The organism is Brachybacterium sp., from assembly GCF_036379615.1.
In the GTDB taxonomy this organism is placed as follows: Bacteria; Actinomycetota; Actinomycetes; order Actinomycetales; family Dermabacteraceae; genus Brachybacterium.
Genome location: NZ_DASVGJ010000071.1, coordinates 1 through 107795, shown reverse-complemented (window position 1 = coordinate 107795; position 107795 = coordinate 1). Strand labels below are relative to the sequence as shown.

Sequence of the window (107795 nt, the reverse complement as noted above, 5' to 3'; positions counted from 1 at the left end):
TCACCGTCCTCGAGCACGGTCAGGGTGCTCCAGTCGTTCGGCGTCGGCCGGCGCAGCACCAGGGTGGTGCCGTCGAACTCGGCGAACTCCGCCGGGTACGGCGCCAGCTCGGTATCCGTGAACGTGCCGAGCGCGGAGACCGGGGTGGCGTGACGGTCGTCGACGGTCGCGCGGAACCGGGACCCGTCGGTGGGCGTTCCCTCGAGGGTCGCGCTGGTCGCTCCCTTGTCGGCGATGACCTTCGTGCGGAACGGCGAGTCGCCGGCGTCGAGGGCCTCGATCGTCACGGCGGTGCCGGGGCTCGCGGGAGCGTCCCAGGTGACGGTGACCGCGGCGCCGTTGGCCGAGGCCTGAACCGCGCCGGGTCCGCCGGCCAGGTCGAGATCGAGCGTGGCGGGACGGCTGCGCTGCCCGTCGTGGCCCACGGCCTCCAGGGAGAAGGTGCCGGAGCGGCCCGCGAAGTCCTTCACGTAGAGGACGTCGCCGTATATCGCCCCGAGGTGCTCGCCGTCGACGGACACCTCGTAGCGGGATACGGAGTCGAAGCCGTCCAGGGTCCAGCCGAGCGTCAGCTCCTGGGTCGCCGGCAGAGCCTGCGTGATCGTGAAGTGGCGGGGTCGCTTCGGGGCCTTCGTCGCCGCCGGAGCGACGGCGAGGGTACCAAGGTTCACCTGCATCTCCTGCTCCTCGTCGGTGTGGAGCGCCACCCCGAGGCCGAGGATCGTGTCGCCGGCGAGGTCGCCGAGGTCCACGGAGGCGCGCACCCATCCGTCGCCGTCCTCGAGGGTGAGCGGGAGCTCGAGCACGATGGCGGGGTCGGAGGCCAGGGTGAGCGCCGCGGAGAGCTCCACGGCGCCCCGGGGGATCTGCACCGTGAGGTGCAGCTGGGTGGAGTCGGTGATCTCGAGCTCGCTGCGGAACAGTCGCAGTCGCGCATCGCCCTCCAGGGTCCCCTCGATGACGAGCGAGGACCCGCCGTCGAAGGCCCCCAGCGGGGTGTAGGTGAAGCGGGGCGCGGCCACGGCCTCGGGGCCGTAGTCGTGGTCGGCCCGGAGATCACCGTCTCCCTCGAACCACCACTGCCAGGTCACGGGCACGTCCTGGATGCCGATGTTGCCCCACTGGACGGAGCTGACCTGTTCGCCCTCGCGCCAGTACCCCAGGCCGTGGCCCGTCGAGAAGCGGGTGTGGAAGCGGGTGCCGGTGAGCGGGGAGCGTTCGACGATGGAGGCGTCCATCCCCGGCCAGGCGTCCTCGGCCGGTGACCCGGCGCCGTCCTCGGTGCCCGTCCACCAGCGGCGGGCACGGTCGTACGTCTCGTGCTGGCGATCGACGTCGGTCTTCGCCTCGAAGTCGGCGTGGGTGAAGTCCGTGCCGAGGGAGGCGACGGCGTTGCGCGGAACGCCGTCCTCATCGAAGTTGTCGCGCAGGTCGTAGGGCTGCTCGAACTGGTACATGCCCGCCTCGACGCCGACGAAGACGGCCTCGCGGGGATCCAGCCCGACGTCCTGGGCGTGCGCGGCGGAATCGGCGAGCATGTCGCGGTTCCACCAGTAGTTCAGGAAGATCGAGTCGGAGACGCGCCCCTGCTCGTCGTTGATCACCCACGGGCTGTTCGCGGCGTTGAACTCGTTCTGGTAGTCGATCGTGCCCTCGTCGGTGACCGAGTCGTACCACTGCACATACATCCCGGCGTCACGGAGCGCCACGAGGAACTCGCGGTAGGTGGTGATCTGCTCGCGCGTCATGGACACGCTGACCTGCTCCTGGTTGATGAAGTAGCCGTCGAAGCCGAAGTACTCGGCGATCCTCACGAGCTGGGTGACGGCGGGGAAGCTGCCGTCCTCGTCGCGCACCAGCAGCTCCGAGTAGGTCTGGGAGCCGCGGTCGTTGTCGGAGAAGAACACGTTGCCCAGCGAGAGCACTCCGTTGCGGTGGGCGGCATCGGTGTATCCGGGGTTGGGGAGGTTGACGGCGCCGAACTCGAACCAGCGCTGGGTCCACTCCTCCTCCGGGCGGTACAGCTCGGGCGGGGTCCCCTGCGCGGCCATCCCGTGCCAGGAGGCGTAGACGTCCGCGTACTGCCAGTACTCGAACAGGTGCTGGGAGAACACGTCGGTGTACGGATGGCTCTCGAAGAAGGCGTTGCCGTAGTCGCCGGCGAGCACGAGCGAGCGCGTCTCGGCGGGCAGCTGCGGGTGCCGCTGGGCCGCGGCGAGCGCCGAGGCCCGTGGCTGCAGCGGCACCCGGGAGCGCAGGAACGCGGCGTCGGGATCGGTCGAGGGGTCCCAGGCGAGCACCTGGTCCGGGTTGTAGGCCCGCTGGGCGGGCTGGTGCGGCCCGGGCGCGAGCTCCCCCTCCCAGGGGAGGGTGTCGCTGGCGACGGCGACGGGTGCCGTCACGCTCGCGGCGGCGACCCCCATGCCGGTGACGGTGGCGGCGCCGACGAAGAGCTGGCGGCGGGAGGGCCGGATCGGGGGGATGGTACGAGTCCTGCGGGGTGATGAGGGCACGGCGGTGTGGGTCCTTCCGGTCACGGGGACGGTGCGAGAGTGCACCGGATCCCCTCGATGTCGAGCTCGGTCAGGCAGTGCGGGTCGGTGGGGTCGGCGAAGACGCGGTCGGCGGGGCAGTCCAGCTGGATCTGCTGTTCGCCGGGCCGCAGGGCGACCCGGCGGAACGCGAGGAGCTCCCGCCGACGGGGGACGCGTGGCCCGCCGCGACGGTGCCCGAACACGGTGAGCACGGCGTCGCCGAGGTCCTCGCCGGGGGCTCTGCCGGGAGCCTCGCCGGAGGCGACGACGGTCGCGGTGATCCGCACCGAGTCCCCCTCGGTGCGCGCCGTGGTCGCGGAGACGCTCCACGGCTGCAGGGACAGACCGTGCCCCACGTCGAACAGGACGGGGTCCGGGACGTCCTGGTACACGCCCGCATCCTGCCGGTCGTTGTAGCGCAGCGGCAGCACGGCGGGATGGCGGGGCAGGGTCATCGGCAGGCGACCGGTGGGCTGCAGCCGGCCCAGCAGGAGGTCGGTCACCGCCTCACCGCCGTGCGGGCCGGGATATCCGGCCCACACGATCGCGTCGGTGCAGGCCACCGCCTCGGTGAGGATGTGCGGGCGGCCCGCGACGATCACGGCGGCCACGGGCACGCCACGAGGCGCGGCGTCCCGTACGGCGCGCAGCAGGGCATCCTGTGCGCCGGGCAGGGAGATGTCGGCGCGGTCCACACCCTCGCCGCCGGTGGCGCTGCCGGCCCGTCCGGCGATCGCTCCGTTCTCGGCGAACTCGTCGTCGTAGGAGCGGTGGCTGGTGCCGCCGAGCACGAGCACCACGGCGTCGGTGCCGTTCAGCGCGGGCAGCTGTGCGGGGTCGTCCGACGCCACGGCCTCGACCTGGACCCCGGGCAGCGCGGCTCGCAGCGCTCCGGCCACGGAGACGGCGGTGCCTTCCTGCTGCGGGGCGACGTAGTCGCCGAGCAGGCAGGGGACGTCCTCGGCGAAGGGCCCGATCACGGTGAGGTGCGAGAGAGCGGACGCCTCCAGCGGCAGCGCGGGGCGCGCGGCGCCCACCCGATCCGTGTCGGTGCCCGCCTCGTCGCCGCGCACCGCGGTGTTCGTCAGCAGCACGAGCGACTCCTCGGCCAGACGGCGCGAGGCGTTCCGGGCACGGTCCTGCGCGGCCGCGAGCCGCACCCGGTCCCGTACCGGCTCCGGATCCGTCGGCGGTGCCAGCAGACCGAAGCGGGCCTTCACGGACAGCACGCGGCGCGCCGCGTCGTCGACCTGCGCGGCGACGAGGTGGTCGTCGGCCGCCAGCTCGTGCAGCGAGGTGAAGGCCTCGTCGCAGAGGGAGAGGTCCACCCCGGCGGCCAGGGCGGCGCGACCCGCGTCGGGAAGGCCGCCGGTCATCCCCGCGAGACGGTCCACAGCGAACATGTCGGCCATGACCAGGCCGTCGAAGTCGTGGCGGTCGCGCAGCAGCTCGGTGAGCAGCTCCCGGTTCGCGCAGCAGGGCACGCCGTCGATGTCGTTGTAGGCGGCCATGAAGCCGATCGCCCCGGCGTGCAGCCCGGCGAGCACCGGCGGGAGGTGGATCTCGGCGAGGTCGTGGGGTCCCAGGTGCGCGGACTGGCCGTTGCGGCCGCCGATCGCCTCCCCCTGGGCGGCGAGATGCTTGAGCACCACACCCGCGCCGCCCTGGCCCAGGTGTTCCCTGTCCTCGCCCTGCATGCCGCGGACGATCGCGGCGGTGAGCTCGGATGCGAGCAGCGGGTCCTCGCCGAAGGTCTCCTCGCAGCGCCCCCAGCGGGGGTCGCGAAGCAGGTCCAGGGCAGAGACCAGCGCGAGGTGCGCGCCGCTCGCGGAGAGCTCGGCGGCGACCGCCCGGCTCGCCTCCTCCAGGGCTGCGGGGTCCCAGGCGGCTGCTGCCGCGAGGTTCACCGGCAGCACGGACCCTCCGAGGGCCTGATGGCCGTGCGGCGCCTCCTCGGAGACGAGCACCCCGATCCCCTGCGGGCTCGCGGAGCGCACCGCCTCCTGCACGGTGGCCAGTGCCTCGGCCCGTTCCTCGGGGAGGATCCCGCCGTTGGTCCAGGAGCGCCCCGACCAGGCGTCGGCGCGCAGCGGGGCGTACAGGCCGCCCATACCCTCCCACCGCTGGATCTCGGCGAGGCACTCCTCGGTGACGGCGAAGCCGTCGGCGGTGCGCCGCAGCGCCGTCCAGCCGAGCAGACGCTGGTTCAGCTGCCCGACCTTCTGCCGCAGGGTCATCGACGCGAGCGCGGCCTCCACGGCGGGGCTCATGCGTGCACCCCCAGGGCTTCGCTGTCGGAGACGGCCGAGTAGCCCCCGGAGGTGGTCTCCCCCACCCGGTGCAGCGTCTCGATGCCGCGGGCGGCGAGCGCGGAGGGGTCCGATGCCGTGAGGGAGGTGACCACCGCGGGCCGGCGGCCCTGGGCCGCGAGGTCGTTCCAGGTCTCGAAGACAGTGCCGCCCGGGGCGGCGTCGATCCGCCGCAGCGGGGCCTCGTCCTCTCCGACGTCGATCACCACGGCCTCGCGGCGCGGGGTCGGGAGCGCGGTCCGGGCGCGCAGCTCCTGGGCGACCTCGGCGAAGGCGCGACCGATGGGCTTGACCGCGCCGTCGGCGTCGATGAGCCCCAGGGAGTACTCCAGCGGCGGGAAGTCGGCGAGCGCAGGGCTCACGTCATGGGAGCACCACCAGGTCACGCCCCACAAGCTGGTGGAGTCCGCGGCGTGCTGGACGGCCTGGGTGCAGAAGGCGGCGGCGTCGGCCTCCTCGAGCACGTTGAGCGGGGCCCCGATCTCCTGCAGCCACACCTGTCGTCCCGCGTCGGCCGCGAAGGCGCCGGAGAGCTCGGTGAGGTATTCGCCGTGGCGCAGGCTCTGCGAGGACATGCCACCGTAGCGCTGGGCGGTGCCGTTGAAGATCCAGGAGTGGATGGCGGTCAGGTCACCGAGCCGGGAGGCGTGGGCGGGCTCGAAGGGGTGCCCGTCGAGGTACCAGATCGCGTCGTACTCGGCGTGCAGGCGCAGTCGCTCGTCGTCGGCGGGGACGGCGTCCAGGAGGGTCGTGATCCATTCCTCCGCCTGTTGGGAGGTGGCGCGCATCGGCGAGGGGTGCGGGTCGCCGGAGAACTGGTTGACCTCGTTGCCGAGGGTCAGCGCGATGTACTGGGGCAGGTCCTCGAGGGCGCCGTGCAGCCGCCGAGTCAGCTCGGCCTGTGCGGCCACCACCTCCGGGTCGGTGAACATGTTGCGGGAGTGCCAGGAGGTCAGCCAGGCGGGGAGGAAGTCGTAGCTGGACATGTGGCCCTGCACCACGTCCACGGCCACGTCCAGGCCGGCCTCGCCGGCGAGCACGGCCATGGTGCGCACGTCGGCGAGGGCCTCCTCGCGCACCAGGGTGCGGTTGGGCTGCAGCACGGGCCAGAAGGGGAACAGGCGCACATGGTCCATGCCCAGCTCGGCGAGGGTCGCGAAGTCTCTGCGCACCTCGTCCCAGCGCGGGCTGAGCCACGAGTAGAACCACCCGTCGCGGGGCACATAGTTCACGCCGAAGCGCAGGGGCGGGGTGGGGTGGATCATCCTTTGATCCCTCCTTGTTCGAGTCCGCGCATGAAGTAGCGCTGCAGGGCCATGAAGAACACGATGATCGGGATCAGCGCGATGATGGTGCCGGCGGCGATGAGCCGGGGATCGTCGTAGAACGTGCCCCGCAGGTAGTTCAGGCCGACGGTCAGGGTGTAGTTGTCCTCGCTGGTGAGGACGATCAGGGGCCAGAGGAAGTCGTTCCAGGAGCCGACGAACGAGAAGATCGCGACGACGGAGATGACGCCCTTGACCTGGGGGACGCAGATCCGCAGGAACCGCTGCCAGGCGTTGGCGCCGTCGATCACGGCGGCTTCCTCCATCTCGGTGGGGATACCCAGGAAGGCGTTGCGCATCAGCAGCACGTTCAAGGGGGTCACGAGCATGGGCAGCGCCACGGCGAACAGGGTGTCCGTGAGGCCCATCGACCGCACCAGCAGGAACTGGGAGATGATGATCGCCTCGAGCGGCACGAGCATGGCGGCGACGAACACGCCGGTCGCCACCGGTCGCAGCCGCCAGCGCAGCCGGCCCAGAGCGAAGCCGGCTGTGGTGGCCAGCACGATGTTCCCGCCGATCACCAGGGCGGCGACCAGGAAGGAGTTTCCCACGAAGGTGAGCACCGGGATCTGCTGGAGCACGCTGGTGAAGTTGTCCAGGGTGGGGTCGCTGGGGATCAGCTGCGGGGGCCGCTGGTAGAGGTCGTCGGCGGGGCCTTTGAGGGACAGGGAGAGCTGCCACAGCAGAGGGCCGGCGAGCAGCACCAGCATCAGCACGAGCACCAGGTAGCGCAGGGCGGTCCCGGGGCGGCGCCGGCGGCGGCGCGGGGCGGCAACGGGGGCGGCGCCGACCGGAGTGTGCTCGGGGGCGCGGGGTGGTGCGGTGGTGGTCATCAGGCCTGTCCCTTCCGGTTCTGCACGACGAGCTGGATCGCGAGCAGCACGGCGAGGATCACGAACATGACCAGGCTGATCGCGCCGGCATAGCCGGTCTGGGCCTGCAGTCCGGTGCCTTCACGCTGGATGAGCATGGTCATGGTGACGACGCCGCCTCCGGGCCCGCCGGTGCCTCCGGTGAGCACGTAGACCTCGCCGAACACGCGGAACGCCGCGACAGAGGAGAACATCGCCACCAGCGTCATGGTGTTGCGCACTCCCGGCATGGTGATCGACAGGAAGGTACGCACCACGCCCGCGCCGTCGACGGAGGCCGCGTCGTACAGAGAGGGGTCGATGCTGGCGAGCGCCGCGAGGTAGATGACCATGTAGTACCCGAGCCCCATCCACACCGTCACGAACATGGCGCTGAACAGCAGCAGCCAGCGGTCGGTGAGGAAGGGGACCGGCCCGGAGAGCACCTGCAACCACTGCAGCAGCTCGTTGACCAGACCGCGGCGCTCCAGCAGGTTCGTCCAGATCAGGCCGACGACCACGGCCGACATCACCACCGGCAGGTAGTAGGCGGTGCGGAAGAAGCCCAGCAGACGCCCCTGGCCGGCCACGAGCGTGGCGAGGACCAGCGGCATCACCACCATCAGCGGTACGACGAGGAGGACGTACAGCGAGGAGTTCAGCAGCGCGGTCGCGAAGCGGTCGTCGTGCAGGAGCTGCCGGAAGTTCTCCAGGCCGATGAAGCTCCCGCCCTGGAGCATGGTGGCGTCGGTGAAGGCGAGCACCAGGGTGTTGAAGAACGGGAAGACCGTCATCACCAGCACGAGGGCGAGAGCGCCCCCGCTGAACAGCAGGGGGACGTACCACGGGGAGCGGGCCCAGTGACGGGACCGGCGCCGGGCGGGCGGCGGGTCGCTCGCGCGCTGCGGGCGGGAGATGGTCGGGGATTCGTGGGTCACGCGGTCCTTCTCTCGGAGAGGCGGCGGTCGGCGCGGGAGGGGGCGCGGCGGCGCCCCCTCCCCTGCCTGCTCAGTCGGCGGTGCCTGCTCAGTCGGCGGTCTCGATCCGCTCGTCCGCGTACTCGACGCTGGCGTCCAGCGCGTCCTGGGCGGACTTGTCGCCGAGCACGGCCTGGCCCACCTGCTCGCGCAGGTACTCGGCGGAGCTCTCGCCGGAGAAGGCCGGCGGCCACCACACGACCGCCTCGCTCACCTGGGCGGCGGACTGCACCCGGATGGCGGCGTCATCGGAGCCGTCGTCCTCGGTGAAGTAGGGGTCCGCCAGCGCCCCCTGGGTGGAGGGGAACACGGAGGCCTGCCGGGCGAACTCCATCTGGTTCTCGGGGTTCGTGACGAAGGCGGCGAAGGCCATCGCCGTGGCGGCGTTCTCGGACTGCGCGTTGACCACGAGGGACTCGATGTACATGTTCGGCGCCGAGTCGGCGATCGCCGGGGCGACGGCGACGGTCTCGTACACCTCGGGAGCGGTGTCGCGCAGCTCCTTCATCGTGTACGAGCTGCCGGGGAGCCAGGCGAGCTGGCCCGACTTGAAGGCGTCGAGCTCACCGGTCTGGAGGGCGTTGAGCGACTCCGCGGTGAACCCTTCGCCCGCGTAGAGGTCGACGTAGTGCTGCAACAGCTCGACGCCCTGCTCGGAGTTGAAGGCGAAGGCGGTCTCGTCCGCGTTCATGAGCTCCACGCCGTAGGTGCCGAAGGTCTCGATGGCCGGCAGGCGCCCGATCATGGAGACCTCGGGGTTGTTCTCGGCCATCACGGCCGCCTGCTCGAAGAGCTCCGCATAGGTGACCGGGAGATTCTCCGGGTCCAGGCCGGAGGCTTCGAACAGGGCGGTGTTGAAGAACGAGGGACCGGTGTTGAGGTACCAGGGGAAGCCGTAGGTCCCGCCGCCCAGACCGCCGAAGGTCATGGCCTCCCAGGCCGCGGGGAGGAAGCCCTCGGCGAGGGACGGATCTTCGGCGGCGAGGTCCAGCAGCATGCCGGCGGAGCCCAGCGAGTAGGCGGCCTCCGGACCCATGTCGACCACGTCGGGCAGATTCCCGGCGGCGGCGTCGGCGGAGAGGCTGTCCTGGTAGCCCTCGGCCGGCTTGTCGATCCACTCGATCTCGGTGCCGGGATGCTGCTCGGTGAAGGCCTCGATGAGGGCGGTGAAGTAGTCCTCGTAACCGCCCTTGAGGTTCCAGGTCTGGAAGCGGAGGGATCCGGTGATCTCCCCGTCGGTGTCGGCGCCCTGGCTGCCGGACCCGCCGACGCCGCAGGCGGCGGTTCCGAGGGTGAGGGCGGCGGCGGTGCCCAGGAGGACTCCGCGGCGTGTGGTGGTGGTCATCTTGCAACTCCTTCGTTGGTGAGGTTCGTGGGGGTGAGACGCAGCGTGGCGACCTGGAAGGGTCGCAGCGCGTAAGTCGCTTCCTCGAGGGGGCCGGGCTCGCTGAGGGCTCGGGGAAGAGCGGGGCTCGAGTCCCCGGCAGCCGGGGTCCCGTCGGCCGTTATCTCGTCGGCCGTTGTCTCGTCGGCCGTGCTCCGCTCGAGCAGGTCGGTTTCGACGACGTGGGCGCCGGCGAGGTCTGCCGCGGGGCGGAAGGCCCCGTGGGCGCGGCCGCCGGCGAGCTCTGCGAGGCGGACGATGACGTCGCCGCTGCCGTCCTCGGCGAGCTTGATCCAGTCGACGACGGCGGCGCCGCTGGCGGGCTCGAGCTGCAGCAGCGGCTCGAGGGCGGGGAGGGAGTCGAGCACGGGCGCGTTGAGCGCGTAGGCCGCGTCGATCACCGTGGGCAGGGGCCCCGGGACCACCGCGAAGCGCATGGCGTGGGTGCCCTTGTCGCTGTCGGGGTCCGGGAACCGAGCACCGCGCAGCAGGGACGGCCGCACCACGGTGCTGCCGCCCTCGCCGCGGACGTCGAGCCCGTAGCTGGAGTCGTTGACGACGCCGACGCCGTAGCCGCCCTCGGCGAGGTGGACGAAACGGTGCTGGCTGACCTCGTACTGCGCCTCGTCCCAGCTGGTGTTCGCGGTGACCGAGCGCTCCACGTGCCCGTACTGGGTCTCGTAGCGGGCGGTGGTGGTGTGCAGGGCCAGGGGCAGCGCGAGCTTGAGCAGGTGCTCGGTCTCGTGCCAGTCCACGTCCACGTCGATCTCCAGCGCCGTCGCCCCGGGGCGCAGCCCGTACGTCACGCGGAAGCGGGAGTCGCCCCGGGTGCGGTGCACGGTGAGTCCCTGGGCGCCGTCAACGGCTGCGCCGGCAGGGTCGGGGGTGAGAACGGCGCCCTCGTCGAGGGCGACGGGGAGCTCGAGCACGTGGCGGTCCACGTCCCAGGCATCCCAGCGCACGGGCTGGTCGCGGAACAGCTGCAGCTCGCCGAGACGGGCGCCGTCGGGCACGAGCTCCCGCTGCGCCTCAAGGTCCCGGAGGGAGGTGACGTGGCCGAGCGCGTCCACTCGCACCCGCAGCAGGCCGTTGTCGAGGACGTGCTGCTCGGTGGCCGGCGCCGCGTCGAGGCGGGGCGTCGGGACGGCGCCGGAGAAGGGGCTCGGCACGGTGGCCGGCGCCGCCGCCTCCTCCCGGTCCCAGGTGCCCCGGGTGGTGGGAGCCAGGCGTGCGGGCGCCGCGGTCCGGGGCCGCTCCCCCGGGGGGTCCTGCGCGCCCGATGCGGCGAGAGCGGCGGCCGCGCGCTGGGCGAGCTCGCGCAGCTGCTGTTCGATGCCGCCGTAGGTCTCGCGGGCCTCGCGGTGCACCCAGGCGATCGAGGTACCCGGGAGGATGTCGTGGAACTGGAGCAGCAGCACCGTCCGCCAGATCTCCTCGAGCTCCTCGCGAGGGTACGCGGCACCGGTGCGGAGCGCGGCCGCCGCCGAGAGGTGCTCGACCGTGCGGAGCAGGGATTCGCTGCGCCGGTTGCCGCGCTTCATGGCGAGCTGGGAGGTGAAGGTGCCGCGGTGCAGCTCGAGGTAGAGCTCGCCGGCCCAGACCGGGGCTCCGCCGTGGCGGGTGTACTCCGTCTCGGCGAGCTCGAAGAAGCTGTCAGGGTCGCGGAGCTGGACGCGGGGTGAGCCCTCGAGGTTCTCGGAGCGGTGCGCGCGGCCGAGCATCTCGCGAGTGGGCCCTCCCCCGCCGTCGCCGTAGCCGAACAGCAGCAGGGAGTGCGAGGAGCGCATCTTGTCGCGGAAGGTGCGTTCGGCGTGGTGGAGCTCCGCCTGGCTGACCTCGGCGGCGTAGGTCTCGGCGGGCGGGAAGTGGGTGAAGATCCGGGTGCCGTCGATGCCCTCCCACTGGAAGCTGTGGTGGGGGAAGGTGTTGGTGTCGTTCCAGGAGATCTTCTGCGTGAGGAACCAGCGGAAGCCGGCCCGCCGGGCCAGCTGCGGGAGGGCGCCGGAGTAGCCGAAGCTGTCCGGCAGCCACACGCCGTCGGGCTCGACGCCCAGGTGCTCGCGCATGTAGCGGGTTCCCAGCAGGAACTGGCGCACCATCGCTTCACCGGTGGGCATCACGGCGTCGGACTCGACCCACATGCCGCCGACGGGCAGGAAGCGGCCCTCGTCGATGCGCTCGCGCATGCGGGCGAAGAGCTCGGGCTGGTCCTCCTCCAGCCAGGCGAACTGCTGCGCGGAGGACATCGCGTACACGAACTCGGGGTCCTCGTCCATCAGGGCGAGGACGTTGGAGACGGTACGGGCAACCTTGCGGCGGGTCTCGCGCAGCGGCCACAGCCAGGCGGAGTCGATGTGGGCGTGGCCGACGGCGCTGGTGAGATGGGCGGAGGCGTGCGCGGGGGCGGCGAGCACCTCGCGGAGCTCCTCGCGCGACGCGGTCGCCGAGTGCGGGTTCGCGTCGTCGAAGGCGCTCAGGGCGCGGTCCACGGCGTCGAGCAGGCGCCAGTAGCGGGTGTGCTGGTCGGAGAGCTGAGCGAGCAGTCCGCCGACCACCTCGAGGTCGCGGGCGAGATCCCAGACCTCCTGGTCGAAGGCGGAGATGGCCGCCGCGCGCAGCTCATAGGGCTGGAAGCTCTCGGCGGTCTCCTTCTCACCGAGGTCCACCACGATGAAGGGCGGCAGGCCCAGCGCGAGGGGGTTGGCGGCCGCTTCGAGGTAGAGGGTGAACGAGCCGTCCTCGGCGAGGAGGCCGTCTTGTGCCCCGGGTCCCCGCAGGCGCAGCCAGCCGTGGCGCGGGTGGAGCGCCTTGACGGGGGTGCCGTCGCCTCGGTGCACGAGCGCTTCGCCGTGCCCGCCCACGGAATGCTCCTCCCACCCCAGGTCGACGGTCAGTTCGACGATGGCGGGCGCGTCAGCAGGGACCTGCCCCTCGACCCGGAACCAGGTGGTGCTCCACGCAGGCCCCCAGGTGCTGCCGACGGTGAAGGGCTCGTACCGCGGGGCCTCGCGGCCCGGCAGGAGTTCCAGACCCAGGGCGTGCCGGGACGGGACGGGCTCGCCGTCGCCGTCGACCTGCCAGGAGGCGAGCGTGACGGGGGCGATCGCCGTGTGCACGGCCGGGGCGATCCTGTCGCGCACCACGCGCTGGAGCCGTTCGAGGGTGAACTCCGGGTGGGTGTGCATGGTCCTCCGTTGGATGAGTCGGCGTGTCACGTCGGGCGGCGCAGTACGCGGCGCACCCTGAGGCGCGCAGGGAAGGGCGCCGCGGCACGTGCAGAGAGGTGGCCAGCTCCCACCTGGACCCTCTTCAGACTAAAGCGCTTTAGTAAGAGAACATTACGGTGCGGCCTTCGGCGCCGTCAAGGCGCACCCCGGAGACGTTGCCTTCTCGTGATCACTCCCGCCCCGGGCGGCCCCATCGGGCGACGGCGCTCCCCCGCCTCCCCTCGAGGAGCGCATCGACGGTCCCTGCTGTGTCCTGCCGCGAGTCCGATCCCTCTGCGGGGAGGTGGCGTGCCGAGAATCCCAGCTCGACGCGATGACCGACGAGTTCCGCCACGCGGGCATCCGCGCCGCCGGCTTCGCGGCCGACGTCACCGACCGCCCCGCTCTGGGGCAAGCGCTCGCGCAGGCGGAGGAGCATTTCGGGTCCATCGACGTGCTGGAGTACTCCCCCGCCCCGACCGTTGCCGACCTGCAGGCGCATCCGCTGGTCTCCGCGCCCCACCTCACCGTCGAGGCAGCACTGCCCCTGCTCGAGACGAACCTCTTCGGCGCGATCACCGCGATCGGCCAGGTGCTGCCCGGGATGCTCGAACGGGGCAGCGGCACGATCCTCGGCACGAGCGGCGCCGGATCCGGGCCGACTGAGACGGGCCTCCGAACGCCCGCGCAGGGGCGGGTCCGCACAAAGTCCGTCGGCTCCGGGTCTACCGTTGACGTCGTCCTGCTGCCGCACGTCGAAGGAACCCTCCCCCATGCCCTGCACCACCCTCCTCGTCGGCCGCCGCGCGAGCGCGGACGGCTCTCCCCTGGTCGCCCGCACCGAGGACTCCAGTGACGGGACCTTCGATCCCAAGCGGGTCGTGGTGGCGCAGCCGGCCGAGCAGCCCCGCACCTACACCTCCGTGATCGGCAAGCGCACGATCAACCTGCCCGAGGAGCCGCTGCGCTACACCGCCATCCCGGATGCGCTGGGGGTCAACGGGGTGTGGGCGAGCGCCGGCATCAACGCGGCGAACGTCGCCATGAGCGCCACGGAGACGATCACCAGCAATCCGCGGGTGCTCGGCGCCGATCCGCTCGTGGAGCACGACCCGGCCACGGGCGCGCCCGGCGGGTTCGGCGAGGAGGACTTCGTGACGCTGGTCCTCCCCTACATCCGCTCCGCACGCGAGGGGGTGGAGCGCCTCGGCGCGCTGCTCGCGGAGCACGGCACCTACGAGATGAACGGGATCGCCTTCAGCGACGAGCAGGACATCTGGTGGCTGGAGACGGTGGGCGGGCACCACTGGATCGCACGGCGCGTCCCGGAGGACCACTACGTGACGATGCCGAACCAGCTGGGCATCGACTCCTTCGACCTCGAGGACGCAGAAGGGCCGGGCCGCGACCACCTGGCGAGCCCCGACCTGCGGGAGTTCCTGGCCACCCACCACCTGGACCTCACACAGCGGGACGTGGAGAACGCGGCGCCCTCAGTGTTCAACCCGCGCGAAGCGTTCGGCTCCCACACGCCCGCGGACCACGTCTACAACACGCCCCGTGCCTGGTCCATGCAGCGCACCCTGAACCCCACGAGCGAGGACTGGGACGCGGGCCTGCCCGGGGCGAGCCCGGACTCGGACGATCTCCCGTGGAGCCGGCGGCCCGAGCGCCTGCTCACGATCGAGGACGTCAAGGACGTGCTCAGCTCCCACTACCAGGGCACCGTCTTCGACCCGTACTCCGCCCGCGGCACCGCGGCGGAGCGCACGGCGTTCCGCCCCATCGGCATCAACCGCCACAACGCGCTCGCGATCCTGCAGATCCGCCCGGACCTGCCCCCGTCCCATCGCGCCCTGCAGTGGGTCGCCTACGCCTCGCTCCCATTCACCACGCTGATCCCGATGTTCACGAACGTCGAGGAAGCACCCGCCTACCTCACGACCACCGAGGCGAGCGTCAGCACGGACAGCTACTACTGGACGGCGCGCATGATCGCAGCTCTCGCCGACGCGCACCACGCCGAGACCCTCCCCGCGATCGAGCGCTACCAGCAGCGCACCCTCGCCCTCGGTCACGCGGCCGTGCACGCGGCGACCGCGTCGGCGTCCTCGGCCGACGACGCCGCGGTGCCCGGCCTGCTCGCCGAGGCGAACACGACGATCGCCGAGCAGATCCGCGCCGCGACGGATGCGCTGCTGGGCGAGGTCCTCGCCACCGCGAGCAATCACATGACGAACCGGTTCTCGCGGTCCGACGGGTGAGAACCGTGGTCCCTCTACTCGTCGCCGGCATCGATCTCGCGGCGGACCCGCGCAGGACGGGCCTCGCGGTGCTTCGCGAGGAGGACCACGTGGTCCGCCTCGACGACGTCCACGTGGGGGCGAGCGACGACGACGTGCTCGCGGCGTTCCTCCCCGCGGCGAAGGCCGGCGTGGACGTGCCCTTCGGATGGCCACGCCGGTTCGTCGATCTGGTCGCCGGGCACCAGGCCGGCGACCTCGAGTCCCCGGCGCACACCGGACCGGACTGGCGACGGGCCGTGCTCTTCCGAGAGACGGATCTCGAGGTGCGCAGGCGGGTGGGCAAGACCCCACTCAGCGTCGCCGCGGACAAGATCGCCTACCCTGCCATCCGCTGGGCAGCGATCGCCGCGCGCCTGCGAGAGCAGGACATTCCCACCCCGCTCGACGGCAGCGGGGTGGCCTGCGAGGTCTACCCGGGCGCCGCGCTAGCCGCCTGGGGATTCGGAGCCCAGCGCTACAAGAAGGCCTCCGGAGCTCTGGTGCGCGGCGAGCTCGTCGACGCGCTCAGCGCCCGGTGGCCGTGGCTGGACTGGGCAGGACACGAGGACGTCTGCGCGGCCTCGGACGATGCACTCGACGCCGTGATCGCCGCGGTGGTCGCCCGAGAGGTGCTCCTCGGCAGGGCGATCGCTCCACGCGCGGAACTCGCCGCCGCCGCGGCCGACGAGGGATGGATCTGGCTGCCCACACCGGAGTGAGGGTCCTCGCCGGTCAGGCGGTCGCGACCCCTACGAGGAACCGAACGGGAGGCCTTTCATCCTGCTGCAGGGACCAGCTCGACGCTGACGATCAGGCCCGGCTCCTGGCCGTAGAAGGTGCCGGGCAGTGCCCACGCGATGTGCTCGGCCCCGGTCTCCTCGTGCGTGGCGGTGCATCGGACCGGTGCGAGCTGCTCGAAGTCCAGGGCGCTCGGGCAGTTCTGGACGGTGAAGGTCCACTGCGTGGTGTCGACCGGGGCATGCCGGAAGTCAAAATCGATGACGGTCTGCATGTCCGCGACCAGCTGCTCGGCGGGGATCGGGTCCATGCCGTACACACCGCCCATTCCGATCGCCGTGGTCTCGTTGTTCCCGTTGAACGTCGCCCACCTGGCGTCCTCGGTGAGCGGCTCGTCGACCGTGTACAGGACTCCGTGCCCTCCGCCCGGGGCGGCGAGGGGATGGGCGTACACGGTCTCCTCACGTTCCGTGCCGTCGAAGTCCGCCGTCACCGTGCAGCGCACGTCGGCGCTCGCGACATAGCGCAGGCCGTTCTCGCAGGACGCCGGATCAGATTCCGGCGACGGCGCCTCGGCCACCCCTCCCAGGTCCTGGACGATCTCGGCGAGGTCCGCGGACGGCAACCGTGTCTCGCCGTCCTCGTCGACCAGTCGCTCGGGCTCGACGACATGGACGAACACCAGTGCACGGCGTTCTGCAGAGCCAAGGACCTCGTCCCCACTGGTTCGTTCCTCCTCGGTCCCGCCGACTGCCGGATCGTCGTCTCCGGTGGGGCCGTCCTGCTCGACGGCCTCCGTCTCCGAAGCGGGCGGGTCCTCAGCGGGACCGCAGCCCGTCAGGGCGATCAGCGTCGCCGCGGCCATGGCGGTCGCTGCCTGGATTCCGCGACGGAAGGATCTGGCGTTCACGAGGTCACTCCAAGGATCGGGGTGCCCATCCTCGCAGATCATCGGCAGGTTCGAAGAGAGCGGGGTCGCCGACAGATGGAGGTGGTCATGACGTTGTCGACACTTCCGTCGGCTCGGGGGCCGGGAGCTGATCAGAGCAGGCGGCGGCGCGCCCCGAGATCTGAGACGGCCTGCGGCGGCTCACACTCCGTGAAGACGGTGCCATCGGGCCCCCCGGCCCGTCCCCTCCGAACGGAGCCGCCCCTCCTTACGCAGTGCATCCAGCACCAGTCGGATCGTCTGGTCGCTGACGCCGGGAAGAGCCGCACGCACATCGCCGATCGCGAAGAACTCCGGGGCGTGGTCCAGCACGAACTCTCGAACACGATCCTGCTTGCTCCCCGTCGAGCGGTCAGAAGCCGCCCCTTCCTCGAAGCGCTGGTACGCATCCGCCAGCAGGGACACGAAGTAGCTGAGCCACGGCCAGACGTCGTGCTCGTTGTCGTGCCACCCATGGGTGGACTCCAGCAGTCGCGCGTAGTACTCATCTGACGACTCCGCGATCAGCTGCTCGAGGGAGACATACCGGCCGATCCCGTATCCCGCCTCGGCCAGCAGTGCATTGGTGAGGACGCGGGCCACACGTCCGTTCCCGTCGTCGAACGGGTGGATCGTGAGCAGGTCGAGGACGAGCAGCCCGATCAGGAGCACCGGGTGGTGGGCGTCGGCGATGCGAGCCTCGCGGTAGTCTTCCAGCAGCTCGTCCACGAACTGAGCGGTGTGGACAGCAGGAACCGGGGTGAACCAGATGCTGCGGGACCCGTCCTCGTGACGGTCGACGACCAGGTTGTCGCTGCTCTTGAGGTTCCCACCCTTGCCAGGGGTCTCGGCGAAGAGCAACCGGTGCAGGTGCAGGATCAGTCCGAGGTTGAGGGGGCGCCAGTCCTCCGCGAAGAGATAGTCGAGAGCGGCTCGGTAACCGGCGAACTCCTGCTCACTGCGTGAGCGGAGGCCGCGTGCCGAGCCGTCGATGATCTTGGCGGCACGGGCCTTGTCAGGCACCAGAACACCCTCCATTGCTGAGGACGCAGTGATGGACTGGACACGTGCCCGTGCGGCCAGCGCCGTGAGCAGCTCGGGCAGCTGGTTCGCATAGAGCTCCTCACGTCCGCGACCGGTGTCGATACGTCTCAGCTGGCCGACGAGCGTCCCCGGGACCGTACCCAGCGTTCGCTCCAGCGGCGTGAACGACTGCATCCAGAACCTCCAAGAGAACCAACAAACTACCTAAGATGCATGCATCTTAGTGTGTTTAGCGGTTCCGTGAGTGCCTTCGATCGGCGTGGATGCCCGTGCACGGCGAGTCCATCCAGCAGCACAGACAATCGCGCGCCGCCCGGGCACCCTCACGCCCACCGCTTCCGCGGTGACGTCTCCGCCACCCCCGAGTTGACCATGTTCAGCGGATCTGCCGTTGCCAACCCACCAGCCGGTCCGCGCGTCGCGAGCAGTCCGTCGGTCATCGCGTGGGCCGCTCACCCCATCGCCAGCGCCCCCGCCACGCCCACCATCATCACCGCGACCACCCCGTCGAGCACCCGCCACGCCCGGGCGCTCGACAGCACCCGCCCGAGGCTCCGCGCTCCGAACCCCAGCGCCACGAACCACAGCGTGCTGCCCACCACTGCCCCGGCCGCGAACTGCCCCGCCTGCGCGCCGTGGGTGGAGGCGAGGGAGCCGAGCAGCAGCACGGTGTCGAGGTAGACGTGCGGGTTCAGCCAGGTGAGCGCGAGCGCGGTCGCGACCACGGCGCCGAGGCCGCTCCCCTGCCCGGCCCCGTCGGCCTGCAGGGACTCCCCGCCGCGCAGCGCCCGTCGAGCGGCGAGGACTGCGTAGCCGAGCAGGAAGGCGACGCCGGCCCAGCGGGCGATCGCGACCAGCTCGGGCACGGCCCGCACCAGGGCGCCGAGGCCGCTGGCGCCGGCGGTGATGAGCACGGCGTCCGAGACGATGCACACGGCCACGACCGGCAGCACGTGCTCGCGGCGGATGCCCTGGCGCAGCACGAACACGTTCTGGGAGCCGATGGCGATGATGAGCGAGAGTCCGGCGAGGAGGCCGTGCAGAGCGGAGGTCACGCATCGACGCTAGAGCCACCCGAGGTGAAGCACCAGCGAGCATTTCTGCACGATCTGAAGCAGTGCTTCATCTAGGCTCCGGGCATGCGCATCGATCCCTCCCTGGCCGAGACGCTGCGCCTCGTCGCCGAAGAGGGCACGCTCGAGGCCGCGGCCCGCCGACAGCACATGACCCCGTCAGCCGTGAGCCAGCGGCTGAAGCTGCTCGAGCAGCAGCTCGGCCAGCGCCTGCTGGTGCGAGCGAAGCCGGTGCGGCTCACCCCTCCGGGCGAGGTGGTGGTGCGCTTCGCCCGCGGCCACGCGCTCCTCGAGCAGGAGACGCGGGCCGCGCTCGGGCTCGAGGCGCAGGGCGAGCGGCCGCGGATCGGGATCGCCGTGAACTCCGATTCGCTCGCCACCTGGTTCGTGCCGGCCCTCGCGCAGTTCGCGCAGAGGCACGACGCACAGCTCGAGCTGCAGCGCGAGGACCAGGACGAGACTGCTCGCCTGCTCACCTCCGGCGCCGCCCTCGCAGCGGTGACCTCCGCCTCCGCCGCGCCGCCGGGGTTCCGCTCGATGCCGCTCGGCAGCCTGGTGTACGTCGCGGTCACCTCCCCCGCCTGGCGGGAGCGCTGGGCGGGGACCACGAGCGGGCCCGTCGGCCCGGACGTCCTCGCCCGCGCCCCGCGGATCGACTACGACACCAGCGATGACCTGCAGGCCACGTGGCTGCGCAGGCAGGGCGTGGACCCCGCTCTCGCCCCGCGCCACCTGGTCCCCTCCACCCACGAGCTGGCCGACTCCGTCGTCGCCGGGCTCGGCTGGGGCATGCTGCTGACCATGCAGGCCGAGCCGCTGCTGGAGGGCGGCGAGCTGATCGCGCTCGGCGGCGACCCGGTGACCACTGCCCTGTTCTGGCAGGTGGCGACGACCCCGTCGGCCCAGCTCGAGGCGCTCACCGACACGGTGCTCGAGATCGCACGGACCGCGCTGCGCCAGGGATGAGAGGGGCCGGGGGGGCCGATCGTCATGAGGTCACGCGCCGCGATTCTCGACCCCCGCACCACGTAGCATCTCCATCTGCTGCTGCATCAGCGAACGGACCCCGAGGATCACGAGACCGGCGACGAGGAATGTGAGGCCGAGGCAGAGCAGGATCGCACCGGCCCAGGCCATGAGCACGGCGTCCCCTTTCGCCGTGACGGTGTTCACGAACGGCAGCATCGCCACCGTGACGAACGTGCCGACGGCGAGGAGGAACGGCGAGGCGAGCAGCATCCAGACGACGCTGCCCGGCGCGTCAAGGCGGAAGGCCGGCGTGGGCGACTCGTGCACGGGCGGGGCGGTGTTCATGAACGGAGACTACCGACCGGCCCGTGTCGGCGCCGCGGTCGTGCGACGGTCCCCGCGCCCGGGCGACGGCGAATATCCTTGCCCCGTGTCGACACAGGTTCTGCAGGTCTCGGGAGAACAGCTGCTCGCCCTGGCTCTCGGGGCCTTCCTGCTCGGGGCGCTGGCCGCTGCGGGACTCCTCGCGCTGCGCAGCCGTTCCGCGCCGGCCGGTCCGGTCCCCCCGGACGGCGCCGACGAAGTCGTCCCGGAGAAGTCCTCGGCCCGGCTCCTCTCGCACGAGATCCGGACCCCGCTCACGCTGGTCAAGGGTGCCGCCGATCTGCTCGCCGAGGAGACCCCCGGCCCGCTGAGCCCCACCCAGCGCTACTTCGTCGACACGATCGTGGACAACACCTCGCTGGTGGTGAGCATGGCCGAGGACTTCCTGCTCGAGGCACGGCTCGAGTCCGGCGCGCCGACTCTCGACCTGGCATCGGTGGACATCCGGGAGCTGGTGCGCGGGACGGTCCTCGAGCTGCGCCGGATCCGCAGCGCCGCGGTGAACCTCGACAGCCGCGGTGAGCCGCTCGTGCTCGACGTGGACCGGGCGATGATCCGTCAGGTGCTCTGGAACCTGCTGAACAACGCCGTGCGCCACGCGGGACCGGACGCCGAGGTCACCGTGCGGGTGGAGGCGACGTCCGAGGGCGCCACGATCGCGGTCGCCGACGACGGCGAGGGCATGGACCCCGACCGGCGAGCGGAGCTGTTCTCGCCGCGATCCAGCGGTCACCCCCAGGGGACCGGACTCGGCATGGGCGTGATCCGCCGGATCGTCGACGCCCACGGCGGCCGGGTGGTCGTCGACTCCCTCGTGCGGCGCGGGACCCGTATCCTGATCGTCCTTCCCTGGCCGTCGCGGGACGTCACCGATGGCTGACCCCTCCCCCGCCACCGCGTCGACGCCGCTCGTGCTCGTCGTCGACGACGAGGAGCAGATGACGGCGATCATCGCCTTCGCCCTCGAGACCCAGGGCCTGCGCACGGTCGTCGCCGCCGACGCCCGCTCCGCCCGCCGGCTGCTCGAGAGCGAGCCGATCGAGCTGGTCGTCCTCGACGTGATGCTCCCCGACGAGAGCGGCGTCGAGCTGTGCCGCTCCCTGCGCGAGACCTCCGACGTCCCCGTCATCCTGCTCACCGCGCTCGGCGAGGTGGACGACCGGGTGGCAGGACTGACCGCCGGGGCGGACGACTACCTCACCAAGCCGTTCAGTCCGCGTGAGCTCGCCCTGCGCGCGCAGGCCATCCTGCGACGTTCGACCGGGTCCGTGAACACGCCCGCCCCCTCCGGCCGGGTCCTGCGCTGCGGTCCCCTGCGCGTGGATGCCGAAGGAGGCACCGCGAGCTGGGACGGGACCGAGCTCCAGCTCCCGGAGACCGAGCTGAGGCTGCTCGCGCGCCTGGCGCAGGACGCCGGTCGCGCCGTCCCGCTGCGCACGCTCCTCCAGGAGGTGTGGGGCACGAGCCGCACCGAGGGCGGCCGCGACATGGTCAAGTCGATGATCTACCGCCTGCGCCAGCAGATGCTCGCCCAGGGCGCGCCCCCGGACCTCATCGAGGCCGTCCGCGGCCAGGGCTACCGAGCCCGAGTGCTGCCCTCGACCCGTCGTCGCTGACTTCGTCACCGAGCGTCACCGAGCGCCACCCCGCGGTTACCGCGCCTTCGGCAGGCTGAGTCCGGCGGTCCTGCGGACCGCCGTCCTGCACTGGCCCGTCGTCGCCGACGGCCATCCCTGCCGCCCGGCACCTCCCCGATGATGAAGGAGACCCATGTCTGCCCCGACGAAGCGCCGCAGCTTCCTCGCCGCCCCGCCGCCCCGGCCCCGTCTCGACGACGCCGAGGTGGCGCGCCGCTATCCGCGCCGCCGCATGAACGTCTTCCTCGGGATCTTCCTGGGCTACGCCGGCTTCTACCTGATCCGCAATAACGTCTCCCTGGTCGCTCCGCTGCTGATCGAGGACAAGGGACTCAGCACGATCGGCATCGGGCTGATCGCCAACGCGGTCCTGTTCGCGTACGGGCTGTCGAAGTTCTTCATGGCCACGCTCTCGGACCGCTCCAACGCGCGGCTCTTCCTGCCGATCGGTCTGGCGCTGTCGGCGCTGACGAACCTGGTCGTCGCCTTCGTGCCGTGGGTCTCCGGCACCATCGCGGTCTTCGCGACCGTCATGTTCATCAACGGCTGGTTCCAGGGCATGGGCTGGCCCGCCTCGGGCCGCGTTCTGGTGCACTGGTTCTCGACCAACGAGCGCGGCTGGAAGACCTCCATCTGGAACACCGCGCACAACGTCGGCGCCGCCGGACTCGGAGTGGCCGCGGCCGCAGCTCTGGCCTGGACGGCCGACGACTGGCGCGCCGCCTTCTGGTTCCCCGCCCTGATCGCCCTCGTGGTGGCCGTGGTGGCCTTCGTCCTGATCCGCGACACCCCCGAGTCCGAGGGCCTGCCTCCCATCGAGGAGCACCGCGACGACCCGGCGAAGGTCGAGATCGACGAGGACGCCGACGAGCAGCCCTCGATGTGGCAGTTCGTGCGCACCCACGTCCTCACCAACCGCGTGATCGTGCTGCTCGCCGTCGCCAACGTGTTCGTCTACGCGCTGCGCTATGGGGTGCTCAACTGGATCACCGTCTACCTCGCCGACACCCGCGGGGCCGAGATCTCCGACGGCATCACCGGCTTCGTGGTGTTCGAGCTGGCCGGCATCGTCGGCACCCTGCTGTGCGGCTGGATCTCCGACAAGGTCTTCCGCGGGTACCGCGCCGGGACCGGCATGCTGTTCATGGCGCTGACCGCCGTCGCCCTCGTCGCCTACTGGCAGGTTCCCGCCAGCGCGCCGCTGTGGATCTCGATCGCCCTGGTCGCGGTGATCGGCGGCCTCATCTACGGCCCGGTGATGCTGATCGGCCTCCAGGCCATCGACCTCTCCCCGCGCCAGGTGGCGGGCACCGCCGCCGGCTTCACGGGACTGTTCGGGTACCTGCTGGGTGCCACCCTCGCCTCCTCCGGGGTGGGCCTCATGGTCCATGCCTTCGGGTGGGACGTGACCTTCGCGGTGCTGACCGTCTGCGCGCTTCTCGTCGTGGGCATCATGTGGGTGATCGGGAAGGATGAGAAGGCACTGATGCAGGCTCGCGAGCAGCGGCGGCTGGCGAAGGAGGCCGCCGAGGCGAACGGGACCACCGCCGGCTGAGTCCTGGCCTACTCTCGAGGGATCATGAGTCCTTCCCGTCGGTCGCCGTGCGTCCTGTCCGCACTGGCGGTGCTCGCACTGCTGGTCCTCACCGGATGCACGGCGGCCGACGATCGTGCGGAGCGCGGCGAGGTCGCCGTGCTCTGCTCCAACGACGCGGAGATCTGCCGCGCGTGGGCCGCGGCGTTCTCCGAGCGCAGCGGCCGCGAGGTCACCATCGTCCGCCTGCCCACCTCGGAGGCCCTCGAGCGGATCCGCCATGGCGAGGGCCTGCCCGAGTTCGACGTCTGGCACGGCGGCGGCGCCGAGATGTACGCGGAGGCGGCCGACGAAGGGCTGCTCGCCTCCTACACCTCGCCCGAGGCCGCGGCCGTTCCCGGGGAGTTCCGCGACCCGGACGCCCGGTGGAGCGGGGCGTACTCCTCGATGCTGGCCTTCTGCGTCTCGCCGTCCGCTCTCGCGAGCGCGGGCGCGACGACCCCGCACAGCTGGGCCGACCTGCTCGACCCGGCGCTGACCGGGCAGATCAGCACGGCCTCGCCCCGCACCTCCGGCACCGCCTACACGGCCATGTCGCTCCAGATCGACCGCCTCGGCGCCGACGCCGGGCGCGACTACCTCACCGCCCTGTACGGCCAGGTCCTGCAGTTCACCCGCTCCGGCACCGCCCCGGTCCAGGTCGTGGTGCACGGCGAGGCCGCGGTCGCCCTCACCTTCGCCCCGTACTGCGAGACCGCGCGCGCCGAGGGCCATGACGTCGAGGTGGTGGTGCCCCGCGACGGCACCGACTACGAGATCGGCGCGGTCGCCGTGCTGGCCGACGCCCCGCACCCGCTGAGTGCTCACGAGTACGTCGACTTCGCGCTCTCGGCCGAGGGGCAGCAGGCCGGTGCCGGCGTCGGGATCCATCAGATCGTCACCCGCTCCGATCTGCCCGACAACCTCGCCGAGGTCCTCGCGGACGGTCGTTATCCCGTGATCGGGTCCTCGCTCGACGAGCGCGTCGACCGCCGCGACGAGCTGCTCGGCTGGTTCACCGCGGAGATCGAGCAGTGACGGACCGCGGGACGCGTCTCGCGGCGTCGACCCTGCTGGTCCTCGTCGGCGCCGGGGCGGTCCTCGTCGTCGGCTGGCCCATGGGCCGCATGGCCGTCCAGGCGCTGGCCGCGCTGACGGTCGCGAGCACGCCAGGACTCGGTCGCGCCGCGGCGTTCTCGACGGCGCTGTCGCTCGTCGCGACCGTCGCCGCCACGTCTCTCGGCCTCGCACTCGCGCTGACCGCCCGCATGCTGCCCCGCCGGGGGAGGCGGCTGCTCGACGCGATCATCGGCGGGCTCCTGCTCGTTCCTCCGTACACGGTGGCGGCCGCGGTCGTGGCGGTCGGCGGGCGCGGCGGCCCCTTCGCCGCCGTGCTGCCCGACGTCTACGGCCTGCCGGGGATGGCCCTCGCGATGATCCTCGCGCACCTGCCCCTCGCCTATCTGATGGTCCGGGTGGCCTGGAGGGGCGTGGACCCGCGCCTGGTGGAGACGGCCCGGGTCCACGGGGCGCGCGCCGGTGAGGTGTTCCGCCTGGTCCTCCTGCCGCCCCTGCGTGGGCCCCTGGGAGTGACCGCAGCACTGATGTTCATCTCGACGCTGTCGGACCCCTCGATCCCCGCGGTGCTGCGCGGCCGGGTGCCGACGCTCGCGCACACCGCCTACATCGAGGTGATCGCCTGGGGCGGCGAGGGCACGGCCTCCGTCATCGCCGTCCTGCTGGCGCTGCCGGTGCTCCCGCTGCTGCTGGCCCTGTGGCGGCGACCGGAGCCGTCGCTGCTCATGACGCGGTGGCTGGGTCACGGCGCCAGTCCCGTCCTCGTGCTCCCGCCGTCACCGCTCGTGACCGTCTGCCGGGTGCTCAGCGTGCTCGTGCTGGCCCTGGTGCTCACCCTGACGCTGACAGCGGCCGCGATGACGATCCGTGCCCAGGTCGAGCTCGTGACACCGGCTATGGGCGCGGTGATCGTCTCCACCGTGGGGTACGCGGTGGTGGCGCTGCTCATCGCCGTTCCACTGGGAGTGCTGACCGCATGCGCCTCGCAGCGCGCCGGGGAACGGACCGCGCGGGGCGTCGATCTGCTGCAGGTGTCCCTGCTGCTGATGCCCGACACCACCCTCGGCATCGCCTTCTTCCTCGCCTACGGCCTCGAGACGCCCACTCCGTGGGGCGAGCTTCCCGCCCTGGTGGGCGGCGCATCCCTCGGCTCGGGTGCGGTGGCGCTCGTGGTCGCGTTCGTGGCCCCGGCGGTGCCGCTCGTGCACCTCGCCGCACGAGCCGGTCAGCGGCGCGCACCGCAGGCCCTGCAGGAGACCGCCCGCGTGCTCGGGGCCGGCCGTCGCCGTCTGGCCCTGCAGTTCGTGCTCCCCCATGCCGGAGCGCTGGTCGCAGCGACCGCGGCCGTCGTCACCGCCCGGAACGTCGTCTCGGTCGTCCCCATCGTGTTCCTCTCGACCCCGGACGCGCCGATGGTGGCGTCCTTCGCGCTGGATCTGCTGGACCGAGCGTCCTACGAGCAGACCTTCGCGCTCACCGGCGTCGTCGCCGTGCTGCTCGCGGCGGTCGGTGCCCCGGCCGCCATGGCGGGCGCCGCGGTCATCGGGCGGAGGGGATCGCTGTGAAGGGCGCGGACGGACTGGAGCTGAGCGGCGTGGCGGGGGCGGACCTGCACGTGCGCGCCGGTGAGCTGGTCGCCCTGATCGGACCCTCGGGCTCCGGGAAGACCACGCTGCTGCGTCGCGTCGCAGGTCTCGATCCCCTCCCCGCCGGCACGGTGCGGATCGCGGGACGTGACATGGCGCGGGTGCCGGTCGAGCGCCGACCCGCGACGATGCTCTTCGAGACGCCGGTGCTCTTCCCGCAGCTGACCGTCGAGGAGAACGTCGGTTTCGCCCTCGAGCGCGGGCGGGCGGATGTGACCGCCGCCGATCAGCTCGACGTCGCGCTGACCTCCCTGGATCTGAGGACTCTGCGCAGCCGCCACCCGCACGAGCTCTCGGCCGGTCAGCGCCAGCGGGTCGCCCTGGCGCGCGCACTGGTGCGTCGTCCCGAGGTGATGCTGTTCGACGAGCCCCTCGCGCACGTCGATCCGGCCGCCCGCGCCGGTCTGCTGCGGGAGATCGCGCGGATCCACGAGCGGCTGGGCAGCGCCTCTCTCCTGGTGACCCACGACTGGACGGATGCGCTGTCCGTCGCGGACCGCATCGCCGTGATGCGGGAGGGAGAGATCGTTCAGGTGGGCGCGCCCCGGCAGATCTACTCCCGCCCGGCGAGCGCCTGGGTCGCGACCCGGGTGGGAGTCCCCAATTTCCTCTCCGCGCAGGTCGAGGGGGTGTCGACGGGCGCCGACGGCCATCGGGTGCGGGTCAGCGCCCTGGGGCGGCAGTGGGACGTGCCCGCCGCGCCGGAGCTCCGGGCGGTGGGCGAGGCGTGCATCGTGCTCGGGCACCCCCACGCGTTCACGATGGAGGAAGCTCCGGAGCGCCGGGAGGTCGACCCCCGCCGGGGTCAGGTCCTCGCCACCACCTTCGGCGGGGACCACGTCGATCACGACGTCGAGACCGACGCCGGCACTCTCGTCATCCGTCGGCCGCTCGGCCCGCGGGACGAGCCCTGGTCGGCGGGGACGGTGGTCGAGGTCGCTCTCGTGCCCGAGGCGGTGTGGGCGGTCCCGCGATGAGCGGGTCGGTCGATCCGCCGTCGTCGTGGGTCACGGGGCCGTCCGCCCCGCTGCTCAGTCCACGACGTCCGGGAACGTCCCGTCCCCCAGGTCCGGATCGGGCAGGGTGCCGCGCGGGTCCCGCAGGGCCGCGCCCCGGCCGTCGAGCCGGATCCGACGCAGTCCCTCGAGCAGCATCCGCCGGCCGAGGTCGGTGACGGAATGGACCCGTTCGAGATCCAGCAGCACGTCGGTGGAGGGGTCGGAGTCCTCGAGCAGGTCGAGCATCTCGGAGGCGGCGGTGAGCTGCACGACCCCCTCGAGGGCGACCGAGGTCGTGCCGTCGGCCGTCGACACGCGCGCCACGTCCTGCCGTGAGCCGTTCGGGGAGAACAGATGCATGCCCATGTCCTGGGAGAGCCGCTCGAACAGGCGCCCGCCGCGATGGCTGTTGCCCTGGCGGTCCAGGCGCGGGGAGAAGGTGCCGATGCCCACGAGGTCGGGCAGGACCCCGACCATGCCGCCGGCCACCCCGCTCTTGGCGGGGATGCCCACCCGCACCAGCCAGTCCCCCGCCCCGTCGTACATGCCCGCCGAGGCCATCACGGCCATCACCTGCCGGGCCGTCGCGGCGTCGAGAACCTGCTCGCCCGTGACGGGCTGGATCCCGCCGGTGGCGAGGGTCGCGGCCATCGCGGAGAGGTCCCGCACGGTCACCAGGAGGGAGCACTGCCGGATGTAGCCCTCGACGACCGTGGGCACGTCCCCGGTGAGGATCCCATAGCTGCGCAGCATGTGGGCGAGGGCGAGGTTGCGGTGGGCGGTCTCCAGCTCGGAGGCGCACACCGTCTCGTCGATCCGCAGCTCGCGCCCTGCGAGGCGCGAGAAGAGCTCCCGCACCCGCTCGACCCGCGAGGCCGGATCCGCATCCTCGCCCACCAGGAGCGAGTGCACGGTGAGGGCGCCCGCGTTGATCATCGGGTTCTTCGGCCGATGGGTGTCCTGCTCGAGCGAGAGCTCGTTGAACGCCTCGCCGGAGGGTTCCACGCCCACGGCGGCGAGCACCGTCTCGGCACCGCGGTCCATGAGCGCGGCGGCGTAGGCGAAGGGCTTGGAGATCGACTGGATGGTGAACTCGGCGTCGACGTCGCCGACGGCGTAGGTGCGACCGAGCGCCGTGGTCAGCGCGATGCCGAGCTGATCCGGATCGGCCGCCGCGAGCTCGGGGATGTAGTCCGCGACCGCGCCGGCACGGTCCTCGCGCAGCGCCTCGAGCACCTCCTCGAGGTAATCCGGGACCGGAGACCTCACCTCTCGCCCCCGTCAGCCTCGGCATTCGCGGCGCGCACCGCCTCGAGGTGGACCGGGCGCACCCGATCCACCGACTCCGCGACGTCATCGTGGCCGTGCAGCCAGCGCACCACGTACGGGCAGACCGGCACGATCCGGTGCCCCTGCTCGACGGTGGTCGTGAGCGCGGCGCGGGTGAGCACCCCTGCCAGTCCCCGTCCGCCGAAGTCGTCGTCGATCACGGTGTGGTAGAAGATCCGCTGGTCCTCGCTGCTGTCGGCGGCGGCGGTGTACATCGAGAAGCCCGCCTGGCGGCCGCCGACGAGGATGTCGAAGCGGTGCCGCTCAGGGTTGTCGCGCACTTCCACGGTCTCCTCGTCGGTGCTCTCTGCGGGGGTGGTGCCGTCGGTCATCGCGGGTCCTCTCATCGGAAGGCGCCGCTCGGTCAGCGGGCGCCCGGGAAGGGCTGGTCCCGATCGTAGGCGTCCTCGAGCTCGTCCGGCAGGGTCTCCCCGGTCTCGCCCGGCGGCCGCCGTCGGAGTCTCACCCGGCGGCCGCCGTCGGGGTCTCACCGCGGCCGCTGATCGTCGGTCGTGAACCCCTCCCGCCCCTCGCGCTCCTCGAGCGTCTCGAGCTCCTGGAAGAACGTCACCTGCCATCCCGCCGGTCCCTGGATCCTGGCGTTGAGCGTGCGGAACGGGGTGCGGGTGGGCGGGGCGAGCAGCTCGGCGCCGTGCTCGGCGACCGCGGCGACGGCCTGCTCCGTGTCCTGGACCTCGAGGGCGAGGCGGAGCGTCGGCCCGTCCGTGGCCGGCGCGTTCTCGACCTCGTCGATCGCCCGCGCATGCGCGGGGCTCGCGAGCTCGAGGGTGGCGACCCCGGCATGCAGGATCGCGACGCGGTCCTCCCCCTCGGTGGCGAAGGCGGCCTGCTCGGGCATGCCGAGCACGTCACGGTAGAACCGCAGCGCCTCGTCGACATCGTCGGTCTCGATGATCAGTCGCAGTTGGCGGGGGGTGTTCGTCGTCGTCATGGCGCCCATCCTCGTCGCTGACAGACGATTCCGGGAGTACCCCTGCCGCAGCGTGCGAGCAGGGGCCGCGTGAGCTCGTGAGCTCAGGAGCGCGGTCCTGAGTGCGGGGGCGTGGCCCGGCAGGCGCTCATTCCGCCGGCAGCGCGTCCTCGAACAGCGGAGTCAGCTTCTCGGCCGCGAACTGCAGCGCGAGCGGGGTTCCGGCGGAGAACGCACTGGAGATGTCACCGTCGAGCACCACCGCGCGCCCCTCCTGGACGGTCTCCAGCGTCTGCCACTGCGGATCATCCGTGATCACGGTGGGCTCGAGGTAGATCGGGAAGGCGACGATCAGATCGGCCTCGAGCACGTCGAGCTCCTCGCTCGAGATGTCGACGCTGAACCCGCTCCCGCTGGTGGGCAGCGCGGCGACGGCGGGGTTCTGCACGAAGCCGAAGCGGGCGAGTGTGCTGAGCCGCCCGCCGCCGGCGATGTAGGCTCCCCAGCCCTCGCTGGTCCGGGCCGCCGCGGAGACCGTCCTGCCCTCCCATTCGTGATGGGCCCCGGCGATCTCCGCGAAGGTGCTCTCGACCTGCTCGAGCAGCTGCTGCCCCTTCTCGGGGACCCCGAGCGCCCCCGAGATCAGCGCGACATGGTCCTCGAGCGTGGTGAGCCAGCTGGTACCGCCCGGGGCCACCCCGACCGTCGTCGCGATCTCTTCGAGACGGGCGTGACGATCGGCGTCGCCGCTGCCGCGCACATCGAGGATCAGATCCGGCTCGAGGGCGGCGATCGCCTCGAAGGAGGGTTCCATCGTCTCGATGATCGTCGGCGCCTCGTCGTACATCCCCTGCGCCCACGGCCCCTGCCCATCACCGCCGAAGGCCAGCCAGTCCGAGGCGCCGACGGGCTGGACGCCGAGCGCGAGAGCGATCTCCGCGTCGCCCCAGCCGAGCGCCACCACCCGGGTCGGTGCGTCCTCGATCGTCACCTCGCCGAACTCGGTGGTGAGGGTCGCCGGGAACGCCCCGTCGGCGGCGCCGCCCGCGGAGCCGCCGACCGCGGAGCCGCCGGCTGCGGAACCGTCGGCGGTCTCCTCGGCCGTGCCGCAGCCTGCCAGGGTGAGCGCGGCGGCGGCGGAGAGGGTCAGGGCGGTACGGCGGGTGAGCAGCATGGGGGAACCTTCCGTGTCTCCGGCAGGGCGGAGAGGATCTGCGCGAACAGGGGATGTGCCCGGCGAGCCGGCGTAGCGGGACGACACGACACTGGCGCAAAGCATGGCAAGGCTAACCTAATATACTCGGGTGACAGTCACCCATCGGACATCTCTGGGCCCGGACGCCGCCCCCGGCGCGACGGGTGCTCCCTCGCGCGTCCGCCGCGCCCGCTCCCTGCCGCTGCGCCGCGTCCTCGGTGCGGTGCTGGCGCTCGCGCTGCTGGTGATCGTCGTGATGCTGAGCCTGATGGTCGGCTCCCGCGACATCCCCCTCGCCACGGTGTGGGGCGCGCTGGCCGGCACCGACCACAGCGCGGATGCCGGCGTGGTCACCTCGCTGAGGATTCCCCGCACGCTGCTCGGCCTGCTGGTGGGCGCCGCGCTGGGCGTCGCCGGTGCCCTGATCCAGGCCGTGACCCGCAATCCTCTGGCCGATCCCGGGATCCTCGGTGTCAATGCCGGGGCAGCCTTCGCGGTCGCGATCGGCGTGGGAGTGTTCGGGGTGACCGCCCCCGGCAGCTACGTGTGGTTCGCCTTCGGCGGCGCCCTGGTCACCACCGTGGTGGTGTACCTGATCGGCTCCGTGGGCCGGGGCTCCGTCAGTCCCGCGCAGCTCACCCTCGCCGGCGTCGCCCTCGGCGCGGTGCTCAGCGGGATCACCAGCGCGCTGCTGCTGGCGGATCAGGAGAACTTCAGCGTGATCCGCGCCTGGGAGGCGGGATCCTTCGCCGATCGCGGAGTGGACGTGCTGGTCTCCACCGCCCCCTTCCTGGGTCTCGCCCTGGTGCTCGCGCTGTGCCTGGGCCCGGCGCTGAACGCGGTCGCGCTCGGGGAGGACCTCGCTCACGCGCTGGGGGCGAAGGTGCTGACCACCCGCGTGCTCTCGCTGGTGGCGATCACCCTGCTGGCCGGCGGCGCGACCGCCATGGCCGGCCCGGTCGCCTTCGTGGGCCTGATGATCCCGCACGTGGCGCGCTGGATCGTCGGTCCGGACCACCGCTGGATCCTCGCCTACTCCCTCCTGCTCGCCCCGATCCTCACCGTCGCCTCGGACGTGCTGGGCCGGGTCATCCTGCCCACGGGCGAGATGCAGGTCGGGATCGTCACCGCCTTCCTCGGCGCGCCCGTGCTGGTGCTGCTGGTGCGCCGTCAGCGGGTGAGCGGTCTATGAGCGCCCCCACCGGCACCCGCCGTCCCCCTCGCGTGCGCGCCCTGGTCCTCGCCGACCGGGACGGATACGCCCGCCTCACCCTGGGCGGCAGCACCCTTCGACTGCGCCGCCGCACCCTGGGCGTGAGCCTGGTGCTCGCGGCACTGGTGCTGGTGCTGGGACTGGTGGCGATGACGCTCGGCGACTACCCGCTCACGATCCCCGAGGCCGTGCGAGCGCTGGTGAGCGACCAGGGATTCACCTCCACGGTCGTGCGGGAGTGGCGGCTGCCGCGGGTGCTCGCCGCGATCCTCTTCGGGGCGGCGCTCGGCGTCTCCGGCGCCCTGTTCCAGACCCTCACCCGCAACGCGCTGGGCTCCCCGGACGTGATCGGCTTCTCCACCGGCGCCTACACCGGCGCGATCATCTCGATCACGGTGATCGGCACGAACGTGCTCAGCGAGATGGTCGGCGCCCTGCTCGGCGGGCTCGCCACCGCCCTGCTCGTGTACCTGCTCGCCTGGCGCGGCGGCGTGCAGGGATTCCGGCTGATCATCGTGGGCATCGCGGTGACCGCGGTGCTCTCGAGCATGAACACCTACCTGCTGCTCCGGGCGGAGACCGAGGTGGCGATGGCCGCCTCGCTGTGGGGAGCGGGGACCCTGTCGCTGACCTCCTGGCAGGATCTCGCCCTCGCGATTCCCGCGCTGTTGATCTGCGGCCTGCTCACCGCAGCCTTCGCACCCGCCCTGCGGCAGCTCGAGCTCGGGGACGATGCCGCGCACGCCCATGGGGTGCGCACCGAGGTCACCCGTCTCGCGGTGCTCGTGGCGGGGGTGGGCCTGATCGCGGTGGTCACCGCGCTCACCGGGCCCATCGCCTTCGTCGCCCTGGCCGCCCCGCAGGTGACCAAGCGCCTCACCGGCGGCGCCGGACTCCCCCTCGCAGCCAGCGCCATCACCGGCGCTCTGCTCCTGCTCAGCGCGGACCTCCTCGCCCAGCATGTGCTGCCCGGAGGGATGCCCGTGGGCGTCGTCACCGTCGTGATCGGCGGCCTCTACCTCATCACCCTCCTCATCCAGGAAGCCCGCGCCCAGCTATGACCTCCTCGCACACTTCCCCCACCAGCGCTCCCGCGGCGGCCGAGGACCGTCTCGCGGCCCGACGCCTCACCCTGGCCTACGATCACCGCACCATCTCCGAGGATCTGAGCGTGAGCATCCCGGATGATTCGTTCACGGTGATCGTGGGCCCGAACGCGTGCGGGAAGTCGACCCTGCTGCGCGCCCTCTCGCGGCTGCTGAAGCCCGCAGCCGGCTCCGTGATCCTCGACGGTGCCTCGATCGCCGATCTCCGCTCCAAGGAGGCCGCGCGCATCGTGGGCCTGCTGCCGCAGTCCTCCATCGCGCCCGACGGCATCACCGTCTCGGACCTGGTGGCCCGTGGCCGGTACCCCCATCAGGGGCTGTTCCGTCAGTGGTCCCGGGCCGACGAGGAGGCCGTGGAGGCCGCGATGCGGTCCACGAACGTGACCGAGCTGCGTGCCCGTCGCGTGGACGAGCTCTCCGGTGGCCAGCGTCAGCGTGTCTGGGCGGCGATGGCCCTGGCCCAGCAGACCCCGATCCTGCTGCTGGACGAGCCGACCACCTTCCTCGACATCGCCCACCAGATCGAGCTGCTGGACCTCTTCTCCGCACTCCACGAGCAGGGCAGCACCCTGGTCGCCGTGCTGCACGATCTGAACCACGCAGCCCGCTACGCCACGCACCTGATCGCGATGAAGGACGGCCGGATCGTGGCCGAGGGCGCTCCGGGGGACATCGTCACCCCCGAACTGGTGCGCGAGGTGTTCGGCCTGGAGTCCCTGGTGATCGAGGACCCCGAGACGGGCACGCCGCTGGTGGTCCCCCGGGCGCGGGCGACCAGGGAGCGGGCGGACAGGGAGCGGGCGAGCTCAGAGCCCGTGAGCTGAGAACCGCCGCACGGACGTCCACCGTCGTCCGGCTCATCCCGCACTGCCTCGCGCGCGGGCACCGGAGCGTTCTCATGCCTCCCCGAGCGCGGCGTAGGCCGCGAGCGCGTCCCGTCGGGAGGCCTTCAGATCGACGAGCGGTGCCTCGCGTTCCGCAGACTCGTCCTCCGTCTCGGGCACCCACCGGCGCACGTACTCGCCCTCAGGATCGAACCGTGCCTGCTGGCGCTCGGGGTTGAAGACGCGGAAGTACGGGGCGGCGTCGTCGCCCGTTCCCGCCACCCATTGCCAGTTGAACGGGTTCGAGGCGTCGTCGGCATCGACCAGCGTGTCCCAGAACCATTCCTCGCCGAGCCGCCAGTGCAGGCGCAGATTCTTGGTGAGGAAGGAGGCAACGACCAGCCGCACCCGGTTGTGCATCCACCCGGTCTCCCACAGCTCGCGCATTCCCGCGTCGACCAGGTCGATCCCGGTGCGCCCCTGCTGCCACGCCCGCAGAGCGGCGTCGTCCTCGCGCCATGCGAAGGTGTCGAACCGGGACCGGACGTTCCGGGTCGCGAGGTCGGGCAGGTGGAAGAGCCGGTGCCAGGCGAACTCGCGCCACAGGAGCTCGGACCGGAAGCTCTCGTGCCCCGCGCCGCGCCCCTCCTCCAGGCTGAGGTGCCAGATCTCGTGGGGTGAGATCTCGCCGAAGCGGAGATGCGGTGACAGGCTCGTCGTGCCTGCCATGCCGGGCCGCTCCCGGTCCTGCGCGTACCCGGTCAGCAGCTCCCCGAGCTGTTCGCTCCGCTCCCGAGCTCCCGTCTCGCCGGGCGTCCACCTCTCACGCAGCCCGCCTGCCCAGTCCGGTGCCGTCGGGAGCCAGCCGCGCCGCGACAGCTCCTGCTCGAGAACGTCGTCGTGCAACCAGCTGCGCAGCTCGTGGCCGCCGGCGCGGAGCTGCTTCTCGGGGCCGGTGAGCTGGTCGGGCAGGCCGTAGGGTGCGCGCGGGGGCGGGGCGTCGCGGCAGGCGCGGGCGAACGGGGAGTAGACGCGATAGGGCCCGCCGTCCTGGGTGGCGATCGTCCACGGCTCGTGCAGCAGGTAGCCGTCGAAGCTCTCGGCGCGCACGTCCTTCGCTCGCAAGGATTCCTTCAGGCGCGCATCCACGGCCCGCTTCGGTGCGTGATAGCGGCGGTTCCAGAGCACCGCGCCCGCCTGCAGTTCCTCGACCAGTGCCGGGATCCGCTGCTCGGGATCGCCGCTGAGCAGTATCAACGGGACACCGTGTGCGCGCAGGTCTCCGGCCAGGGCGCTGAGCGAGTGATGCAGCCACCAGCGGGCTGCACCTCCCAGCGGGCGCACGCCGCTGATCTCCTCGTCGATGTGCACCGCGACGACCTCACCCTCGGACGCGGCGGCGCGGAGCGCGGGGTTGTCGTGGAGCCTGAGATCGTCGCGGATCCACCAGATGCTGGTCATCGAGCACGACCGTCGGCCGCCGACGGCAACAAGGTCAGGGCGCCGACGGGATTCGCACGCCGGAAGCACATCCCGCCCCCAGCGGTGCGCGACGTTCCCGCCGCCGCGCACGCTGGGGCACGCGACCGCGATCGCTCAGCGGGGGCGGATCTCATGCCTGCGTGGAGTCGCCGGCCCCGGAGCCGCCGGGCCCCTCGGACTCCTCCGGCTCGAAGGTGTCCTCGGCGCCGACCGTCCCTCCGACGCCCTCGTCGTTGAGCTCGCCGAGATCGGTGGTCGAGGAGTCGGCCTCCCGGGAGGAGCGCGTCTCGTCGCCATCGGTGCGGTCGGAAGCCTCAGCGCTGGACGGGGCGATGCCCTGATCCTCCGGGTGGGGGTTCGTCTCATCATCGTCGGGGTGATACATCGGTGTGCTGGTCATGGCCGAACCTCCTGAGGTGGGGTACTGCAGACCAACACCTTCTCATCGGCGACTGCCAGGCTCCAGCGGCACGCCTGCGAGGTGCGCGTTCGCGGATGGACCATCCGGTAGCGCTCGCCACGCAGCGCGATGACGAGATGGACGCGACGGCGTGGACCGTCGACCAGGGCGCTCTGCCGAGCAGGCGCGGGCTCGAGCGGGCGGGGTCGATGAGGGCCCGTGAGCTCAGAACCACTCCCGCGCGCGGGCGTAGCGAGCCGCCTCCCGTCGGTTGCGGGTCTGGGTCTTGTGCATCGCGCTGGAGAGGTAGTTGCGCACCGTCCCCTCGGCCAGGTGGAGGCGGAGGGCGATCTCGGCCACCGAGCAGCCGGCGAGGGTCTCGCGCAGGACGTCGAGCTCCCGGTCCGTCAACGGGGAGTCGTCGAGCACCGCGAGCGCGGAGATCTCGGGATCGATCCAGCGCCGACCCGCGTGGAGGATCTCGATCACCTCGGCGATCGTGCTCGGATGCGCGGCCTTGCTCACGAAGCCGCGCACACCCAGCTTCAGCGCCCGACGCAGCACGCCGGGCCGGGCGTGCCGGGTGAGCATGAGGATCGCCTGCTCGGGCCGCTCCCCTCGGATCTGCTCCACGGCCTCGAGCCCGTCGGTGCCGGGCATCTCGAGGTCGATGACCAGCACATCGGGCCGATGCTCGCGCACGGCCGCGACGGCCTCCGCCCCGTCAGCCGCCTCGGCGACCACCTCGATCTCGGCCTTCAGCGGCAGCAGTGCGGACAGCGCCGAGCGCAGCAGGGCTTCGTCGTCGGCGAGAACGATCCGGATCATCGCCGTCCCCTTTCGGATGGCGAGGCGGGCGGGGCGCCCGGCGAGGCCGATGCCTCCGGCGTGCGCGGAGCCGACGCCTCGGGCGTGCCCAGGGCTGGGTCGCCGAGCCGGGCGGCGGTGCGGAACTCGCCGCCCGCCTGCTCGATCGTGAGCATGCCGCCCTCGGCCGCGAGCCGCTCGCGCAGGGTCCCGAGGCCCCGCAGCGCCGGGAGCTCCCCGTCGGACGCGCCGTCGTTGACGATCTCGACCCCGGTCTCCTCCAGGGTGATCGCGACGCGGGTGGCCTGGGCGTGGCGCAGGATGTTCGTGGTCGTCTCACGCACCACCTGGCCCAGCAGCTCCCCGCTCCCCTCCCCCGCCTCGCCCCGGCGCGAGATCCGCACCGCGGCCCCGGCCGCCTCGAGGAGGTTCCGGGCGTTCTCCAGCTCGGCGCGCACGTTGAGGCGGCGCTGGGCGTGGGCGAGGTCGCGGGTGCCCCGGATGGTCTGCTCGACCTGAGCGTAGACCTCCCGCAGCTCGGCGACGGCCCGCTCGGGATCACGCCGCACGAGCTCCTCGGCGAGCGCGACCTTCAGGTTCACCACGTGCAGGGTGTGGCCCTGGATGTCATGGAGGTCGCTCGCGAAGCGCATCCGCTCGCGAAGGATCCCCAGCTCCGCCTCCGCCTCCTGGGCGACCTCGAGGTCGTCGATGATGCCCCGGTATCCCTGGATCAGCAGGATCACCGAGGCGACGAAGACGCTCAGCCCGCCGGGCACGACCATGTAGCGCACCACGTTCTCCCAGCTCACAGGCTCACTGAGGAAGTAGAGGGCGCCGATCGCGGCGATCACCGCCCCGACCGCGAGGATCCACCGCAGGTGGCGGCCGCGCGTCAGCGGGAGCAGCACGCCGCTGAGGATCGCGGCACCGAAGAAAGCCATCGGATTGAAGGCCAGCACCGCGCAGACCACCCAGATCAGGTACGAGAACGCCACCGCGAGCGCCGTGGAGACGGGATGCCGGGACGGGTCGAACTCCAGCAGCACCAGGAAGGTGACCAGCACCCCCGCTCCGAAGGCGAGGGTCTCCCGCCAGCTGCCCGAGGTCAGGGCGAGGATCGCGATCGTCACCGGGGCGATCGCGACGACCGTGGTGAGCACCGTGGTGCGGTGCAGCCGGCGCCGCGCTGCGATGGAGACGGACGCGGGGGCGGAGGCGGAGGCGGAGGCCGGGGTGGACGCGGAGCTCGAGGAGGTGGTCGAGCCCGAGCCCGAGGGGGCGGTCGACGACATGCGCTGGCCTCCCTGATCCGGTGCGACGAGGGTCATGTCGATCCATCATCCCGGACTCACGCCCGCGCCGGTAGTGACGAAAAGTCATCCCTGCTGCTGACACTCCACGACTGCCGCGAACACCCGCCAGGGACTGGAATTGCGGCATGAACTCATCCACTGTCATCGACGTCGACCGACTCACCATCGACTACGGGGACTTCCGCGCGGTCAAGGACCTCAGCCTCGAGGTCCGACGCGGGGAGCTGTACGCCCTGCTCGGCACCAACGGTGCGGGCAAGACCTCGACCCTGGAGGTCATCGAGGGGCACCGCGCCCCCACCTCCGGCACCGTGCGGATCCTCGGCGAGGACCCGCAGAACCGCACGGCCGTGCGCCCCCGCACCGGGATCATGCTGCAGGAGAGCGGCTTCGCCGCCGACCTCGGCGTGCTCGAGACGCTCGCCCTCATCGGCGGGCTCACCGGCCGGGAGGACCAGCCCGAGCGGGTGCTCGACCTCGTCGGACTCACCGCGAAGACCGACACCCGTGTCGCCGCGCTCTCCGGCGGCGAGAAGCGACGCCTGGACTTCGCGACCGCGGTCTACGGCTCGCCCGAGCTGATCTTCCTCGACGAGCCCACCACCGGGCTCGACATCCAGTCCCGCGACGACCTGTGGGCCACCGTGGACCGGCTCCGCGAGGACGGGGCGACCATCGTGCTGACCACCCACTACCTCGAGGAGGCGCAGCAGCGGGCCGACCGGATCGGCCTGATGCACGAGGGCACCCTGCGCATGCAGGGAACCGTCGGCGAGCTGACCGCCACCCTCCCCGGCACGATCACCTTCGGCCTCGCCGCCGCCGTGCCCCACCTGCCGCTCGAGAGCACGGAGACCGCCGCCGGCACGCGCCTGGTCCACACCCAGGCGCTCCAGCAGGACCTCCGCACGCTGCTGAACTGGGCCGAGACCCAGGGCACCGTGCTCCACGACCTCGCCGCCGGACCCACCCGGCTCGACGACGTCTTCCGCTCCGTCTCGCGCGACTGATCACCGCTCACCCACCAGACCGACAGGACACGACAATGCTCGACATCGCTCGCAGCGAACTGAAGCAGATCCTCCGCAACCGTCTCGTGCTCTTCAGCGCGACCATCATCCCCGTGGGCCTGAGCCTGCTGTTCATCGCCCAGCGCGACACCTTCAGCCAGTTCCCCACCGGCATCGGCTTCCTCGCCGGCGTCTTCATGATCATCCTCATCAGCATGGGGCTGTACTCCACCGCGGTCTCCACCCTGGCCGCGCGCCGTCAGACCCTCTTCCTCAAGCGGCTGCGCTCGACCGCGGTGAGCGACGCCGCCGCCCTCGCCGGGATCGTCGGCCCTCCGGCGCTCATCGCGATCGTGCAGGTCTCGGCGGTGCTCACCGTGCTCGCCCTGGTCTCCGAGGCCCCGGCCCAGATCCCGCTGCTCATCGTCTCCGGGCTCGCGCTGGTGGCGATGATGGTGGGACTGGCCCTGGCCACGGCCGGGTTCACCACCTCCCTCGAGCACGCCCAGGTCACGACGCTCCCGGTGGTGCTCGCCACCTCCGCGGCGGCGTTCTGGATCGGCTTCACCGGCACCGAGGAGCTCGCCATGCTCAAGCGGGCGCTCCCCGGCGGCGCAGCCACCGAGCTGACCATCAACGCCTGGAACGGCGGCACGGACCTGGTCGACAACCTGCTCCTGCTCCCGCCGACCTTCGCCTGGATCGTGATCGGCGTGGTCCTCGCCCAGCGGTTCTTCCGCTGGGAGCCGCGCCACTGAGCCTCGCCTCTCCGCCGGCTCCACCCCAGGGCGCCGGGTCCCCGCAGCAGATGCCGCGGGGGTCCGACGCCGCCCAGCTCGAGGATGCCGCGCGTGGTGCGAGCTCTGGGAGCGGATGAACAACCCTCTGGCCGAGGTGCGCCGGGCCGATCTTCATGTGCTCACACAGGTCAGTGACCTCCGCATGATCGTGCCGACGTTCGACAGGGCGGCCGCGGCGCCCCTGCGCCGCACCTGGACCAGATCGCCGAGATCGACCGGCTGAACGATGTGGCCCGCACCCACCCCGATGACCTCGACTCCCAGACCACCACGGGGCGGGAGATCACCGCCGGAGGCACTCGACGGGCGTGCTGCAGGGAGCGTCGATCCACGACCGCGGCGCGGGCGCGCGAGCGGAACAGGACCACGACAAGCCGATCTCCCGTTGGAGACCGCGGCTCTGCAGCGCGCGCACCGCTCCGGGGGTGGAAGCCCACGCCGGCCCGAGCGGTACCGCGCTCCGTCTGGTCGGGCCGGGCCACGGGTGGCCGTGGAGCCATGCTCTATGGTCAGAGGCCAGGGAGCCATCAGGTGCCCGGAAACGGACAGACGTGCAGCCCTCCCAGAACGATCTTGAAGGATCAGCGACCGGCACCCCTCTCACGCTCGGACTGATCGGGGCCTCCCGCAAGCCGGATGAGCGCCGGGTGCCGGTGCATCCCGCCCATCTCGAGCGCATCCCCGAGCATCTGCGCCGCCGCCTGCTCGTCGAGAAGGGCTACGGGCTCCCCTTCGGCGCCTCCGACACGGAGATCGCCGCGCTGGTGGGTGGCGTGGGCACCCGCGATGAGGTGTTCGAGGTGACCGACGTGCTCGTGCTGCCGAAACCTCAGCACGAGGACGTCCGCGCGATGCGCGAGGGGCAGACCCTCTGGGGCTGGCCGCACTGCGTGCAGGACCGCGAGCTCACCCAGCTGGCGATCGACAAGCGCCTGACGCTCATCGCGTTCGAGGCGATGAACCATTGGGGCCCGGACGGCTCCTTCGCGCTGCACGTGTTCCACGCGAACAACGAGCTCGCCGGCTACTGCTCGGTGCTCCACGCCCTGCAGCTGCGGGGCACGACGGGGAACTACGGTCGGCGTCTCACCGCCACCGTGATCGGCTTCGGGGCCACCGCCCGGGGCGCGATCACGGCGCTCAGCGCGCATGGCATCTCCCGCGTCCGGGTGCTGACCAATCGGGCGGTCGCCGCGGTCGCCTCCCCGATCCACTCGGTGGAGATCGTCCAGTTCGGTCACGAGGAGGGCCCCTATCTGAGCGAGGTCATCACCGAGGACGGGCCCGTGCCCCTGGCGCCCTTCCTCGCCGAGAGCGACGTGGTGGTCAACTGCACCCTGCAGGATCCCAACGCCCCGCTGCTGTACCTCCGCGAGAGCGATCTGCCGACGTTCCGCCCCGGGAGCCTGATCGTCGACGTCTCCTGCGATGAAGGGATGGGGTTCTCCTGGGCGCGCCCCACCTCCTTCGAGGCGCCGATGATCGCTCTGGACAACGACGTCCACTACTACGCGGTGGACCACAGCCCTTCGTACCTGTGGAACTCCGCGAGCTGGGAGAACAGCTCAGCGCTGCTCCCCTTCCTGGAGACCGTGATGGCGGGGCCGACGGCCTGGGCCGCCGATCCCGTCATCGAGCACGCGATCGAGATCCAGGACGGCGTGATCCGCAAACCCGCGATCCTCGAGTTCCAGGCGCGGGAGAGCACCTACCCCCACCGGTGACGGGTGGGTCGGCCCCGTCGGACGGCTTCCCTCACCACGGCGCCAGCTGCACTCCGCGCCGGTCCTCGACCCCCGCCAGCACGTCGAGCATCCGCTCGGCGAGCGCGAGCCGCACCTCACGGTGCGCGGCGCTGTCCCACAGGTTCTCCAGCTCCCCCGGGTCGGTCTCGAGGTCGTAGAGCTCACCGTCCCGCTGCCTCGGGGTGCTCGGGGCGCCGTGGTGCGTGATGAGCTTGAAGCGGTCGTGGCGCAGCATCGTCAGGTGCGCGGAGGGGTTCGCGGGATCGCCGCTGGAGCGGTACTGGCTCAGCGCCCAGTCCCGCCATTCCACGTCCTCGCCGCGCAGCAGCGGCAGCAGGCTCTCCCCCTGGTAGGAGCGGGGACGCTCGATCCCCGCGGCCTCGAGGAAGGTCGGGGCGAGGTCCACCCACTGCACGAGCTCCTCGCGGCGCAGCCCCGCGGGAACCACGCCGGGCCAGCGGATGATCAGCGGCACCTTCACCGAGCAGTCGTAGAGGAAGGGGCCCTTGCGCAGCAGCTGGTGATCACCGAGCAGCTCGCCGTGGTCGCTCGTGAACACGACGATCGTGCTCTCGGCGAGCCCCTCCTCCTCCAAGACGGCGAGGATGCGGCCCACCTCGTCGTCCACCAGGGACACCATCGCGTAGTAGGCGCGGCGCACCTCGTCCAGCTGCTGCTCGGTGTGCTCGACATAGCTGGGCATGCCGCCGCCGCGATGCTCGGAGGTGAGGCGCTGGATCTCGGGCTTGTCCTGCAGCTCACCCGGACGAGTGTTGACAGGCGGCAGGTCCACGTCGTCGTAGCGGCGCAGGTACTCCTCCGGCGCCCCGAAGCCGTGATGGGGGTCGAAGAAGTTCGCGACGAAGAAGAACGGCTGCTCCGGCCGGCGGTCCGTGCGCAGATAGGAGATCGTCTCCTCCGCGATCCAGTGGCTGTAGTGCGCCTCGGTGGGCATGGAGTCGAACAGTCCCCGCTCCCCCAGCGCCCGCTCGTACAGCTCGGGCCGGGTGGCGCGCAGCCAGCGGTGGTAGGCGTTCTCGCTCGAGCCCGGGTACGGGTCGTGCGCCCAGCGGAACACGCGGAAGCCGTCGTCCAGGCGCGGCTCGGTACGGCCGTGGAAGCAGGAGTGGAGGTGAAACTTCCCCACCAGCCCGCAGTCATATCCGGCCTCGGCCAGGTCCTTCGAGAACACGCGCGTGACCGGGGCGATGTCCACGCCGTTCTCGTAGAGGCCATGCGTGGAGGCGTAGGTGCCGGTCATCAGGCTCGCCCGGGACGGGGAGCAGACGGGGTTCTGGACATAGCAGTTCTCGAACAGGGCGCCCTGCGCGGCGAGCCGGTCCAGGTGCGGGGTGCTCACCGCCGGGTTCCCGGCCGCGCCCACCATGTCGTGGCGCTGCTGATCGGTCGAGATGAGGAGGATGTTCGGGGTGTCCATGGCAGTCCTTTCCAGGGGGATCACCAGCGCTGCGTCACTGCTTCACGGCGCCGGCGATCGAGTCGACGAACTTCTTCTGCAGGATCACGAACACGATCACCACGGGCACCAGTGAGATCACGGCGCCGGCCGCCATCCCGGACCAGTCCTGCCCGTAGTCGCTCACGAACGAGGTCATGCCGATCGCGAGAGTCTGCAGCTCCGGGGTGCTGAGCGTGAACACCAGGGGCAGCAGGTAGGCGTTCCAGGCGGCGAGGAACGTCAGGATCGTGACCGTGGCGGTGATCGGCCACGACAGCGGCATCATCACCTGGAAGAAGGTGCGGAAGGCACCCGCCCCGTCGAGCTTCGCGCTCTCCTCGAGCTCCTTGGGCAGACCGCGGAAGAACCCGGCGTACAGCAGGGTCGAGGCGATGTGGCCACCGGCGCTGAGGCCCAGGATCACGCCGGCGTGGGTGTTCAACAGTCCCAGCTGGTCGGTGAGCTGGGTGACGGGGATGATCGTGTACCCCTCGGGCAGGAAGAACGTCACCAGGAAGATGCCGATGAGGACCTTCTTGCCCGGGAAGCTGTAGCGCCCCAGCACATAGCCGGCGAGCGCGCTGCGCACCACCACGATGACGATGGCGCCCGCGGTGATGATGACGGTGTTGAGGAAGTACCGGGCGAAGCCCGCCTCGGTCCAGGCGCGGGCGTAGTTCTCCCAGCGGAACGTCTCCGGGATCAGGTTCAGCCCGCTGGAGAAGATCTCCGAGGACTGCTTCAGCGAGGCGGAGACGAGCCAGATGAACGGGTAGATCCAGGCCAGCGTCATCAGCACCAGCAGCACGAGGGTGAGGATGCGGCGTGCTCTCCACGGTCGCCGTCGGCGCGGCGGCGCGCTCGTCTGCGTCGGCGGCGCGGCGGGGCGGCGGGTGTCGGTGAGCGTCATGACTGCCCTCCCGGCATCATGCCGCGGGCCGAGCGGATGCCGAGCGCCTGCACGATCGCGAGGATCACGGTGAGCAGCCCGAACAGGACCGCGGCGGCGGAGGCGTAGCCCAGCTGCGGCGTGGTCGCGGCGAACGCGGTGCGGTAGATGAAGATCTCGATGACCTCGGAGGAGAAGGCGGGCCCGCCGCCGGTCATCGTCTGCATGAGGTCGAAGACGTTCAGGGCGCTGACCGTGTCGATCAGCGTGATGATGATGAGGAACGGGATCAGCAGCGGCAGGGTGACCCGCCAGAACTCCTGCCAGGCGCTCGCCCCGTCGAGCTGGGCGGCCTCATGCACGTCCGTGGGGACGGTCTGCAGCGCGGCGAGCCAGTAGATCATCGTGATCCCCAGCCATTTCCACACCCACACCGCCACGCCGGACCACAGAGAGGTGTCGGGGTGGGCGACGAAGTTGACGGGCGATTCGGTGATCCCTGCCCACACCAGGGCCAGGCTGATGGGGCCCTGCGCGTCCAGCAGCAGGGTGAAGACGATGCCGATGATCGCGCCGGTGGTCACCACCGGCAGGAAGAACAGCGTCCGGAACACGCCCTTGAAGGGCGTCGCCCGGCTGTTCAGCCAGAGGGCGAGCAGCAGCGCCAGGATCACCCGGGTGGGCATCGCGACCACGAGGAAGAGCAGGGATTTCCCGAACGCGTTCCAGAACAGCGGGTCGTTCCAGAGCTGGACGAAGTTGTCCAGGCCGTTGAACGTCCCGCTCATCGCGAACCCCGGCCAGTCCATGAACGCGTACACCCAGCTCGCGAGGAGCGGGTAGACGGTGTACAGGCCGTATCCCACCAGCGTGGGCAGCAGGAAGAGGTAGATCCACCACTGCTCCCGGATCCGACGCAGCAGCGGCTTCCTGGTCCGGGGCGAGGCGGTGCGGGCGCTCCGGGTCAGGTCAGCGGACACGAAGGTCATGGCTCACCTGCTCGCGTAGTGATCGGCGGTGTAGTCGGTCTCGCGGTCCCAGTTGGAGAACACCCAGTCCTCGAGGCTCACGTCCTCGCCCTGTGCGGCGACGGCCTCGATGGCACGCTCCCGCTCGGTGCTCATCGCGTCGTAGTACGCGGTCAGCTCGCCCTGCAGATCATCGGACGCCCCCGAGAGGTAGGACTGGGCGATCTCGCCGACGTTGGGGTGGATGTCCGTCATCTCGGCGACGACCTTCCAGGTCGCAGGGTTCCCCGCCTCCGGGACGGGGCTGATCCGCACGTCCTCGGTGAAGTGCTCGACCATCCGGGCGTAGGCCGGGTGCACGTCCGCGCCCTGGACGGCCTCGGTGAGCACGGGAGGCTGGTCCATCGCACCGGCCAGGGTCGCCTGGAACTCCTCGCCGCACATGACGGCGAGCAGCTCGGCGGCCTCCTGTGCGTAGGGCGAGTCGGCGTTGACCCAGAACTGACCGGTGCCGGGGCCCCGGGTGAGCTTGTGCCGGGTCGAGTCCTGGCGCGGGACGCTCCAGGCCTGGATGCCGCGCTCGATCGACTCGGGCTCGTCCACCGTGAGCCCGCCGATGATCCACGAGCCCCACATGTAGATGCCGATCTCGCCGGCGGCCCACCGCGCCCGGGCATCCCGCGGCCCCATGGACGGTGAGGAGGGGTGCATGATGCCGTCGTCCTGGAAGGACTTCAGGAACTCGATCGCGTCGAGGAACGGCTCGGTCGCGTACTGGTACTCGCCGGTGGTCCAGTCGATCCCGCCGGGAGCCCCGGCGGTCTGCGCGATCCACGACACGAAGCCGTTGAGGAACTGCGTGTCCTTCTGCGGCAGCACGAAGCCGCTGGCGTCGGTGGCGTCGGTGATCTGCTTCGCTGCGGCGCGGAAGTCGTCCCAGGTCGCAGGGGAGGCGTCCGGGTCCACGTCCGCCTGCTCGGCGAGCTCGGTGTTCACCCACGGGGTCGCGTCATGGATCCGGCCCGAGAACAGCGGGACGGTGTAGAGCTTCCCGTCGAAGCGGTGCACCCCCTCGTAGAGCTCCGCCCCGATCGGGGCGGAGTCGAAGTCCACCGCCTCCCCGATCGGTTGGAACCAGTCCTGGCCGATCAGGGCGGCGGGGGTCGCCCCGAGTCCGGCGGTGGAGTGCACATCCGGCATCTGGTCGCTGCGGCGTGCGACCTGGAGCGCTTCGCCGAGCTCCGCGGCATCCAGCTGGCGGCGCTCGATCGTGAGTCCCTCGTGCTCGGCCATGTAGGGCGCGAACAGCTCGTTCTCGAAGGTCTCCGTGAGCGGGCGGAACTGGTCCCACCATCGCAGGGTGCCGTCCTTGGCGCGAGCAGTCTCCTGGGCGCTCTGACCGCCGCCGGTGCAGGCGGCGAGGAGCGCGGCCATCGAGAGCGGTGCCGTGGCTCCGAGCAGGGCGCGGCGGGAGAATCTCCCGCCCGTGCCGGGCCGGGGGTGCTGAGAATTCTGGGTCGTGGTCATCGTTCCTGTCCTCTTCATCGAGTGGAATCCGTCGGGTGCTGCGAGGGCCGTGCGGGTGGGGCTGCGGGAGTGGATCTGACGGGTGGAGCTGCGGGGTGGCGCCATGGGGCGCGGCGGCGGGTGGGGCGGAGCAATGCGCCGCGGGCACGCCGCCGACGGGTCAGCGGTACACGCGGACACCGTCGATCGTCGCGGTCAGCGGATGCTCGTTCGCCGGGGCGTGGTCCATGGCGACGAGGCCGATCCGGGGCTGGGCGCCGGCGGGGAGCGTCCGGGTGCCGTGCCATTGCCAGTGCGTCCCGTCGAGGCTGAGCGCGGCGCGGTAGAGGTGCTCGCCGGTGCCCGCGACGGTGTGGCGCAGCCGCAGGTGCATGGTGTCGCGGCTGGGGCCGAGGGCCGCGTGCCCGTACGCGACGCCCGTCCCGTCGGGGGTGCGGGTCTGCCTCGCGAAGGCCGTGAAGCGTCGGGACTCCCGCGTCGTGTAGGCGAGCGCCGCCCAGTCCACGTCGTCCACGTAGGCGATCAGCCCGGCCTGCGGCCAGCCGTAGGGGATCGAGTCTCCGAAGGGGATGGTCACCGTGGTCTCGATCGTCCACTCCCCCTCCGGCAGGTCGCGCAGGAGCACCGAGGGGACGTCGTCATCGGGCGGCGGGCGGCGCGTGATGAGGGTCGAGGCGGGGATGTCGAAGCGCAGCCCCGCGCCGTCGGCGGTCGCGGCGGGCTCCCCCGTCCACTGCCATTCGGCGCCGATGCCCTGTGCGAAGTCCGTGGACAGCGCCGGGTCGAGGGTGCCGATCTCGGGATCCGGTGCCCTTTCCGCGTCGACCACGTGGAGGGTCGCGGCGGTGACGTCGTCGAAGTCTGCTCCGGCCCCTTCCGCGGCCAGGGCCGGCCGGCCGTGCACGGCGGCGTGGTGGAGCAGAGCGGAGATCACGGCCACCGGGTCGTACTGCCCGGACTCGGTGACGGCGACGCGGATCCGCCCGCGCTCCGCCACGATCTCGATCTCGTGCCAGGTCTCGTAGCCGAAGACCTCCGGCAGCGGGGCGTCGGCCCGCACCTGGTGGCGGCCCTTGCCGCCCTCGAGCACGAGACGTCCCTGCGTGCGATCGATCCAGGCGGTGACGCCGTGGCGACCGGCCGCTCCGAGGACGAGGCCCGCGCGCCCGCCCGTCCCGGGCTCGAGGCGCACCGTTCCGCGCAGGCGGACGTCGCCGGCGAGCTCTGCCCGGGCGAGCAGGCGCCCCTCGCCGCGGGTGTGGACGTACCCGCCCGCCGGCTCCGTGCGCCGCTCCCATCCCTCCGCCACCGTCCAGGCGGAGAGGTCTCCTTCGAAGGCGTCGGCGAGGAGGGCGTCAGTGCGCGGGCCCGGCTCGGGGCCGTCGGGGATCCCGTGCCCGGCGTTGCCGACGGGCCAGCCGTCGATCCAGTCCAGTCGGGTCAGCGCCAGGTGCCGGGCGTTCTCCCCGCCGCGCACGTAGGGGTCGGTGCGGTCGGTGGCGTGGCTGACGATCCAGTCCTGCCCGGACAGGTCGGTCGCGACGGCGTTGTGGCCCGTGCTCACCCAGCGGTTCCCGTTCGGGGCGAGGACGGGGGTGCCGCCGGCCGTCGGCCCGTTCAGCGGATGCCCGTCCCTGTCCATGAACGGTCCTGTCGGCTCCTCGGCGCGTCCCACCATCACCGGGTAGCCCGAGGCGGCGCCGGCGCAGCAGCCGCCGATCACGGACAGCATCAGGTAGTAGTACCCGTCCCGGTGGATGACGTAGGGCGCTTCGTAGCGGTGGGCGTCGGTGAGCTGGACAGGCTCGCCCTCGGCGCGGAGTCCGTCGGCCGAGAGCCGGACCACTCGCACCCCGCCCTGGACCGAGCCGTAGTACAGGTAGCGCGTGCCATCGGGGGCGGTGAGCAGGTCGGGATCGATGTTGTTGCGCACCTCGATGACGCCGGGTCGCACCTCCCAGGTCTCGTTGCCGACGACCACCTCGCCCGTGTCCGTCCACGGACCGGCGGGGTGGTCCGCCGTCGCCGCGGCGATCACCCGCCACGGGTCCTGGGGATCGTCGACGACGTAGGAGTAGTACAGGACGTACCGTCCGTCGACGACGGTGATCTCGGGTGCCCAGAACTGCCGGTTCGCCCCGGCCGGCTTGCCGTCGTAGGTCGGCATGGTCTCGGTGGTGAAGACCGGTCCCACCCACTCCCAGGTGATGAGGTCCCTGGAGCGGGCGATCATCATGATCTGACGCTCGTCCTCTGCGCACCGGGGACCGTTGGTGGCGTAGGCGTACCACCAGCCGTCGCGCCCGCGGAGGAGAGTGGGGTCTGCGAAGTTCTCGCTCATCCCGGTCGAGACCGGGTTCGTGTATGTGGGGGCGTCGGGCACGGGATGCTCCTCGTCGGCGCGGGCGGTCTGCTCGGTCGCGGCGACCGCCATCGCGGTCACCGCCGCGGCGGAGAACAGCTGGCGCCTGGTCGGCGGTCGAAGGGGTGTCGGGGCTGCGGTCATCGTGCGACCTCCTCGTCGCTGGGGGTGGTCCGGCCGTCAGAGTGCGAAGGTCAGCAGCGTGACGCTGTGCGCGGGGAACGTGTAGGCCCCCTCGTCGAGCGTCACGGTGCCGCGGTCCCGGAGGGCGCAGCTCTCGGGCTCGCTGAGGGTGTTGGTCTGGAACAGGTCCTCGGCGTCGGCGCCGAGGTCGTGGCAGGTGGCGGTGCCGGGCAGGGTCCCGCCTGCGCGGTCCAGGCGTGCGGTGAGCGCGTCGGTCGCGGAGCGGTTGATCGTCGCGATCGTCAGGGTGCGGCCGTCGTGGGAGAGGGAGGCGCTGACGTCCAGCAGGCTCACCGCGGCGGGGCGGGTGGCGCGGGGGTAGCCGCGCGGGTCCTGGTGGGCGGAGCCCCAGCGCACCTGCCGCCAGGCCGCCGGGGCGGTGACCTCGGCCCGCACCGCGAGGGGCTGGAAGAGGTTCTGGTAGAGGTGCCAGATGTGGAAGACGGGGGTGCGCAGCACGCCGTCCGGCCGCACCTGCAGGATGCCGTTGGCGTTGATCAGGTTCACGGCGCTGGCCATGCTCACCGGCACGTCATGGCCGGCGGCGCGGTGGATCGCGTGGAACACCCCGGAGTACATGAGCGCATCGGCGAGGGTGCGGGTGCTGTGACGGTTCACCTCCTTGCGGTCCTCGACGGCGCCGGTGCCGCTCGGTGTGAATCCGCCGTCCGAGGCGGGCACCGGCTCGCCGAGCTCCACGGACTGCATGTGGCGGTTGTTCCACTCGTCCATCGCGATGGACGGCACGGACTCGAGGTGGGCCCGCTCGGCGGCGAACAGGATCTCGTCGGCGTACTCCGCGATCGTCTGCTCGAAGTACACCGGCTGGGCGACCACGTCCTCGAACTCCGCGGTCGACGGGTCGGTGAGGTGGTGGTCCAGGCCGTACAGGTGCAGTGACACCGCCTCGACCTGGTCGCCGAGCCCGGCGATGAGCGTCTGCGTGTACTGCTCCTTCTCCCAGCCGCAGGCGATGAACCGCAGCTGCGGATCCACCTGGCGCATGAAGCGGGCGTGCTCGCGGGCGTCCTCGACATACCGCTCCACGCTGCGATGGCCCATCTGCCAGGGCCCGTAGACCTCGTTGCCGATCCCCCACCAGCGCACGTCGTACGGCTCGGGGTGCCCGTCGGAGGCGCGCAGGCCCGTCATCTCGGTGTCACCCGCGTAGTTGGTGTACTCGACCCAGCGCACGGCGTCCTCGACGCTGCGGGCGCTGTGGTGGAGATAGGCGGCGGTGGGCGAGGAGTCCGTGCGCACCGCCTCGATCCAGGCCAGGAACTCCGGGGTGCCGAAACGATTGGACTCCTCGGAGCCCCAGGCGAGCTCGAGCCGACGCGGGCGCTGGTCGCGGGGCCCGGTCCCGTCCCGCCACCAGTAGGCGGAGGTGAAGTTCCCGCCCGGCCAGCGCACCACGGGCAGTCCCAGCTCCCGGCACGCCTCGAGCACATCGGCCCGGCAGCCGTCCAGCGCGCCCTGCCCGGTGATCGCGAGCGGTGAGCCCTCGTCGAACACGCCGCCCTCGATGTTGCCGAAGAAGGCCGATTCGAGGAAGTGGCCGTAGACGTTCCGGTCCACCTCCGCCCGGTCATCGGTGGAGATCGTGATCGTGGCCTGCGTCGACATGCCTGTGCTCCTCGGGATCATCGCTGCTGGTAGGTGGCCTCGTCGAGGCCGCTCATCATCGGGTCGTAGGAGACCTCGCCGATGTCGTACATCGAGGTCATCCAGTGGAAGAAGTTGTCGCCCCGCTCGACCAGCAGGTCGTACAGCCGACGGGACAGCCTCCGACGCACCGCCGCCAGCTCCGGGTCCTCGTAGCGGTTGCGCATCTCGTCGGGGTCGGTGACCAGGTCGTACAGCTCGCACACCGATTCCGGGTTCACCACGAGCTTGTACCGCTCCGTGCGGAGCATCCGCTGGGGGTAGGGGAAGTGGTGGCCGTGGTACTCGCACACGATGTCCTCCTGCCACGCCACCTCCTCGCGCGTGGTCAGCGGCAGCAGGCTGCGGGAGTCGACCGCGGGGGCGGGGTCGAGGCCCGCGAGCTCGAGGAAGGTCGCGGCGGTGTCCAGCAGGCTCACGAACTCGTCGCGCACGATGCCGGGCTCCTGCCCGGGGACGCGGAGGATCCCGGCGGTGCGGTAGATGTCCTCGTACATCGCCGGGCCCTTGTCGTGCAGCCGGTGCGACCCGGTGAACTCCCCGTGGTCGGAGGTGACCAGCACCGCGGTCTCCTCGGCGAGACCGAGCCGCTCCAGCGCGTCCATGACCCGGCCCATCTGCGCATCGATCATCGCGACGTAGCCGTGGTAGACGGCGATGAGCTTGCGCGAGGTCTCCTCCGGCATCGTGTCGAAGGCCCAGTGCGCGGAGTAGTTCGCCTGCACGGGCGGTTTGCCCTCGAAGGTCTCGGCGACCGACGGCGGCAGCTGGACCCCCTCCACGTCGACGAGGTCGAAGTACTCGTCCGGGAGGATGTAGGGCAGGTGGGGGCCGAAGAAGTTCAGCTGCAGGGAGAAGGGGGCGTCCTCGCTCTCGCGGCGGCCGGCGTAGCGCTCCAGCAGCTCGATGGTGCGAGTGGCGAGGTAGTGCTCGAAGGTCGCCTCGAGGGGCTGGTGGAGCCGGGCGGCGAGCAGGTTGCCGGGGCCGCCGTTCGGCAGCGTGCCGCGGATCCGGTCGCTGATCGCATAGGGCGGCAGATCGCGCTCGGCCAGGTAGGCGAGGTAGTCGGGGGCGTCGACGGGGTTGTGCCAGGCGTCCCCGGGCAGCTCCGGGCCGTCGAAGCCGAAGCTGCGGGCCGTCCGCTCGTGGCCGGCGTGCCATTTGCCCACCAGCCCGGTCGCGTACCCGGCCTCCTGCAGCGCCGCGGGGACGGTGAACGTCCCCTCCTCGAGGTCCTCGAGGTAGCCGACGTTGCGCTCATGGTTGGCCAGCACCCTGTGCCGGAACGGCGCCTGCCCGGTGAGCATGCTCGCGCGAGCGGGCGTGCAGATCGCCGTCGGGGTGTACCAGCGGTCGAACCGGGTGCCGGTGCGGGCGATCTCGTCCGCCACCGGGGTCAGCCCGCACGGGCCGCCGTAGGCGCCGAAGGTGTCGACTCGGTGCTGGTCGGTCATGAGCACGAGGATGTTCGGGGCGGTCATCCGGCGGCCCTCCCCGATCGCTGCCGCGGTGAGCCCGCGGAGATGGCCAGGTCGTAGCCCGCCAGCAGCGGGCTCTCATGGATCGCGGCGATGAGGGAGCCCCGCGCACCGGCGAACGGGCCGCACACCGCCGCCCGGATCTCCGGCAGCTGGCCGGCGGATCCGCCGGCGCGGTCGCGGACCGCCTGCTCGATCCGTGCCAGCAGACTCGGGTGCTCGTCCACGACGCGGCCGCCGATCACGATCAGCTCCGGGTCCAGCACCATCGATGCCGCCCCGAGCACCTCGCCCACGCCGCGGGCCACCCGGTCCAGATCCTCGACCGACGCCCCCTCGAGCGCCTCGAGCCTCGCGATCGTCTCGAGGCAGCCACGCTTGCCGCAGCGGCACAGGGCACCCCCCGGATCGACCACCACGTGCCCGAACTCGCCGGCCGAGCGGCCCGCCCCCTGGTGGAGATGGCCATCGACCACCACGGCCCCACCCACCCCGTCGCCGAGCTGGAGGTAGAGCGCGTGGGCGAAGGGGCGGCCTCGCTCGCCGGCCTCCGCGAGTCCGGCGAAGCGCACGTTGTTGTCCACGATGGCGTCCACGCCGAACGCCTCGGCGAGCGCGTCGGCGACGATCGGCTCCGCCTCGTCACGGCGGCGCCCGGTCACCCCGGCGGCGACGCCCTGAAGCGCCCCGAAGTGCAGCCTCTGCTCGGCCGCCAGCTCACGGGCGAGCGTGATGGCCAGTGCGGCGCGCTCTGGCCAGGTGCTGCGCTCGTCGTACCCGGCCTCGCCCACGGCGACGACCTCGTGGCTCGCCCCCGCGATCGCGAGCGCGACCCGGCGGTGCCCGAAGTCCAGCCCGAGGAACTGCGCCGAGCCGGGATCCAGGGCCAGCAGCGCGGCGGGCCGGCCGCTCCCCCGGCGCTGCGCCGCATCAGTCTCCGTCACCACTACCGCGCCGCGGGCGAGCAGGTCGCCGACGATCTCGGACAGGGTGGTGCGGGACAGCCGCGTCGCCTCCGCGAGCTGCGCACGGCTGGAGGGCCCTCGGGTGCGCAGCGCGGCCAGGACCCGCATCTCATGGGTTCGTCGCGTCAGTGCGAGAACGCCGATCTCATCGCTCATGGGGCAAAGCTAGGGACCGAGAATTATTCCGACAACCCTCCGGCAGAAAGATTCGGGAGGGCCGGACTGCACGATCCCGTCTTCCGTGCCGATTCAGCCCGTGAGATGATCGCCCCAGAAGCCACCGGCGTTCAGGAGGAACAATGCTGGTGATAGATCGGGTCGCGGTCGCCGAGCTGGCGCGGCATCACCATGTGGCGCGCTTGTCCATGTTCGGCTCCGGCACCACTGCGGCATTCGACCCCGAACGCAGCGACGCCGACTTCCTCGTGGAGTTCTCCTCCGCGTCACCGTCCCCGTTCGATGACTACTTCGGTCTGAAAGAAGAACTGGAGTCCCTGCTCGAAAGACCGGTCGACCTGGTCACCTCCCAGAGTCTCGAGAACCCGCACTTCGCCCGATCCGTCGCACGGACGTCGGTCGAGATCTATGCGGCCTGACGCCGCGGCGGTCCTCTGGGACGCTCGCCAGGCCGGACGCCGGATCCACGAGTTCATCGAAGGCCGGTCCTATCGAGAGGAACGCGAGGACGGCCGCGGCCGGGTTCTGTCGCACCTCGTCGCCTCCAGATTTCGACGGCCGGGAAACCCTCCCGCGACTACTTGATCCCCGTGCTCGAGATCCCCTGCACGAACTGCCGCTGGAACGCCAGGAACACCACCAGGATCGGCAGCACCGTCACGGTCGCGACCGCCATCACCGCACCCCACGGGGAGGCGAAGGCCGGGTTGTTGGTGAGGGTCGACAGCGCCACCGGGACGGTCAGGCTCTCGTTGCCCTGGAGCACCACCATCGGCCACAGGAAGTCGTTCCACCGCGCCATGAACGCGAGGATCACAAGCACCCCGATCAACGGGCCGCAGGTGGGCAGCACCACCGAGAAGAAGGCACGGAACTCCCCGGCGCCGTCCACGCGGGCCGCCTCGACCAGGGCGTTGGGGACGGAGAGCATGAACTGGCGGGCGATGAAAATGCCCACCACGTCGAACGCCGTGGGCAGGATGACTGCCCAGGGCGAGTCCACGAGGCCCAGCCGCGCCACCACCAGGAACGAGGGCACCAGGGTGACCTGGATGGGGATCATGATCGTGATGAGGAAGGCCGTGTACAGCAGACCCTTGCCCATGAAGCGGTACTTCGCCAGCGCGTAGCCCGCACCGAGGGAGACGCATACGGAGATCGCGGTGGTGACCACGGCGATGAACGTCGAGTTCGCGATCCAGCGCCATACGGGCTGGGTGGAGAACACTTCGGAGAAGTTCGCGAAGCTCGGCTCCGCCGGGAAGAGGTAGAACTCGGAGCTCTGGGACTGCCCGCCCGGGGTGAGCGCGGAGATGACCATCCAGTACAGCGGGAAGACCATCAGCAGTGCGAGGGCAGTGAGCGCGGCGACGAGCAGCCATCGTCGCGGGGCGGTCCGGGCTCTGACCCGTCGCGGCTGTGCGGTGGATGCTGTGCCCGGCGACGCTGCCGGTCTCAGGGTGGTGCTCATAGGAAGCTCTCCGCTCTCTTGGAGGCCTGCTGCCGCAGCAGGGTGAAGACCAGCAGGATCCCGACGAGCACCAGGCCCAGCGCGGCGGCGTAGCCCATCTGGCCGTCCTGGAACGCGGAGCGGAACACGTACTGGATGAGGACCGTGGTGGAGAAGCCCGGGCCGCCGCCGGTCATCACGTAGATGACGTCGAACGCCTGGATCGAGAACACCACGTTGAGGATCAGGAGGATGGAGGTGGTGGGAGTGAGCATCGGGACGGTGATGGAGCGGAACCGCGACCAGCGCCCGGCCCCGTCAATCGCCGCGGCCTCTTTGAGCTCGGACGGGATCGATTGCAGGGCGCCGAGGTAGATGACCATGCAGAATCCGATGCGGGTCCACACCACCACGATGATCAGGGTGAACATCGCCATCGACGGCGAGGTCAGCCACGGGATCCGGTCGATCCCCAGCAGTGCGAGGGCGTTGTTGGCGACGCCGTAGTCGACGTTGAAGATCCAGGACATGATCACGCCGACGACCACACCGGCGGCGACCATCGGCACGAAGAACATCGCCCGCAGCACGCCGCGGCCGGGTAACGGACGGTTCAGCGCCACGGCGAGCGCGAGGCCCGCCGCCATCGCCGTAGGGACGGTGCCGATCGTGAACACAAGGGTGTTGATCAGCGCTGTGCGGAAGAGGCGGTCCGAGCCCATGGCTGCGTAGTTGTCCAGCCCCACCCACTGCCCTTCGCCGAGGGTCTGGGTGTCCTGGAAGCTCAGGGTGATCGCGATGATGATAGGGATCAGGGAGAAGGCGCCGAACAGCAGCGCTGCGGGGCCGATGAAGACATACGGGGTCAGGCGGCTGCGCCTGTCAGCGGGACGTGACACTGAGCATCGCCTCCATCATCTGGGCCGAGGTCTCCTGAGGCGTGAGCTGTCCCAGGAGGCAGAGGTCGAGGTAGTCGGCGAACACAGTGTTCAGGGAGCTGAAGTACTCGCCGGACTGGGCCTTCACCATCGACAGCGGGATCGTGGTGCCCTGGTCGATGAACTGCTGCATGACGTCCTCGTGGTCGGCGTAGCCGATGTCCTCCGCGCTGAGAGAGGTGCGGGAGGGGATCCAGTTGCCGTTGTGGCAGAACTCCTGGATGTTCTCGCGGCTGGTCATGTAGGCGACAACCTCCGCAGCGAGCTCGGGATGCTTCGTGGACTTCGTGACGGCGAGGGTGTTGCCGCCGAGGTCGGAGGCCTCGCCGACGTTCCGGATCATGGGGGCGGTGCCCCACTCTCCCGGCATCGCCTCGTCGAAGGCGGCGATCGCCTCCGGGTTGGTCAGTGCCATGCCCACCTGCCCGGTGGTGAACAGGTCGAAGTCCACGTGCCCGCCGCCGGACTTGCTCATGTTGCTGGGGCTGACGAGCCCGTCGGCGTACCACTGACGACCGAACGCGAACGCTTCGATCGCGGCGTCGGAGTCCATCGAGGGAGTGAGTCCGTCCTCGCCGAGGAACGCGCCGCCGTTCTGGTAGATCAACGGCATCCAGCGGTAGGCGGTGTCCGGGCCGCTCCAGCCGTAGGAGAAGGCGTAATTACCCGTCGCCTTCTTGACCTCGGCGGAGATCTCCAGGAACTGGTCCCAGCTCCAGGCGTCCTCGAGCCTCGTCGGGGGCTGGACGCCGATCTCCTCCATCACCGAGCGGTTGTAGTAGGTGATGAAGTTGTCGGTGTGCTGGAAGACGCCGAAGAGTCCGTTCTCCCGCTGGCCGATCGCCCAGAAGGGCTCGCTCCAGTCCTGCTGATAGTCAGCGGGGATCGCCTGGGAGAGATCAAGCAGGCTGCCGTTGGCGGCGTACCGGCCGATCTGCTGCGGGGTGATGCGGATGATGTCCGGTGCGAGGTCCGCGGCCAGGCGCGTGATGAACCACTGGTGAAAGGACCCCGTGGTCACCTCCACCGCGACGGACGTGCCCGGATGGTCCTCGACGAATCTGTTCGCGATCGCCTGGTAGGACTCGAGGTCCGTAGGGATGTTCCACGACGAGAGCCGCAGGTGCTGGGTGCCGGGGGACTGGCCGCTGCAGGCGGCCAGGGCTCCGGCCATCGAGATGCCGGCCACGACCAGAATCTCGCGGCGTGGAAAGGTCAGGGGTCTCATGTGATCGCTCTCCTTTGAGCACCGGGTGGGGCGGAAGCGCCTGTGCTCCCGCCCCGGGGTCGTCCTCAACCCTGCCGCAGCGCCTCCGGCAGCCGTTCCGCGTGCGCCGCCAGCAGCTCCTCGGTCATCGCCCGGGCGTCCTCCAACGTCAGCAGCGCGGCGGTCAGCGGATCCAGCGCCACGGCATGGTGGACGTTCTCGACGTTCCCCTCGAGTGCCGCCCGCACGGCGAGGGTCTGGACGTTGACGTTGGTGCGGTTCAGCGCCGCCAGCTGCGGCGGGAGGTCGCCGATGGCGGTGGGCTGGACCCCGCGGGCATCGACCAGGCAGGGCACCTCGACGCAGGCGTCGGCCGGGAGGTTCGTGATCAGGGCGCCGTTGTTGGGGACGTTGCCGTGGATCACCGTCGGCACCCCGGAGACGATCGAGTTGGCGATGCTCGCGCCGTACTCGACGCTCGGGGCGAGCTCGGCCTTGAGCTTGTCGAGCTGGGCGTCGATGTCGCCCTGATCGTCGTGCGCGACGCAGATCTCGTAGTAGTCCCAGCGCTCGGGGATGAACTCCTTCGCGAGTTCGGGAGTCTTGCGGAAGTAGGGCAGGTACTCCGAGGCGTGGTGGCTGGATTCCGTCTGGAAGTATCCGAAGGCGTTCATGATCGAGGTGCGCACCTGCTCGTTGCCGCCCTCGTAGGTGCTGGCCGCGTCGGCCGCCTCCGAGTGGTCGCCGTCGTCCCCCGCGAGGTCCTCCGCGCCGCGGCCGCGCCGGTGCCGCTCGGCCATCACCTCGCGCACGCGGGGATACAGATCCTCCGTTCCGTGCATGAACTCGAGGATCCAGGCCTGGTGGTTGATGCCGGCGCAGCGGTAGGAGATCTCGTCGTAGGGCACGTCGAGGGTGCGGGCGAGCATGCGGGTGGTGCCCTGGACGCTGTGGCACAGCCCCACGGTCCGCAGTCCCCTGGCATTCAGGTAGGCGGTGGCCATCGCCATGGGGTTGGCGTAGTTGATGAAGGTGGCGTCCGGGCACACCTCAAGAGCATCGTCCGCGATCTGTGCGTAGGCGGGCACGGAGCGCAGGAAGCGGAAGACGCCGCCGGGGCCCACGGTGTCGCCGACGGTCTGGTCGATCCCGTACTTCCGCGGGATCTCGACGTCGTGCCGGTAGGACTCCACGCCGCCCACCTGGAAGGTGATGATCACGATGTCCGCGCCGTCGAGCGCGGCGCGACGGTCGGTGGTCTCCTCGACCGTGGTGGGGAAGCCGTGGTGATCCACCAGCTCGCGGGTCGCGGCGGCGACGGGACCGAGCTTGTCCGGGTTCACGTCCATGAGGGTGAGGGTGGAGTCGCGCAGCGCGGGGAAGGAGAGGATGTCCCCGATCAGGCGGAAGGGGAACACGAATCCGCCGGCGCCGATGAGGGTGATCTTGGGGTTCTTCACGAACGTCGTTGTCATGCCCTCACGTTAGGGGCGCATGGGGCCGGAGGTCTCCCGGGATCATTTGCAGACCTTCCAGGATCCTACGGTCCGTGGGCCACGGGCTGGTCTACGGTGGGGCGATGACGCAGCTGCCGCTCGGCGACACCGTGGAGGAGATGCCTGCGGGGCTGTGGATCCGACGGGGCGCCCCGCCGCCGATGTTCTCGATGCACCGCCACGACGACATCGAGGTGAACCTTGTCCTGCACGGACAGCTCCACTACCTCTTCGGCGGGCAGCCGCTCACGATCCGCGAGGGGGAGATCGCCGTATTCTGGGCGGCACAGCCCCATGGGCTGGTCGACTCCCGCACCGGGGACATGTGCTGGGTGCACGTGCCCTTCAGCATGTTCCTGGCCTGGGGCCTTCCCGAGTCGCAGACCGCTCCCCTGCTCAGCGCCCAGCCACTGATCACTCGTGCTCCGGAGCTCGCCTCCCGCATCGCCCACATGGCGGAGCGCTGGGCGCTCGAGATCGAAGGATCGGAGCCCGCAGCTCCGAGGGGCCGCGAGGGGGCGGTCGGGGCCGACCCCGATGGTCGCGAAGGCGACGCAGGGACCGACGGGGAGCACGACGGCGCGACCGACGACGACAGCGCGGAGATCGCGCTGCTCGAGATCCAGGCGGCGGTGCGCCGGATCCTGCGCGCCTCCTCCCGCCCGGGCCCCGGCGCTCCCCTCGGCGACGCGGGCTCCGCCCCGGCGGCTCGCCTGCGACAGGTCAGCGCCATGGCGCAGTTCGTCCGGGACCACCATCAGGGACCGCTCGCGATCGCGGACATCGCCGCCGCCGTGCATCTGACCCCGTCCCATGCGATGACGGTGTTCCGCCGCACCGCCGGGGTCACGCTCGGCGACTACGTGACGATGTGCCGCGTCGCGGAGGCGCAGCGCCTGCTGCTGACCACCCCGCTGCGCATCACGGAGATCGCGGACGCCGCGGGCTTCGGCTCGCTCTCGAGCTTCTACGAGCACGTGAGCGCGGCCTGCGGGATGACGCCGCGGGAGTATCGCCGACAGGGTTCCGGCTGACGTCCGCACGGCCGGACGAACCGATCGGCACCGCGCGGCGTCCCACGGCCGGTGACGGCGCATGCCGCCCGGAGCATCGCGCTGCGCTCCGCCGTCTCCGCACTGCTCACACCGGCTCGTCCCACCCCGCCTCGGCCCGCGCCCACTCGGTCACCGACCGGGCGAGCTCTCGATCCAGGGCTGCGTCCGAGCGTCGCAGGTACGTCGGCCGCCCCCACAGCGCACCCGGGCCTGCAGCCGCTCCGAGAGCTCCGATGCCCACAGCATCGCGCCCATGCGCACGTCCACAGGCTGGGCGCGGCATGCTGCGCATCCTCCTTCCGCCGAACTCCGCATACCGGTCCATATCTCCGCCTCCCCCGCTTCATCCGCAGACAGCAACTTGTGGCAACCACTTTTCTAGGGCTGTACATCGCGACAGATTCGATCCGTAGCAGTACCGGGAACCGCCGGATTCGAGCACCAGAGCCGCACTCAGAACCGTCTCGATACACGCCTCACCAGCAGCTATCCCCGAACCTCGCCGTCGCCCCACCGTTGGGGCGGGCGCCCAAGGAGCCGTCCGCATGACTGCTGAACTCGACAGGGCCACGCGGCCACACCACGAACCCGACCGGGGCGAGCCCGACAGCCCCACGTCGACAGCCATCACACCCCGGCCCCGACCACCGCTGTGGAGGCGGATCCTGCGCGACAGGATGGTCCTGGCCTTCGCGATCCCCGGCATGGTCGCGCTGTTCGCCTTCCAGTACTACCCGCTGCTCGGGAACGTCATCGCGTTCCAGGACTTCCAGCCCTTCCTCGGCATCGAGGAGAGCCTCTGGGTCGGATTCCAGAACTTCGGGATCCTCCTCAGCAGCGATCCCGCGTTTCTCAACGCCCTGTGGAACACGCTGATCCTGACGCTCATCCAATCCGTGCTGATCTTCCCGCTGCCGATCGTTCTGGCGCTGATCCTGAACAGCCTGCTCTCCCACCGGCTGCGCCAGATCGTCCAGTCGATCCTGTACCTGCCTCACTTCCTGTCCTGGGTGATCGTGGTCGCCGTCTTCCAGCAGATGCTCGGCGGCTCGGGGATGATCAACAACTTCCTGCGCTCCCACGGCCTCGAGACCCTCGACATCATCGGCAACGCCGAGGTGTTCCGGCTCCTGCTCACCTCACAGGTGGTCTGGAAGGACACCGGCTGGGCCACGATCCTGTTCCTCGCCGTGCTCGCCGGCATCGACAAGTCCCTGTACGAGGCGGCCTCGGTCGACGGCGCCTCCCGCTTCCGGCAGATGCTGCACGTGACCCTGCCCGGGATGAAGCCGATCATCATCCTGCTGTTCATCCTGCAGCTCGGGAACTCGCTGACGGTCGGCTTCGAGCAGATCATCCTCCAACAGCAGGCCGTCGGCATCGAAGCCAGTGAAGTGCTCGACACCTACGTCTACAACGAGGGCATCGCCGGCGGGCAATGGGGCACAGCTGCCGCCGTCGGGCTCGTCAAGAGCGCCGTCGGCCTCGTCCTCGTCATCTCTGCGAACAAGCTCGCCCACGCGTTCGGCGAGCAGGGGGTCTACAAAGCATGAGCACCACCTCGGTCCCGATCACACATCCCCGCAGCACGTCCTCCGGCCCCAGGAAGAGGCGCGCCGGCGGCCTCGAGACGGCCGGTCCCGTCGAGAGGATCTTCAAGACGACCGTCCTGACGGTGGCCTGCGCGCTCGTGGTCATCCCGTTCCTCGGGATCGTCTCCACGAGTCTCGCTCCCGCGGACCAGGTCACCGAGGCCGGCGGCTTCGTGCTGTTCCCCCGCGACATCGATCTGACCGCGTACCGATCGATCCTGAGCGGCGGCGTCGTCTCGCGAGCGCTGCTGATCAGCATCTTCGTCACCGGCGCGGGGACGCTGCTCAGCCTCACGCTCACCGCGACGCTCGCGTGGGCTCTGTCCCGGCGCGGCACCGTGGCCAACAAACAGATGCTGCTGCTGGTCCTGGTCAGCCTGCTCTTCGCTCCCGGACTGATCCCCACCTACCTGGTGGTGCGGCAGTTCGATCTGATCGACAGCCTGTGGGCACTCATCCTGCCCACCGCCGTGAGCGCGTTCAACGTGATCGTGGTGCGCGCCTTCTTCGTGAACCTCCCGGAGGAGCTGATCGACGCCGCGCGCATCGACGGCGCCTCGGAGTGGCAGATCTTCCGTCGGATCGCGCTGCCGCTGTCTCGCGCAGTCCTCGCCGTGGTCGGTCTCTTCTACGGCGTGAACTACTGGAATGCCTTCTTCAACGCGCTGCTCTACCTCAACGATGCCTCGAAGTGGCCGTTGCAGATGGTCCTGCGCACCTACGTCGTCAACGGCACCGAGATGGGCACCTCGGAGATGGGGGCAGCGGTGGAGGCGGCGCCCCCGCAGACCACCATCCAGATGGCCATCCTCGTCATCTCGATCGTCCCCATCCTGCTCGTCTATCCGTTCCTGCAGCGCCACTTCACCAAGGGTGTGCTCACGGGCGCAGTGAAGGGCTGACCACCTCCGTCACCGACCGAGCACCCGACCCGACCGTCCTGGAGGTCCCACACCATGACCAGCACGCCCCTCTCCCGTCGAACAGTCCTCACCGCCGGCGCCGCCGCAGGCATCGCCCTGAGCGCAGGGTGCAGCAACGAGGGCCGCGGCGGCATCCCCGTCGAGTTCGCCAACGCCCCCGTGCAGTTGCCGGAGTTCATCCCCTACGCCGGCGCGGAGCCGGACCTGCCCGGCGACCCCGAGACGGGCCTGATGGACGGCTACTTCTCCTTCCCCTCCGCCCCTGACTCGGCGGTCTCAGAGCCACCGGGGGATGGCGACGCCGTGACCTCCCTGGTCCGCACAGACTCTCCCGTCCCACCGAGCCTTTCCCGCAACGCGTTCTGGCAGGAGCTCAACCACCGCCTGGGCTCCGATATCAGGCTCAACATCGTGCCGGCCCCTGATTGGGAGCAGAAGTTCGCGACCACGGTCGCCGGGGACGTGCTGCCGGAACTGTTCCTGATCGCCGGGAACACCCCCCTGCTCCCCCAGTTCCTCGACTCCGCGGCCGCGGACCTCACACCCCATCTCTCGGGCAGCGCCGCCCGGGACTATCCGTTCCTGGCGAACATCCCGACGGACACGTGGCGCGAGACCGCCTACAACGGCAAGATCATGGGGATCCCCATCCCGCGCGGGGTGATGAGCTCGCAGATCCTGTACAAGCGCACCGATCTGCTCGAGCAGCTCGGGATCACGGAGGACCCGCAGTCGTTCGAGGAGTTCCTGGAGCTGTGCACGGAGCTGACCCGGCCACAGGAGAACATCTGGGCACTCGGCGCGGTCCCCCTGGACCTCATCCGGCAGATGCTCGGGATCTCGAACGCCTGGCGGGAGAAGGACGGCGAGCTGCTGCGGAATTTCGAGGAACCGGAGCAGGAGGAAGCCCTGGCGGCCGCACGGCGCATGGTCGAGGCGGGGGTGCTGAGCCCGGATGCCTTCTCCTCGCAGGCGAACGACAGGAAGAACTGGTTCGTCTCGGGCCGCAACTACCTCATGATGGACACCTTCTCCGCCTGGCCGAACTTCGAGCAGATGCACAGCATGGGCGAGGAGTTCGTGATGGAGGCGATGCGCACTCCCGGCTTCGACGGGGACGCTGGGCAGGCCTGCGCATGGCTCGGCAATCCCACCTACGGGGTCTCTGCGATCCGGAAGGATGCCGAGGATCGCATCCCCGCGCTGCTGCGGATGCTGAACTACCTCGCGGCACCGTTCGGCACCGAGGAGTACCTGTTCAGGGTGTACGGCCAGGAGGGCGTCCACTACGAGCTCGCAGGCAGCGACCCGGTGCTGAACGATCGTGGCCGCAGTGAGACCCCGCTCGGGTTCCGGTACCTGACCGATGCCCCGTGGCCGATCTACGTTCCCGGGAACACCGGCTCCACACAGCGGTGGTACGACGGCCAGAAGATGGTCGTCGACTACGGGGTGAGCAACCCGGTGCTGGGCCTGTACTCGGAGACCGATACCCGAGAGGGAGCCACCATCGAGGGCCGGGTCAACGATCTGACCAATGACATCCTGCAGGGCCGCAAACCCCTCAGCGCGTGGGCGGATGGCATCACAGCCTGGCGGAACGCCGGCGGCGACCAGATCCGCGCCGAGCTCGAACAGGCTCGTGCAGACCGCGCCGACGCATGAACGACGATCCTCGGCCGAACATCATCGTGCTGCTCGCCGATGACCTCGGCTTCTCCGACATCGGCTGCTATGGCAGCGAGATCCGCACGCCGCACCTGGACACGCTGGCCCGGGCCGGGGTCACGATGAGCAGCTTCTACAACACGGCCCGCTGCTCACCGTCCCGGGCATCGTTGCTCACGGGGCTGGATCCCCATCAGACAGGGATCGGAATCCTCACCGGAGACACCCGGCCCGCCGGGTACGCGGGAGACCTGGACCCGCGTTGCACCACCCTCGCAGAGCTCCTGCGGGAGAACGGGTACCGCACCTCGATCATCGGCAAGTGGCACCTGGCACGCGACACCGGGAGTCCCAACGGCGCCTGGCCGACGCGCCGGGGATTCGATGCGCATTGGGGTCCGCTCGGCGGGGCCTGCAGCTATTTCGAGCCGACGACCATGGCTGAGGACGAACAGCTCATCCAGGTCGACGAGCCGAACTTTCATCTGACCGAGGCGCTGGGCGTCCGGGCCGCGAGCACCATCCGGGAGGCGGCGCAGGAGCAGAGCCCGTTCTTCCTCTACCTGCCCTTCACCGCACCGCACTGGCCTCTGCACGCCCGGCCCGAGGAGATCGCCGCCTATGACGGCGTGTACGAGCGGGGGTGGGACGCGGTACGGGAGGACCGCTGGCACGCGATGGGGGGCCTCGGGGTGTTCGGGGAGCGCTGCCCGCCGCTCTCCGACCGTGACCCGGACGTGCCGGCGTGGGACGCCGTCGCGGACAAGGACTGGCAGGCGATCCGGATGCAGGTCTATGCCGCCCAGATCACCGCGATGGACACGGCGATCGGAGAGGTGATCTGCGCGCTGGAGGAGACGGGCCAGCATGCGAATACGCTGATCCTCTTCCTCTCGGACAACGGGGGCTGCGCGGAGGAGATACCCGCGGGGTGGGCCGATGAGATGTCGCCCCTGCCCTATAACGTCCCTGCCCGCACCCGGACGGGCGAGCGGGTGCGGAAGGGCAACGATCCCTCGGTGGTCCCCGGAGGTCCCGCCACCTTCGCCACGTACGGGAAGCCGTGGGCGAACGTGTCCAACACGCCCTTCCGCGAGTACAAGCACTGGGTGCACGAGGGCGGCATCGCGACCCCCCTGATCGCGCACTGGCCGGACGGAGGGCTCGAGCACGGCTGGGACCACTCGTCTCATCAGCTCACCGACATCGTCCCGACCGTGCTGGAGGCCGTCGGCGGCTCGGGCCCCCGGACACCGGACGAGGGGGGCCCAGGCCCCGACGGGCCGAGCCTGCGGGGCCGCTCCATGCTCCCGTCCTGGCGAGATCGCCGGAAGGCACCGGACGACCATCCCCTCTTCTTCGAGCACGAGGGGAACGCCGCGATCCGCCGCGGCCGCTGGAAAGGGGTGCGCAAGCACGGAGAGCCGTGGGAACTGTACGACCTGGAGAGGGACCGCACCGAGACGTTCGACCTGGCCGCAGCGCACCCCGGTCTGCTCGCGGAGCTGACGGCCACCTGGACGGCGTGGGCTCGACGCTGCGGGGTACGAGAAAGGTCCGCGATCCTCGCGCAGCGCTCCAGCCGGCGTGGAGGAGGTCTCGTACAGGAGTTCCGCTCCGCCGTCACAGACACCACCGTGGAGACGACGAACCTCCCGGACGAACCGACGGCATAGAATCTCGGGGGTGAGCGTGGAGCGCAGTGCCGGCCCGGCACGATTGATCGACGTCGCCGAGCGCGCCGGGGTCTCGATGAAGACCGTCTCGAACGTCATCAACGAGTACGCCCATGTCTCCGCCCGGACTCGGGAGCGGGTGGTCGCCGCGATCGAAGAGGTCGGGTACCGGCCGAATCTCTCCGCGCGGAACCTGGCCCGGGGTCGGGCAGGGGTGATCGCGCTGGTCGTGCCTCAGCTGTCGTTGCCGTACTTCGCGTCGCTGGCAGGCATCCTGGTCAGGGCAGCCGAGGCTCGCGGCTGGTTCGTGCTGATCCATCAGACCGACGGCGATCCGGACGCCGAGCGCGCGGCTCTGGCCGGGAACTTCCCGCAGCGGGTGGATGGGATGATCGTCAGCTCGCAGATGCTCGATCCATCCGACGTAGCCGGCATGAACAGGTCGACGCCTCTGGTGATCCTCAGCAATCGTGAGTTCGATCCAGGAACTCCGCACGTGAGCATCGACAACCGGGCCGCCGGTGCGGTCGCGGTCCGACACCTGGCCACCGGCGGCGCACGCCGCATCGCTCTGATCGGTGCCAGCGACCTCGATTCACCGGCGCCGCGCACCAAGGGCTATCTGGACGGTCTGGAGAACGCAGGGCTGCCGCTCTTCCCTGAGCTCGTACGCCCAGTGACAAGGGGCACCGGAGATGAAGGCGAGCGCGCGACCGAGGAGCTGCTCAGCGAGGCCGCTGAGCCGCCCGACGGCATCGTCGCCATCACCGACTGGGTCGCGATGGGGGTGATGCGTGCCCTTCACCGCCACGGGCTGGTCGTCCCCGAGGATGTCTCCGTGATCGGCTTCGACGACATCCCCTATGCGCGGTCTCTGACTCCCTCCCTGACCACTCTCGCCCCGGACCGTCACGGGATCGCGACAATGGCTCTGGATCTGCTCCAGCGGCAGATGGACCAGGGAGTCGCAGTGGGGCAGGGAAGCCTGCAGGCAGGCTTCACCCTGATCGTGCGTGAGACAACCAGGTAGGAGCACCGGGAGAAGCAGTCGGCTCCGTAGGGTCCCGTGGAGGTTGGCTGTGGACGGCGGACGGTGGAGCATTCTTCGTCACCTGGCATGGTGCCCGGCCGCCGTCACCCAAGGCGGTCCGTGGCCTGCTCGGACGAGGGTTCCGCAGAACAGTGCGTTGCGCTGCGCGCCTTCCCGGGATGGAACGCACCGTGGGGTCGGGACCGGCGCAGACGTCACGCCCTTGGCGGACGTCTCTCGGCCGCTCGGAGCCGGCTGCGTCTCTCACCGCGGGATGAAGTCCTCCGCGAACTCGCGTCCTTCGTGCTGCGCCCGGGTCGTCGTCGGCCGACGGATCCGGTCGTACTCCGCGAGGCCCTCCGCCACCGCGTCGATCTCGCGCAGGCTCCGCGCCGGCGCCTCGATCATGGGCAGACGGTCGGAGAGCTGTTCGGCGAGCTCGGCATCGTCCAGCACATAGGCCGCCGTCTGATGGCCGAGGTCCCGGACGTCGACCATGTACCCGCCCTCGCGCCGCCCGCTGGAGCGCTCGAGGATCATCATCTCGTGGCCGTCGCGCTCGAGCCGCCGGGCCGCTTCCGCGCCGGCGATCCCCGCTCCGCAGATCAGGGCTCTCAGGGCTCGTTCCTCTCGTGAACCCGGCACGAGGCGCGTCGACTCAACGCCCGTGCGCCCTGGCCGGGATCTGCGTGGCGAGCTTCCCGCCGGAGACGTCCACGAGGGTACCGGTGATGTAGGAGGCCTGGTCGCTGGCCAGGAAGATCAGCAGATCGGCGACGTCGTCCGGGCTCTCCCAGCGGCGCAGCGAGAGCGTGTCCAGCAGCCGGTCCTGCTGGGCGGCAGGCATGTCGGCGAAGCCGTTCATGGCGGTGGGGACCATACCGGGGGCGTAGGCGTTGACGGTGATGTCGTGGGGGCCGAGCTCGGAGGCGAGCACGCGGGTCAGCTGCACCACGGCGGCCTTCGAGGCGGCGTAGGCGGCGCTGCCCACGCTCGGCACGATCGCGGCGAACGAGGCGGCGTTGAGGATCCGGCCGCGGCCGGCCCTCTGCATGTGCGGGGCGACGGCCCTGCACATGAGGAAGGTGCCGCCGGTGTTCACGTCGAAGCACTTCTGCCAGGTGGCCCAGTCGGTCTCGACCACCGTCGAGTCCGTGACGATCCCGGCGTTGTTCACGAGCACGTCGATCGTGCCGTGGCGCTCCGCGACCGTCTCGACGGCGGCGTGCACGGAGTCGGGGTCGGTGACGTCGCAGACCACCTGGTCCACCGTGGGCCCGTCGGCCGCCTCCCCCTCCGGGAAGGCGAGATCCAACGCGACCACGCGCGCTTCCTCGGCCGCGAAGCGTGCGGCGATGACGGCACCGATGCCGCGCGCCGCTCCGGTCACCAGGACCACCCTGCCCCGCAGATCCAGTTCCATCGCCCAGTCCTCTCCTGCGGCGTCGGCGCCGCGCTCGGTGTGCGGCCCGCGAGCCGCCTTCACTAGTCATACTATTGGGTGGCAGTGGTCCATGGGGCGCCGAGCTCGCCGCGGAGGACCGGACCGCGAGAACGCACGACGAGGAGCGAGATGACGATGAGCGAGACGACCTCGAGCGGACGGAGCGGACGGGACGAGGCGCTCTTCGCCGCGGGCTCGGACCCCAGGCGCACGGTGTGGCTCACCGGTGCCGGCAGCGGGATGGGCCGCGCGACCGCGCTGCGGGCGGCGCGCACGGGCTGGGCCGTCACGCTCAGCGGCAGGCGGCGCGAGGTGCTCGAGGAGCTCGCCGCGGAGATCCGCGCCGACGGCGGGACAGCCCTGGTCGCGCCGCTGGACGTGCAGGACCGGCAGGCGGTCCGGGAGACCGCCGCACGGATCACGGACGAGCTCGGCGGGATCGACGCGCTCGTGCTCGCGGCCGGACTGAACGCCCCGCGACGACGCTGGGACGACCAGGACCTGGCCGAGTTCGACGCGATCGTCTCCACGAACCTCACCGCGGTCGCCTCCGTGATCGACGCCGCCCTACCCCACCTGCGCGAGAGATCCGGGCAGGTCGTGGTGATCTCCTCCTACGCCGGCTGGTCCTTCCAGCCCGGCGCCGGCGTGGCGTACTCGGCGAGCAAGACCGCGCTCGGCTCCCTCGTGCGCACGCTGAACCAGCAGGAGGCCGCGCACGGTGTGCGGGCCTGCCACCTCTGCCCGGGCGATGTCGCGACCGACTTCCTCGACCAGCGGCCCTCTGTCCCGGATGCGGAGTCCCGCGCGCGGATGCTCAGCGCCGAGGACATCGCCCGCACCGCCTGCTTCGTGCTCGACTCCCCCGCGAACGTGCGCATCGACGAGCTGGTCGTCTCGCCCGTCTCCCAGGCATGACTGCTGCGCCGGGCGCCTTTGAGAGGGCGCTGGACCAGCTCGGCGCCGGGATCGTCGCGGGCGAGCTGCCCGCTGGGCACACCGACACCGTCGACGGGTTCATCGCCCGCACCGGCGCCTCACGCAGCGTGGTCCGCGAGGTCACGCGGGTGCTCGGCGCCCTCGGGATGCTGAGCGCCGGCAGGCGCGTCGGCCTGCGCATCCGTCCGCTCGCCGACTGGGACCTGCTGGACCCGCGGGTGATCCGCTGGCGGCTCGAGGGACCGGACTCCGTCGCGCAGCTCGCGGAGCTGCGCTCGCTGCGCCATGCGGTCGAGCCCGCTGCCGCCGCGGCCGCCGCCCGCGAGATTCGCGGCGGCCGCGGCAGCACGCACGCGCTCGAGGCGGCCGCGGCGCGGATTGTCGAGGCGGCCGACGGGCCGGGGTCCGGTGCCTTCCTCGCCGCCGACCGCGCCTTCCACTCCGCGGTGCTCGACCTCTCCGGCAACGCGATGCTGCTGCGGCTGCGCCAGGTGATCGAGGAGGGACTGCGCCACCGGGCGCTCGTCGAGCGGGGAGAGCTCGCCCCCGACCGGCACGACCTCGATCTTCATCAGGAGGTCGCGGCCGCGATCGGCGCCGGCGAGGAGGACCGGGCCGCGGCGCGGATGCGGGAGATCATCGAGCGGGCGGGGAGCTGAGACGCGAGGGGGCGGATCCTCAGGCCACGTCCCGCGACCGCACCCTGCTCCACGTCGCCCAGCGCCACAGCCTCTCCAGCGGTCCCTGCCCGAACCGGGCCAGCCACCAGCGGGAGACCAGCGACTGCACGATGAGCAGCAGCACGCAACCGGCCCAGATCGCGAACATCTCCCGGTCGCCGATGAACACGGTGTCCCGTTCCAGCAGGCCCCCCATCGGGGCGTACAGCGGCCACCCCACGACCACGCCGATCACGGTCGCGCCGACGTAATTGGTCAGCGCCATCCGACCCAGCGGTGCGAACACGGCAGCGAGCGCACCGCGCAGCGGGGTGTGCAGGAGCGCAGCGAGCACGCCGACCAGGGACAGGCCGCTGAGAAGGCCCGCGACGGAGCTGACCGTGTCGAAGCCGGCGGTCTCGAGACTGCCCAGCTGCAGGACGACGAACGGGATCGCCGCGGCACCGGCGACGAGGGCGAGGAGCAGACCGGGGCGTGCCGAGTCCTCGACGCGGCGCGGCAGGCCCGCCTCGGCGATCGCGAGGCCGAGCAGGAACAGGCACGGGACCAGCACCACCCCGCCGATCGGGGCGGCCGCGGCGGTGAGCAGCACACCGACCACCAGCGCGATCCGTGCACGCCACGGACGGGGCACGAAGGAGAGCGGCAACAGCACCGCGATGCCCGCGATCGCGTACACGAGCAGCGCTTCGCCGGGCTGGAGCAGCTGGTGGAGCAGCCCCAGCACCCCGAGGGTCGCCAGGCGTCGCAGCAGCACCAGGTGGGGCCGGGCGGCACGTCGCTCGGCGGAGGCGAGCAGCATCCCGAAGCCCACCCCGAACAGCAGGGAGAAGATCGGGAAGAAGCGCTGCTGGACGAGCAGCTGCTGGAGCGTGTGGCTGAGCGGCACCGTCCCGTCCTCCCACTGCACGAACACCCCGAGGATCGTGGCGACGTTCGCGAACAGGATCCCGGCCACCGCGACGCCGCGCACCACGTCGAGCACGAGAAGTCGGCGTCGAGCCACGGGCGACTCAGCGGAGGGGACGGTCAGGTCCGGGACGGGAGGCGAGGAGATCATGCCCTCCATCGTGCCGTCGGCCGCTCGTCGGGCACATCCGCTCGCGGTCCGATCGACGCCCGACCTCGTCATCCCCGGGTCGCAGACCGTAGGCGATCTCGCGATGGCGAGCGGCCGGCGCGGATCAGCGGCCGGCGCCCGCGCCTCTCCGGCACCGCCTCCGCTATGCGATCTCCGCCAGCACCGCCAGCAGGTCCTTCCCCCTCCGGTCCACGTCCTCGCTGCGCATCTCGTTGGTGAGGAACGAGAAGGCGAGATCCTGCTCCGGCCAGGCTCCGTGGAGGCCGCCCCCGGCGCCCGTGTGCCCGAAGGCGGGGCGCACCGGGCCGTAGGTGCCGATCGGGTCGTCCAGCTCGAAGCCGAGGCCGAAGCGTACAGGTCGATCGTTGATCGCATCCGATCCCTCGGACCAGGGGCGGGTGGCCCGTGACAGGGTCTCCCGGCCGAGGATCGGCGCATCAGCCGCGATCAACAGGGAGTACAGGTGCGCCATCGCGCCCGCCGTGGCGATCCCGCCGCCTGCGGCGAGCTCCGCGGCATGGTGGGCGCGAGAATTGAACGGAGGCTCCTCGGCGGTCAAGGAGCTGCCATACATCCGGTCCACGATCGCGCGCCGCTCCGGATCGTCCTGCAGGAAGGTGGAGATCCGGTAGTTTTCGGCGCGGAACACCGGGGCGACCCTCGGCTCCTCCTCCTCGGGCAGGCCCAGGTGGAGGTCGAGGCCGTACGGCTCGGCCAGTTCCGCGCGCAGAAGCGCGCCCACGCTCCGGCCGCAGACCCGGTGCAGCACCTCCGCCAGCAGGTACCCGTAGGTCACGGCGTGATAGGCGACCTTCGTGCCCGGCTCCCACAGGGTGGGCTGGGCGGCGAGGCGCTCGGCCATCAGGCGGTTGTCGAGCGACTCGGCCGGGCCGGACGGATCCGGGTCCACGTAGGGCAGGCCGACGGTGTGGTCCAGCAGATGGTGGACACGCACCGCCTCCTTGCCGGCGGCGGCGAACTCCGGCCAGTACTCGAGGACCGGCGCCTCCGGGTCCAGCTGTCCCCGGCCGACGAGCAGCGCGGCGAGGGTCGCGGTGAGCCCCTTCGTGCCGGAGAACAGCACCGCCATCGTGTCCTGTGTCCAGGGCCGTCCGGTGGCGCGGTCCGCGATCCCGCCGTGCAGCTGCAGCAGCGGCCGCCCGCCGCGGTGGACGGAGAACGCCATGCCGCCCTCGGAGGCGGCCAGATGCTCCGCGAACACGTCGACCAGGCGTTCGACGAGGTCACCGGGAAGGCCGGAGGACTCGCGGACGGTGACGGCGCGGGCGCTGGGGGTGGGCAGGGACATAGGCGGCTCCTCCTGGAGGTCTCGAGCTGGGCGTGGTCGGTCGGGGGTGGGAGCGTGATGCGGGGTCAGACTCGGATCGCGCGGCCCGTCCAGTCCGGGGCGTCGATGGTCGTCGCGGCCGCGACGGCGATCCGGTCGGCGACGAGCTCGGGGAAGGGGGCGGAACGGGCCGGGACGCCGGCCACGTGCAGCGTGAGGATCTCCTCGGTCGCGACCAGCTCGCCGTCCACGTGCATCTCGTGCGCGAGGTGCAGCTTCTTGGCGGCGTGACCCGCGATCACGGTGCGCACCTCGAGCTCGGTGCCGCGCGGCACCTCCTGCAGGTAGCGCACATGCGCCTCGACCGTGTACAGGGAGGAGCCAGCCTCCGCGCGCTGCTCCGGGCCGAGCCCGATCCGCTCCATCACCTGGTCGGTGGCGCCGCCGAACACCAGCACGTAGTACGCCTCGGAGAGGTGTCCGTTGTAGTCGATCCACTCCTCCCTCACTGCGGTGCGGAAGGTGGGCAGGGCGCTCACGCGGCGCCCTCGCGGATCTGCTCGACCAGCCTGCGCACGGCGATGATCGCCCGGTCGCGCTCGACGACCAGGTCGGCGACGGTGCGTCCGTCGGCCTCCTCGTCGCAGCCGTCCACCACCGCATCGCGCAGCTCCTGTGTCAGCTCGGGCGCGTCCAGGCGGGTCCAGGGCGACCTCAGGGAGGGCCCGAAGTGATCGAGCATGTGGGCCATGCCGCCGGGTCCGCCGGCGAGGTGGAAGGTGAGCATCGGGCCCTGCAACGGCCAGCGCAGGCCGGGCCCGTCCGTGATCGAGCGGTCGATCTGCTCGACCGTCGCCTCGCCGTTCGCGACCATGTGCAGGGCCTCCCGCCACAGCGCCTCCTGCAGCCGGTTGGCGATGAAACCGGGCACCTCCCGGTCCATGGTGATGACGGACTTCCCCAACCGCTCGTACCAGGCAGAGGCCCAGGCGACGGCGGCGGGGTCGGTCGCCTCGCCGCCCACCACCTCGACCAGCGGGATGAGGTAGGGCGGGTTGAAGGGGTGGCCGACGACCAGCCGCTCGGGGTGCACGGCCTCGGTCGCCATCTCCGTCATCGAGTAACCGGAGGTGGAGGAGGCGATGACGACGCCCGGTGCGGCGTGGCGGTCGATGTCCGCCAGCAGGCGCTGCTTCATCTCGAGCACCTCGGGAGCGCTCTCCTGCACGAACTCGGCACCGTCGAGCGCCTCGGCGAGATCGGTGTGCACCGAGATGGCGCGGGGGTCGGCGCCCTCGGCGAGTCCCAGCTCGGTCAGCGCCGGCCAGGCGGCGTCGATCAGCGACCTGACCCTGTTCGCCGCGTGGGGCGAAGGGTCCCAGGCCTTGACCCGGTAGCCGCGGGCGAGGAAGTAGGCGGCCCAGCCTCCGCCGATCGTGCCGATGCCGACGCAGGCGATGGTGGTGATCGCCGCGGGGTCGGGGGCGGGGGTCGTGGACGCGGTGGTGTCGGTCATGCGGTGGGAGCCTTCCGGTCGAGCTGGAGGATGTCGCGGGCCTCGTCGGGAGTGGCGACGGCCTCGCCGAGGGAGTCGATGATCCGCCCGGCCTCCTCGACGAGCTGCGCGTTGGTGGCCTTGATCCCCTTGCGCAGGTACAGGTTGTCCTCCAGGCCCACGCGGACGTGCCCGCCGAGCAGCACCGACTGCGCCACCCAGCGCAGCTGGTCGCGGCCGATCGCGAAGGAGGTCCACTCGGCGCCCTCGGGCAGCATGTGCACCATGGCGTCCAGCAGGCCCGGGTTCGCGGGCGCACCGTAGGGGATGCCCATGCACAGCTGGTACATGGGCGGCGGAGCGATCAGCCCCTCGGCCACCATCACGTTCGCGAACCACAGCTGGCCGGTGTCGAAGATCTCCATCTCGGGCTTCACGCCGAGCTCCTTGATGCGCGAGGCGCCCTCGCGGAGCATGTCCGGGGTGCTGACGTAGATCTGGCTGCCTTCGCCGAAGTTCAGCGAGCCGCAGTCGATGGTGCAGATCTCGGGCAGCAGCTCCTCGACGTGCAGGAGCCGATCCAGGCCGCTGACCAGGTCAGTGCCCTCGAGCCGACGGGTGGGCTCGCTCGGGTCGACCACGAGGTCGCCGCCCATGCCGGCGGTGAGGTTGATCACGGGGTCGACGTCGCTCTCGCCCACCAGGCGCACCACCTCGCGGTACAGCGCGACGTCGCGGGATCCCCGCCCGGTGGCTTCGTCGCGCACGTGGATGTGCACGACGGAGGCGCCGGCACGGGCGGCGGCGATCGCGTCGGCGGCGATCTGATCGGGGGTGACAGGCACGTGCTCGCTCTTGGAGGTGGTGTCGCCGGCACCGGTGAGGGCGCAGGTGAGGATGATCTTGCGGCTCATGGTGGAGTCCTTGTCGTGGTCGGGGCGGGGCGGTCGGATCGTCCGGTCGGGACGGTCGGGGTGCGGACGGTCGGAGCGCTCAGGGGCGCGGAACGGTGATGCGGTCGAGGAAGCGTGAGACCTGGCGGCCCATCTCCTCGCTGCTGAGGGTGCGGACCAGCACCTTGATGCCGAGTCCGTCGACGAGACTGGTGAGCTGGGTGGCGAGGTCCTCGAGCGGCTCGTCGACGAACACGCCCACCTCCTGCCCCTCCCGCAGCACGTCGTGCACGGTCCTGTACCAGCGCTGGTAGGCGTCGGCCTGGTTCTGCTGGGAGCCCTCGCCGACGGCGACCTCGGACCAGGCCTGCAGCCAGATTGCGAACTCCTGCACGCCGGCCCGTCGGGCGGGCATCTGCAGCCCGATGAGGTGCTCGAGCCGCTCCCGCGGACCCGAGATCAGGTGCAGCGAGGCGACCTGCCGGTCGAAGGCGAGCTTGACCGAGTAGCGCAGGGTCTCCTCGAACAGCTCGCGCTTGCCGGAGAAGTAGTGGTACACCGCCGCAGTGCTGACCCCTGCCTCGGTGGCGATCTCGGAGATCTTCACCGCGTGCAGGCCGCGGGAGGCGAACAGGCCCCAGGCGGTCTCGACGATGGTGCGGCGCCGGCGGCCCTGCCCCGGGGTTTCCTGCTCCCGGTGCGGCAGGATCGCGGCAGGTGGCGCGACCGCCGGCCCAGCCGCCGACTCCGAGCCGGAGAGCAGCCAGTTCACGGTGACACCGCCGACGGTCGCGATGCGCACCAGCTCGGCGGGGGTGAATCGGCGTGTCCCCTTCAGAGCCTTGGACAGCTTGGTCTCGTCGAGTTCGATCCGGCGGGCGAACTCGCGCTGGGCGAGACCGGACTCCGCGATGCACGAGCGGACCCGCGCCCGCACGGCCTCGCCCTCCTCCTCGGCGGGGGTGGTCGAGGGAACTGGTGTCGACATGGCGCCTCCTGCTGCGTCGTCGGCCGGTGACGGGGGTGCCCGGCCGCTACCGGCCCGGTGCCCGCCCTCCCTCCTCAGAGGGTAGGGATGTTCTCCAGCAGTTTCCGGGTGTAGGCATGGCTCGGCGACGTGAGCACGCGGCCCGTCGGCCCGTCGTCGACGATCACGCCGTGGTCGAGCACGGCGACGCGCTCGGCGATGTGGCGGGCCAGGGCGATGTTGTGCGTGACGAAAAGCATCGACAGACCTCGCTCCTCCCGCAGCCGGCTGAGCAGGTCGATGATGCTGGCCTGCACCGACACGTCCAGCGCGGAGGTGATCTCGTCGCACACCAGGATCCGCGGCATATTCACCAGGGCCCGGGCGATCGCGGCGCGCTGCCGCTCGCCTCCCGAGAGGTCCCCGGGCCGACGGTCGGCGAAGGCCCGTCCCAGTCGCACCGCGTCCAGCGCCTCGTGCACCCTCTCGCGGCGCTCGGCGGCACCGAGCTCGCCGGACATCTCCAGCGGCACGGCCAGGGACTGCGCCAGGGTGCGTCGCGGATTCAGCGAGGAGAACGGCGACTGGAAGACGTACTGGATGTCCTGTCGCTGGGACAGGCTGCGCTGACGGGTAGAGCGGGGAAGCTCCTCGCCCCGGTACGTCACCGAGCCCGACCACTGGTCCAGCAGGCCCGCGATCGCTCGCGAGAGAGTGGTCTTGCCCGAGCCGGACTCTCCCAGGAGCAGGGTGCACTCGCTGGTGCGGAGGGTGAGGTCGACGCCGGCGAGCACCTGCTTCTCGCCGTAGGACAGGGACACGCCCTGCACCTCGAGCAGCGGCTCTCCGGCGCTCGGAGCGGAGTCCTCGGTGCTTGCGGCCGGGTCTCCGGTGCCCGCCGACGAGTCCTCCGCGTTCGTGACAAGGTCCCCGTCAGGGGCAGTGCGGAACGTCGCGTCGGCGTGCTCGCTCGGGGGCGACGCCGCTGTCGCCGCGCGCCCGCCGGAGGCCGCCGCCGCTTCCGCGGCCTCGACCTGCTTGCGACGCGCCTCGAAGGTGCCGATGTCGTTCCGGCCGGCGAGATCGGGGACTGCGGCGAGCAGCGTGCGCGTGTAGCGGTGGCGCGGATTGTCGAGCACACCTGCGGCGGCACCCTCTTCGACCAGCTCGCCCTGCAGCATCACCGCGACGCGATCGGCGATCTCCGCGACCACAGCGAGGTCGTGGGTGATGTAGAGGCCGGCGACGTTGTTCTTCACCGTCATCTCGCGGATGGTCTCGAGCACCACGGCCTGGGTGGACACGTCCAGCCCGGTCGTCGGCTCGTCGAGCACGAGCACGTCGGGATACATCGCGAACGCCATGGCGATGCCGATGCGCTGCTGCTGCCCGCCCGAGAGCTGGTGCGGCCAGCGGCGCCGGTACGACGCGTCGTCCGGCAGACCGACCTCGCGCAGCACGCCTCTCACCCGCTCGGTCCGCTCGGCATCGTTGGCCCCGAATTCGTGGACGACGAGGACCTCGGAGATCTGCTCGCCGACGCGCATGGCGGGGTTCAGCGACAGCGCCGGGTCCTGCGGGATGTACGAGACCCGGGACCCGCGCAGCCGGCGCAGGGACTCCTCGCCCAGTTCGGTGGTGACGGCGGCGGACGTGTCGTTCGAGGGGTGGACCGTGACGGACCCGCCGACGTGCCGCAGACCGCGCCGGAAGTGTCCGAGCACGGCCAGGCCGACGGTGGTCTTGCCCGAGCCGGACTCGCCGACCAGGGCGAGCAGCTCGCCCGAGCACAGGCTCAGATCCACTCCTTTGATCACCGGCCGGCCACCGGCGGTGGTCTCGACCTTCAGGTCGTCGATCTCCAGGACGTCCCCTCCGACGGCGACCTGCGCGTGCCAGGCGGAGCCCTCGACCATCGGGGCGCCCGTCGGCGTGAGGGTCGCCTCGGCGCTGCGTGCTCTCGACATCACTTCTCTCCTGCGTTGGTGCTCGCCGAGGCCCGTGCCACCGAGTCCGCGATCAGGTTCGTTCCGATGGTCAGGACGGCGATCGCGAGCACCGGGAGCATCACGCCCCAGGGCTGGAGGCTCAGCGCGATCCGGTTCTCGTTGATCATCAGGCCCCAGTCGGCGGCCGGCGGCTGCATGCCCAGGCCCAGGAAGGACAGCGAGGCGATCGCCGCGATCGAGTACGTCAGGCGCAGGCCCGCCTCGACGGTCAGGGGGCCGGTGATGTTGGGCAGGATCTCGCGGAACAGGATCCGCATCCGCGGCATCGCGTACATCTCCGCGGCGCGGACGTAGTCCTCGTTGATGACGTCCAGGGTCGCCGACCTCGTGACCCGAGCGATCCGCGGGGCGTGGGTGATCGCGATGACGGTCACCAGCACCCACGGCTCGGGCCCGAGCACCGTGATGGCCAGCAGCGCGAACACCAGCTGCGGGATCGCCAGCAGCACGTCGTTGGCACGCATGAGCAGCGAGTCGAGGCGGCCGCCGGTGTAGGCGGCGATCATCCCCAGCAGCAGCCCCAGGAACAGTCCCAGCGCCGTAGCGAGCGCCGAGTAGAGGATCAACGAGATGCCGCCGTCGAGGAATCGACTGAGGACGTCGCGACCGAGATTGTCGGTGCCGAACAGGCCGGTGAGCTGGAAGGGACGGTCGGCGAAAGCGGTGGCGCTGTAGCCGGTCGCCCACGGCAGCAGCAGCGGCCCGAGCAGTGCGACGGCGACCACGAGCGCCGTCAGCACCGCACCCACCTTCGCCTGTCGCTGCGCCCAGAACCGGATCACGAGCGTGTTGCGGGCCGTGCTCGCGGGGCCGGTCCCGACTGGGGCGCCGGTCACCGTGGGGTCGCTGGTCGCCCGGTCCTCGCGAAGGTCGTCGACGCCGTCGGATGCGGTGGCTTCCATGTGCTCTGCCTGGGACATCACCTGTCACCTCCGGTGCGCAGCTTCGGATTGGCGAGAATGCCGACGATGTCCGCCAGCAGGTTCACGACGATGTAGATGACCGCGACGATCATCGTCACCGCCTGGACCACCTGCACGTCGCGGTAGTCGACGGCCTCGATGAGCGCCTGGCCCAGTCCCGGATAGCGGAACAGGAACTCGACCACGACCACGCCGCCGGCCATCCAGGCCAGCTGGATCGCGATCACCTGGGCGACCGGTCCGATCGCGTGAGGCAGGGCGTGGCGCAGGATCACGCGGCGTTCGGGGACGCCCTTGAGCCGGGCCATCTCCACGTAGCCGGAGTCGAGCACCTCGAGCATGGTCGCGCGCATCATCCGCGCGATGTACGGGGTCACCACGAGCACCAGCACGGCGGTGGGCAGGATCAGCTGGATCGGAAAGTCCCACACCTGCGTCCCGGGAGGAGACATGGTCACCGCCGGCAGGACGCTGAGGACGGTGGTGGCGAACAGCGCCACCAGGGCGATGCCGATGACGAACTCGGGCAGGGCCGCGAACACCAGGGAGATGCTCGTGATCGCCGTATCCGTCGCGCGCCCGCGGCGCAGGGCGGACCAGATGCCCAGCGCGATGCCGACCGGGATGCTCACGACGGCCGCCACGACCATCAAGAGCACCGAGGCGCGGGCACGCTCGCCCAGCAGCTCGGCGACCGGCTGGCCGGAGGCGACCGAGGTGCCGAGGTCACCGGTGAGCAGGCCGCCGAGCCAGGAGAAGTACCGCTGCCAGGCGGGCTGGTCGAGGTGCATCTGCTGGTGCAGGGCGGCGATACGCTCCGGGGTCGCCTGTTGGCCCAGGATCGCTCGGGCAGGGTCGCCGGGCAGCAGCAGAGTGGCGCCGAAGACGACCAGGGAGACGGCCAGGAGGATGACGAGGCTGATGGACAGCCGACGGACGACGAGCCGGGCGATCATGCGGTCTCTCCGATCCAGACCCGGTCGAGCCGGAACCCTGACAGCGGGATGCCGGTCCGGTTCTCGACGAAACCGCCGAGGTAGCCCTGATAGGCGTCGAGCTGGTTGGCGAAGCCCCACACCACGTAGCCGCCGCGGTCGTACAGGATCTCCTGGGCGCTCGCGATCAGCTCGCCGCGCGCCTCGTCGTCGACCTCGGACCGGGCGCGCTCGACCAGATCGGTGAACTCCTCGTCCTCCCAGTGGGTCTCGTTGAACGGGGCGCCTGGCATCACGGCAGAGTTGCACTGGGCGAGGAAGTTGCGGGTGTACCAGAAGGACTGGGAGAAGTCGTACTGGAGGTAGTCGGTCCAGTAGGCGGTGAGATCCATGCGGTGGATGGTCACCGTGATGCCGGCCTCGGCCGCCTGCTCGGCGAACACCTGGGCCGCCTCGACGACGCCAGCCTGAATCGGTGCGGTGACCAGCTCGACCTCGATCCCGTCCGGGTGGCCGGCTTCCGCCAGCAGCCGCTTCGCCTCGGCGACGTCCCGGGCACGCTGCGGGAGCTGCTGGGGATAGGCCGGGTCGAAGACGGCGAACATGTCGTTGCCGGGGGTGCCCTTGCCGGAGAGGACCTGCTCGATCATTCCCTGGCGGTCGGCGGCCAGACGGAACGCCCGGCGCACGCGCTCGTCGTCGAAGGGTGCCCGATCCACCCGCATGGTGAAGGGGAGATACATCCCGGTCTCGGAGTCGAGGATCCGGATCCGCTCGTCGGAGGCGATCACCTCGGTGAGCGCGGAGGGGATCTGCGCGACGGCGTCGACCTGGTTCGACAGGAGCGCGTTGATGAGCGCATCGGTGTCGTTGAAGTTCAGCAGACTGATCTCGTCGAGGTACGGGCCCTTCTCGCCCCAGTAGTGGGGGTTGCGGCGCAGCACCGTGGACTGCGCGGCGGTGAAGCTCTCGAGCACGAAGGCTCCGGTGCCCACCGGCGCGGCCGCGTCGAAGTCGGCGGGGACGATGATGGAGGTGTACTGACCGAGGGTTTCGTCCAGCGCGGTGTCCGAGGTCGCGAGGCGGAACTCGACGGTGGCCCCGTCGATGCGCACGATCTCCCGGAGATGGGCGAGCGAGGCGGCGCCGGACTTGGGGTTCTCGGGGTCGATGATTCGCTCGAAGCTCGCGATCACGTCCTCGGGGGTCATCGGCCGCCCGTCGCTGAAGCGCACGTCATCGCGCAGCGCGGCGGTCCAGACCGTGGCGTCGGCGTTCGGGGTGACCGAGGTGGCGAGCATCGGTCGGAGCACATATTCGTCGTCGAAGTACAGCAGCGTGTTGTACATCGTGACGGCGCGGGCGATGTCGCCGAGGTTGGTGGCGCTGGCGCCGTCCAGGGTGTCCGAGGCTCCGCCGCCGACGAAACCGACGCGGAGCGAGCCACCCTCCGTCGGGGGGCCGTCGAGATCGAACTCCTGCGCGGGGACGGCTGTTCCGCCGCACGCGACGAGAATCGCGCTCAGTCCGAGGCCGAGGCCTCCGCCGAGCACTCCACGTCGCGTCGCGACGCCCGAGGAGTCCGTCACCGGCCAGGACTGCACGGCGGTCACGCGCCCATGATCAGACCTTTTGTTCCCTCGGCGTGATGGTCTCCCCACAGCCGCACTTCCTCTCGTCCGGATCGCCCGTCATGGCACGAACGGCGACCCTACGCACATCTTGCGATCCCCGCAATGGCTGTCGAACGCCGTTCGACCCCGCATCGCAAGTTCGGGACGGGATGCCGCGCCTCCCGCAGGGTCCGCACCGAGCGATGACCTGCGCCGGGATCCCGCCCAGCGGGATGACGCCCGGGGAGAGTCACGATCCGGCAACGCCTCCCGAGGGAGAAGGGCGTGGCTGGGCCGTTGCACGTTCACGGCCCGCCGCATCCGCTGAACCGCACCGAGGTCGGCGGGATCGCACGCAGCTCATGACGGTGGGTCTCCGTGCGCTCGAACATCGTCTGGGGCGTCGTCGTCGGTGCCGCGGAGTGGGCGAGCGACCTCGATGCGGCGCCCGAACGCTCCCTCGACGAGGCACGTGTCCAGCAGATCGCCCTCGCGCGGGTGCTGCTCGCGGATCCCCTGTGGTGGTCCTGGACGAGGCGACCGCGGAGGCCGGGAGCGACGGGACGCTGGACCGGGCGGTCGCCGCGGTCGTCGCCGGCCGCACCGCGCTCGTCGTCGCACACCGGCTCGCCCACGCCGAGCAGGCCGATCTCGTCGTCGTGATGGAGGACGGCCGCATCGTGGAGTCCGGCCGCCATGCCGAGCTGGTGCAGGACGGAGGACCCTTCGCCCGGCTCTGGGAGGTCTGGCACCGGGACCGCCAGGAGGTGGCGGTCGGCGGGCGCAGGGACGGTTCCGAGGGGCGGTGTCCGCCGGCGCCGAGCGGCGGCTGAGGCACGCCGGCCGGGCGGCCGGCGGCCATCCCCGGTCACAGCCCGTCATCATCTGGCGCGCAGACTCGCCCGCACGTAGTCTCCCGAACCACCGCCCTGCACTCCGACGAATCGAGAGCCGACATGACCACCGACTCCCTCACCGCGCGCCTCGACGCCGGTCCCGTGATCTGCGCGGAAGGCTTCCTGTTCGAGCTCGAGCGCCGCGGCTATCTCACCGCCGGGGAGTTCGTCCCCGAGGTGGCCCTGGAGCATCCGGAGGCCCTGCGCACCCTGCACCGGGACTTCCAGCGCGCCGGCTCCGACATCGTCGAGGCGTTCACGTACAACGGCCACCGCGAGAAGATGCGCGTGATCGGCAAGGAGGGCCTCCTGGAGCCGCTGAACCGTTCCGCGCTGCGCATCGCCCGCGAGGTCGCCGACGGTGCGCCCGGGAACCTCATGGCCGGCAACATCTCGAACTCCAACATCTGGGACCCGGCGGATCCTGCACGGCAGGCCGAGGTGCGCGGGATGTTCGAGGAGATGGTCGGCTGGGCCGTCGAGGAGGGCGCGGACCTCATCATCGGCGAGACCTTCTACTACGCCGGCGAGGCACTGGCGGCCCTCGAGATCGCGAAAGCGTCCGGGCTGCCCGTGGTGCTCACGCTCGCACCGATGGCGTTCCAGGAGATGGCCGACGGCGCCGGGATCGTCGAGACCGCCCAGCGCCTGGAGCAGGGCGGCGCCGACGTCGTGGGCCTGAACTGCTTCCGGGGCCCGGCGACGCTGCTGCCATGGCTGCGTCAGATCCGCGAGGCGGTCTCCTGTCACGTGGGCGCGCTGCCGATCCCGTACCGGACCACGCAGGAGGAGCCCACGTTCTTCAACCTCTCCGATGACGCGGCGGCGGTGCCCTCCCCGCACGGCCGCACCTTCCCCACGGCCCTGGATCCCCTGCTGACCAACCGTTACGAGATCCGCGCCTTCGCCGAGGAGGCCTACGGTCTGGGCGTGCACTACCTGGGGGTGTGCTGCGGCGCCGCCCCGATCCACATCCGCGAGGTCGCCGAGGCCGTCGGCCGCACGCCCGAGGCCAGCAGGTTCTCCGAGAACATGGCGAACCACTTCATGTACGGCAGCAACGAGCGCCTTCCCGAGCACGTGGTGGAGCTCGGCGGGCGCGCCTGAGCGGGGCGTCGCACGGCGGCTGATGGGTGACCGGGCTCGTCGACGGTCTCCACCTCGTTCGCGCCACGGTGCCCCGAGCCCTCGTCCGACGCCCCGTCACCGTCACCGTCACCGCCTCGACGCCACCGCGGACCGGGCGCTCCCCGATACCCTGGTGGGATGGCCACCCGTCGACGCTCCAGCACTCGTCGGCGCGGCGGCTCCTCCCGCCGCAGGAGCACGCGTCAGGTGCCGCGGGAGCTGCCGTTCGTCGGCCCCGGCGAGCGGCTGTGGGTGCTGGATGTCCCCTACGGCACCCAGGTCGAGGGCGCGAGCTGGCATCCGGCCGTGAAGATGCACCTGTTCGTCGGCCGCACCCTGCCCGCCCACCTCGCGCCCTATGCACCGGGCCCGCACACCCTGGGTCGCTTCCTCGAGAACCAGATCAATCCTGACGAGCCCGCGCCGAACCCCGAGCCCGCCGGGGATCTCGAGCCGCGTCGGCTCCAGTACGAGGCGGCCGACGCGATCGCCGCGCACGCGGCCGCCGGGGGACGCCAGTTCCTGCTGGCCGACGAGCCGGGCGTGGGCAAGACGATCTCCGCCGTGCTCGGTGCGTCCGCGGTGGGCGACCTGCGCGGCGCGCAGCGGGTGCTGGTGGTCGCGGACAGGCCCGCCGCGATCACCATCGGGCACTGGTGCCGCACCATCACGGCGCTCGGCGATGACGGCCTGGAGTGGGTGGTGATCACCTGGGACCGGCTGGAGAAGGTCACCGGGCACGACTGGGAGGTGATCATCGCGGATGAGGCGCACGCCCTGCGCCGCACCACCACCAAGCGCTGGAAGCACTGGGCGACGCTCTCCGGGCACAGCCGCTCGCACGCTGAGGCGCCGTTCATCATCGCGACCACCGCCACGCCCGGACACACCCCGCTCGAGCTGCCCTACCTCGCCCCCGCCTACGCACAGCATCATGACGAGCCGATGACGCAGTGGACCTCGGCGAAGCAGCCCGGCACCGATTTCGCCGACGCTCTCGAACGCCACGGGATCGCGATGGAGAAGGGTCGCTACGGCGCGACCTGGACCAGCGATCCCACGCGCCGCGCGGAGGACCTCTCGCGGGTGCGCGGCTGGCTGGAGGAGAGCGATCCGGCCGCGATGCTGCACCGGGCGGCGCCCTGGGGTCCCGTGCCGATCTCCGGCATGCCGGTGACGCTCACCCCTGCCGAGCGCGCGGCGTACGAGGCGGAGTGGGGAGAGTTCTGCCGCGAGATGGACATCGCCCGCCGCGGTAGGAACACGGCCAAAGGACGCGCGGCGCTGCTGCGGTTCCGGCAGAAGGCGGGGTTGATCCGGGTGGACTCGACGGTCGCCTGGATCGCCCAGCAGGTCGAGGCCGAACGCCAGGTGGCGTGCTCGGTCGAGTTCGTCGGCACCGCGGCGGAGCCGATCACCGAACGGCTGCGAGATTCCGGGCTCGAGGTCGCCACGATCTTCGGCCGGGACCGCTTCGACGTCGAAGCCGAACGCCTGCGGTTCCAGACCGGACAGGCGAGCGTGTGCGTGTTCACCACCGTCGCCTCGATCAGCCTGCACGCCGGAGAGACCCTCGAGAACGGGAGACAGGCCAGCACCGTGCCACGGATGGGCCTGTTCCACCAGGCCCGCTTCTCCGGCATCGCCGGCCGGCAGGTCACCGGCCGCACCCACCGCGACCACCAGGTCTCCCCCTGGCACATCGCCTACGCCGAGGGAACCGTCGAGGAGCAGGTCAGCAAGGTGATGGTGGAGCGGATCGCCGCCGCGAGCGACACCGTCGGCGGCGACACCGCAGGCCTGACCGGCGTCGCCCAGCTGCTCGGCGCGGACTGGCTGCCGGCGGCGAGCCTCACCGAGGGCAGCTGATCGCTGGGGGCGACGCCGTCGTCACTGACAGCGCAGGCCCCGATACCGGTTCACCGCGGCGTGGACCTCGAGCGGTCGTGGGCGGGCGAGGTGGCCCGGATGCCCGCGGTGCGGGGACAGGCTCTCCAGCCCCTCCGCCTCCAGGCGCGCGCACAGTGCGGCGATCGCCGCATCGAGGGAGCGGGGTGCGCCGTCCGGTCCGGGGCGCTCCAGCAGCTCGGCCAGGCGGTCCAGGGCGTGGGCGATGGCGGTGGTCTGCGCGGCATCGACCAGCTGCGAGACGGCCCCGAGGTCGATCTGCTCCCGACCCAGCCGGATGGTGCTCGGTCCGCGGGCGGAGGCGGGCTTGGTCTTTCCCGTCGGCCGCAGGGAGCCCGCAGCCGGGACCCGGGGCCGCGGCGGACCGAAGACGGTGCCGCTCTGCGCGGTGACGGGTTCGGCGAGCGCGCGGGCCTGCGCGGTGACATCTCGCGGCATGTACTCCTGCAGCGCGATCACGTGGTCGGCGACGTCGAAGAAGGCGCCAGAGCCGCCCGCGACGAGCACGGTGGAGACCCCGCGCTCGGCATGCAGCGGGCGGATCCGCTCCACGAACGGGGTGATCGGTTCGTGCGCGGCGGGGATCAGGCGGCGCATCCGGTCATCGCGGATCATGAAGTTCGTGGCGGAGGTGTCCTCGTCGATCAGCAGCGCGGAGGCGCCCGCATCCACTGCCTCGACGAGGGCGGCGGCCTGCGAGGTCGAGCCCGAGGCGTTCGTGGTCGAGAAGCGCGTGGTGTCCGTGCCGGAGGGCAGGCCGGAGATGAACGGCGAGATGTCGACGCCGGCCACGGACCGACCGTCCTCGGCGCGGATGGCGGCGACATCGCTGCGGGTGATCACCCATTCGCGGCCATCGCCCTCCCGGTGCGCGTAGACGCCCCGCTCCAGGGCCCGCAGCACGGTGGACTTGCCGTGGTAGCCGCCGCCGACGATGACGGTGATCCCCTCGGAGACGCCCATGCCGCTCACCCGGCGACCGCTGGGCAGGTCGAAGGAGACCTGCAGGGACTCGGGGCTCCTGAAGGGGACGGCGTCCTGTGTGAGCGGGAGGTCGGAGTCGCCGGCGCGCCGCGGGAGGATCGCGCCGTCGCCGACGAACGCGACCAGGCCGCGCTCGGACAGCTGGGCGCGCAGCGCCTCCTGGTCACGATGGAGGGAGACATGGGCCCACAGAGCCGCGGCGTCGAGGCTCGCGTGGAGCAGGGCGGCATCGGCGATCCGCGGCAGGGCCTCGGTGAGCAGGTGCTGCGCGGCACGCCCACGGATCCGGCGGCCGGCGGCGGGCAGCTGCACGGCGAGTCGCGCCTCGATGCCGTCGGCCGTGATCGCGACGCTGGTGCGCTCGAGGATCTCCTGCTGCGGCGCCCCGATGCTCACCCCCTCCCCGATCGAGTCGGCGGCGTGCGCGACGGCCCGGGCCAGGAAGTCGGTGGTCGCGACATGACCCGGGCGGTCGGTGAGCAGATCCTCCGGCAGGTCCGCGGCGGCGCGGTCCACCACCAGGCGCATCAGGGACGGCGGGGCGTAGGGGTCCACCTGCACGTGGTCCACCACAAGACGACAGCCGCCCAGGTCGTAGTTGCCCGTCAGCTGCTTGTAGGAGCCGTAGCCGCGTCCGTCGATCGAGGTGAGGATCCGGGTCAGAGAGTGTGCGTCCGCCATGGGTGTCCTTCCGCTCGCGGGCTCAGAGTTCGAGGTGTGCCGTCAGCCGGGCGAGGGTGCGGCGGATGACGGTGCATGTCCAGGTTGCGATCCCGCCGCGCAGCAGGGGCCGACGCAGCCCGATCCGGTGGACACGGACCGCGACTCTCTCGCCGGGCTGAGCGGGAGCGTCAGGTCAGGATCCGCAGCAGGACGAACGGAACGCGCACCACGACCTTCCCCACGTTCCAGAGCAGCTCGATCAGTTCAGGCAGTCCGACCGCCAGGTCGCCCGTGTCTCTCGCGCGCCAGCGATTCCGGCCCCGTCGAGTGCGTCGTCCCATCGGTTCCCCCATCCCTCGTGACTCAGCGATGCCGTGCCGCGTGCTTCGTGGTGGACCACTGTACGCGGGAGGCATTCTCGTCACAGGATCTCTCGTGATCCGTCGGCCGCTCACCGCGGCTGCCAGGCCGCCGGCGGCCATCGCGCCGACCCCGCCACCCGGGGGTCAGGATGGGGTCTCAGGCCCGCGCGGAGGAGTCCACCACCCGGTTCAGCCGCTCCGACATCACCAGCCCCGCCACCACCATCACGGCGAGGAACAGCGGCAGGATCCACATCCCGGTCCAGGTCGCGAGCACGCCGAAGGCGGGCGGGGCGAGCGTCGAGCCGGTATAGGCGGCGGCCATCTGGATGCCGATGATGGCCTGCGAGTTGCGTCGGCCGAAGTTGACCGGGGTGGAGTGGATGATCGCCGGATAGATCGGCGCGGAGCCGAGCCCCAGCACGACCAGCCCCGCGAGCCCCAGCACGTCCGTGGGCAGCGGCAGGGCGAGCAGCAGCGAGCCGACGCCGATCAGCACGAAGCCGCCGCGGATCAGGGCCCGGTCCCCCAGCCGGTCGGCGAAGAAGCCGGCCAGGAAGCGCCCGGCCGTCAGCCCCAGCACGAACAGGGCCCCGAAGGTGGCCGCCGCCGCGGGGCTCGTGCCCCGGGCGGTGACGAGGTAGGTCGAGCTCCACAGCAGGGCGGTGCTCTCGAGGGCACAGTAGGCGGAGAAGGTGAGCAGGATCAGCACCACGCCCGGGATCCGCAGCGCCGTCGCGAGCGGGACGGGGGCGGCGCGGTCCGGGGTGAGGTCGGCGGGGGCGTGAGCGCCGGCGTCGGCGTCCGCCCCCGAGGCGGCGTCGGCGGGGCCCTGGGTCGCTCCGGCCCGGTCCCGGTCCACCTTCCCCCACAGCGGGATGCTGGCCAGCAGCGCGAGCGTGAGCGCCCCCTGGACCAGGCCGATCACCAGGTAGGCGGTGGACCATCCCTGGCCGGAGGAGATCGCGTATCCCATCACGAAGGGGCTGATCGAGGCGCCCACACCCCAGAAGCTGTGCAGCCAGTTCATGTGCCGGGCCGCGTAGTGCAGGGCGACGTAGTTGTTCAGCGCCGCATCCACAGCGCCCGCCCCGAGCCCGTACGGGATCGCCCACAGGCACAGCATCCAGAACTGGTCCGAGACGGAGAAGCCCACCAGCGCCGCGGCGGTCATGGCCACACTGACCGCCGTGACGACGCCTGCGCCGAAGCGGAGGGTGATCCGTTCGGAGAGCAGGCTCGAGATGATGGTCCCGATCGCGATGATCATGGTGACGATGCCGGCGAAGGCGACCGGGACGCCGAGGTCCTGATGCATCACCGGCCAGCCGGCGCCCACCAGGGAATCCGGCAGGCCCAGGCTGATGAAGGCGACGTAGATGATCGCGAGCAGGAGTGAGTACACGGTGGGGCGACAGCTTTCGCTCGGGGCCGGAACTCCCCGATCCTATCCAGTGGTCGGGAACTGGGGGCAGGAACGGCGCGCCCGCTGGAGGGGCTCTCCGCCAGCTCCCCCGCCAGCTCCCTGCCCTACCCTGACCTCATGACGATGACGTCCCTGATCACCGGCGCCAGCTCCGGGCTCGGCGCCGAGTACGCCCGCCAGCTCGCCGTCCGCGGCTACCGCCTCGTGCTCGTCGCCCGCGACGCCGCCCGGCTCGAGGAGTTCGCCGCCGAGCTGACGCGCACCGGCGCGAGCGAGGTCGAGGTGCTCAGCGCGGATCTCTCCTCCCCCGGCGGCCTCGCCGCCGTCGTCGGCCGCCTCTCCGAGACCGCGCGGCCCGTGGACATGCTGATCAACAGCGCCGGCTTCGGACTCCCTCTCGCGTTCGAGAAGAACGACATCGAGGACGAGGCCCGCCACCTCCACCTCCATGTCGAGGTGCCGATGCGGCTCATGCACGCCGCGCTGCAGGGCATGCTGGCGCGCCGCTCCGGCACGATCCTCAACATCGCCTCTGCCTCCGCGGTGATGCCGCGCTCCACCTACGGGGCGGTGAAGTCCTGGCAGGTGATGTTCTCCCGCTGGGCGGGCAGCCGGTACCGCTCCCGCGGCGTCACCGTCACCGCCGTGTGCCCCGGCTACACCCACACCGAGTTCCACCAGCGGTTGGGGCTGGCCAAGGGCGAGGAGGGCATCTCCGACCGGCTCTGGCTCGACGCCCCGCGCGTGGTCGAGGAGTCGCTGCGGGACGTGGCGCGGGGCAGGGCCGTCTCCGTGCCGAGCAAGCGCTACAAGGCGATCTACACGGCGGCGCGGCTGGCACCGACGGGGCTGATGGCGAAGCTGGCCGCGCGAGGTCGGTGAGAGCGCTCCGACGCGCCGCGCCCTCAGGCCTCGGCGGCCTGCCCGGAGCGCACGGCGGCGGGCAGCGCGCCTTCGCCTCCGAGTCGGACCTCGAGCCCGCCCTCCGGCCAGTCGAACCCTGCCGGCAGCTCCTCGGCCTCGATCCTCAGCACCCCCTCGTCGCCGCTGAGGTGCACCCAGCACGTCCCGTCCTTCTCGACGGCCCGGGCCCAGTCCGCGCCGGGGATCCGGAGGGCGCCGAGCCCGCGGGAGCCGGCCAGGTGCGCCTTGTGCTCGGCCATGAACTCACCGAGCGTCTCGAGCGCACGGACCTGCAGCTCGTGCAGGGAGCCGTCGGCCCGCGGACCCACGTTCAGCAGCACCCGGCCGCCCTGAGAGACCGCATCGACCACGTGGCGCACCACCTGCGCACCGGTCAGGTACTGCGATGCGTCCTCGATCTGGTTGTAGCCGAAGCTCAGACCGATGCCGCGGCAGTTCTCCCACGGCAGGTCCTCGGGGATCTCACCGGCCTGGTACTCGGTGGTGACGAAGTCCTGGTGGGCACCGGCGAAGCGGTCGTTGATCAGACCCTCGGGGCGCTCGCGGTAGAAGTGCTCCAGCAGCTCCCCCAGCCCGCCCTCGCCGAAATGGAAGTTCTCGTCCGGCCAGCCGATGTCGTTCCAGAGCACGTCCGGCTGGTAGCGGTCGATGAGGTCGCGCATGTGCGCACTGCAGTACGTCCCGTACGCGTCATCCCGCGGGCGCTTGTGGTCATGGACGTCCTCCCCGCTGATCAGCGGATCCGTCGGCCGCACATGCCAGTCCAGGCCCCCGGAGTAGTAGACGCCGAAGCGCAGCCCGGCCTCCTGGCCGGCGTGCGAGATCTCGCCGACGAGGTCGCGGCGCGGGCCGCGCCGGACGGTGTTGCGGTCGCCCGTCCCCGGGGCATCCCACAGCGTGATGCCGTCGTGGTGCTTCGTGGTCAGCACCAGGTAGTCCGCGCCTGCGCCGCGGAAGAGCTCCGCCCAGGCCGACGGGTCGAAGTCGTCGGTGCGCCACTGGTCCAGGAAGTCGTCGTACGGGGCACCGCCGTGGACCTCGCGGTGGTGCTGCGCGGCCGGTGAGCCCTCGATGCGGATCGTGTTGGCGTACCACTCGGAATAGGAGTTGTGGGTGAGGCGGTCGGCACCGTCATCAGCGGCGCCGAGCTCGGCGGTGGGCTCCGCCCACGCCGGGACCGCGTACGCGCCCCAGTGGATGAAGATCCCGAGCGGTGCGTCGCGGAACCAGTCGGGCAGGCGGTGCGGGAGCGCATCCCACCGGTCGAGGTCCTGCATGGCGGGGCTCTCCATTCCTCGGGGCGGTCCCTCGTCGGACCTCCGCCCCGCCACGCTACGGGCTCACGCCCCCTTGCGCACCGTGATGGACCATCCCGCCTCGCCCACGCGGTCGAACGCGACGACCTCGTGGCCGTCCTCCGCGGCCCACTGGGGCAGGGAGTCGGTGGCCTGGGTGCAGTCGAAGCCGATGACCAGGTCATCGCCGGAGTTCAGCTGCTGCATGGCGTTCTTCGCGTCGATCAGCGGGAAGGGGCACACGGCGCCGTTGGTCTGGAGGGTGTAGGCGGGCATGAGGGGTCCTTTCGGTCGGCACGGAGGTCGGGTGAGGAGCGGGATCAGGCGGCCGGGGTGAGCGCCGGCGAGGGCCGGTTCGCGGCGGCGGCCTTCTGCGGGCGCACCAGGAAGAACCAGGCGGCGCCCCAGGTGCCGAGCATGATCGCGGCGAAGGAGACCCAGCCCTGGTAGCTGAACAGGCTGGTCTCCACGAGGGAGTTCCCGATGGTGCAGCCTCCGGCGAGCGCGGCGCCCACGCCCATCGCGACGCCGCCGCCGGCGCTGCGCAGGATCGTGGACGCATCCGGTACCCGCCAGCGGAACTCGCCGGCGAGCTTCGCGGCGATGAAGGAGCCCACCAGGATGCCGAGCACGAGCATCACGGACCAGTCCACGAGGGTGACGTCCCCGGTGGTGAGGAAGGTGACGATCTTGGCCGAGGGAGTGGTGATGCCGAGCCCGCCGTTGCGGCCGGCGGCGGTGGAGAGCACCCAGGCGGCGATCGCGATGACGCCCAGCAGCACGCCGCCCACCCACGGGCTCCAGGGAATGTCGGCGAGGTAGTGGCCGAGGCCGCTGCGGCGGGCGGGGAGGCTCGCGCCCTTCTTCCCGCCGCTGCGGGCGGCGTTCGTGCGCACCTGGCGCACCACCAGCACGGCGACCAGGGCCGAGAACAGCAGGGTGGGCACCCAGATGCTCACGCCGAGGGTCTCCTGGACGGTGGAGTGGGCGGTGGTGCGGGCCCGGGCGGCCTCGGTGAAGGCGCCGAGCGGCCCGTACTTCATCACTGCGGCGAACAGGGCGTAGAAGATCAGCGCCACCCAGGAGCCGATGAGGCCCTCACCGGCGCGGTAGTAGGTGCCGGTCGCGCAGCCGCCGGCCATGATGATGCCGATGCCGAACACCAGACCGCCGCCGATCACGGCCAGCGGAGCGAAGGTCGCGGGCTCCGGCGCGATGACGCCCACGCCGGTCAGCGCGGCGACACCGATCGCCTGGATCGCGATCGCGAGCAGGAAGGGGACGAAGTAGCGCGTCGAGCGGGCCAGGTACAGGTCGCGGAACGCGCCGGTCACGCAGAACCGGGAGCGCTGCAGGACGTAGCCGAGCACGGCGCCGAGGAGGAGGCCGGTGAGGATCATGACGGCCACAGTAACTAATGGGACCCATAAGCGACACCGTGAGTGAACGGGAATGGCCAGGACCTCACCCCCGCGCCGTGGAGGTGCACGCAGCGAGGGAGGCCACGGGGCCCCTCCCCCGTGCTTGTGATCCGCCGCACCGCGCTATACCGTCGCCGCACCGCCGACCGCCCGCCACCGGACGGCTCCCACCCCTGCGGAGGTCACCGATGCCCGACCCGCTCACCCCGAACATCGTCGTGCTGATGACGGACCAGCAGCGCGTGGGCTGCACCGCAGGGGAGGGCGGGCCGGACACGATGCCCCGCCTCGACGCCCTGCTGACCGACGCCTGCCGCTTCGAGCGGGCCTACACCCCCTCGCCCGTGTGCGTGCCGGCGCGCACCAGCCTGCTCACCGGCCGCTTCCCGACCGCTCACCGGGTGCGACAGAACAGCACGGCTCAGCACGCGCTGTTCGAGTCGGATCTGCTGGATGTGCTGCGCGGCGCCGGGTACTCGCTGCACTTCAGCGGCAAGCCGCACATGCACCCGGGGCCGGAGGACTTCGACTCCTACCACGGCCCCTACTTCCACGACAGCGGCCCCGAGCGCACCCGCGAGCACGAGGCCTTCGACCGCTGGCTGCGCGCGCTCGACCACGGGGTCGCCGAGGAGCCGACGCCCTTTCCGCTCAGCGCCCAGTTCCCCCACCGCATCATCGACGGCGCCCTCGAGGCGCTGACGGGCACGGGCGAGGAGGAGCCGTTCTTCCTCTGGGTCTCCTTCCCGGAGCCGCACAACCCTTACCAGGTGCCCGAGCCGTACTTCAGCATGTTCGAGGACCAGGTGCCCGGCCGGATCGCGGATGCGGACGATCTCGCGGAACTGGACTGGCGGTTCCGCTGGCTGCGGGACCTGTTCGAGCAGAAGCGGCCGGGGTACGACGCGCAGTGGCGGCGGTATCGCGCGAACTACCTGGGCATGCTGCGCCTGATCGACGACCAGGTGGGGCGCCTGCTGGACGCGCTCGGCGACCGCGCCGAGGAGACCCTGTTCCTGGTCCTCAGCGATCACGGGGACTTCCTGGGCGATTACGGGCTGCAGCGCAAGGGCGCGGGGATGCCCGAGGCGCTGATGCGGGTCCCGCTGTCCGTCGCCGGGCCGGGCGTCGCCGCGCAGCGTCGCCAGGAGCCGGTCTCCCTGGTGGATGTGATGCCGACGCTCGCGGAGTGGACCACCGGCGAGCTGCCGCCCGGTGCGCAGGGCCGGTCACTGGCTCCGCTGCTGCGCGGGGAGGCGGCGCCGCCGGAGGAGTTCTCCAGCATGCTCGGCGAGCTCGGATACGGCGGCATCTCCTACGACGAGCGCTCCCGCCCGCCCCTGCACTTCCCGTACGAGGGGCGCACGGTCGACGAGCTGAACTCGGTCACCCTCGGCGGGGAGATGCGGATGGTGGTCACCGAGCGGCTCAAGCTCGTGGTCGATGATCGCGGCGTCCACCGTCTGTTCGACCTCGAGACGGACCCGGCTGAGCTGCACGACCTCAGCGAGGACCCCGCACGCCGGGACGATCTCGCCGCGATGCAGCGGCTCCTGCTGCGCTGGATGATGCGCACGGCCGACGACCTCCCGCGCGGCGCGTACATCCCGCGCACGCGCAACCACAACTGGCGCTGGGCTCAGCCGATCGCGCCGTAACCGCGCTGCGAGGCCTTCTCCCGCAGGTCCCGGACCATGCGGCCGATCCCTGTGGCGGGCTCGGGGTCCTCGTCCTCCGGGATCTCCACGTAGTCGACGATGGAGCGCATCGTGGCCAGGTCGATGCTGGGCATCCCACCCTCGAGCAGGGTCCCGATGCGCTTGCCGACCAGGCCCTCCAGGCGCTCGGCCGCCTCCTCGCCGCGCTTCTCCCGGGTGGCCGCGAGCCGCTCCTGGAGCAGCTTCGCCGCCACGGGCGAGGTGGGGACGGGATCGGGGTGTCCGGCGACGGTGAGCTGTTCCATGTGCATCCCTCGGGTCGAGAACCCCGGCGCGGCTGGACCGCGCGTCGGGGGCCGGGCTGCTGCGACCGGCTGCTGAGCACAGTACCGGGATCTGCCGGGAGGGCACCGGGTCGTCTGCGGACCGCGGCGTCCCGGCAGCTCATGGCGCCAGCAGGTGCTCCAGGTCAGAGCCGTCCACCAGGGGGTCGTCCAGGTCGATGGTGAGCGTCGAGCGGGCCATCAGCCGGGCCGAGCCGGTGATGGTCGAGCTCCAGGCGGGGTAGTCGCCCACGGCGGTGGGCCCGAGCACGGTGCCGACGAAGCGGTTGCCGCGCGGGGAGATCGTCTCGAGCGCGTCCTCGGGGCTCAGCTCCCCCTCCCCGGCCAGCAGCGCGAGCCGGGCGGAGGTGCCGGTACCGGTGGGGCTGCGACAGATCACGCCGGGGTGCACATAGGTCGCGGACCGCGATTCGACGCTGCCGTCCTCCAGGGTGCGCACAGGGCCCATGAAGTGCACGAAGGGCAGCGGGCCCACGTCGCCGAGCGAGGGATGCTCCTGGCGCAGGCCCGGCCGGGCCGCGCGCACGAAGGCATCCCCGAAGGCGGTCAGGGCGATCTGCTCATCGGCCGTGAGCGCGAAGCCGTGGTCGTCGGCGCGGATCATCGCGTAGTAGGCGCCGCTCCACACGAGGTCGAAGCCCACGTCCCCGATCCCGGGCACCTCGATCCGGATCCCACGCTCCGCGACGAAGGCGGGCTCGCCCTGAGTGGTGACGGAGTCGACCCGCCCGTCGACCGTGTGCGCGGTGACGCGGGCGAGGCCCGCCGGGGACTCCAGCACGATCTGCTGCTCGCCGCCGGTCATCGCGATCATCCCGCTCTCCAGCAGGACAGTGGCGACGCAGAGCGTGTTGGAGCCGGAGTACATCGGATACCCCATGGCCTCCATGATGATGTAGCCGGCCTGCGCCTCCGGGTGGCCCGGCGGGACGATGAGGTCCACCGACATGGCCGGATCGCCGTAGGGCTCCGAGAGCAGCAGGCGTCGCAGACCGTCTCCCTCGTGCTGCAGCCAGCGGGCCTGCTCGAGGACGCTCACGCCGGGCAGCTGCCGGATCCCGGCGGTGACCACTCGGCTCACGTCCCCGCCGGACTGGGCGTCGATCAGCTCGATGCTGCGCTCACGGCGCATAGGGCGCCCCGATGGTCTGCCAGTGTCGATCCGGGACGACCACCAGCTTGCCGACATGGGACTTGGTGAGGAATGCACGCTGCGCCTCGTGCAGCTGCGAGAGTCGGAAGGTGCGATCCAGCAGGGGCCGGATCCGCCCGCTCTCGATGTATCCGACCAGGCGGCGGAAGGCGGCGCGGGTCCCCTGGGAGGAGCCGTGCAGCTCGAGGTGCTTGAGGTACATCGTGCGCAGGTCCAGCTCCACCACCGGACCGCCGATCGCGCCGGCGGTCGTGTACCGGCCCTCGGGGCGCAGGATCCGCAGCAGGTCGTTGAACATCTCGCCCGCCACCAGATCGGCGACCACGTCGACCGGTCCGCCGACGGTGCGGGCGACCTCGCCCACCAGGTCCTCGCCGCCGCGCAGCACCACGTCCTCGGCGCCGATGTCGCGCAGAGCCTGCTCCTTGCCGGCGCTGGTGACCGCGTACGGGATCGCGCCGCGCACCCGGGCCAGCTGGATCAGGGCCGTACCGACTCCCCCGGAGGCGCCGGTGATCAGGATGTTCTCACCCTCGGCCAGACGGGCACGGTCCAGCATCTGTTCGGCGGTGAGGGAGGCGCAGCAGAAGGTCGCCAGGCCCGCATCGGAGATGTCGGCGGTGATCTCGTGGGCGTTGGCCACCGGGACCGCGACGTACTCGGCGTAGCCACCGTCCCGGCCGTGGCCGATGTAGTCGATGTCCGCGAGCGACTCATCGCCCTCGGGACGGTGGTAGAGGCTGAAGTCGACCATCACCCGCTGGCCGATCCGGTCCCGGCTCACGCCGCCGCCGACGGCGACGATGCGGCCGACGATGTCCGCGCCCTGGATGCGGGGGAAGGAGAGGGTGGAGCGGCCGCGTCGCCAGGTGGAGACCTCGGCGGCGTCCGTCTCGCTCCCGTAGGCGCCCTCGCGCACCCAGATGTCGGTGTTGTTCATGCCGCAGGCGTGCACGTCGATCAGCACCTCTCCGGGTGCCGCATGCGGGGTGCGGGCCTCCCGCGTGTGGACGAGCTGTTCGAGGCCGCCGTGGCCCATCAGCCGGACGGCCTGCATGGTCCGGGGGATCTCCGTCATCGTGCCCCTCCTGTTCCGAGGGCGCGCGAGCGGGCGCTCGCGCCGCTGAGCCCCAGCGTGGCAGTGCAGAACGATTCAGGTCCAGGGGTGGGGCGCGGGTCGATCTGATCCCTCACCTCCACTGGCCCCGCCACGTCCCCCGCCCGTAGGATCGTGCGGTACTCACCGCTTCCAGCGTCGGCAGCGATCTTGTCCTGTTCCTGCGCTGGAGGCCCCTGATGTCGCATTCGATGACGCCGACCGCACCGCTGTCCCCCGGCCGGCTGCGGCTGGTCATCCTCGCGATGTCGCTCGGCGCGTTCGCGATCGGCACCACCGAGTTCGCGAGCATGGGCCTGTTGCCGCAGATCGCCCGCGACCTCGAGGTCTCCATCCCGCAGGCCGGCATGCTCATCACCCTGTATGCGCTCGGCGTGGTGATCGGTGCGCCGCTGGTGACCATCGCCGCGGTGCGCATCCCGCGAGCGAGGCTGCTGGTGCTGCTGATCGGCCTGATCGGGCTCGGGAACCTGCTCTCGGCGATCGCCCCGGACTTCACGACCCTTGCCGCGGCGCGCCTGATCGCCGGGCTCCCCCACGGCGCCTTCTTCGGCGTCGCCTCCCTGGTCGCCTCCCGCCTCTCCCCTCCCGGGCGGCGTGCCCGCTCGGTGTCGCTGGTGATGCTGGGTCTGACCATCGCGACGATGCTCGGCGTCCCTGCCTCGACCGCGCTCGGCCAGAGCATCGGCTGGCGCTCCGCCTACGTGATCGTGGTGGTGATCGCAGCGGCGACCACCCTGGCGATCTGGCGCCTGGTGCCGGAGCCGGAGGGTGCCGGTTCGACCAGTTCGATCCGCGGTGAGCTCGGTGCGCTGCGCCGTGCCCAGGTGTGGTTCGCACTCGGCATCGGTTCGATCGGCTTCGGCGGCATGTTCGCGGTGTACAGCTACATCGGCGAGATCGTGCCCGGCGTGATGGGCCTCGGCGAGCGCGCGGTGCCGGTGGCGTTGTTCGTGTTCGGCCTGGGCATGACGCTCGGCAACCTCCTCGCCGGACGACTCGCGGACCGCAGCATCTACGGCACCATCTTCTTCGGCCTGATCGGCATGGCGGTCAGCCTGGCCGTGTTCGGCCTGGTCGCCCAGAACGCGATCGCGGGAATGGTCGTGCTGCTCGCCATCGCGATCACCTCCCAGATGATGGGCCCCTCCCTGCAGCTGTTCCTCCTGGACGCCTCGCCCGACGCCCCCTCGCTCGCCGCAGCCCTGCACCACTCGGCGCTGAACATCGGCAACTCGCTCGGCGCCGCCCTCGGTGCGGCCGTGCTCGCGGCCGGCTGGGGCCTGCTCGCCCCGTCCTGGACCGGGGTGGTGCTCGCTGTGCTGGGGCTCGGGATCGCCGGCTGGTCGTTCGCCGTGCACCGGCGGCAGCGCTCGCGCCGGCTCGACGTGCCCGCTCGCGCCGAGGACGAGGCGTCGGTGACCGTCTGACCCTCAGGTGGATCATCGCGACGCATGATCTCGATCTGCGTGCGGTCGACCGCAGACAGGGCCCCAGCGTCGTCGTGCGGCACCCGTCCCCGACGAGGTCCAGCAGACGACGCACCACCCGGAGGAACGGCAGCCGCGCCGTCTCCGCCCGCGTCGCACGTCGTCCCCCCTCGCCTGTCGGCTCCCGCACCGGAGCCGGGGCGTCGCCGGGGAACCACGCTCCTGCGAGGGCCTGAGGTCGTGCAGGGCACGACAGCTCAGCCGACGACCACCGGGCATGACCCCACCCTTGACGGCCAGCTGTGTCCTGCGCCACACTCGGTGATGAATGGTCATTCATCGAAGCTGAGCAGCGTTCTCACGAGCTCGTCCGAGCGGTGCTCCTCCACCCCAGGAGGGTTCGTGCTCCGCCACCACGCAGCGATCTCTCCGGAGGAACCCGCTCACGCCGCCCGCGCCGCACGGTCCGATGCGCGGCGGCGGCAGATCCTGCACGCGGCCGTCCCGCTGATGGAACGCCACGGCTCGACTGCGGTGTCCATGCAGGCGATCGCCGAGGCGGCCGGGGTCTCCGTCGGCCTCATCTACCGCTACTTCGCGAGCAAGCAGGAGCTCGTGCAGGCCGTGACCGAGGGCGTGCTCGACGACATGAGGCGCCTGCTGGCCGAGGCGCTGGAGCCGGAGGATGACCCGGTGCGCCAGATCGCCGATGCCTTCGCCGCCTACTGCACCGTCATCCGGGACAACCGCCAGGCCGTGATGCTCACCTATCGCGAGTCGAACACCCTGGACGACGCAGGCCGGGGTGTGGTCAAGGAGCTGGAGATCCGGACCGTCGAGCCCCTGCGCAGCGCGGTCGACGCCGCGGTCGAGCAGGGTCTGCTGCGCCCGATCCACGCCGAGCTGTTCGCCTATGACCTGCTGACGGTGGCCCACTCCTGGGCGCTGAAGCACTGGTACTTCTGCCCTCGCATGACCTTCGAGGAGTTCCTGCGCGACCAGACCGCGCTGCTGCTGTCCACCGCGCTCCGACCGGAGCACCGCCACCGCTATCCCGATCTGCTCGGGGTGCTCGCCTAGACCCCGGACCACCCTTTTCCCAGGAGGAGGCCCCATGGATTTCGTCATCGACGACGCGATGCAGGGCTATGTCGATGCGGCCGCCGTGGTCGCGGACCAGATCGCACCCGACCAGCACCGCCGCGAACGGGAGCGGTGCATCGACCCGGAGCTGCGGCGGCAGATGGGCGAGCTCGGCCTCATCGCCCCGGAGCTCCCGGCCGCGCACGGCGGCCGCGACGAGCGCGCACTCACCTCCGGCATGATCGTCGAGCAGATCGCGCGCGGCGACCTCACCGTCGCCTACGTGCAGGTGATCGGCTCCCTCGTGGGGCAGGTCCTCGCCCGCAGCGCACGGCCCGCGGTCGCCGCGCACTGGATCCCACGGATCACCAGCGGCAGCGACCTGGTGGCGATCGGCCTCTCCGAGCCGGGCAACGGCTCCGACGCCGGCACTCCGTCGATGACGGCTCGACCCGAGCGCGGCGGCTGGTCGCTGGAGGGCACCAAGTCGATGTCCTTCGCGATGGATGCGAGCGCCGCCGTGGTGTTCGCCCGCACGGAGGCAGGCGGACGCGGCAAGGGCATCAGCGCGTTCCTGGTGGAGCTGGGCCGTGAGGGGATCGAGCGCCGTCGCGCCCCCGATATGGGGACCCGGGCCGTGGGGCGCGGGTTCATCGACTTCTCCGGCACCTGGATCCCCGAGGAGAACCTGCTGGGCGAGCTCGGCACCGGATTCACCCAGGTGATGCAGGGCTTCGACTTCTCCCGCGCGCTGATCGGCCTGCAGGTGATCGGCACCGCCCAGGCCACCCTCGACGAGACCTGGCAGTACACCAGCTCCCGCACCGCCTTCGACCAGCCGCTGAGCTCCTTCCAGGGCGTCGCCTTCCCGCTCGCGGAGGCGGAGACCCTGCTGGCCGCCGCTCGCCTGCTGTGCCAGCGCACCCTGTGGCTGAAGGACACCGGGCAGCCGCACACGAAGGAGGCCGCGATGTGCAAGTGGTGGGCGCCGAAGACGGCGTACGACGTCATCCACCAGTGCCTGCTCAGCCACGGCCAGTACGGCTATCTCACCGACCGCCCGCTCGAGCAGCGCCTGCGCGACGTGCTCGGCCTGCAGATCGGCGACGGCACCGCCCAGATCATGAAGCTCGTCATCGCCCGCCACAGCGTGGACCGCGAGTTCGCCCCGTGACCGCAGCACCCGATCCCCGCCCCGACCGACGGACCGAGCCCACGACCGATACGAGGAGCACCGCCATGGCCACACCCCCGGCCCCCACCACCAACGACCAGGACCTCACCGGCCGCATCTGCCTGGTCACCGGCGCCGCGAGCGGCATCGGCAGGGGCATCGCCACCCGGCTCACCGCAGAGGGTGCTGTGGTCGTGGTCGCCGACCTCGACGAGGAAGCCGCCCGCCGCACCGCCGCGGAGCTCGGCGGGCAGAGCCTCGCCGTGCACGTCGACATCGCGGACCGGGCGAGCGTGGAGGCGATGACCGCGCAGGTCATCGACCGCTTCGGCCGGATCGACGTGCTGGTCAACAACGCCGGCTGGGACAAGGTGGGCCCCTTCCTGGAACAGGACCCCGCGCTCTGGGACCGCATCATCGGGATCAACCTGTTCGGCACCCTGCACTGCAGCCAGTCCGTCGTGCGGGTGATGGCCGAACAGGGCCACGGCACCGTCGTGAACATCGCCTCCGACGCCGCCCGGGTGGGCTCGAGCGGTGAAGCCGTGTACTCAGCCTGCAAGGGCGGGATCGTCGCGTTCACCAAGACCCTCGCCCGGGAGAGTGCCCGCACAGGCATCACCGCGAACGCCGTGTGCCCCGGCCCGGCGGACACCCCCCTGTTCGACTCCATCTCCGAGGACAACCCCGCGCTGCGCACCGCCTTGGAGCGGGCGATCCCGCTGCGCCGTCTCGCCCAGCCCGAGGACCTCGCCAACGCCGTCGCGTTCCTCGCCTCCCCCGCCTCCCACTACATCACCGGCCAGACCCTGTCCGTCTCCGGCGGGCTCACGATGGCCTGATCCGGTCATCGCCCGCCCCCGCCCGCACCGGCCGACGCCCCGGCTCCTTCCCGGAGTCGCACCACCCGCCGCACCCCGCACAGAGAGCACCAGGCCATGACGGATCAGCAGCCCCCACCCCTCACCACGCTCCGCACCGAGGTCGCCGACCGGATCGGCATCCTCACTCTGCACCGCCCGGACCAGCGCAACGCCTTGAACGCGGCTCTGCTGGCGGAGTTCGCCGCCGTGCTCACCGCCTGGGAGGCCGACGAGTCGGTGCAGGGCATCGTCATCACCGGCAGCGGCGAGAAGGCCTTCGCCGCCGGGGCGGACATCTCCGAGGTCGCCGGCTGGGACGTGAGCACCGGACTCGCCGCGGAGATGCAGCGCCTCTTCGACCGGCTCCAGGAGTTCCCCAAGCCCACCCTCGCCGCGGTGAACGGCGTGGCGATGGGTGGCGGGCTGGAGCTCGCGATGAGCTGCGACCTCCGCATCGCCGCCGAGGACGCGCGGATGGGCCTGCCCGAGGTGGGCCTCGGAGTGCTGCCCGGCGCCGGCGGCACCCAGCGGCTCTCCCGCCTGGTGGGCCCCGGCCGTGCGCTCGAGATGATCCTCACCGGGCGCGCCCTGAGCGCCGAGCAGGCCGAGCACTGGGGGCTCGTCACCCAGGTGGTGCCGGCAGCGGACCTGCTGACCACCGCCACGGAGACCCTGGGGACGGTCCTTGCCAAGGGACCGCTCGCGGTGCGCCTCGCGAAGATGGTGATCGGCCCCGGTCACGACACCGATCAGCGCACCGGGCAGCTGCTCGAGCAGCTCGCGCAGACCCTGCTCTACACGACCGGGGACAAGGCCGAGGGCACAGCGGCGTTCCTGGAGAAGCGGGCGCCGGAGTTCACGGGGCGGTGAGACGGGCGGTCCCGTCCCGTCTCCCTGTGCGTGCTCGCCTTGACCTCCTCCGCCGCAGGCCGGAGACTCGCACACGACTCTTCCCCGAGCCCGCGAGGTCATCGATGCCCGAGCCCGACCTGTCCGTTCCCGAACGCGCGGTGCAGCTGCACGACAAGTCGTTCCCCGCCGAGCTCGCCGGCCGCTCGATCACTGCGCTGGACGCTCCGCTGGGCTCCTTCTCCACTCCGCTCCTGGTGCTCGACGAGTCCGCGATCGCGCACAATCTGCAGGTCATGTCCCGCTGGACCGCTGAGCGCGGGCTCGAGCTGATGCCGCACGGGAAGACCACGATGGCGCCGGTGCTGTGGCAGCGGCAGCTCGCGGCCGGCTGCACCGGGATCACGGTCGCCACCGGCTGGCAGGCCGATCTCGCGCTGCGGGCGGGCGTGGCGACCGTGCAGCTGGCGAACACCTGCACCGATCCCGCGCTGCTGCGCCGGCTCACCGCGCAGCTGGCCGCGCACCCGGAGCAGGAGCTGGTGTGCTGGGCGGACAGCCTCGCCACGGTCGATCTGCTCGAGAGGGAGCTGCCGGCCGGCAGCTCCCTCGGTGTGCTGGTGGAGCTCGGCGCGGACGGCGCACGCACCGGGGTGCGCGACGCACCGCTGGCCAGGGAGATCGCTGAACGCGTCGCCGCCTCCCCCGTGCTGCGCCTGGTGGGTGCAGCCGGATACGAGGGGGCGATCGCCCATGACCGCTCCCCCGCCTCCCTGGCCGCCGTCTCCGCCTACTGCGAGCGCCTCGCCGTGCTCGCCGAGTCGCTGCGCCCCCTGATCGATCGCACGCCATGGGTGAGCGCAGGCGGGAGCGCCTACTTCGACCTGGTCGCCGATGCCTTCGCCCCGCTCACCGGCATGCGGAGGATCCTCCGCTCGGGCGCGTACATCGTCCACGACTCCGGCTTCTACCGGGGCATCTCCCCTCTGGACACCACTCGCGAGGTGGCCGAGGCCGAGGCGCTGCTGCCCGGGATGCGCGCCTACGCCCGCGTGGTCTCGATGCCCGAGCCCGGTCTCGCTCTGCTGGATGCCGGCAAGCGCGATGTGCCCTATGACGAGGGGTTGCCGGTCCCGCTCGGCGTGGCCTCCGCGCTCGGCGGTGGCGAGCGTCCGCTGACCGGTGAGATCACCGCGCTGAACGACCAGCACGCCTTCCTCCGCCACGAGGTCACAGCGGACCTCGCGCTCGGGGACGTGGTCACGCTGGGGCTGTCGCATCCGTGCACCGCCTTCGACAAGTGGCGGCTGATCCCGGTCCTCGACCCCGCAACCGGGAGGGTGCGCGAGGCCGTGGAGACGTTCTTCTGAGCGCCGTGCTGATCCGCGGCGGCCACGTCGTCACCGCGGGCCGGACCGACGCCGTCGGCCGCACCGGCGCCGCCGCGGACCGTGATGCCGGCGTCGACCGTGCCGCCGTCGCGGGCCGAACCGCCCGCTCGGAGGGCGTCGTCCGGGCCGACGTGCTGATCGAGGGGGCGCGGATCAGCGCCGTCGGCCGCATCGATCCTGCGCGCCTGGATGCTGCACGCGCTGCGGGCCTCGAGGTCCTCGAGGCCGACGGGCGCCTGGTGATGCCCGGGTTCGTCGACGCGCACTCGCATGCCGAGGGCGCCGTGTTCGACCGGGACGTGCAGCTGGCGCTGCTGCGCCAGGGCGTGACCAGCGTGATCGGCGGGCAGGACGGGGTCTCCTACGCCCCCGGCGACGGCAGGTGGGCGAGTGAGTACTTCGCGGCGATCAACGGCCCCCACCCCACCTTCCGCGGCGGCTCGATGGCGGAGCTGCTGGCCACCTACGACGGCACGGTGCCGCTGAACGTCGCCCACCTGGTCCCTGCCGGAACCGTCCGCCACCAGGTGATGGGCAGGACGGACGCACCCGCCGGGTCCGAGGAGCTCGCAGAGATGACCGCACTGGTCGCCCAGGCGGTGGCCGACGGGGCGGTAGGGCTCTCGACCGGGCTGGACTACACCCCGGGCCTGTTCGCGAGCACGGAGGAGATCGCGGCGCTGTGCCGGCCCCTCTCCCCCGCCGGACTGCCGTATGTCACCCATATGCGCGGCGGCTACGAAGAGAACTCGCAGGTGGGGGTCGAGGAGGCTGCCCGGATCGGCCGCGCGGCCGGGGTGCCGATCCACATCTCCCACTTCCATACCCGTGCCGCGGAGGCCGAGCGGCTGATGGCGCTCCTCGCGGCGGACGGAGTGGACGCGAGCTTCGACGCCTACCCGTACACCCGAGGCTGCTCCCTGCTGGGGATGGCCCTGCTCCCGCCCGCGCTGAATGCGATGGACCCGGCCGAGGCGAGCGCCCTGCTCCAGGACCCCGGGCAGCGGGAACGGCTGCGGGAGGACTGGTTCCCGGGCGTCGCCCACCATCCGAGTCTCGGCCCGCAGTGGCCGGAGCTGATCACGCTCGCGCATCTCGCGGCGAGGGAGCATGCCTGGGCGCACGGGCTCACCCTCGCCGAGGTCGCCGCCCGGCGCGGCACCGACCCGATCGAGGCGGCGATGGATCTGCTCGCCGCCTCCGCGCTCGAGGTGAACGTGGTGATGGCGGTGCGTGACCAGCGCCCGGTCGATGATCTGGGGCAGCTGATCGCTCATCCGCGGCATCTGGGAGGGTCCGACGGGATCTTCGTGGGTGCTCACCCGCACCCCCGTGCCCGAGGCACCTTCGCCGCGTACCTCGGCACCTATGTGCGCGAGCACGGGTTCCTCGACTGGGCACAGGCGGCGCAGCATCTCTCCACCGGTGCCGCGGAGCGGTTCCAGCTCGGGGACCGCGGCGCCGTCGCTGAAGGATTCCTCGCCGACCTCGTGCTGGTGGATCCCGAGACCGTCGCCGACCGTGCCACCTACGCGGAGCCGCTCGCTCTCGCGGTGGGCATCGAGGATGTGCTGGTGGCCGGCCGCTGTGTGCTCGCCGGCGGCCGGCTCACCGGTGCGCTGTCCGGAGCGGGCCTGCGTGCCAGGCCCCGTGCAGGACTGCGTGCCGGTCTGCGTGCCGCACCCCGTACCGATGGACGCGGCGGAGCACCTCCGCGGCACGGCCCCGGCCCCGTGCTCGCCGACGGCTCGCCGCCGTCCCCCTGACCCGGCAGGGCACCGCCCCTGCCGCCCCGCAGACCGGATCACCCCACAAGGAGAATCATGACCCCCAAGGAAGCCCTCCGCACCGACGCCGCCCCGCAGCCCGCCGGGCCCTACAGCCAGGCGATCGTCAGCGGCGACCTGCTGTTCACCGCAGGATTCGGCCCGCAGGACCCCGCCACCGGTGAGGTCGCGGAGTCCGTCGCCGAGCAGACCCGGCAGGTGCTGCGGAACCTCCAGGCGGTGCTCGCCGAGCGCGGCGCCACCCTGGACGATGCGCTGAAGACCACCGTGCACCTCGCCGATCTCGCGGACTTCCAGGAGTTCAACGAGGCCTACCGCGAGTTCTTCTCCGAGCCGTTCCCGGTGCGCACCACCGTCGGCTCCCAGCTGGCGAACATCCTGGTGGAGATCGATCTGGTGGCGCGCCTGGAGAGCTGATCCCGCGCTCAGGGGGCCGGCGATCCGAACGGTCAGTCCCTTGGGTCCTCCCGGCAGGGGGCGTAGCGTGCAAGGCGGGAGGCGCACCCCTGCTCGGGGCCTGCCGTCGACCCACCCGACGACAGGAGACCACGATGGGACCGAACGTCACCCTGAGATCACTCGAGACCGCCGTCCCCGGCACCGAGCTGCGACAGTCCGAGGTGCGTGATGCCCTGTTGGCGCAACCGGACCTCTCCCGCCTCGGGAAGCGCCTGATCAGCACCTCCTTCGACGCCTCCGGGATCGAACGCCGCTACAGCGCCCTCTCCGAGTGGCATGGAACGGCTGACGGCGAGGACCCGGTGTTCTTCGAGGCGGGGACCGGACGGTTCCTGCACCCGCCCACCGGTGCCCGCAACGAGGTCTACGAGCGGGAGGCCTCCGCACTGTACACACAGGTCGCGGCCGCGGCGCTCGACGCCGCCGAGGGACTCCAGGCAGCGGACGTCACCCACGTCATCACCGTCTCCTGCACGGGGTTCTTCGCCCCCGGGCCCGACTACCGGATCGTGCGCGCCCTCGGCCTGGACCCTGCCGTGCAGCGCTATCACCTGGGCTTCATGGGCTGTTACGCGGCGATGCCGGCACTGCGCCAAGCGCAGACGATCTGCCGTGCCGAGCCGGACGCGGTGGTGCTGGTGGCCACCGTCGAGCTCTGCACCCTGCACGTGCGCACCTCGAACGATCCCGACACCATCGTCGGCTCCTCCCTGTTCGCCGACGGCGCCGCAGCGGCGATCGTCACCGGGAAGGAGCTGCCCTCGACCACCCCGCTGCTGCAGCTGGACCATTTCGAGACGGTGCTGACCCCCGTCGGGGAGGAGGCGATGGCATGGCGCATCGGTGACCACGGCTTCGAGATGGTGCTGGGCACCTATGTCCCGCACATCATCGATGAGCACATCACGGGTGCCCTGGTGCCGCTGCTCGCCCACGAGCCCGCGCTCACGGAGCTGCCTTACCGCAAGATCGAGCACTGGGCGATCCATCCCGGCGGTCGCAGCATCCTCGACAAGGTCGAGGCGAAGCTCGAGCTCACAGAAGCCCAGCTCGTGCCCGCCAGGGAGACCCTGCGCGATTTCGGGAACATGTCCAGCGCGACCGTGATGTTCGTGCTCCAGCGCATTCTGCGCTCCCAGACCACCGGCCGACGAGAACGCGTGTGCGCGATGGCCTTCGGCCCGGGCCTGACGGTGGAGACGGCGCTGCTGACCGCCATCGGCGCACCCGAGTCGTGATCCTGCCCGCCCTCTCCGCCCGGGACGAGCTCGTCCGGGAGCAGATGGACGATCCCACCTGCGATCCAGACCGGCTCGAGCGCACCTACGCCGCCTTCCGCCAGGTCAACGCCGCCGTCGCCGGCTGGCGCACCGCCTATCGTCGCCGCCTGCGGCCGCTCCTGCGCACCGACGGGCCGACCACGATGCTGGACATCGGATGCGGCGGAGGGGACGTGGCCCGGGCCCTCAACCGCTGGGCCCGCCATGACGGCCACGACCTGCGCGTCACCGGCATCGACCCCGATCCACGAGCTCATGCCTGGGCGCGAGGCCGGCCGCCCGTCGCGGGCGTGCAGTTCCGTCGGGCGCACTCGCGCGACCTGGTCGCCGACGGGGAACGCTTCGACCTGGTCATCTCCAACCATCTGCTCCACCACCTCGACCCTGATCAGCTTCACGGCCTGCTCGAGGACTCCGCTCGACTGGCACGCAGCGCCGTGGTGCACAGCGACATCCGGCGCGGACGCCTCGCCTATGCGTTGTTCTCCGCGGGCACCTGGCCGCTGTTCCCCGGGACCTTCATCCGCGAGGACGGCCTCACCTCGATCCGTCGCAGCTATTCCGCGCCGGAGCTGCGAGCCCGTGTCCCGGACAGGTGGGACGTGAGCACCCCGGGACGCTTCCGGCTGCTGCTCACCCTCGACGGTCACGCCCCGTGAGCGCGGGCACGGGACCGGTCGAGGACGCCGCGTGCGCGGTGCTGATCGTCGGCGCGGGGCCCACGGGCCTGCTGCTGGCCGCTCTGCTCGCCCGGCGAGGGGTGGACGTGCGCGTGCTGGAGCGGCGCGCGGCACCCCCGGTGCATTCCCGCGCCATCGGCCTGCACCCGCCGGCGCTGCGGGCCCTTGCCGAGATCGGGTCGGCGCGCGAGGCGGTCGCGCTCGGCGAACGGGTCCGCATCGGCCGGGCGCGGGCCCGGGGCCGTGCGCTGGGCGGCGTGGACTTCGCCCGGGGCCGGGCGCTGGCACCTTTCGTGCTCACACTGCCCCAGAGTCGCACCGAGGACTTGCTCGTCCAGCGGCTCGCTGCGCTCGCCCCGTCCGCCCTGCAGCGGGGCTGGGAGGTGACGGACCTCCAGGAGGCGGCCGGCGCGGTCACCGTGACCGCTCGGCGCAGCGGCGCGGATCCCGGCCTCCTCCGGCTGCGGGCGGATCTCGTCGTCGGCGCCGACGGCTCTCGATCCCGTGTGCGCTCACTGCTCGGGATCCCCGCCGACGGGCGCGACCCATCGGACATGTACCTGATGGGCGACCTCGCCGATCCCGCTGGGGCGGAGGATGAGCGCGAAGCGCACATCCATCTCGAATCCGGCGGGGTCGTCGAGTCCTTCCCCCTGCCCGGCGGGCAGCGACGCTGGGTCGTGCACACGGGGACGGTCGGCAGGGATCCGACGGCCGCGCTATTGGTCGCTCTCGTGCGCGAGCGCACCGGAACGGTGCTGGACCCCGCCACGGCCACCATGATCAGTGCCTTCGCAGTGCGTCGCCGTGCGGCACGGCGGCTGTTGTCACGCCGCTGCGTCCTGCTGGGCGATGCGGCTCACGAGATCAGTCCGATCGGCGGCCAGGGCATCACGCTCGGCTGGCTCGACGCCCTCGACCTCGCCCCGCTGATCGAGCACGCTCTCGCCCTGCGGCGGCCTCCTGCGCTGCGGGAGGATCCCGCCTGGCGTCGCGTCGAGCGGAGGATCCGGCGCCGGACCCGATGTGCGGGAGCGCTCGCGACTCTGAACACGGTGCTGGGCCGGCCCGCTCCGGGGCCGCTCTCGGAGCTGCGCGCCCTGACGGTGCGTCTGGTGCTGGGCACGTCGCTGCGGGACCGGATGGCGTGGGTGTACTCGATGGGGTGGGCGGCGCGCTCGATGAGACGGGATTCCCGTGGAGGTGGTCTCCGCCGCCACGTGCGTCGTGCCGGCGGAGCCGAGGGATTGTGGGGCCGGATCGGCTGGCGGTGATTCGCCGAGGCCCGCAGCGGTCTGCTTCTGCTTTCGGGCATGAAAAAAGGGAGTGGAGGAGGCGAACACCCCGCAGGGGTTCAAGCACTCCTCCACTCCCAGTGAAGATGTCCGGCGGCGACCTACTCTCCCACACCCTCCCGAGTGCAGTACCATCGGCGCAATCGAGCTT

93 protein-coding genes are annotated in these 107795 nt (G+C 71.3%); 42 read left to right on the top strand and 51 right to left on the bottom strand.

Features of this window, described 5'->3' with window-relative positions; translation table 11 throughout:
• From VF289_RS17305 to VF289_RS17275, 7 genes are all read right to left on the bottom strand, one after another.
• On the bottom strand, positions 1 to 2513 hold a 2513-nt coding region (locus VF289_RS17305; protein ID WP_330885316.1), incomplete at its 3' end, for an endo-beta-N-acetylglucosaminidase.
• Between the two features lie 20 nt (positions 2514 to 2533).
• Positions 2534 to 4804, bottom strand: a complete 2271-nt coding sequence (locus VF289_RS17300) for a glycoside hydrolase family 3 protein (RefSeq protein WP_330885314.1) — start codon at positions 4802 to 4804, stop codon at positions 2534 to 2536.
• Positions 4801 to 6108, bottom strand: coding sequence for a glycosyl hydrolase (locus VF289_RS17295; protein ID WP_330885312.1), 1308 nt, complete (start codon positions 6106 to 6108; stop codon positions 4801 to 4803). The genes VF289_RS17300 and VF289_RS17295 overlap by 4 nt, the downstream gene beginning before the upstream one ends.
• On the bottom strand, positions 6105 to 7004 hold the full coding sequence (locus tag VF289_RS17290) for a carbohydrate ABC transporter permease (RefSeq protein ID WP_330885310.1): 900 nt from the start codon (positions 7002 to 7004) through the stop codon (positions 6105 to 6107). The genes VF289_RS17295 and VF289_RS17290 overlap by 4 nt, the downstream gene beginning before the upstream one ends.
• Positions 7004 to 7960, bottom strand: coding sequence for a sugar ABC transporter permease (locus VF289_RS17285; RefSeq protein ID WP_330885308.1), 957 nt, complete (start codon positions 7958 to 7960; stop codon positions 7004 to 7006). The genes VF289_RS17290 and VF289_RS17285 overlap by 1 nt, the downstream gene beginning before the upstream one ends.
• A gap of 88 nt (positions 7961 to 8048) precedes the next feature.
• Positions 8049 to 9344 (bottom strand): extracellular solute-binding protein, encoded by a 1296-nt coding sequence (locus tag VF289_RS17280; protein ID WP_330885306.1) that lies wholly within the window; start codon positions 9342 to 9344, stop codon positions 8049 to 8051.
• Complete coding sequence (locus VF289_RS17275; RefSeq protein ID WP_330885304.1) at positions 9341 to 12568, bottom strand: alpha-mannosidase; 3228 nt, start codon at positions 12566 to 12568, stop codon at positions 9341 to 9343. The genes VF289_RS17280 and VF289_RS17275 overlap by 4 nt, the downstream gene beginning before the upstream one ends.
• A 325-nt stretch (positions 12569 to 12893) precedes the next feature.
• Between VF289_RS17275 and VF289_RS17270 the strand changes: the two genes are divergently transcribed.
• The 3 genes from VF289_RS17270 to VF289_RS17260 are packed head-to-tail and all read left to right on the top strand — an operon-like array spanning position 12894 to position 15593.
• Entirely contained in the window at positions 12894 to 13445 is a 552-nt protein-coding gene (locus VF289_RS17270; RefSeq protein ID WP_330885302.1) for an SDR family NAD(P)-dependent oxidoreductase, read from the top strand.
• The gene (locus VF289_RS17265) at positions 13363 to 14853 is read left to right on the top strand and encodes a C69 family dipeptidase (protein WP_330885300.1); all 1491 of its coding nucleotides are present in this window, start codon (positions 13363 to 13365) and stop codon (positions 14851 to 14853) included. The genes VF289_RS17270 and VF289_RS17265 overlap by 83 nt, the downstream gene beginning before the upstream one ends.
• Positions 14854 to 14858: 5 nt before the next feature.
• The gene (locus VF289_RS17260) at positions 14859 to 15593 is read left to right on the top strand and encodes a DUF429 domain-containing protein (RefSeq protein ID WP_330885298.1); all 735 of its coding nucleotides are present in this window, start codon (positions 14859 to 14861) and stop codon (positions 15591 to 15593) included.
• A gap of 56 nt (positions 15594 to 15649) precedes the next feature.
• On the opposite strand, the gene VF289_RS17255 is transcribed toward VF289_RS17260, so the two are convergent.
• The 3 genes from VF289_RS17255 to VF289_RS17245 form a co-directional block, all read right to left on the bottom strand.
• On the bottom strand, positions 15650 to 16522 hold the full coding sequence (locus tag VF289_RS17255) for a hypothetical protein (RefSeq protein ID WP_330885296.1): 873 nt from the start codon (positions 16520 to 16522) through the stop codon (positions 15650 to 15652).
• Between the two features lie 180 nt (positions 16523 to 16702).
• Complete coding sequence (locus tag VF289_RS17250) at positions 16703 to 17758, bottom strand: Fic family protein (protein WP_330885294.1); 1056 nt, start codon at positions 17756 to 17758, stop codon at positions 16703 to 16705.
• Between the two features lie 278 nt (positions 17759 to 18036).
• Positions 18037 to 18639, bottom strand: coding sequence for a LysE/ArgO family amino acid transporter (locus VF289_RS17245; protein WP_330885292.1), 603 nt, complete (start codon positions 18637 to 18639; stop codon positions 18037 to 18039).
• A gap of 84 nt (positions 18640 to 18723) precedes the next feature.
• On the opposite strand from VF289_RS17245, the gene VF289_RS17240 reads away from it, so the two are divergent.
• A complete protein-coding gene (locus tag VF289_RS17240; protein ID WP_330885290.1) occupies positions 18724 to 19623 on the top strand; it encodes an ArgP/LysG family DNA-binding transcriptional regulator in 900 nt (299 codons plus the stop codon).
• Positions 19624 to 19653: 30 nt separating this feature from the next.
• Here VF289_RS17240 and VF289_RS17235 read toward each other — a convergent pair whose 3' ends face one another.
• Complete coding sequence (locus VF289_RS17235) at positions 19654 to 19971, bottom strand: hypothetical protein (protein WP_330885288.1); 318 nt, start codon at positions 19969 to 19971, stop codon at positions 19654 to 19656.
• Positions 19972 to 20056: 85 nt separating this feature from the next.
• On the opposite strand from VF289_RS17235, the gene VF289_RS17230 reads away from it, so the two are divergent.
• The 6 genes from VF289_RS17230 to VF289_RS17205 all read left to right on the top strand — a co-directional run bounded on the left by VF289_RS17230 (position 20057) and on the right by VF289_RS17205 (position 26920).
• Positions 20057 to 20890, top strand: a complete 834-nt coding sequence (locus VF289_RS17230) for a HAMP domain-containing sensor histidine kinase (protein ID WP_330885286.1) — start codon at positions 20057 to 20059, stop codon at positions 20888 to 20890.
• Positions 20883 to 21626, top strand: coding sequence for a response regulator transcription factor (locus VF289_RS17225; RefSeq protein ID WP_330885284.1), 744 nt, complete (start codon positions 20883 to 20885; stop codon positions 21624 to 21626). Before VF289_RS17230 ends, VF289_RS17225 begins: the two co-directional genes overlap by 8 nt.
• Positions 21627 to 21780: 154 nt before the next feature.
• Entirely contained in the window at positions 21781 to 23202 is a 1422-nt protein-coding gene (locus VF289_RS17220) for an MFS transporter (RefSeq protein ID WP_330885282.1), read from the top strand.
• A gap of 24 nt (positions 23203 to 23226) precedes the next feature.
• On the top strand, positions 23227 to 24258 hold the full coding sequence (locus tag VF289_RS17215) for an ABC transporter substrate-binding protein (RefSeq protein ID WP_330885280.1): 1032 nt from the start codon (positions 23227 to 23229) through the stop codon (positions 24256 to 24258).
• On the top strand, positions 24255 to 25862 hold the full coding sequence (locus tag VF289_RS17210) for an ABC transporter permease (protein WP_330885278.1): 1608 nt from the start codon (positions 24255 to 24257) through the stop codon (positions 25860 to 25862). The genes VF289_RS17215 and VF289_RS17210 overlap by 4 nt, the downstream gene beginning before the upstream one ends.
• Positions 25859 to 26920 (top strand): ABC transporter ATP-binding protein, encoded by a 1062-nt coding sequence (locus tag VF289_RS17205; protein WP_330885276.1) that lies wholly within the window; start codon positions 25859 to 25861, stop codon positions 26918 to 26920. The genes VF289_RS17210 and VF289_RS17205 overlap by 4 nt, the downstream gene beginning before the upstream one ends.
• Before the next feature lie 54 nt (positions 26921 to 26974).
• Here VF289_RS17205 and VF289_RS17200 read toward each other — a convergent pair whose 3' ends face one another.
• From VF289_RS17200 to VF289_RS17185, 4 genes are all read right to left on the bottom strand, one after another.
• Positions 26975 to 28210: a glutaminase gene (locus tag VF289_RS17200; protein WP_330885274.1), complete on the bottom strand. Its 1236-nt coding sequence runs from the start codon at positions 28208 to 28210 to the stop codon at positions 26975 to 26977.
• Entirely contained in the window at positions 28207 to 28602 is a 396-nt protein-coding gene (locus VF289_RS17195) for a GNAT family N-acetyltransferase (RefSeq protein WP_330885271.1), read from the bottom strand. The genes VF289_RS17200 and VF289_RS17195 overlap by 4 nt, the downstream gene beginning before the upstream one ends.
• A gap of 155 nt (positions 28603 to 28757) precedes the next feature.
• Positions 28758 to 29222, bottom strand: a complete 465-nt coding sequence (locus tag VF289_RS17190; RefSeq protein WP_330885269.1) for a VOC family protein — start codon at positions 29220 to 29222, stop codon at positions 28758 to 28760.
• Between the two features lie 127 nt (positions 29223 to 29349).
• Positions 29350 to 30375, bottom strand: a complete 1026-nt coding sequence (locus VF289_RS17185; protein WP_330885268.1) for an iron-siderophore ABC transporter substrate-binding protein — start codon at positions 30373 to 30375, stop codon at positions 29350 to 29352.
• A gap of 130 nt (positions 30376 to 30505) precedes the next feature.
• Between VF289_RS17185 and VF289_RS17180 the strand changes: the two genes are divergently transcribed.
• Genes VF289_RS17180 through VF289_RS17170 form a run of 3 tightly spaced genes read left to right on the top strand, consistent with a single transcriptional unit; the run spans position 30506 to position 33539 of the window.
• Positions 30506 to 31588: an iron chelate uptake ABC transporter family permease subunit gene (locus VF289_RS17180; protein ID WP_330885266.1), complete on the top strand. Its 1083-nt coding sequence runs from the start codon at positions 30506 to 30508 to the stop codon at positions 31586 to 31588.
• Complete coding sequence (locus tag VF289_RS17175; RefSeq protein WP_330885264.1) at positions 31585 to 32670, top strand: FecCD family ABC transporter permease; 1086 nt, start codon at positions 31585 to 31587, stop codon at positions 32668 to 32670. The genes VF289_RS17180 and VF289_RS17175 overlap by 4 nt, the downstream gene beginning before the upstream one ends.
• Positions 32667 to 33539, top strand: a complete 873-nt coding sequence (locus VF289_RS17170) for an ABC transporter ATP-binding protein (RefSeq protein ID WP_330885262.1) — start codon at positions 32667 to 32669, stop codon at positions 33537 to 33539. Before VF289_RS17175 ends, VF289_RS17170 begins: the two co-directional genes overlap by 4 nt.
• A gap of 72 nt (positions 33540 to 33611) precedes the next feature.
• Here VF289_RS17170 and VF289_RS17165 read toward each other — a convergent pair whose 3' ends face one another.
• The 4 genes from VF289_RS17165 to VF289_RS17150 form a co-directional block, all read right to left on the bottom strand.
• The gene (locus VF289_RS17165; RefSeq protein ID WP_330885260.1) at positions 33612 to 35000 is read right to left on the bottom strand and encodes a deoxyribodipyrimidine photo-lyase; all 1389 of its coding nucleotides are present in this window, start codon (positions 34998 to 35000) and stop codon (positions 33612 to 33614) included.
• A 151-nt stretch (positions 35001 to 35151) separates the two neighbouring features.
• Positions 35152 to 35421: a hypothetical protein gene (locus VF289_RS17160; protein WP_330885258.1), complete on the bottom strand. Its 270-nt coding sequence runs from the start codon at positions 35419 to 35421 to the stop codon at positions 35152 to 35154.
• Between the two features lie 225 nt (positions 35422 to 35646).
• Entirely contained in the window at positions 35647 to 36249 is a 603-nt protein-coding gene (locus VF289_RS17155; protein WP_330885256.1) for a response regulator transcription factor, read from the bottom strand.
• Positions 36246 to 37523 (bottom strand): sensor histidine kinase, encoded by a 1278-nt coding sequence (locus VF289_RS17150; protein WP_330885254.1) that lies wholly within the window; start codon positions 37521 to 37523, stop codon positions 36246 to 36248. The genes VF289_RS17155 and VF289_RS17150 overlap by 4 nt, the downstream gene beginning before the upstream one ends.
• 146 nt (positions 37524 to 37669) lie before the next feature.
• Between VF289_RS17150 and VF289_RS17145 the strand changes: the two genes are divergently transcribed.
• The 4 genes from VF289_RS17145 (at position 37670) to VF289_RS17130 (ending at position 41078) form a co-directional block, all read left to right on the top strand.
• On the top strand, positions 37670 to 38554 hold the full coding sequence (locus VF289_RS17145; protein ID WP_330885252.1) for an ABC transporter ATP-binding protein: 885 nt from the start codon (positions 37670 to 37672) through the stop codon (positions 38552 to 38554).
• A gap of 35 nt (positions 38555 to 38589) precedes the next feature.
• Positions 38590 to 39312, top strand: coding sequence for an ABC transporter permease (locus VF289_RS17140; RefSeq protein WP_330885250.1), 723 nt, complete (start codon positions 38590 to 38592; stop codon positions 39310 to 39312).
• A 115-nt stretch (positions 39313 to 39427) separates the two neighbouring features.
• Positions 39428 to 39577: a hypothetical protein gene (locus tag VF289_RS17135; RefSeq protein ID WP_330885248.1), complete on the top strand. Its 150-nt coding sequence runs from the start codon at positions 39428 to 39430 to the stop codon at positions 39575 to 39577.
• 328 nt (positions 39578 to 39905) lie between these two features.
• Positions 39906 to 41078, top strand: coding sequence for a N(5)-(carboxyethyl)ornithine synthase (locus tag VF289_RS17130; protein WP_330885246.1), 1173 nt, complete (start codon positions 39906 to 39908; stop codon positions 41076 to 41078).
• 31 nt (positions 41079 to 41109) lie between these two features.
• On the opposite strand, the gene VF289_RS17125 is transcribed toward VF289_RS17130, so the two are convergent.
• The 8 genes from VF289_RS17125 to VF289_RS17090 form a co-directional block, all read right to left on the bottom strand.
• The gene (locus tag VF289_RS17125) at positions 41110 to 42537 is read right to left on the bottom strand and encodes a sulfatase-like hydrolase/transferase (protein WP_330885244.1); all 1428 of its coding nucleotides are present in this window, start codon (positions 42535 to 42537) and stop codon (positions 41110 to 41112) included.
• Positions 42538 to 42571: 34 nt separating this feature from the next.
• Positions 42572 to 43468: a carbohydrate ABC transporter permease gene (locus VF289_RS17120; RefSeq protein ID WP_330885242.1), complete on the bottom strand. Its 897-nt coding sequence runs from the start codon at positions 43466 to 43468 to the stop codon at positions 42572 to 42574.
• Positions 43465 to 44436: a sugar ABC transporter permease gene (locus VF289_RS17115; protein ID WP_330885240.1), complete on the bottom strand. Its 972-nt coding sequence runs from the start codon at positions 44434 to 44436 to the stop codon at positions 43465 to 43467. Before VF289_RS17115 ends, VF289_RS17120 begins: the two co-directional genes overlap by 4 nt.
• Positions 44437 to 44439: 3 nt before the next feature.
• Positions 44440 to 45942, bottom strand: coding sequence for an ABC transporter substrate-binding protein (locus tag VF289_RS17110; protein ID WP_330885238.1), 1503 nt, complete (start codon positions 45940 to 45942; stop codon positions 44440 to 44442).
• Between the two features lie 160 nt (positions 45943 to 46102).
• Positions 46103 to 48448 carry a family 43 glycosylhydrolase gene (locus VF289_RS17105; RefSeq protein WP_330885236.1) on the bottom strand — a complete coding sequence of 782 codons (2346 nt, stop codon included), beginning with the start codon at positions 48446 to 48448 and terminating at the stop codon, positions 46103 to 46105.
• A 36-nt stretch (positions 48449 to 48484) separates the two neighbouring features.
• Positions 48485 to 50113: an alpha-L-arabinofuranosidase C-terminal domain-containing protein gene (locus VF289_RS17100; RefSeq protein ID WP_330885234.1), complete on the bottom strand. Its 1629-nt coding sequence runs from the start codon at positions 50111 to 50113 to the stop codon at positions 48485 to 48487.
• Between the two features lie 17 nt (positions 50114 to 50130).
• Positions 50131 to 51633, bottom strand: a complete 1503-nt coding sequence (locus tag VF289_RS17095) for a sulfatase-like hydrolase/transferase (protein WP_330885232.1) — start codon at positions 51631 to 51633, stop codon at positions 50131 to 50133.
• The gene (locus VF289_RS17090; protein ID WP_330885230.1) at positions 51630 to 52751 is read right to left on the bottom strand and encodes an ROK family transcriptional regulator; all 1122 of its coding nucleotides are present in this window, start codon (positions 52749 to 52751) and stop codon (positions 51630 to 51632) included. The genes VF289_RS17095 and VF289_RS17090 overlap by 4 nt, the downstream gene beginning before the upstream one ends.
• 143 nt (positions 52752 to 52894) lie before the next feature.
• Here VF289_RS17090 and VF289_RS17085 point away from each other — a divergent pair, with 143 nt between their 5' ends.
• Positions 52895 to 53191: a nucleotidyltransferase family protein gene (locus VF289_RS17085; protein ID WP_330885228.1), complete on the top strand. Its 297-nt coding sequence runs from the start codon at positions 52895 to 52897 to the stop codon at positions 53189 to 53191.
• Positions 53192 to 53349: 158 nt separating this feature from the next.
• On the opposite strand, the gene VF289_RS17080 is transcribed toward VF289_RS17085, so the two are convergent.
• From VF289_RS17080 to VF289_RS17065, 4 genes are all read right to left on the bottom strand, one after another.
• Positions 53350 to 54243 (bottom strand): carbohydrate ABC transporter permease, encoded by an 894-nt coding sequence (locus tag VF289_RS17080; protein WP_330885226.1) that lies wholly within the window; start codon positions 54241 to 54243, stop codon positions 53350 to 53352.
• The gene (locus tag VF289_RS17075; protein WP_330885224.1) at positions 54240 to 55121 is read right to left on the bottom strand and encodes a sugar ABC transporter permease; all 882 of its coding nucleotides are present in this window, start codon (positions 55119 to 55121) and stop codon (positions 54240 to 54242) included. The genes VF289_RS17080 and VF289_RS17075 overlap by 4 nt, the downstream gene beginning before the upstream one ends.
• A complete protein-coding gene (locus VF289_RS17070; protein WP_330885222.1) occupies positions 55105 to 56388 on the bottom strand; it encodes a sugar ABC transporter substrate-binding protein in 1284 nt (427 codons plus the stop codon). Before VF289_RS17070 ends, VF289_RS17075 begins: the two co-directional genes overlap by 17 nt.
• Before the next feature lie 65 nt (positions 56389 to 56453).
• Complete coding sequence (locus VF289_RS17065) at positions 56454 to 57842, bottom strand: alpha-glucosidase/alpha-galactosidase (RefSeq protein ID WP_330885220.1); 1389 nt, start codon at positions 57840 to 57842, stop codon at positions 56454 to 56456.
• Between the two features lie 104 nt (positions 57843 to 57946).
• Here VF289_RS17065 and VF289_RS17060 point away from each other — a divergent pair, with 104 nt between their 5' ends.
• The 6 genes from VF289_RS17060 (at position 57947) to VF289_RS17035 (ending at position 65807) form a co-directional block, all read left to right on the top strand.
• Positions 57947 to 58897, top strand: a complete 951-nt coding sequence (locus VF289_RS17060) for a helix-turn-helix domain-containing protein (protein ID WP_330885218.1) — start codon at positions 57947 to 57949, stop codon at positions 58895 to 58897.
• A 566-nt stretch (positions 58898 to 59463) separates the two neighbouring features.
• Positions 59464 to 60471: an ABC transporter permease gene (locus VF289_RS17055; protein ID WP_330885217.1), complete on the top strand. Its 1008-nt coding sequence runs from the start codon at positions 59464 to 59466 to the stop codon at positions 60469 to 60471.
• Entirely contained in the window at positions 60468 to 61412 is a 945-nt protein-coding gene (locus VF289_RS17050; protein ID WP_330885216.1) for a carbohydrate ABC transporter permease, read from the top strand. The genes VF289_RS17055 and VF289_RS17050 overlap by 4 nt, the downstream gene beginning before the upstream one ends.
• 54 nt (positions 61413 to 61466) lie before the next feature.
• Positions 61467 to 63098: an extracellular solute-binding protein gene (locus VF289_RS17045; RefSeq protein ID WP_330885214.1), complete on the top strand. Its 1632-nt coding sequence runs from the start codon at positions 61467 to 61469 to the stop codon at positions 63096 to 63098.
• Positions 63095 to 64777: an arylsulfatase gene (locus VF289_RS17040; RefSeq protein ID WP_330885212.1), complete on the top strand. Its 1683-nt coding sequence runs from the start codon at positions 63095 to 63097 to the stop codon at positions 64775 to 64777. Before VF289_RS17045 ends, VF289_RS17040 begins: the two co-directional genes overlap by 4 nt.
• Before the next feature lie 10 nt (positions 64778 to 64787).
• Positions 64788 to 65807: a LacI family DNA-binding transcriptional regulator gene (locus VF289_RS17035; protein WP_330885210.1), complete on the top strand. Its 1020-nt coding sequence runs from the start codon at positions 64788 to 64790 to the stop codon at positions 65805 to 65807.
• Between the two features lie 264 nt (positions 65808 to 66071).
• On the opposite strand, the gene VF289_RS17030 is transcribed toward VF289_RS17035, so the two are convergent.
• Positions 66072 to 66452 (bottom strand): hypothetical protein, encoded by a 381-nt coding sequence (locus VF289_RS17030; RefSeq protein ID WP_330885208.1) that lies wholly within the window; start codon positions 66450 to 66452, stop codon positions 66072 to 66074.
• Positions 66453 to 66465: 13 nt separating this feature from the next.
• Entirely contained in the window at positions 66466 to 67230 is a 765-nt protein-coding gene (locus VF289_RS17025; RefSeq protein ID WP_330885320.1) for an SDR family NAD(P)-dependent oxidoreductase, read from the bottom strand.
• 156 nt (positions 67231 to 67386) lie between these two features.
• Between VF289_RS17025 and VF289_RS17020 the strand changes: the two genes are divergently transcribed.
• On the top strand, positions 67387 to 68169 hold the full coding sequence (locus VF289_RS17020; protein ID WP_330885206.1) for an SDR family oxidoreductase: 783 nt from the start codon (positions 67387 to 67389) through the stop codon (positions 68167 to 68169).
• Positions 68166 to 68849 carry a FadR/GntR family transcriptional regulator gene (locus VF289_RS17015; protein WP_330885204.1) on the top strand — a complete coding sequence of 228 codons (684 nt, stop codon included), beginning with the start codon at positions 68166 to 68168 and terminating at the stop codon, positions 68847 to 68849. Before VF289_RS17020 ends, VF289_RS17015 begins: the two co-directional genes overlap by 4 nt.
• 19 nt (positions 68850 to 68868) lie before the next feature.
• Here the strand turns inward: VF289_RS17015 and VF289_RS17010 are convergent, their stop codons facing one another.
• From VF289_RS17010 to VF289_RS16965, 10 genes are all read right to left on the bottom strand, one after another.
• Positions 68869 to 69930: a DUF418 domain-containing protein gene (locus VF289_RS17010; RefSeq protein WP_330885202.1), complete on the bottom strand. Its 1062-nt coding sequence runs from the start codon at positions 69928 to 69930 to the stop codon at positions 68869 to 68871.
• Between the two features lie 163 nt (positions 69931 to 70093).
• Positions 70094 to 71260: a serine hydrolase domain-containing protein gene (locus tag VF289_RS17005; protein WP_330885200.1), complete on the bottom strand. Its 1167-nt coding sequence runs from the start codon at positions 71258 to 71260 to the stop codon at positions 70094 to 70096.
• 65 nt (positions 71261 to 71325) lie between these two features.
• Positions 71326 to 71778, bottom strand: coding sequence for a thioesterase family protein (locus VF289_RS17000; RefSeq protein ID WP_330885198.1), 453 nt, complete (start codon positions 71776 to 71778; stop codon positions 71326 to 71328).
• A complete protein-coding gene (locus VF289_RS16995) occupies positions 71775 to 72755 on the bottom strand; it encodes a 3-hydroxyacyl-CoA dehydrogenase NAD-binding domain-containing protein (RefSeq protein WP_330885196.1) in 981 nt (326 codons plus the stop codon). Before VF289_RS16995 ends, VF289_RS17000 begins: the two co-directional genes overlap by 4 nt.
• Positions 72752 to 73648 (bottom strand): 3-keto-5-aminohexanoate cleavage protein, encoded by an 897-nt coding sequence (locus VF289_RS16990; RefSeq protein ID WP_330885194.1) that lies wholly within the window; start codon positions 73646 to 73648, stop codon positions 72752 to 72754. The genes VF289_RS16995 and VF289_RS16990 overlap by 4 nt, the downstream gene beginning before the upstream one ends.
• 79 nt (positions 73649 to 73727) lie before the next feature.
• The gene (locus tag VF289_RS16985) at positions 73728 to 74615 is read right to left on the bottom strand and encodes a TetR family transcriptional regulator C-terminal domain-containing protein (RefSeq protein WP_330885192.1); all 888 of its coding nucleotides are present in this window, start codon (positions 74613 to 74615) and stop codon (positions 73728 to 73730) included.
• A 74-nt stretch (positions 74616 to 74689) separates the two neighbouring features.
• Complete coding sequence (locus VF289_RS16980; RefSeq protein ID WP_330885190.1) at positions 74690 to 76561, bottom strand: ABC transporter ATP-binding protein; 1872 nt, start codon at positions 76559 to 76561, stop codon at positions 74690 to 74692.
• Complete coding sequence (locus tag VF289_RS16975) at positions 76561 to 77505, bottom strand: ABC transporter permease (protein WP_330885189.1); 945 nt, start codon at positions 77503 to 77505, stop codon at positions 76561 to 76563. The genes VF289_RS16980 and VF289_RS16975 overlap by 1 nt, the downstream gene beginning before the upstream one ends.
• Before the next feature lie 17 nt (positions 77506 to 77522).
• A complete protein-coding gene (locus VF289_RS16970) occupies positions 77523 to 78482 on the bottom strand; it encodes an ABC transporter permease (RefSeq protein ID WP_330885187.1) in 960 nt (319 codons plus the stop codon).
• Complete coding sequence (locus VF289_RS16965) at positions 78479 to 80074, bottom strand: ABC transporter substrate-binding protein (RefSeq protein ID WP_330885185.1); 1596 nt, start codon at positions 80072 to 80074, stop codon at positions 78479 to 78481. Before VF289_RS16965 ends, VF289_RS16970 begins: the two co-directional genes overlap by 4 nt.
• A 518-nt stretch (positions 80075 to 80592) precedes the next feature.
• On the opposite strand from VF289_RS16965, the gene VF289_RS16960 reads away from it, so the two are divergent.
• From VF289_RS16960 to VF289_RS16950, 3 genes are all read left to right on the top strand, one after another.
• Positions 80593 to 80907 carry a hypothetical protein gene (locus VF289_RS16960; protein WP_330885183.1) on the top strand — a complete coding sequence of 105 codons (315 nt, stop codon included), beginning with the start codon at positions 80593 to 80595 and terminating at the stop codon, positions 80905 to 80907.
• Between the two features lie 123 nt (positions 80908 to 81030).
• On the top strand, positions 81031 to 82077 hold the full coding sequence (locus VF289_RS16955; RefSeq protein ID WP_330885181.1) for a homocysteine S-methyltransferase family protein: 1047 nt from the start codon (positions 81031 to 81033) through the stop codon (positions 82075 to 82077).
• A gap of 159 nt (positions 82078 to 82236) precedes the next feature.
• Positions 82237 to 83967, top strand: coding sequence for a helicase (locus VF289_RS16950; protein ID WP_330885179.1), 1731 nt, complete (start codon positions 82237 to 82239; stop codon positions 83965 to 83967).
• Positions 83968 to 83988: 21 nt separating this feature from the next.
• Here VF289_RS16950 and VF289_RS16945 read toward each other — a convergent pair whose 3' ends face one another.
• Together VF289_RS16945 and VF289_RS16940 are read right to left on the bottom strand one after the other, a co-directional pair.
• The gene (locus VF289_RS16945) at positions 83989 to 85671 is read right to left on the bottom strand and encodes an ABC-ATPase domain-containing protein (RefSeq protein ID WP_330885177.1); all 1683 of its coding nucleotides are present in this window, start codon (positions 85669 to 85671) and stop codon (positions 83989 to 83991) included.
• 501 nt (positions 85672 to 86172) lie between these two features.
• Entirely contained in the window at positions 86173 to 87420 is a 1248-nt protein-coding gene (locus VF289_RS16940) for an MFS transporter (RefSeq protein ID WP_330885175.1), read from the bottom strand.
• A 138-nt stretch (positions 87421 to 87558) separates the two neighbouring features.
• On the opposite strand from VF289_RS16940, the gene VF289_RS16935 reads away from it, so the two are divergent.
• Positions 87559 to 88323 (top strand): SDR family NAD(P)-dependent oxidoreductase, encoded by a 765-nt coding sequence (locus tag VF289_RS16935; protein WP_330885173.1) that lies wholly within the window; start codon positions 87559 to 87561, stop codon positions 88321 to 88323.
• Positions 88324 to 88346: 23 nt separating this feature from the next.
• Here VF289_RS16935 and VF289_RS16930 read toward each other — a convergent pair whose 3' ends face one another.
• The 3 genes from VF289_RS16930 to VF289_RS16920 all read right to left on the bottom strand — a co-directional run bounded on the left by VF289_RS16930 (position 88347) and on the right by VF289_RS16920 (position 91060).
• Entirely contained in the window at positions 88347 to 89642 is a 1296-nt protein-coding gene (locus VF289_RS16930; protein ID WP_330885171.1) for an alpha-L-fucosidase, read from the bottom strand.
• Between the two features lie 63 nt (positions 89643 to 89705).
• Entirely contained in the window at positions 89706 to 89936 is a 231-nt protein-coding gene (locus tag VF289_RS16925) for a sulfurtransferase TusA family protein (protein WP_330885169.1), read from the bottom strand.
• A gap of 44 nt (positions 89937 to 89980) precedes the next feature.
• Complete coding sequence (locus VF289_RS16920) at positions 89981 to 91060, bottom strand: YeeE/YedE family protein (RefSeq protein ID WP_330885168.1); 1080 nt, start codon at positions 91058 to 91060, stop codon at positions 89981 to 89983.
• Positions 91061 to 91269: 209 nt separating this feature from the next.
• On the opposite strand from VF289_RS16920, the gene VF289_RS16915 reads away from it, so the two are divergent.
• Entirely contained in the window at positions 91270 to 92739 is a 1470-nt protein-coding gene (locus tag VF289_RS16915; protein ID WP_330885166.1) for a sulfatase-like hydrolase/transferase, read from the top strand.
• Here the strand turns inward: VF289_RS16915 and VF289_RS16910 are convergent.
• From VF289_RS16910 to VF289_RS16900, 3 genes are all read right to left on the bottom strand, one after another.
• Positions 92721 to 93044, bottom strand: coding sequence for a hypothetical protein (locus VF289_RS16910; protein WP_330885165.1), 324 nt, complete (start codon positions 93042 to 93044; stop codon positions 92721 to 92723). The two genes, VF289_RS16915 and VF289_RS16910, sit on opposite strands and share 19 nt — an antisense overlap.
• 139 nt (positions 93045 to 93183) lie before the next feature.
• Complete coding sequence (locus VF289_RS16905; RefSeq protein WP_330885164.1) at positions 93184 to 94215, bottom strand: proline racemase family protein; 1032 nt, start codon at positions 94213 to 94215, stop codon at positions 93184 to 93186.
• Positions 94205 to 95314, bottom strand: a complete 1110-nt coding sequence (locus VF289_RS16900) for an alcohol dehydrogenase family protein (protein ID WP_330885163.1) — start codon at positions 95312 to 95314, stop codon at positions 94205 to 94207. Before VF289_RS16900 ends, VF289_RS16905 begins: the two co-directional genes overlap by 11 nt.
• A gap of 230 nt (positions 95315 to 95544) precedes the next feature.
• Between VF289_RS16900 and VF289_RS16895 the strand changes: the two genes are divergently transcribed.
• The 11 genes from VF289_RS16895 (at position 95545) to VF289_RS16845 (ending at position 107623) form a co-directional block, all read left to right on the top strand.
• On the top strand, positions 95545 to 96783 hold the full coding sequence (locus VF289_RS16895) for an MFS transporter (RefSeq protein ID WP_330885161.1): 1239 nt from the start codon (positions 95545 to 95547) through the stop codon (positions 96781 to 96783).
• 402 nt (positions 96784 to 97185) lie between these two features.
• The gene (locus tag VF289_RS16890) at positions 97186 to 97863 is read left to right on the top strand and encodes a TetR/AcrR family transcriptional regulator (protein WP_330885159.1); all 678 of its coding nucleotides are present in this window, start codon (positions 97186 to 97188) and stop codon (positions 97861 to 97863) included.
• Between the two features lie 34 nt (positions 97864 to 97897).
• On the top strand, positions 97898 to 99040 hold the full coding sequence (locus VF289_RS16885) for an acyl-CoA dehydrogenase family protein (protein WP_330885157.1): 1143 nt from the start codon (positions 97898 to 97900) through the stop codon (positions 99038 to 99040).
• Positions 99041 to 99105: 65 nt separating this feature from the next.
• Positions 99106 to 99882: a glucose 1-dehydrogenase gene (locus tag VF289_RS16880; RefSeq protein WP_330885155.1), complete on the top strand. Its 777-nt coding sequence runs from the start codon at positions 99106 to 99108 to the stop codon at positions 99880 to 99882.
• Between the two features lie 96 nt (positions 99883 to 99978).
• Positions 99979 to 100773, top strand: coding sequence for an enoyl-CoA hydratase/isomerase family protein (locus tag VF289_RS16875; protein ID WP_330885153.1), 795 nt, complete (start codon positions 99979 to 99981; stop codon positions 100771 to 100773).
• A 104-nt stretch (positions 100774 to 100877) separates the two neighbouring features.
• Positions 100878 to 102122 carry an alanine racemase gene (locus tag VF289_RS16870; protein ID WP_330885151.1) on the top strand — a complete coding sequence of 415 codons (1245 nt, stop codon included), beginning with the start codon at positions 100878 to 100880 and terminating at the stop codon, positions 102120 to 102122.
• A gap of 5 nt (positions 102123 to 102127) precedes the next feature.
• Positions 102128 to 103909: an N-acyl-D-amino-acid deacylase family protein gene (locus VF289_RS16865; protein ID WP_330885149.1), complete on the top strand. Its 1782-nt coding sequence runs from the start codon at positions 102128 to 102130 to the stop codon at positions 103907 to 103909.
• 57 nt (positions 103910 to 103966) lie between these two features.
• A complete protein-coding gene (locus VF289_RS16860) occupies positions 103967 to 104347 on the top strand; it encodes a Rid family detoxifying hydrolase (RefSeq protein ID WP_330885147.1) in 381 nt (126 codons plus the stop codon).
• An 89-nt stretch (positions 104348 to 104436) separates the two neighbouring features.
• Positions 104437 to 105627: a type III polyketide synthase gene (locus VF289_RS16855; RefSeq protein ID WP_330885318.1), complete on the top strand. Its 1191-nt coding sequence runs from the start codon at positions 104437 to 104439 to the stop codon at positions 105625 to 105627.
• A complete protein-coding gene (locus VF289_RS16850; protein ID WP_330885145.1) occupies positions 105624 to 106328 on the top strand; it encodes a class I SAM-dependent methyltransferase in 705 nt (234 codons plus the stop codon). The genes VF289_RS16855 and VF289_RS16850 overlap by 4 nt, the downstream gene beginning before the upstream one ends.
• Positions 106325 to 107623, top strand: a complete 1299-nt coding sequence (locus VF289_RS16845) for an NAD(P)/FAD-dependent oxidoreductase (RefSeq protein ID WP_330885143.1) — start codon at positions 106325 to 106327, stop codon at positions 107621 to 107623. Before VF289_RS16850 ends, VF289_RS16845 begins: the two co-directional genes overlap by 4 nt.
• The last annotated feature ends 172 nt before the right edge of the window (positions 107624 to 107795 follow it).

Coding starts and splice junctions, on each gene's coding strand:
- VF289_RS17170 (WP_330885262.1), top strand. CDS start 32,667: ATGACCTCCTCGCACACTTCCCCCACCAGCGCTCCCGCGGCGGCCGAG.
- VF289_RS17280 (WP_330885306.1), bottom strand. CDS start 9,344: ATGACCACCACCACACGCCGCGGAGTCCTCCTGGGCACCGCCGCCGCC.
- VF289_RS16970 (WP_330885187.1), bottom strand. CDS start 78,482: ATGATCGCCCGGCTCGTCGTCCGTCGGCTGTCCATCAGCCTCGTCATC.
- VF289_RS17225 (WP_330885284.1), top strand. CDS start 20,883: ATGGCTGACCCCTCCCCCGCCACCGCGTCGACGCCGCTCGTGCTCGTC.
- VF289_RS17155 (WP_330885256.1), bottom strand. CDS start 36,249: ATGATCCGGATCGTTCTCGCCGACGACGAAGCCCTGCTGCGCTCGGCG.
- VF289_RS17275 (WP_330885304.1), bottom strand. CDS start 12,568: ATGCACACCCACCCGGAGTTCACCCTCGAACGGCTCCAGCGCGTGGTG.
- VF289_RS17095 (WP_330885232.1), bottom strand. CDS start 51,633: ATGACCGCCCCGAACATCCTCGTGCTCATGACCGACCAGCACCGAGTC.
- VF289_RS16935 (WP_330885173.1), top strand. CDS start 87,559: ATGACGATGACGTCCCTGATCACCGGCGCCAGCTCCGGGCTCGGCGCC.
- VF289_RS17015 (WP_330885204.1), top strand. CDS start 68,166: ATGACTGCTGCGCCGGGCGCCTTTGAGAGGGCGCTGGACCAGCTCGGC.
- VF289_RS17120 (WP_330885242.1), bottom strand. CDS start 43,468: ATGACGCTCACCGACACCCGCCGCCCCGCCGCGCCGCCGACGCAGACG.
- VF289_RS17220 (WP_330885282.1), top strand. CDS start 21,781: ATGTCTGCCCCGACGAAGCGCCGCAGCTTCCTCGCCGCCCCGCCGCCC.
- VF289_RS17290 (WP_330885310.1), bottom strand. CDS start 7,004: ATGACCACCACCGCACCACCCCGCGCCCCCGAGCACACTCCGGTCGGC.
- VF289_RS17195 (WP_330885271.1), bottom strand. CDS start 28,602: ATGACCGACGGCACCACCCCCGCAGAGAGCACCGACGAGGAGACCGTG.
- VF289_RS16995 (WP_330885196.1), bottom strand. CDS start 72,755: ATGACCGACACCACCGCGTCCACGACCCCCGCCCCCGACCCCGCGGCG.
- VF289_RS17185 (WP_330885268.1), bottom strand. CDS start 30,375: ATGCTGCTCACCCGCCGTACCGCCCTGACCCTCTCCGCCGCCGCCGCG.
- VF289_RS17025 (WP_330885320.1), bottom strand. CDS start 67,230: ATGGAACTGGATCTGCGGGGCAGGGTGGTCCTGGTGACCGGAGCGGCG.
- VF289_RS16950 (WP_330885179.1), top strand. CDS start 82,237: ATGGCCACCCGTCGACGCTCCAGCACTCGTCGGCGCGGCGGCTCCTCC.
- VF289_RS17090 (WP_330885230.1), bottom strand. CDS start 52,751: ATGAGCGATGAGATCGGCGTTCTCGCACTGACGCGACGAACCCATGAG.
- VF289_RS16870 (WP_330885151.1), top strand. CDS start 100,878: ATGCCCGAGCCCGACCTGTCCGTTCCCGAACGCGCGGTGCAGCTGCAC.
- VF289_RS17265 (WP_330885300.1), top strand. CDS start 13,363: ATGCCCTGCACCACCCTCCTCGTCGGCCGCCGCGCGAGCGCGGACGGC.
- VF289_RS17190 (WP_330885269.1), bottom strand. CDS start 29,222: ATGACGACGACGAACACCCCCCGCCAACTGCGACTGATCATCGAGACC.
- VF289_RS17175 (WP_330885264.1), top strand. CDS start 31,585: ATGAGCGCCCCCACCGGCACCCGCCGTCCCCCTCGCGTGCGCGCCCTG.
- VF289_RS16920 (WP_330885168.1), bottom strand. CDS start 91,060: ATGATCCTCACCGGCCTCCTCCTCGGCGCCGTGCTCGGCTACGTCCTG.
- VF289_RS17165 (WP_330885260.1), bottom strand. CDS start 35,000: ATGACCAGCATCTGGTGGATCCGCGACGATCTCAGGCTCCACGACAAC.
- VF289_RS17040 (WP_330885212.1), top strand. CDS start 63,095: ATGAACGACGATCCTCGGCCGAACATCATCGTGCTGCTCGCCGATGAC.
- VF289_RS17065 (WP_330885220.1), bottom strand. CDS start 57,842: ATGACAACGACGTTCGTGAAGAACCCCAAGATCACCCTCATCGGCGCC.
- VF289_RS16985 (WP_330885192.1), bottom strand. CDS start 74,615: ATGTCGACACCAGTTCCCTCGACCACCCCCGCCGAGGAGGAGGGCGAG.
- VF289_RS16895 (WP_330885161.1), top strand. CDS start 95,545: ATGACGCCGACCGCACCGCTGTCCCCCGGCCGGCTGCGGCTGGTCATC.
- VF289_RS17055 (WP_330885217.1), top strand. CDS start 59,464: ATGACTGCTGAACTCGACAGGGCCACGCGGCCACACCACGAACCCGAC.
- VF289_RS16955 (WP_330885181.1), top strand. CDS start 81,031: ATGACCACCGACTCCCTCACCGCGCGCCTCGACGCCGGTCCCGTGATC.
- VF289_RS17080 (WP_330885226.1), bottom strand. CDS start 54,243: ATGAGCACCACCCTGAGACCGGCAGCGTCGCCGGGCACAGCATCCACC.
- VF289_RS17240 (WP_330885290.1), top strand. CDS start 18,724: ATGCGCATCGATCCCTCCCTGGCCGAGACGCTGCGCCTCGTCGCCGAA.
- VF289_RS17295 (WP_330885312.1), bottom strand. CDS start 6,108: ATGATCCACCCCACCCCGCCCCTGCGCTTCGGCGTGAACTATGTGCCC.
- VF289_RS17125 (WP_330885244.1), bottom strand. CDS start 42,537: ATGGACACCCCGAACATCCTCCTCATCTCGACCGATCAGCAGCGCCAC.
- VF289_RS16925 (WP_330885169.1), bottom strand. CDS start 89,936: ATGCCCGCCTACACCCTCCAGACCAACGGCGCCGTGTGCCCCTTCCCG.
- VF289_RS16945 (WP_330885177.1), bottom strand. CDS start 85,671: ATGGCGGACGCACACTCTCTGACCCGGATCCTCACCTCGATCGACGGA.
- VF289_RS17045 (WP_330885214.1), top strand. CDS start 61,467: ATGACCAGCACGCCCCTCTCCCGTCGAACAGTCCTCACCGCCGGCGCC.
- VF289_RS17010 (WP_330885202.1), bottom strand. CDS start 69,930: ATGATCTCCTCGCCTCCCGTCCCGGACCTGACCGTCCCCTCCGCTGAG.
- VF289_RS16885 (WP_330885157.1), top strand. CDS start 97,898: ATGGATTTCGTCATCGACGACGCGATGCAGGGCTATGTCGATGCGGCC.
- VF289_RS16975 (WP_330885189.1), bottom strand. CDS start 77,505: ATGGAAGCCACCGCATCCGACGGCGTCGACGACCTTCGCGAGGACCGG.
- VF289_RS16860 (WP_330885147.1), top strand. CDS start 103,967: ATGACCCCCAAGGAAGCCCTCCGCACCGACGCCGCCCCGCAGCCCGCC.
- VF289_RS17235 (WP_330885288.1), bottom strand. CDS start 19,971: ATGAACACCGCCCCGCCCGTGCACGAGTCGCCCACGCCGGCCTTCCGC.
- VF289_RS17160 (WP_330885258.1), bottom strand. CDS start 35,421: ATGACCAGCACACCGATGTATCACCCCGACGATGATGAGACGAACCCC.
- VF289_RS16905 (WP_330885164.1), bottom strand. CDS start 94,215: ATGCGCCGTGAGCGCAGCATCGAGCTGATCGACGCCCAGTCCGGCGGG.
- VF289_RS17060 (WP_330885218.1), top strand. CDS start 57,947: ATGACGCAGCTGCCGCTCGGCGACACCGTGGAGGAGATGCCTGCGGGG.
- VF289_RS17020 (WP_330885206.1), top strand. CDS start 67,387: ATGAGCGAGACGACCTCGAGCGGACGGAGCGGACGGGACGAGGCGCTC.
- VF289_RS17140 (WP_330885250.1), top strand. CDS start 38,590: ATGCTCGACATCGCTCGCAGCGAACTGAAGCAGATCCTCCGCAACCGT.
- VF289_RS17300 (WP_330885314.1), bottom strand. CDS start 4,804: ATGAGCCCCGCCGTGGAGGCCGCGCTCGCGTCGATGACCCTGCGGCAG.
- VF289_RS16915 (WP_330885166.1), top strand. CDS start 91,270: ATGCCCGACCCGCTCACCCCGAACATCGTCGTGCTGATGACGGACCAG.
- VF289_RS17150 (WP_330885254.1), bottom strand. CDS start 37,523: ATGTCGTCGACCGCCCCCTCGGGCTCGGGCTCGACCACCTCCTCGAGC.
- VF289_RS16930 (WP_330885171.1), bottom strand. CDS start 89,642: ATGCAGGACCTCGACCGGTGGGATGCGCTCCCGCACCGCCTGCCCGAC.
- VF289_RS16910 (WP_330885165.1), bottom strand. CDS start 93,044: ATGGAACAGCTCACCGTCGCCGGACACCCCGATCCCGTCCCCACCTCG.
- VF289_RS16980 (WP_330885190.1), bottom strand. CDS start 76,561: ATGTCGAGAGCACGCAGCGCCGAGGCGACCCTCACGCCGACGGGCGCC.
- VF289_RS17145 (WP_330885252.1), top strand. CDS start 37,670: ATGAACTCATCCACTGTCATCGACGTCGACCGACTCACCATCGACTAC.
- VF289_RS16875 (WP_330885153.1), top strand. CDS start 99,979: ATGACGGATCAGCAGCCCCCACCCCTCACCACGCTCCGCACCGAGGTC.
- VF289_RS17105 (WP_330885236.1), bottom strand. CDS start 48,448: ATGACCGCAGCCCCGACACCCCTTCGACCGCCGACCAGGCGCCAGCTG.
- VF289_RS17250 (WP_330885294.1), bottom strand. CDS start 17,758: ATGCAGTCGTTCACGCCGCTGGAGCGAACGCTGGGTACGGTCCCGGGG.
- VF289_RS16880 (WP_330885155.1), top strand. CDS start 99,106: ATGGCCACACCCCCGGCCCCCACCACCAACGACCAGGACCTCACCGGC.
- VF289_RS17050 (WP_330885216.1), top strand. CDS start 60,468: ATGAGCACCACCTCGGTCCCGATCACACATCCCCGCAGCACGTCCTCC.
- VF289_RS17215 (WP_330885280.1), top strand. CDS start 23,227: ATGAGTCCTTCCCGTCGGTCGCCGTGCGTCCTGTCCGCACTGGCGGTG.
- VF289_RS17100 (WP_330885234.1), bottom strand. CDS start 50,113: ATGTCGACGCAGGCCACGATCACGATCTCCACCGATGACCGGGCGGAG.
- VF289_RS17070 (WP_330885222.1), bottom strand. CDS start 56,388: ATGAGACCCCTGACCTTTCCACGCCGCGAGATTCTGGTCGTGGCCGGC.
- VF289_RS17135 (WP_330885248.1), top strand. CDS start 39,428: ATGAACAACCCTCTGGCCGAGGTGCGCCGGGCCGATCTTCATGTGCTC.
- VF289_RS16990 (WP_330885194.1), bottom strand. CDS start 73,648: ATGAGCCGCAAGATCATCCTCACCTGCGCCCTCACCGGTGCCGGCGAC.
- VF289_RS17005 (WP_330885200.1), bottom strand. CDS start 71,260: ATGTCCCTGCCCACCCCCAGCGCCCGCGCCGTCACCGTCCGCGAGTCC.
- VF289_RS16900 (WP_330885163.1), bottom strand. CDS start 95,314: ATGACGGAGATCCCCCGGACCATGCAGGCCGTCCGGCTGATGGGCCAC.
- VF289_RS17110 (WP_330885238.1), bottom strand. CDS start 45,942: ATGACCACGACCCAGAATTCTCAGCACCCCCGGCCCGGCACGGGCGGG.
- VF289_RS17085 (WP_330885228.1), top strand. CDS start 52,895: ATGCTGGTGATAGATCGGGTCGCGGTCGCCGAGCTGGCGCGGCATCAC.
- VF289_RS17115 (WP_330885240.1), bottom strand. CDS start 44,436: ATGACCTTCGTGTCCGCTGACCTGACCCGGAGCGCCCGCACCGCCTCG.